At 70.9% G+C, this 108,932-nt stretch carries 95 protein-coding genes and 2 tRNA genes; 67 read left to right on the top strand and 30 right to left on the bottom strand.

The window, feature by feature from the left end; translation table 11 throughout:
- The 13 genes from AC5020_RS08525 to pyk form a co-directional block, all read left to right on the top strand.
- A partial coding sequence (locus AC5020_RS08525) for a methionine adenosyltransferase domain-containing protein (protein ID WP_464987953.1) occupies nt 1-573 on the top strand: 573 nt, incomplete at its 5' end.
- Nucleotides 570-965 carry a phosphoribosyl-AMP cyclohydrolase gene (gene hisI, locus AC5020_RS08520; RefSeq protein ID WP_464987952.1) on the top strand — a complete coding sequence of 132 codons (396 nt, stop codon included), beginning with the start codon at nt 570-572 and terminating at the stop codon, nt 963-965. The genes AC5020_RS08525 and hisI, both read left to right, overlap by 4 nt.
- Nucleotides 962-2,569, top strand: a complete 1,608-nt coding sequence (locus AC5020_RS08515; RefSeq protein WP_464987951.1) for an anthranilate synthase component I — start codon at nt 962-964, stop codon at nt 2,567-2,569. Before hisI ends, AC5020_RS08515 begins: the two co-directional genes overlap by 4 nt.
- A complete protein-coding gene (locus AC5020_RS08510) occupies nt 2,566-3,318 on the top strand; it encodes a Trp biosynthesis-associated membrane protein (protein ID WP_464987950.1) in 753 nt (250 codons plus the stop codon). Before AC5020_RS08515 ends, AC5020_RS08510 begins: the two co-directional genes overlap by 4 nt.
- Nucleotides 3,319-3,401: 83 nt before the next feature.
- A complete protein-coding gene (locus AC5020_RS08505) occupies nt 3,402-3,650 on the top strand; it encodes an HGxxPAAW family protein (RefSeq protein WP_377017232.1) in 249 nt (82 codons plus the stop codon).
- Nucleotides 3,647-4,114: a DUF2752 domain-containing protein gene (locus AC5020_RS08500; RefSeq protein WP_464987949.1), complete on the top strand. Its 468-nt coding sequence runs from the start codon at nt 3,647-3,649 to the stop codon at nt 4,112-4,114. The genes AC5020_RS08505 and AC5020_RS08500 overlap by 4 nt, the downstream gene beginning before the upstream one ends.
- Before the next feature lie 64 nt (nt 4,115-4,178).
- Nucleotides 4,179-5,012, top strand: a complete 834-nt coding sequence (trpC, locus tag AC5020_RS08495; protein ID WP_464987948.1) for an indole-3-glycerol phosphate synthase TrpC — start codon at nt 4,179-4,181, stop codon at nt 5,010-5,012.
- Nucleotides 5,013-5,062: 50 nt separating this feature from the next.
- Entirely contained in the window at nt 5,063-6,379 is a 1,317-nt protein-coding gene (trpB, locus tag AC5020_RS08490; RefSeq protein WP_494564412.1) for a tryptophan synthase subunit beta, read from the top strand.
- Nucleotides 6,376-7,209, top strand: a complete 834-nt coding sequence (gene trpA / locus AC5020_RS08485) for a tryptophan synthase subunit alpha (RefSeq protein WP_464987947.1) — start codon at nt 6,376-6,378, stop codon at nt 7,207-7,209. The genes trpB and trpA overlap by 4 nt, the downstream gene beginning before the upstream one ends.
- Nucleotides 7,210-7,381: 172 nt before the next feature.
- Nucleotides 7,382-8,353, top strand: a complete 972-nt coding sequence (gene lgt / locus AC5020_RS08480; protein WP_464987946.1) for a prolipoprotein diacylglyceryl transferase — start codon at nt 7,382-7,384, stop codon at nt 8,351-8,353.
- Nucleotides 8,354-8,426: 73 nt separating this feature from the next.
- Nucleotides 8,427-13,007, top strand: coding sequence for a glutamate synthase large subunit (gene gltB / locus AC5020_RS08475; protein ID WP_377017222.1), 4,581 nt, complete (start codon nt 8,427-8,429; stop codon nt 13,005-13,007).
- The gene (locus tag AC5020_RS08470; RefSeq protein WP_377017220.1) at nt 13,000-14,478 is read left to right on the top strand and encodes a glutamate synthase subunit beta; all 1,479 of its coding nucleotides are present in this window, start codon (nt 13,000-13,002) and stop codon (nt 14,476-14,478) included. Before gltB ends, AC5020_RS08470 begins: the two co-directional genes overlap by 8 nt.
- Nucleotides 14,479-14,576: 98 nt before the next feature.
- Nucleotides 14,577-16,046: a pyruvate kinase gene (gene pyk / locus AC5020_RS08465; RefSeq protein WP_464987945.1), complete on the top strand. Its 1,470-nt coding sequence runs from the start codon at nt 14,577-14,579 to the stop codon at nt 16,044-16,046.
- A 102-nt stretch (nt 16,047-16,148) separates the two neighbouring features.
- Here the strand turns inward: pyk and AC5020_RS08460 are convergent.
- Nucleotides 16,149-16,231, bottom strand: a tRNA-Leu gene (locus tag AC5020_RS08460).
- 107 nt (nt 16,232-16,338) lie between these two features.
- Between AC5020_RS08460 and AC5020_RS08455 the strand changes: the two genes are divergently transcribed.
- Both AC5020_RS08455 and AC5020_RS08450 read left to right on the top strand, forming a co-directional pair.
- Nucleotides 16,339-16,989, top strand: coding sequence for an ANTAR domain-containing response regulator (locus AC5020_RS08455; protein ID WP_377017216.1), 651 nt, complete (start codon nt 16,339-16,341; stop codon nt 16,987-16,989).
- A 49-nt stretch (nt 16,990-17,038) separates the two neighbouring features.
- The gene (locus AC5020_RS08450) at nt 17,039-18,406 is read left to right on the top strand and encodes an ABC transporter substrate-binding protein (RefSeq protein WP_464987944.1); all 1,368 of its coding nucleotides are present in this window, start codon (nt 17,039-17,041) and stop codon (nt 18,404-18,406) included.
- A gap of 28 nt (nt 18,407-18,434) precedes the next feature.
- Here the strand turns inward: AC5020_RS08450 and AC5020_RS08445 are convergent, their stop codons facing one another.
- Entirely contained in the window at nt 18,435-18,938 is a 504-nt protein-coding gene (locus tag AC5020_RS08445) for a PaaI family thioesterase (protein WP_377017212.1), read from the bottom strand.
- A 164-nt stretch (nt 18,939-19,102) separates the two neighbouring features.
- On the opposite strand from AC5020_RS08445, the gene polA reads away from it, so the two are divergent.
- The 7 genes from polA to aroD all read left to right on the top strand — a co-directional run bounded on the left by polA (nt 19,103) and on the right by aroD (nt 28,235).
- Nucleotides 19,103-21,739: a DNA polymerase I gene (gene polA / locus AC5020_RS08440; RefSeq protein ID WP_494564411.1), complete on the top strand. Its 2,637-nt coding sequence runs from the start codon at nt 19,103-19,105 to the stop codon at nt 21,737-21,739.
- A gap of 247 nt (nt 21,740-21,986) precedes the next feature.
- Nucleotides 21,987-23,480 (top strand): 30S ribosomal protein S1, encoded by a 1,494-nt coding sequence (gene rpsA, locus AC5020_RS08435; protein ID WP_377017208.1) that lies wholly within the window; start codon nt 21,987-21,989, stop codon nt 23,478-23,480.
- Nucleotides 23,481-23,613: 133 nt separating this feature from the next.
- Nucleotides 23,614-24,444: an HAD-IIA family hydrolase gene (locus AC5020_RS08430; RefSeq protein WP_377793886.1), complete on the top strand. Its 831-nt coding sequence runs from the start codon at nt 23,614-23,616 to the stop codon at nt 24,442-24,444.
- Between the two features lie 73 nt (nt 24,445-24,517).
- A complete protein-coding gene (gene aroC / locus AC5020_RS08425) occupies nt 24,518-25,771 on the top strand; it encodes a chorismate synthase (protein ID WP_464987942.1) in 1,254 nt (417 codons plus the stop codon).
- Nucleotides 25,768-26,310, top strand: a complete 543-nt coding sequence (locus tag AC5020_RS08420; protein ID WP_464987941.1) for a shikimate kinase — start codon at nt 25,768-25,770, stop codon at nt 26,308-26,310. The genes aroC and AC5020_RS08420 overlap by 4 nt, the downstream gene beginning before the upstream one ends.
- The gene (gene aroB / locus AC5020_RS08415) at nt 26,307-27,389 is read left to right on the top strand and encodes a 3-dehydroquinate synthase (protein ID WP_377017200.1); all 1,083 of its coding nucleotides are present in this window, start codon (nt 26,307-26,309) and stop codon (nt 27,387-27,389) included. Before AC5020_RS08420 ends, aroB begins: the two co-directional genes overlap by 4 nt.
- 9 nt (nt 27,390-27,398) lie before the next feature.
- The gene (aroD, locus tag AC5020_RS08410; protein ID WP_464987940.1) at nt 27,399-28,235 is read left to right on the top strand and encodes a type I 3-dehydroquinate dehydratase; all 837 of its coding nucleotides are present in this window, start codon (nt 27,399-27,401) and stop codon (nt 28,233-28,235) included.
- A 5-nt stretch (nt 28,236-28,240) separates the two neighbouring features.
- Here aroD and AC5020_RS08405 read toward each other — a convergent pair whose 3' ends face one another.
- Complete coding sequence (locus AC5020_RS08405) at nt 28,241-28,891, bottom strand: cyclase family protein (protein WP_464987939.1); 651 nt, start codon at nt 28,889-28,891, stop codon at nt 28,241-28,243.
- Nucleotides 28,873-29,811 (bottom strand): trimeric intracellular cation channel family protein, encoded by a 939-nt coding sequence (locus AC5020_RS08400; RefSeq protein ID WP_464987938.1) that lies wholly within the window; start codon nt 29,809-29,811, stop codon nt 28,873-28,875. The genes AC5020_RS08405 and AC5020_RS08400 overlap by 19 nt, the downstream gene beginning before the upstream one ends.
- 114 nt (nt 29,812-29,925) lie before the next feature.
- On the opposite strand from AC5020_RS08400, the gene coaE reads away from it, so the two are divergent.
- Nucleotides 29,926-30,570, top strand: a complete 645-nt coding sequence (coaE, locus tag AC5020_RS08395) for a dephospho-CoA kinase (RefSeq protein ID WP_464987937.1) — start codon at nt 29,926-29,928, stop codon at nt 30,568-30,570.
- A gap of 10 nt (nt 30,571-30,580) precedes the next feature.
- A complete protein-coding gene (gene uvrB / locus AC5020_RS08390; protein WP_464987936.1) occupies nt 30,581-32,686 on the top strand; it encodes an excinuclease ABC subunit UvrB in 2,106 nt (701 codons plus the stop codon).
- 44 nt (nt 32,687-32,730) lie between these two features.
- On the opposite strand, the gene AC5020_RS08385 is transcribed toward uvrB, so the two are convergent.
- The 3 genes from AC5020_RS08385 to AC5020_RS08375 all read right to left on the bottom strand — a co-directional run bounded on the left by AC5020_RS08385 (nt 32,731) and on the right by AC5020_RS08375 (nt 36,902).
- Complete coding sequence (locus AC5020_RS08385) at nt 32,731-34,284, bottom strand: HNH endonuclease signature motif containing protein (protein ID WP_464987935.1); 1,554 nt, start codon at nt 34,282-34,284, stop codon at nt 32,731-32,733.
- Nucleotides 34,285-34,461: 177 nt separating this feature from the next.
- A complete protein-coding gene (locus AC5020_RS08380; protein ID WP_464987934.1) occupies nt 34,462-36,207 on the bottom strand; it encodes a bifunctional 3'-5' exonuclease/DNA polymerase in 1,746 nt (581 codons plus the stop codon).
- A complete protein-coding gene (locus AC5020_RS08375) occupies nt 36,204-36,902 on the bottom strand; it encodes an MBL fold metallo-hydrolase (RefSeq protein ID WP_464987933.1) in 699 nt (232 codons plus the stop codon). Before AC5020_RS08375 ends, AC5020_RS08380 begins: the two co-directional genes overlap by 4 nt.
- 91 nt (nt 36,903-36,993) lie before the next feature.
- On the opposite strand from AC5020_RS08375, the gene uvrA reads away from it, so the two are divergent.
- The 9 genes from uvrA (at nt 36,994) to secG (ending at nt 48,438) form a co-directional block, all read left to right on the top strand.
- A complete protein-coding gene (gene uvrA, locus AC5020_RS08370; RefSeq protein WP_464987932.1) occupies nt 36,994-39,870 on the top strand; it encodes an excinuclease ABC subunit UvrA in 2,877 nt (958 codons plus the stop codon).
- Between the two features lie 6 nt (nt 39,871-39,876).
- The gene (gene uvrC, locus AC5020_RS08365; protein ID WP_377017180.1) at nt 39,877-41,838 is read left to right on the top strand and encodes an excinuclease ABC subunit UvrC; all 1,962 of its coding nucleotides are present in this window, start codon (nt 39,877-39,879) and stop codon (nt 41,836-41,838) included.
- 80 nt (nt 41,839-41,918) lie between these two features.
- A complete protein-coding gene (rapZ, locus tag AC5020_RS08360; protein ID WP_377017284.1) occupies nt 41,919-42,776 on the top strand; it encodes an RNase adapter RapZ in 858 nt (285 codons plus the stop codon).
- On the top strand, nt 42,773-43,885 hold the full coding sequence (locus AC5020_RS08355) for a gluconeogenesis factor YvcK family protein (RefSeq protein ID WP_377793888.1): 1,113 nt from the start codon (nt 42,773-42,775) through the stop codon (nt 43,883-43,885). Before rapZ ends, AC5020_RS08355 begins: the two co-directional genes overlap by 4 nt.
- Nucleotides 43,869-44,867, top strand: coding sequence for a DNA-binding protein WhiA (whiA, locus tag AC5020_RS08350; protein WP_377017176.1), 999 nt, complete (start codon nt 43,869-43,871; stop codon nt 44,865-44,867). Before AC5020_RS08355 ends, whiA begins: the two co-directional genes overlap by 17 nt.
- Before the next feature lie 105 nt (nt 44,868-44,972).
- A complete protein-coding gene (gene gap, locus AC5020_RS08345) occupies nt 44,973-45,977 on the top strand; it encodes a type I glyceraldehyde-3-phosphate dehydrogenase (protein ID WP_377017174.1) in 1,005 nt (334 codons plus the stop codon).
- A gap of 133 nt (nt 45,978-46,110) precedes the next feature.
- Nucleotides 46,111-47,313, top strand: a complete 1,203-nt coding sequence (locus AC5020_RS08340; RefSeq protein WP_494564409.1) for a phosphoglycerate kinase — start codon at nt 46,111-46,113, stop codon at nt 47,311-47,313.
- Nucleotides 47,310-48,089 (top strand): triose-phosphate isomerase, encoded by a 780-nt coding sequence (gene tpiA / locus AC5020_RS08335; RefSeq protein ID WP_377017170.1) that lies wholly within the window; start codon nt 47,310-47,312, stop codon nt 48,087-48,089. Before AC5020_RS08340 ends, tpiA begins: the two co-directional genes overlap by 4 nt.
- Nucleotides 48,090-48,195: 106 nt before the next feature.
- Nucleotides 48,196-48,438: a preprotein translocase subunit SecG gene (secG, locus tag AC5020_RS08330; protein WP_377017282.1), complete on the top strand. Its 243-nt coding sequence runs from the start codon at nt 48,196-48,198 to the stop codon at nt 48,436-48,438.
- Nucleotides 48,439-48,606: 168 nt separating this feature from the next.
- Here the strand turns inward: secG and pgl are convergent, their stop codons facing one another.
- The 4 genes from pgl to tkt form a co-directional block, all read right to left on the bottom strand.
- The gene (pgl, locus tag AC5020_RS08325) at nt 48,607-50,316 is read right to left on the bottom strand and encodes a 6-phosphogluconolactonase (RefSeq protein ID WP_464987929.1); all 1,710 of its coding nucleotides are present in this window, start codon (nt 50,314-50,316) and stop codon (nt 48,607-48,609) included.
- Nucleotides 50,313-51,875: a glucose-6-phosphate dehydrogenase gene (gene zwf / locus AC5020_RS08320; protein WP_377793890.1), complete on the bottom strand. Its 1,563-nt coding sequence runs from the start codon at nt 51,873-51,875 to the stop codon at nt 50,313-50,315. Before zwf ends, pgl begins: the two co-directional genes overlap by 4 nt.
- A 73-nt stretch (nt 51,876-51,948) precedes the next feature.
- Nucleotides 51,949-53,061, bottom strand: a complete 1,113-nt coding sequence (tal, locus tag AC5020_RS08315; protein WP_377017164.1) for a transaldolase — start codon at nt 53,059-53,061, stop codon at nt 51,949-51,951.
- A gap of 128 nt (nt 53,062-53,189) precedes the next feature.
- Nucleotides 53,190-55,289 carry a transketolase gene (gene tkt / locus AC5020_RS08310; protein ID WP_464987928.1) on the bottom strand — a complete coding sequence of 700 codons (2,100 nt, stop codon included), beginning with the start codon at nt 55,287-55,289 and terminating at the stop codon, nt 53,190-53,192.
- A 305-nt stretch (nt 55,290-55,594) separates the two neighbouring features.
- Here tkt and AC5020_RS08305 point away from each other — a divergent pair, with 305 nt between their 5' ends.
- The 13 genes from AC5020_RS08305 to AC5020_RS08245 all read left to right on the top strand — a co-directional run bounded on the left by AC5020_RS08305 (nt 55,595) and on the right by AC5020_RS08245 (nt 68,674).
- On the top strand, nt 55,595-56,548 hold the full coding sequence (locus AC5020_RS08305; RefSeq protein WP_464987927.1) for a heme o synthase: 954 nt from the start codon (nt 55,595-55,597) through the stop codon (nt 56,546-56,548).
- Entirely contained in the window at nt 56,545-57,543 is a 999-nt protein-coding gene (locus AC5020_RS08300) for a site-specific tyrosine recombinase XerD (RefSeq protein WP_377793892.1), read from the top strand. The genes AC5020_RS08305 and AC5020_RS08300 overlap by 4 nt, the downstream gene beginning before the upstream one ends.
- A gap of 170 nt (nt 57,544-57,713) precedes the next feature.
- Entirely contained in the window at nt 57,714-58,586 is an 873-nt protein-coding gene (locus AC5020_RS08295; protein ID WP_377017156.1) for a ParA family protein, read from the top strand.
- The gene (locus AC5020_RS08290; protein WP_377017154.1) at nt 58,586-59,461 is read left to right on the top strand and encodes a pseudouridine synthase; all 876 of its coding nucleotides are present in this window, start codon (nt 58,586-58,588) and stop codon (nt 59,459-59,461) included. Before AC5020_RS08295 ends, AC5020_RS08290 begins: the two co-directional genes overlap by 1 nt.
- Nucleotides 59,458-60,567, top strand: a complete 1,110-nt coding sequence (locus tag AC5020_RS08285; RefSeq protein WP_377793893.1) for a prephenate dehydrogenase — start codon at nt 59,458-59,460, stop codon at nt 60,565-60,567. The genes AC5020_RS08290 and AC5020_RS08285 overlap by 4 nt, the downstream gene beginning before the upstream one ends.
- Nucleotides 60,568-60,587: 20 nt before the next feature.
- Nucleotides 60,588-62,909, top strand: coding sequence for a bifunctional cytidylate kinase/GTPase Der (der, locus tag AC5020_RS08280; RefSeq protein WP_464987925.1), 2,322 nt, complete (start codon nt 60,588-60,590; stop codon nt 62,907-62,909).
- Between the two features lie 90 nt (nt 62,910-62,999).
- On the top strand, nt 63,000-63,725 hold the full coding sequence (locus AC5020_RS08275) for a TM2 domain-containing protein (RefSeq protein ID WP_464987924.1): 726 nt from the start codon (nt 63,000-63,002) through the stop codon (nt 63,723-63,725).
- Between the two features lie 57 nt (nt 63,726-63,782).
- Nucleotides 63,783-64,067 (top strand): hypothetical protein, encoded by a 285-nt coding sequence (locus AC5020_RS08270; RefSeq protein WP_464987923.1) that lies wholly within the window; start codon nt 63,783-63,785, stop codon nt 64,065-64,067.
- Between the two features lie 54 nt (nt 64,068-64,121).
- Nucleotides 64,122-64,595: an NUDIX hydrolase gene (locus AC5020_RS08265; protein WP_377017144.1), complete on the top strand. Its 474-nt coding sequence runs from the start codon at nt 64,122-64,124 to the stop codon at nt 64,593-64,595.
- Between the two features lie 19 nt (nt 64,596-64,614).
- The gene (locus AC5020_RS08260; RefSeq protein WP_464987922.1) at nt 64,615-65,262 is read left to right on the top strand and encodes a hypothetical protein; all 648 of its coding nucleotides are present in this window, start codon (nt 64,615-64,617) and stop codon (nt 65,260-65,262) included.
- 153 nt (nt 65,263-65,415) lie between these two features.
- Nucleotides 65,416-66,786: a substrate-binding domain-containing protein gene (locus AC5020_RS08255; protein WP_377794174.1), complete on the top strand. Its 1,371-nt coding sequence runs from the start codon at nt 65,416-65,418 to the stop codon at nt 66,784-66,786.
- Nucleotides 66,783-67,739 (top strand): carbohydrate ABC transporter permease, encoded by a 957-nt coding sequence (locus AC5020_RS08250; protein ID WP_377017140.1) that lies wholly within the window; start codon nt 66,783-66,785, stop codon nt 67,737-67,739. Before AC5020_RS08255 ends, AC5020_RS08250 begins: the two co-directional genes overlap by 4 nt.
- A gap of 131 nt (nt 67,740-67,870) precedes the next feature.
- Nucleotides 67,871-68,674 (top strand): carbohydrate ABC transporter permease, encoded by an 804-nt coding sequence (locus AC5020_RS08245; protein WP_377017278.1) that lies wholly within the window; start codon nt 67,871-67,873, stop codon nt 68,672-68,674.
- A 33-nt stretch (nt 68,675-68,707) separates the two neighbouring features.
- Here the strand turns inward: AC5020_RS08245 and AC5020_RS08240 are convergent, their stop codons facing one another.
- The gene (locus AC5020_RS08240) at nt 68,708-70,054 is read right to left on the bottom strand and encodes an acyltransferase family protein (RefSeq protein ID WP_464987919.1); all 1,347 of its coding nucleotides are present in this window, start codon (nt 70,052-70,054) and stop codon (nt 68,708-68,710) included.
- Between the two features lie 120 nt (nt 70,055-70,174).
- On the opposite strand from AC5020_RS08240, the gene AC5020_RS08235 reads away from it, so the two are divergent.
- The 3 genes from AC5020_RS08235 to AC5020_RS08225 all read left to right on the top strand — a co-directional run bounded on the left by AC5020_RS08235 (nt 70,175) and on the right by AC5020_RS08225 (nt 73,215).
- Nucleotides 70,175-71,545: a sensor histidine kinase gene (locus AC5020_RS08235; RefSeq protein WP_464987918.1), complete on the top strand. Its 1,371-nt coding sequence runs from the start codon at nt 70,175-70,177 to the stop codon at nt 71,543-71,545.
- Nucleotides 71,542-72,180 carry a response regulator gene (locus AC5020_RS08230; RefSeq protein ID WP_464987917.1) on the top strand — a complete coding sequence of 213 codons (639 nt, stop codon included), beginning with the start codon at nt 71,542-71,544 and terminating at the stop codon, nt 72,178-72,180. The genes AC5020_RS08235 and AC5020_RS08230 overlap by 4 nt, the downstream gene beginning before the upstream one ends.
- Nucleotides 72,181-72,264: 84 nt before the next feature.
- Complete coding sequence (locus AC5020_RS08225) at nt 72,265-73,215, top strand: SDR family oxidoreductase (RefSeq protein ID WP_464987916.1); 951 nt, start codon at nt 72,265-72,267, stop codon at nt 73,213-73,215.
- A gap of 52 nt (nt 73,216-73,267) precedes the next feature.
- Here the strand turns inward: AC5020_RS08225 and AC5020_RS08220 are convergent, their stop codons facing one another.
- Nucleotides 73,268-74,149: a formyltetrahydrofolate deformylase gene (locus AC5020_RS08220; protein WP_464987915.1), complete on the bottom strand. Its 882-nt coding sequence runs from the start codon at nt 74,147-74,149 to the stop codon at nt 73,268-73,270.
- Nucleotides 74,150-74,158: 9 nt separating this feature from the next.
- A complete protein-coding gene (locus AC5020_RS08215) occupies nt 74,159-76,405 on the bottom strand; it encodes an MMPL family transporter (RefSeq protein WP_464987914.1) in 2,247 nt (748 codons plus the stop codon).
- 128 nt (nt 76,406-76,533) lie between these two features.
- Here AC5020_RS08215 and AC5020_RS08210 point away from each other — a divergent pair, with 128 nt between their 5' ends.
- Nucleotides 76,534-77,151 carry a MarR family winged helix-turn-helix transcriptional regulator gene (locus AC5020_RS08210; protein WP_464987913.1) on the top strand — a complete coding sequence of 206 codons (618 nt, stop codon included), beginning with the start codon at nt 76,534-76,536 and terminating at the stop codon, nt 77,149-77,151.
- Between the two features lie 82 nt (nt 77,152-77,233).
- Here AC5020_RS08210 and AC5020_RS08205 read toward each other — a convergent pair whose 3' ends face one another.
- Nucleotides 77,234-78,313: an NADH:flavin oxidoreductase/NADH oxidase gene (locus AC5020_RS08205; RefSeq protein WP_464987912.1), complete on the bottom strand. Its 1,080-nt coding sequence runs from the start codon at nt 78,311-78,313 to the stop codon at nt 77,234-77,236.
- A gap of 168 nt (nt 78,314-78,481) precedes the next feature.
- Between AC5020_RS08205 and AC5020_RS08200 the strand changes: the two genes are divergently transcribed.
- From AC5020_RS08200 to AC5020_RS08185, 4 genes are all read left to right on the top strand, one after another.
- Nucleotides 78,482-79,489 carry a LysR family transcriptional regulator gene (locus AC5020_RS08200; RefSeq protein ID WP_464987911.1) on the top strand — a complete coding sequence of 336 codons (1,008 nt, stop codon included), beginning with the start codon at nt 78,482-78,484 and terminating at the stop codon, nt 79,487-79,489.
- 197 nt (nt 79,490-79,686) lie between these two features.
- Entirely contained in the window at nt 79,687-80,946 is a 1,260-nt protein-coding gene (locus AC5020_RS08195) for an aspartate aminotransferase family protein (RefSeq protein ID WP_464987910.1), read from the top strand.
- On the top strand, nt 80,946-82,151 hold the full coding sequence (gene doeA / locus AC5020_RS08190; RefSeq protein WP_464987909.1) for an ectoine hydrolase: 1,206 nt from the start codon (nt 80,946-80,948) through the stop codon (nt 82,149-82,151). The genes AC5020_RS08195 and doeA overlap by 1 nt, the downstream gene beginning before the upstream one ends.
- Nucleotides 82,152-82,181: 30 nt before the next feature.
- Nucleotides 82,182-83,558 (top strand): NAD-dependent succinate-semialdehyde dehydrogenase, encoded by a 1,377-nt coding sequence (locus AC5020_RS08185; protein WP_464987908.1) that lies wholly within the window; start codon nt 82,182-82,184, stop codon nt 83,556-83,558.
- A 139-nt stretch (nt 83,559-83,697) separates the two neighbouring features.
- Here the strand turns inward: AC5020_RS08185 and AC5020_RS08180 are convergent, their stop codons facing one another.
- From AC5020_RS08180 to AC5020_RS08170, 3 genes are all read right to left on the bottom strand, one after another.
- Entirely contained in the window at nt 83,698-84,621 is a 924-nt protein-coding gene (locus AC5020_RS08180; RefSeq protein WP_464987907.1) for an SDR family oxidoreductase, read from the bottom strand.
- 129 nt (nt 84,622-84,750) lie between these two features.
- Nucleotides 84,751-85,590, bottom strand: a complete 840-nt coding sequence (locus tag AC5020_RS08175; RefSeq protein ID WP_464987906.1) for a helix-turn-helix transcriptional regulator — start codon at nt 85,588-85,590, stop codon at nt 84,751-84,753.
- 278 nt (nt 85,591-85,868) lie between these two features.
- A tRNA-Pro gene (locus AC5020_RS08170) sits at nt 85,869-85,942 on the bottom strand.
- Nucleotides 85,943-86,253: 311 nt separating this feature from the next.
- Here AC5020_RS08170 and AC5020_RS08165 point away from each other — a divergent pair.
- The 7 genes from AC5020_RS08165 to AC5020_RS08135 all read left to right on the top strand — a co-directional run bounded on the left by AC5020_RS08165 (nt 86,254) and on the right by AC5020_RS08135 (nt 91,174).
- Nucleotides 86,254-87,081: a class I SAM-dependent methyltransferase gene (locus AC5020_RS08165; protein ID WP_464987905.1), complete on the top strand. Its 828-nt coding sequence runs from the start codon at nt 86,254-86,256 to the stop codon at nt 87,079-87,081.
- Between the two features lie 35 nt (nt 87,082-87,116).
- On the top strand, nt 87,117-88,103 hold the full coding sequence (locus tag AC5020_RS08160) for a DUF881 domain-containing protein (RefSeq protein WP_464987904.1): 987 nt from the start codon (nt 87,117-87,119) through the stop codon (nt 88,101-88,103).
- A complete protein-coding gene (locus AC5020_RS08155) occupies nt 88,100-88,432 on the top strand; it encodes a small basic family protein (protein ID WP_377017106.1) in 333 nt (110 codons plus the stop codon). The genes AC5020_RS08160 and AC5020_RS08155 overlap by 4 nt, the downstream gene beginning before the upstream one ends.
- On the top strand, nt 88,429-89,181 hold the full coding sequence (locus AC5020_RS08150) for a DUF881 domain-containing protein (protein WP_464987903.1): 753 nt from the start codon (nt 88,429-88,431) through the stop codon (nt 89,179-89,181). Before AC5020_RS08155 ends, AC5020_RS08150 begins: the two co-directional genes overlap by 4 nt.
- Before the next feature lie 126 nt (nt 89,182-89,307).
- Nucleotides 89,308-89,751: an FHA domain-containing protein gene (locus tag AC5020_RS08145; protein WP_377017102.1), complete on the top strand. Its 444-nt coding sequence runs from the start codon at nt 89,308-89,310 to the stop codon at nt 89,749-89,751.
- A 4-nt stretch (nt 89,752-89,755) separates the two neighbouring features.
- A complete protein-coding gene (gene ftsR / locus AC5020_RS08140) occupies nt 89,756-90,448 on the top strand; it encodes a transcriptional regulator FtsR (RefSeq protein WP_377793913.1) in 693 nt (230 codons plus the stop codon).
- Between the two features lie 141 nt (nt 90,449-90,589).
- Nucleotides 90,590-91,174 (top strand): MerR family transcriptional regulator, encoded by a 585-nt coding sequence (locus tag AC5020_RS08135; protein ID WP_377017098.1) that lies wholly within the window; start codon nt 90,590-90,592, stop codon nt 91,172-91,174.
- Between the two features lie 171 nt (nt 91,175-91,345).
- On the opposite strand, the gene AC5020_RS08130 is transcribed toward AC5020_RS08135, so the two are convergent.
- On the bottom strand, nt 91,346-92,137 hold the full coding sequence (locus AC5020_RS08130; protein WP_377017096.1) for a ParA family protein: 792 nt from the start codon (nt 92,135-92,137) through the stop codon (nt 91,346-91,348).
- 95 nt (nt 92,138-92,232) lie between these two features.
- Between AC5020_RS08130 and AC5020_RS08125 the strand changes: the two genes are divergently transcribed.
- Nucleotides 92,233-93,252 (top strand): methyltransferase, encoded by a 1,020-nt coding sequence (locus AC5020_RS08125; protein ID WP_464987902.1) that lies wholly within the window; start codon nt 92,233-92,235, stop codon nt 93,250-93,252.
- Nucleotides 93,253-93,314: 62 nt separating this feature from the next.
- On the opposite strand, the gene AC5020_RS08120 is transcribed toward AC5020_RS08125, so the two are convergent.
- The 5 genes from AC5020_RS08120 to AC5020_RS08100 all read right to left on the bottom strand — a co-directional run bounded on the left by AC5020_RS08120 (nt 93,315) and on the right by AC5020_RS08100 (nt 98,111).
- Nucleotides 93,315-93,944, bottom strand: a complete 630-nt coding sequence (locus AC5020_RS08120; protein ID WP_377017092.1) for a TIGR03085 family metal-binding protein — start codon at nt 93,942-93,944, stop codon at nt 93,315-93,317.
- A 9-nt stretch (nt 93,945-93,953) separates the two neighbouring features.
- On the bottom strand, nt 93,954-94,955 hold the full coding sequence (locus AC5020_RS08115; RefSeq protein ID WP_377017090.1) for a sugar phosphate isomerase/epimerase family protein: 1,002 nt from the start codon (nt 94,953-94,955) through the stop codon (nt 93,954-93,956).
- Nucleotides 94,956-95,035: 80 nt separating this feature from the next.
- Entirely contained in the window at nt 95,036-96,154 is a 1,119-nt protein-coding gene (locus AC5020_RS08110; protein ID WP_494564410.1) for a Gfo/Idh/MocA family protein, read from the bottom strand.
- A gap of 101 nt (nt 96,155-96,255) precedes the next feature.
- Entirely contained in the window at nt 96,256-97,365 is a 1,110-nt protein-coding gene (locus tag AC5020_RS08105) for a Gfo/Idh/MocA family protein (RefSeq protein ID WP_464987900.1), read from the bottom strand.
- Nucleotides 97,362-98,111, bottom strand: a complete 750-nt coding sequence (locus AC5020_RS08100) for a sugar phosphate isomerase/epimerase family protein (RefSeq protein ID WP_464987899.1) — start codon at nt 98,109-98,111, stop codon at nt 97,362-97,364. Before AC5020_RS08100 ends, AC5020_RS08105 begins: the two co-directional genes overlap by 4 nt.
- A 106-nt stretch (nt 98,112-98,217) precedes the next feature.
- Between AC5020_RS08100 and AC5020_RS08095 the strand changes: the two genes are divergently transcribed.
- Nucleotides 98,218-99,039, top strand: a complete 822-nt coding sequence (locus AC5020_RS08095) for a transglutaminase-like domain-containing protein (RefSeq protein ID WP_464987898.1) — start codon at nt 98,218-98,220, stop codon at nt 99,037-99,039.
- A gap of 24 nt (nt 99,040-99,063) precedes the next feature.
- Here AC5020_RS08095 and AC5020_RS08090 read toward each other — a convergent pair whose 3' ends face one another.
- Nucleotides 99,064-100,086: a PAC2 family protein gene (locus AC5020_RS08090; RefSeq protein ID WP_464987897.1), complete on the bottom strand. Its 1,023-nt coding sequence runs from the start codon at nt 100,084-100,086 to the stop codon at nt 99,064-99,066.
- A gap of 96 nt (nt 100,087-100,182) precedes the next feature.
- Nucleotides 100,183-100,986, bottom strand: coding sequence for a TSUP family transporter (locus AC5020_RS08085; RefSeq protein ID WP_464987896.1), 804 nt, complete (start codon nt 100,984-100,986; stop codon nt 100,183-100,185).
- Nucleotides 100,987-101,055: 69 nt separating this feature from the next.
- Between AC5020_RS08085 and AC5020_RS08080 the strand changes: the two genes are divergently transcribed.
- Complete coding sequence (locus AC5020_RS08080; RefSeq protein ID WP_464987895.1) at nt 101,056-101,679, top strand: HAD-IA family hydrolase; 624 nt, start codon at nt 101,056-101,058, stop codon at nt 101,677-101,679.
- Here AC5020_RS08080 and AC5020_RS08075 read toward each other — a convergent pair.
- Complete coding sequence (locus AC5020_RS08075) at nt 101,641-102,459, bottom strand: DUF8692 domain-containing protein (RefSeq protein WP_464987894.1); 819 nt, start codon at nt 102,457-102,459, stop codon at nt 101,641-101,643. The genes AC5020_RS08080 and AC5020_RS08075 overlap by 39 nt on opposite strands.
- 294 nt (nt 102,460-102,753) lie before the next feature.
- Between AC5020_RS08075 and AC5020_RS08070 the strand changes: the two genes are divergently transcribed.
- The 3 genes from AC5020_RS08070 to AC5020_RS08060 are packed head-to-tail and all read left to right on the top strand — an operon-like array spanning nt 102,754 to nt 106,416.
- Nucleotides 102,754-105,132 carry an ABC transporter permease gene (locus AC5020_RS08070; RefSeq protein WP_464987893.1) on the top strand — a complete coding sequence of 793 codons (2,379 nt, stop codon included), beginning with the start codon at nt 102,754-102,756 and terminating at the stop codon, nt 105,130-105,132.
- On the top strand, nt 105,129-105,806 hold the full coding sequence (locus tag AC5020_RS08065) for an ABC transporter ATP-binding protein (protein ID WP_464987892.1): 678 nt from the start codon (nt 105,129-105,131) through the stop codon (nt 105,804-105,806). The genes AC5020_RS08070 and AC5020_RS08065 overlap by 4 nt, the downstream gene beginning before the upstream one ends.
- Before the next feature lie 40 nt (nt 105,807-105,846).
- Nucleotides 105,847-106,416: a maltokinase N-terminal cap-like domain-containing protein gene (locus AC5020_RS08060; RefSeq protein ID WP_464987891.1), complete on the top strand. Its 570-nt coding sequence runs from the start codon at nt 105,847-105,849 to the stop codon at nt 106,414-106,416.
- 254 nt (nt 106,417-106,670) lie between these two features.
- Here the strand turns inward: AC5020_RS08060 and AC5020_RS08055 are convergent, their stop codons facing one another.
- From AC5020_RS08055 to AC5020_RS08045, 3 genes are all read right to left on the bottom strand, one after another.
- Nucleotides 106,671-107,078 carry a VOC family protein gene (locus AC5020_RS08055; RefSeq protein ID WP_464987890.1) on the bottom strand — a complete coding sequence of 136 codons (408 nt, stop codon included), beginning with the start codon at nt 107,076-107,078 and terminating at the stop codon, nt 106,671-106,673.
- Entirely contained in the window at nt 107,075-107,923 is an 849-nt protein-coding gene (locus tag AC5020_RS08050) for a CPBP family intramembrane glutamic endopeptidase (RefSeq protein ID WP_464987889.1), read from the bottom strand. Before AC5020_RS08050 ends, AC5020_RS08055 begins: the two co-directional genes overlap by 4 nt.
- A gap of 344 nt (nt 107,924-108,267) precedes the next feature.
- The coding region (locus tag AC5020_RS08045) for an MFS transporter (RefSeq protein ID WP_464987888.1) at nt 108,268-108,932 on the bottom strand (665 nt) is incomplete at its 5' end.

Raw genomic sequence — 108,932 nt, 5'->3', positions numbered from 1 at the left:
CAGCTGGCCCCGGCGATCTCGCGCGTGGTGATCGCGCCCGTGCTGGAGGATCTCGCGGGCCTGGGGCTGGACGTCTCCGACGTCGCCGTCCACATCAATCCCTCCGGGCGCTTCGTCCTGGGCGGGCCCAAGGGCGATGCCGGGCTGACCGGTCGCAAGATCATCGTGGACACCTACGGCGGCATGGCCCGCCACGGTGGTGGCGCCTTCTCCGGGAAGGACCCCTCGAAGGTGGACCGCTCCGGTGCCTACGCGATGCGCTGGGTGGCCAAGAACATCGTCGCCGCCGGGCTCGCCGATCGCTGCGAGGTCCAGGTGGCCTACGCCATCGGCGTCGCCGAACCCGTCGGCCTGTACGTCGAGACCTTCGGCACCGGCCACGCCCCTGCCCACCAGATCGCGGCGGCGGTCCGCAAGGTCTTCGACCTGCGGCCGGCCGCCCTCATCGACGCCCTCGACCTGCTGCGCCCGATCTACGCACTGACCTCGGTCCACGGCCATTTCGGCCGCGAGCTGCCCGAGTTCACCTGGGAACGCACCGATCGAGCCGAGGAGCTGGAGAACGCCCTGTGACCACGCCTGACCCGACCTCTCCCGCGGGCCTCGACCCGGAGCTCGCCGCCCGCCTCAAGCACGACGAGCGCGGACTGCTCACCGCCGTGGTCCAGGACGCCGCCGACCAGCGCGTGCTGATGGTCGGCTGGATGGACGACGAGGCCCTGCACCGCACCCTGACCAGCGGGCGGGCCACCTATTGGTCGCGCTCCCGCGGGGAGTACTGGCGCAAGGGTGACACCAGCGGGCACGTGCAATGGGTCCGCTCCGTGGCACTGGACTGCGACGGCGACACGCTGCTGGTCCAGGTCGACCAGGTCGGCGCGGCCTGCCACCGCGGCACCGAGACCTGCTTCGACGGCGGGGACCTGGGCGCCCTCTCCCTCTCGCCCGCGGAGCGGCACGCATGAACCCGGAGCACCCGACCGCGCCGGATGCCGCTGCCGCCGACCCCTCCGAGGCGTACCCGGAGCTGGTCGCGGGGCGCGAGGGCGACGCCCTCGGCGTGATCCACCCCGACCGCGAGACCTTCCGCGCCCTGGCCGCCCGCCAACGGGTGGTCCCGGTGAGCATGCGGCTGCTGGCCGACGAGGACACCCCGGTCTCGCTGTACCGCCGTCTGACGGCGGACGGCGACGGCCGCGGCACCTTCCTCCTGGAGTCCGCGGGGGAGGGCGAGGCCTCACGCTGGTCGATCATCGGCACCCGCGCCCGCGCCGTGCTGACCGAGCGCGAGGGCAGCGCCCACTGGATCGGCGACGTCCCGGCCGGCGTGCCCACCACCGGCAGCCCCGTGGAGGCGCTGCGCGCCGTCACCAGCGCCTTCCGCGCCGCCCGCCAGCCGCACCTGCCTCCCTTCTCCGGCGGCATGGTCGGCTATCTCGCCTACGACGCGGTGCGTCACTGGGAGAAGCTCGAGGTCTCTCCGCCCGACGAGGTGGGCCTGCCGGATCTCTCGATGCTCCTCGCCCAGGACGTGGTCGTCCACGACGACCACGACTCCACGGTGGTGCTGGTCGCCAACGCGCTGAACCTCGACGCCACGGCAGACGGGGTCGATGCCGCCTACGATGACGCGCTCGCGCGCCTGGAGGCGATGCGGGAGCGCCTGCGCACCCCGGTGAGAACCGGTGCGATGGTCTACGAGACCGTTCGCGACCTCGAGCCGAAGGCGCGCACCGCGCAGCTCGAGTACGAGCGGGCCGTGCAGGACGCCGTCCGCGACATCATCGACGGCGAGATCTTCCAGGTGGTGCCCTCGCAGCGCTTCTCCCTGCCGGTGGCGGCGGACCCGCTGGACGTATACCGGGTGCTGCGGCGGATGAACCCCAGCCCCTACATGTATCTCCTGCGCACCGTCGATGCGAGCGGGGAGCCCATCGACGTGGTGGGCGCGAGTCCCGAGTCGCTGGTCACCGTGCGCGGCAGGACCGCCACCACGCACCCCATCGCCGGCTCCCGCCCGCGCGGCGCGGGCCCGGAGGAGGACGAGCGCCTCGCCCAGGAGATGCTGGCCGATGCCAAGGAGCGCTCCGAGCACCTCATGCTCGTCGACCTCGCCCGCAACGATCTCCAGAAGTTCTGCGATCCAGGGACCGTGGTGGTGCGCGACTTCATGCACATCCAGCGCTTCTCCCACATCCAGCACATCGTCTCCACCGTCACCGGGCGCATCCGTGACGACGCCCTGGCCTACGACGCGCTGCGGGCCACGTTCCCGGCCGGGACCCTCTCCGGGGCCCCGAAGCCGGCGGCCATGCGGATCATCGACCGGCTCGAGCCGGTCCGGCGCGGCGTGTACGGCGGCACCGTCGGGTACATCGACTTCGCCGGGGACATGGACATGGCCATCGCCATCCGCACCGCCGTGCTCAAGGACGGCACCGCGCACGTCCAGGCCGGCGGGGGAGTGGTCGCCGACTCCGACCCCACCATGGAGCACCGCGAGACCCAGTCGAAGGCGGCCGCGGCCCTGCGCGCCGTCGCCTCGGCCGATACGCTGCGGTCCGCATGAGCACCTCCCGCCCCGAGGACCCTCCGGAAGAGCCGACGTCCGACCTGGCCCCGGCCGGGCCCGCGCGATCGCGGCGCACCCCGAGCCGGCGGATGACCGTGCTGGCCGGCCTGCTCGCCTCGGCCCTGCTGGCCGGTGCCACCCGGATGACCTGGGTGCAGGCCTCGGCGCCGGACCTCGCCGGCACCACGCAGGACGTGGCCGTCAAGGGCACCGACGCCGCTCCCGCGGTGCTCGCCGTGGCGATCGTCGCGGTCGCCGCGGCGCTGGCGACCACCCTGTCCTCGACCTGGGTGCGCTTCGTGACCGGCCCCGTGCTGCTCGCCGCGGGACTGGCCGGCGGATACTCGGCGGTCATGGTGAGCGCAGACCCGATCTCGGCCTCCGGCTCCGCGGTCGCCGGCGCCACCGGCGTCCTCGGCTCCCAGGTGCAGGCCCAGGCCACCGCCTGGCCCCTGCTCACGCTCCTGCCCGCCCTGGCCGTGGCCGCGACCGGTCTGATCGTCCTCGTGGCGGGCCGGACCTGGCCCGTCGGCACGCGGTACCGCAGCGCCGCCGTCACCGTCACGGCGGACCCGGCAGAGGACCCTGCCGCGGCCTGGGACGCCCTGACCCGGGGCGAGGATCCCAGTGCGGACGTCGACGCCCGTGCCGAGCCGGGCCCTGATCGCGAACCGGGCGACGGCGCGCAGCGCCGCGCCTCCGGGCAGCAGCTCGGTGACCGTGATCACCCGGCCTCCGACACCTGAGCGACAGCGCCGGACGCCGCCCCGTCCGTGGCGCCATGACGTGGCACAATAGCCTCGACAGGGCCCCCTACCGGAGAAGGACCATGACCAAGACCTACGCCGTGCCGCCGCACCCGCCCCACAACGAGGGCAAGACCGCGGCCGCCTGGACGCTGACCATGGGCGTGGTCTTCGGCTCGGCCATCGTGGCCGCGGGAATGATCCTGGCCATGATGCTTCTGGTGTGGATCGGCATCGGCGTGATGGCGCTCGCGATCATCGCGGGCATCGTCATGTCGCTCGCCGGTCTCGGCCAGCCCAAGCCGGAACTCGTCCAGAACGACTCGAGATGACCTCGGCGGCGCGGGACCAGCACGGCCACGCCGTGCCGGACGCCCCCGCCGGCGGACTCCGCAGGACCCTGCTGCCCCTGGGGATCGTGGCCGGCGGGCTCCTCGTCGCTCTCACGGTCCAGGCCACCTTCGACCCCTTCCGCACGAACGTGCCCCTGTGCATCGTCCACACCCTGACCGGGCTGGACTGCCCCGGGTGCGGGGCGATCCGTGCCGTCCACGCGCTGCTGGAGGGGAACCTGCTGCTCGCTCTGCGCAGCAATGCGCTGATCATCCTCGCCCTGCCGGCCGTGGCCGCGGGGATCGCCCTGTGGACCGTACGACGGGCACGGGGCAGGCCGATCGGCATGCTGCCCTCGAACCGCGTGATGATCCTGATGGGCGCCCTGGTGGCCCTGTTCACCGTGCTGCGGAACATCCCCGCCTTCTGGTTCCTCGCCCCGATCTCCTTCGTCGGCGCCTGAGCACCGACCCCCGTCCCGATCGCACCACCGGCGATCCCGCCCCAGACCGCTGCAGGAGGCACCCGTGACCCCCACCGGCACCGTGCTCGACGACATCATCGCCGGGGTGCGAGAGGACCTCGAGCCCCGACGCGCGGCGACGCCCGCCACCGAGCTCGAGCAGCTCGCCCGTGACGCCGCCCCGGCCCGCGACGCCCGCGCCGCCCTGCGCGGGGACGGCACCACCATGGGCCTCATCGCCGAGGTCAAGCGTGCCAGCCCCTCCAAGGGCGCACTCGCAGAGATCCCCGCTCCTGCCGACCTCGCGGCGATCTACGCCGACAGCGGTGCGAGCGCGATCAGCGTCCTGACCGAGCCCCGCCGCTTCCGCGGCTCCCTGGAGGACCTCGACGCCGTGCGTGCGCGCGTCGACGTTCCCGTGCTGCGCAAGGACTTCATCGTCGATCCGTACCAGGTGCTCGAAGCGCGCGCCCATGGCGCCGACCTGATCCTGCTGATCGTGGCGGCGCTGGAGGATTCACTGCTGCACGACCTCGCCGAGCTCACGGCCGAGCTGGGGATGCAGGCCCTGATCGAGGCCCACACCGCCGACGAGCTCGACCGTGCCCTCGCCCTGGATGCCGACCTCCTCGGCGTCAACGCCCGCGACCTCAAGACCCTCGACGTGCACCCCGACCGTGCCGGTGACCTGCTGCGCCGGATCCCGGCCGGACCGCTGGCCATCGGGGAATCGGCCGTGGCCTCCGTCCAGGACGTCGAGGCCTACGCCGCGGCCGGAGCAGACGCCGTGCTGGTCGGCGAGGCACTGGTCACCGCCGGTGATCCTGCCGCCGCCGTCACCGCGTTCCGCCAGGTCGCACGTCGCGGTCGCACCGCCCCGGAAGGAGCCCGCGCATGAGCGCCCCGCATCCCCAGCCCGTCCCGCCCGATGGCCAGGTCCGCACCGATATGCAGCGTCCCGCCGGGCAGCTGCGCTCCGAGTCCGGCCCCTACTTCGGGGACTTCGGCGGTCGATTCCTGCCCGAAGCCCTGGTCCCGGCCCTCGACGAGCTCACCGAGACCTACGAGAAGGCCGTCGTGGACCCGGAGTTCGCGGTCGAGCTGCAGCGCCTGGCAGCGGAGTACACCGGCCGGCCCTCGCTGCTGTCCGAGGTGCCGCGCTTCTCCCAGCTCGCCGGCGGCGCCCGGATCCTGCTCAAGCGCGAGGACCTCAACCACACCGGCAGCCACAAGATCAACAACGTCCTCGGCCAGGCACTGCTGACCAAGCGCATGGGCAAGTCCCGGGTCATCGCGGAGACCGGCGCCGGCCAGCACGGCGTCGCCACCGCCACCGCAGCGGCCCTGTTCGGCCTGGACTGCACGATCTACATGGGCGAGGAGGACACCGAGCGGCAGGCGCTGAACGTCGCCAGGATGCGCCTGCTCGGGGCCGACGTGGTCCCGGTCAGCCAAGGCTCCCGCACCCTCAAGGACGCCATCAACGAAGCGTTCCGCGACTGGGTCGCCAACGTCGAGAGCACCCACTACCTCCTGGGCACCGTCGCCGGACCGCACCCCTTCCCGGTGATGGTCCGCGACTTCCATCGCATCATCGGCGAGGAGGCGCGCTCCCAGACCCTCGAGCGGGTGGGCCGCCTGCCCGACGCGGTGGTCGCCTGCGTCGGCGGCGGCTCGAACGCGATGGGCATCTTCCACGCGTTCCTCGACGACGTGGACCCCGTCGTCCGGCTGATCGGCTGCGAGGCCGGAGGAGACGGCATCGACTCGGGTCGGCACTCCTCGACCATCTCCGGAGGGTCCGCCGGGGTGCTCCACGGGGCCCGCAGCTTCGTGATGCAGGACCAGGACGGCCAGACCATCCCCTCGCACTCGGTCTCCGCCGGGCTGGACTACCCCAGCGTGGGCCCCGAGCACGCCTGGCTCGCGGACATCGGCCGTGCCGAGTACCGGGCCATCGACGACGGCCCCGCCATGGACGCCTTCGCCCTGCTGTCCATGACCGAGGGCATCATGCCCGCGATCGAATCCGCCCACGCACTGGCCGGAGCCCTCGAACTGGGCCGGGAGCTGGGGGAGGAGGCCGTCATCCTGGTCAGCCTCTCCGGTCGGGGGGACAAGGACGTCGACACCGCCTCCCGCTGGTTCGGCCTGGTGGGCGAGGACCCCGCCCGCGCCGACCTCGAGAGCCTCCGCGCCCGCGCCCGCACCACCGCCGCAGGCCCCACCGGCCCTGCCGGTGCCGAGGGAGAGGTGTCCCGATGACCGCCCCCGAGACCGCCCGCGTGCGCGCGGCCGACGCCCTGGACAGCGCCCGCAGCGAGAACCGCTCCGCGCTTATCGGCTACCTGCCCGTCGGGTATCCCGACGTCGAGCAGTCCATCGACGCCGCCCGGGTGCTGATCGATCACGGGGCCGACATGATCGAACTGGGCCTTCCGTACTCGGACCCGGTCATGGACGGACCGGTGATCCAGCAGGCGGCCTCGGCCGCTCTGGCCGGTGGAGTGCGCACCCGTCACGTGCTCGAGGCCGTCGAGGCGCTCTCGGGCCGCGGAGCCGCCATCCTCGTCATGTCCTACTGGAACCCGGTCCTCGCCTACGGGCCTGCCGCCTTCGCGCGCGACCTCGCCGCGGCCGGCGGGGCCGGAGTCATCACCCCCGACCTGATCCCCGATGAGGGCGCCGACTGGATCGCCGCGAGCGAGGAGCACGGCGTGGACCGCGTGTTCCTGGTCGCACCCAGCTCGCCGCCGGACCGCCTCGCCCATGTGGTCTCCCACACAACGGGCTTCGTCTACGCGGCGAGCACCATGGGCGTCACCGGGACCCGCGCGAGCGTGTCGGCGGCCACCGAGGACCTGGTGGCGCGCACCCGCGCGGCCGGCGCCCGCAACGTCTGCGTCGGTCTCGGCGTCTCGAACGGTGAGCAGGCCGCGCAGGTCGGCGCGTACGCTGATGGAGTGATCGTCGGCTCCGCCTTCGTGCGCACGCTGCTGGACAACGCGGGCGACGCCCCTGCGACCCGCACCGCCCTCGCAGCCGTGGCCGACGATCTGCGCGCCGGAGTGGAGCGCGCTCGCACCGCCTCGTAGTACCGCCCCGAAGGACCCGCACGGCACCACCTCGTCGGCGCAGCATCCACAGGGGCCGCCCGGTCCGCTCTCGGGCCGGCCCCAGCGGGGCGGGCCCGTCGCCCGGCGAGTCCGCCGCCCCGTCGTCCCGCACCGCCCAGCCGTCCCGCACCACAGTGAGGAGAGCCCGGACATGATCCCCAGTTCGCCCATCTCCTCGCTCTCCCTCGGCCCGCTCACGGTGCACTTCTACGCGATCTGCATCCTGCTCGGGATGGGGGTGGCCCTGTGGTGGGCCACCAAGCGCTGGGTCGCGCGCGGCGGCGACGGCGACGACCTCTTCGACATCGTGTTCGTCGCAATCATCGCCGGGATCATCGGCGCCCGCATCTGGCACGTGCTGACCTCCCCGGCCCCGTTCTTCGGGGAGGGCGGGGACCCCATCGCCGTGCTCTACATCTGGCAGGGCGGCCTGGCGATCTACGGCGGCGTGGCCGGCGGCGCGATCGCGGCATACTTCATGGCCCGGATGAAGCAGGTCTCGTTCACCGCCCTGGCCGACACCATCGCCCCCACCCTGATGGTCGCGCAGGCCATCGGCCGGTTCGGCAACTGGTTCAACCAGGAGCTCTACGGCCCGCCCCTGGGCTCCTGGTGGGCGTGGGACGTCACCTGCGTCACCAACGGCACCACGATCCCCGGCTGTGAGCCCGGCACGTACCACCCGACCTTCCTGTACGAGCAGCTGTGGAACCTCGTCGGTGTCGTGGTGCTGCTGGCCCTGGCGCGCCGCTTCGAGCTGGGCGGCGGCCGCGTGTTCTGGGCCTACGCCGGGATCTACTCGACCGGCCGCGCCTGGATCGATGCCATCCGCAGCGAGCCCGTCCTGGTGATCGGGCCGCTGCGCATCCACACCCTGGTCGCTATCATCATGGTTCTGGTCGCCCTACTCGCCTTCGTGATCCTCACCGTGCGACAACGCCGGCGCGGCGGCGAGGTCGTCGCGGCCGACGGATCGTTCGTCGTACCCGCCCCCGCCGAGGACGAGGACCCCGACGATGAGGACGAGCCCGACAGATCCGGGACTCCTCCCGCCGCCGACGAAGAATCCTCCCCCCGGGACCCGGAGGGCCCCACGGACACCGGACGCCACAGGCGCGCCTGAGGACCGTGGCCCGGACCGGGCACCCGTCGACCACCGGCGAGCCGTCACCGGCCGCCCACCTGGAAGGGCTCGTATGCACCCCCTCGATACCCGCTTCTCCCGCTTCCCCGCCTCGCAGGGCCTCTACCGCCCCGAGAGCGAGGGCGACTCGTGCGGCGTGGCGATGATCGCCACCCTCCGGGGCCGCCCCGGCCACGACATCGTCGAGCACGCCCTGACCGCGCTGCGCAACCTCGAGCACCGCGGAGCCGTCGGTGCCGAGGAGGCCACCGGTGACGGCGCCGGGATCATGGTCCAGCTGCCGGATTCGTTCCTGCGCGAGGTCAGCGGCCTCGAGCTGCCGCCGTTGGGCTCCTACGCCGCCGGCATCGCCTTCGTCCCCCGCGACGAGGAGGGCCGCCGCGAGGCGTTCGAGGCCCTCGAGTCGATCTGCGCCGAGGAGGGCCTGCGAGTCCTCGGCCAGCGCGAGGTGCCCACCACCGACGGTCTCGTCGGCCCCTCCGCCGAGGCCGTCCGCCCCGACTTCGTGCAGGTCTTCGTCGCCGACGCGGCCGGTCAGCGCACCGGTATCGAGCTCGAGCGCGCCGCCTTCGCGGTGCGCCGCCGGGTCGAGCACACCACCCGCGCCTACTTCCCCTCGCTGTCCACGCGCGTGATGGTCTACAAGGGCATGCTCACCCCGGCCCAGCTCGAGCAGTTCTACCCGGACCTGCATGATCCGCGGTTCGAGGCCGAGCTGGCGATCGTCCACTCCCGGTTCTCGACCAACACGTTCCCGGCCTGGCCGCTGGCCCATCCCTTCCGAACCCTGGCCCACAACGGCGAGATCAACACGGTGATCGGCAACCGCAACCGGCTGCGCGCCGCCGAGGGCAGCATGCGCACCGACGTGTTCGGCGAGGACTTCGCGCGGCTGCTGCCGGTTAGCACGCCCGGGGCGTCGGACTCGGCGAGCCTGGACGAGACCCTCGAGCTGCTGAACCTCTCGGGCCGCTCGCTCCCGCACGCGCTGATGATGCTGATCCCCGAGCCGTGGGAGAACGACGACTCGATGGACCCGGACCTGCGGGCCTTCTACGAGTTCCACGCGGCCCTGCAGGAGCCGTGGGACGGCCCGGCCTCGGTCGTCTTCACCGATGGCACGCAGGTCGGTGCGCGCCTGGACCGCAACGGTCTGCGCCCCCTGCGGTACTGGGTCACCGACGACGACCTGGTGATCCTGGGCTCGGAGACCGGGCTGCTGGACGTCCCGCGCTCCTCCCTGGTGCGCACCGGGCGCGTCGCGCCGGGCGAGATCTTCCTGGTGGACGTCGCCGAGGGCGAGATCGTGCCCAGCCAGGAGCTCAAGCACCGCATCGCCACCGAGCACCCGTACGGGACCTGGGTGCGCGAGCAGAAGGTGAATCTGTCCGAGCTACCCTCCCGCGAGCACATCACCCACACCCGCTCCTCCGTGGTCCGGCGTCAGCAGACGTTCGGGTACACCGAGGAGGAGCTGAGGATCCTGCTCGCCCCGATGGCCGCCAAGGGCGCGGAGCCGCTCGGTGCGATGGGCACCGACACCCCGATCGCGGTGCTCTCGGATCGCCCGAGGCTGCTGTTCGACTACTTCACCCAGATGTTCGCCCAGGTCACCAACCCTCCGCTGGACTCCCTGCGCGAGGAGATCGTGACCTCGCTGGGCGTGGCCATCGGCCAGGCGCGGAACCTGCTCGACGCCACCCCGCAGCACGCTCGCCAGCTGGCGCTGGACTTCCCCATCATCGACAACGACGAGCTCGCCAAGATCGTGGCGGTCGACGCCAACCCGGCGACCGCGGACTTCCGCACCGTGCGCCTGCGCGGCCTGTACCCGGTCGCGGGCGGCACCGAGGCGCTCGAGAAGCGTCTGCAGGAGATCTGTGACGAAGCGGTCGCCGCGATCGACGACGGCGCCACCTTCCTGGTGCTCTCGGACCGTGATGCGAACCAGGTGCTCGCGCCGATCCCCTCGCTGCTGCTGACCAGCGCCGTCCAGCACCATCTGGTGCGCACGGGCCGCCGTACCGCCGCGGCCCTGCTGGTCGAGGCCGGCGACGTCCGCGAGGTCCACCACGCCGCCCTGCTGATCGGCTACGGCGCCAGCGCCATCAACCCCTACCTCGCGATGGAGAGCGTCGAGGAGCTCGTCGAGCGCGGCGTGGTCAGCGACGTCGCCCCCGAGCAGGCGGTGCGCAACCTCATCGTCGCCCTCGGCAAGGGCGTCCTGAAGATCATGTCGAAGATGGGCATCGCCACGGTGGCCTCGTACCGCGGCGCGCAGATCTTCGAGGCCGTCGGCCTCTCCCAGGACCTGGTGGACACCTACTTCCCGGGCACCATCTCCCGCATCGGCGGCATCGACCTCGACGTCATCGCCCAGGAGAACGCGGCCCGCCACGCCCTGGCCTACCCGGTCGACGGCGTCCACCAGGCTCACCGGAGCCTGCCCGTCGGCGGCGAGTACCAGTGGCGCCGCGAGGGCGAGCCGCACCTGTTCACGCCCGAGGCCGTCTTCCGCCTGCAGCACTCGGCGCGCACCCGTCAGTACGACGAGTTCCGTCGCTACACGGACGAGGTCGACGACCAGCACGAACGTCTGATGACCATCCGCGGGCTGCTGAAGCTGCGCACGGAGGATCAGTCGCCGGTGCCGATCGAGGAGGTCGAGCCGGTCGAGTCGATCACCCGCCGCTTCATGACCGGCGCGATGAGCTACGGGTCCATCTCGCAGGAGGCCCACGAGACGCTCGCCATCGCGATGAACCGTCTGGGCGGCATGTCCAACAGCGGTGAGGGCGGCGAGGACACGGAGCGTCTGCACGATCCTGAGCGGCGCAGCGCGATCAAGCAGATCGCCTCCGGCCGCTTCGGCGTGACCAGCCAGTACCTGACGTTCGCGCGGGACATCCAGATCAAGATCGCCCAGGGTGCGAAGCCCGGCGAGGGCGGCCAGCTGCCCCCGGAGAAGGTCTACCCGTGGATCGCACGGACCCGTCACTCCACCCCGGGCATCGGCCTGATCTCCCCGCCGCCGCACCACGACATCTACTCGATCGAGGATCTCGCCCAGCTGATCCACGACGCCAAGTCGGCGAACCCCGCCGCCCGCGTCCACGTCAAGCTGGTGTCCCGCTTCGGGGTCGGCACGGTCGCGACCGGCGTGTCCAAGGCGCACGCCGACGTGGTGCTGATCTCCGGCCACGACGGCGGCACGGGGGCCAGCCCGCTGAACTCGCTCAAGCACGCCGGCACCCCCTGGGAGCTGGGCCTGGCCGAGACGCAGCAGACTCTGCTGCTGAACGGCCTGCGCGACCGCATCACGGTGCAGGTCGACGGTCAGATGAAGACCGGGCGCGACGTGATCATCGCCGCCCTGCTGGGCGCCGAGGAGTACGGGTTCGCGTCCGCTCCGCTGGTCGTCTCCGGCTGCGTGATGATGCGCGTGTGCCACCTGGACACCTGCCCGGTGGGCGTGGCCACCCAGAACCCGGAGCTGCGTGCCCGTTACACCGGCCAGGCCGAGCACGTGGTGACGTTCTTCCAGTTCGTCGCCGAGCAGGTCCGCGAGCACCTCGCCGCACTGGGTCTGCGCTCTCTGGACGAGGCGATCGGTCGCACCGACCTGCTGGGTCTGCGCGACGACACGATGAGCCGCTCGGTGCTGGGTGCGGCCAAGCGCGAGGGTCTCGATCTCGAGGCGATCCTCGCCGCCCCCGTCATCCACGAGGGCGACTTCCCCCGGCGCCGGCGCGACCAGGACCACCAGCTGGAACGGGCGGCGGACCACCCCTGGATCGAACAGGCCGCCGAGGTCATCGAGGGACGGCTGGCCTCGGTGCACATCACCGACACCATCAGCAACGTCCAGCGCAGCACGGGCACGCTCCTGGGCCATGAAGTCACCCGGCGCACCGGGGGCGAGGGTCTGGCCGAGGACTCCGTCGTGCTCGATCTCGAGGGCACCGGCGGGCAGTCCTTCGGCGCCTTCCTCCCGGCCGGCATCTCCCTCCAGCTGCGGGGCGACGCCAACGACTACGTCGGCAAGGGGCTCTCCGGCGGTGTGATCGCCATCGGCCATGGCGCCGGCTCCGCCCCCTCGCTGACCTCCGCCCCGATCGCGGGCAACACCTGCGCCTACGGGGCCACCAGCGGCAGACTGCTGCTGGCCGGCTCCGCAGGGGAGCGGTTCGGCGTGCGCAACTCCGGGGCCACCCTGGTCGTCGAGGGCATCGGCGACCACGGCGCGGAGTACATGACCGGTGGCGCCGTGGTGATCCTGGGCCCGACGGGACGCAACCTGGGCGCCGGTATGAGCGGGGGCACGCTGTTCGTCCTCGATCTCGATACAGCCTCCCTGAACCCCAAGGACGCCGCCACCTTCGAGATCACGCCCGTGCGCGAGGAGCACCGGGCCTTCGTCCTGGAGGCGGTCTCCGAACACGCCCGGCGCACCGGCTCCGACCGTGCGGCCGCCCTGCTGGCCGACGAGGACGAGCTGATGAGCCGGCTCACCGAGGTCGCCCCCCGCGCCTTCCTGCGCATCACCTCGATCCGCGAGGACGCGCTGGCCCAAGGGGTCGACCCCGATTCGAACGACGTCTGGAACGAGATCATGGAGAGCACTCATGGCTGATCCCCGAGGATTCCTGCGGTATCGCGACCGCGAGCTGCCCGCCCCTCGGCCGGTCCCGGTGCGGCTCATGGACTGGCGCGAGGTGTACGAGGCCCGCGAGAAGGGCACGCTGAACGTCGTCTCCCGACAGGCCGGGCGCTGCATGAACTGCGGCATCCCCTTCTGCCACCAGGGCTGCCCGCTGGGCAACCTGATCCCGGAGTGGAACGACCTGGTCTACCGCGACGACTGGCACGAGGCGATCGAGCGCCTGCACGCGACCAATAACTTCCCGGAGTTCACCGGCCGCGCCTGCCCGGCGCCGTGCGAGTCCAGCTGTGTGCTGGGCATCAACCAGCCGCCGGTGACCATCAAGAACGTCGAGGTCTCGATCATCGACCGCGCCTTCGAGGAGGGCTGGGTCGAGCCCGTCGAGCCGTCCCGTCAGACCGGCCGCGCCGTGGCCGTCGTCGGATCCGGTCCGGCCGGGCTCGCCGCCGCGCAGCAGCTGACCCGTGCCGGCCACTCGGTGGTCGTCTTCGAGCGTGATGACCGCATCGGCGGCCTGCTGCGCTACGGCATCCCCGAGTTCAAGCTGGAGAAGCGCCACATCGACCGCCGGCTCGAGCAGATGCGCGCCGAGGGCACGCGGTTCCGCACCGGCGTCGACGTCGGCGGCGAGGGCCCCGGCGCCCTCTCCGTCGAGAAGCTGCGCTCCCGGTTCGACGCCGTGGTGCTGGCCACCGGTGCGAGCACGCCGCGGCAGCTGGACGTTCCCGGACGTGACGCCGCGGGCATCCATCCGGCCATGGAGTACCTGACCCAGGCCAACCGCCGGGTGGCCGGCGACGAGCTGGAGGGCCAGATCACCGCCGAGGGCAAGGACGTGGTGATCATCGGCGGCGGCGACACCGGCGCGGACTGCCTCGGCACCGCACTGCGCCAGGGCGCGAAGTCGGTGACCACCCTCGCCATCGGCACCCAGCCCCCCAGCGAGCGCGACGAGAACCAGCCCTGGCCGACGCACCCGGTGCTGTACGAGGTCTCCACCGCCCACGAGGAGGGCGGTGAGCGTTCGTACCTCGCCTCGACCACCGGCTTCGAGACCGACGAGAACGGGGCCGTCACCGGGCTCCGGGTGGCGCGCACCCAGTTCCGCGACGGGAAGCGTCTGCCCACCCCCGGGACCGAGACCGTGCTGCCCGCGACGCTGGTGCTGGTGGCCATGGGCTTCACCGGGCCGCGCACGGACGGGCTGCTGTCCTCGCTCGGGGTGGAGCTCACCTCGCGCGGCAACGTCGCGCACGACGGGCAGTGGGCGACGGACGTCCCCGGCGTGTTCACCGCCGGCGACTGCGCCCGCGGTCAGAGCCTCATCGTGTGGGCGATCGCGGAGGGGCGCTCCTGCGCCGCCGCCGTCGACAGCCACCTGATGGGGGACACCTCTCTCCATGCGCCCGTCGCGCCGGGAGAGAAGCCCGTCACAGTGTGAAAGACTGGGCCCACACGCGATGCTGCGGCCCCTTCGGCGAGCGTCCGTGACGTTCGCCGGCGGGCCGCGGCCCTTATCAGAACTACAGATGGGTTGACATGCGCAAAGCGAAGATCGTCTGCACACTCGGTCCGGCGACCAATACCTACGAGCAGATCCGGACCCTGATCGAGGCGGGGATGAACGTGGCGAGGATGAACCTCAGCCACGGCACCCACGAAGATCACGAGCAGGTCTACGCGAACATCCGCAAGGCGGCCGAGGATCTGGGCCGCAACGTCGCCATCCTGGTCGATCTGCAGGGCCCCAAGATCCGTCTCGGCAAGTTCGAGGACGGCCCGCACCAGCTCGAGGTCGGTGACGAGTTCGTCATCACCACCGAGGACATCGTGGGGACCAAGCAGCGGGTCTCGACCACCTTCAAGGGCCTGCCGGGCGACTGCCGCCCGGGGGATGTCCTCCTGATCGACGACGGCAAGGTCTCCGTCCGTGTCACCGACGTCTCCGAGACCGAGGTCAGCACGGTCGTCGAGGTCCCCGGCCCGGTCTCCGACAGCAAGGGCATCAACCTGCCCGGCGTGGCCGTCTCCGTCCCGGCGATGAGCGAGAAGGACGTCGCGGATCTGCGCTGGGGCCTGGCCCTGGGCGCCGACGTGATCGCCCTGTCCTTCGTGCGCGACGCGCACGACATGGATGAGGTGCTGCGGATCATGCAGGAAGAGGGTCGCCGCGTCCCCGTCGTCGCGAAGATCGAGAAGCCGCAGGCCGTGCGCGCGCTGCGCTCCATCGTCGGTGCCTTCGACGGCATCATGGTCGCCCGCGGCGATCTCGGCGTCGAGCTGCCGCTGGAGCAGGTCCCGCTGGTCCAGAAGCGCGCCATCGAGCTCGCCCGCCGCAACGCCAAGCCGGTGATCGTCGCCACCCAGGTGCTGGAGTCGATGATCACGAGCCCGCGCCCCACCCGCGCCGAGGCCTCCGACTGCGCCAACGCCATCCTCGACGGCGCGGACGCGGTGATGCTCTCGGGCGAGACCAGCGTCGGCGCCTATCCCTTCGAGGCGGTCCGCACGATGGCCCGCATCGTCACCAACACCGAGGAGAACGGCGCAGACCGCATCCTCCCGCTGGGCACCATCCCGCACACCCGCGGCGGAGCGATCACCCGCGCGGCCGCCGAGATCGGTGACCAGCTCTCGGCGCAGTACCTGGTGACCTTCACCGAGTCCGGCGACACCGCGCGGCGCCTGTCCCGCCTGCGTCCCACGATCCCTCTGCTGGCGATGACCCCGTACCCCGAGGTCGCCCGCCAGCTATCCCTGACCTGGGGCATCGAGGCGCACCTGGTGCCGATGCAGAAGGATTCCGACGTGATGGTCAGCGTCGTCGACGAGCTGCTGCGCGAGCACAAGGGCCTGCAGAAGAACGATCTGGTCATCATCGCGGCCGGGTCGCCTCCCGGGGTCCACGGCTCCACCAACACCCTCCGGGTCCACCGCATCGGCGACCTCGACGGCACCGAGTCCGCTCGTATCGAGGCCGACCGCATCGCCGCCGGGCCGCAGACCTGATCCGGACCCGCTCCGACGAGACGGCGCCCGCCGGCCTGCATGGCCGGCGGGCGCCGTCTCCCGGTGCGGCACGCACGTGAGATGTGCGACGCCGGTACTGCGTGCCGGGTGCGGGACTCGAACCCGCACGCCCTCGCGGACAGCGCATTTTGAGTGCGCCGCGTCTACCATTCCGCCAACCCGGCTCGCCCCCCGTGGAGTAGGGCTGGACTAGGATACCGCTGATGACCACCGGCCTTGGCCGCCCGGGTGCCGACACCCGCGGCCGGGCCCTCCCGACACATAGGGCGACATGAACGACGACACCGCTTCCCTTCCCGACGACACCCAGGACCTCCCCGAGCAGGAGGAGGGCCGCTCCCAGCGCACAGCCATCGTGGCCGAGGACGAGAGCCTCATCCGCATGGACATCGTCGAGACCCTCACCGAGGCCGGTTTCGAGGTGGTCGCTGCGGTCGGCGATGGCGAGAGCGCCGTGACCAAGGCTCGTGAGCTGCGGCCCGACGTCGTCATCATGGATGTGAAGATGCCGCAGACCGACGGCGTCAGCGCCGCCGAGCGCATCGGTGAGGACAACCTCGCTCCCGTCGTGATGCTCACGGCGTTCTCGCAGGCCGAGCTCGTCGAGCGCGCCCGCGATGCCGGCGCCATGGCCTACGTCGTCAAGCCCTTCACCCCGGCCGATCTGCTGCCGGCGATCGAGATCGCGATCTCCCGCTTCACCCAGATCACGCAGCTGGAGGCCGAGATCCAGGATCTCGGCGAACGGTTCGAGACGCGCAAGCGCGTGGACCGCGCCAAGGGCCTGCTGCAGACCAACATGGGTCTGTCGGAGCCGGAGGCCTTCCGCTGGATCCAGAAGACCTCGATGGACCGTCGCCTGACCATGCGCGAGGTCGCCGACGCCGTCATCGATCAGCTGGGCGGTCCCGGCAAGGAGTGACATCGATCCGGGGCCGTCGGGCCCGGAGCGGGAGGGGATGCACGGGGGCATGGTGATCTCACGACGCAGGCTGGTGCGAGGACTCGGGGCGGGAGTCCTCGGCACCGGCGCACTGGCAGCCTGCACCAACGGTCGCAGAGGCCGGGGCCGCGGCCGTGCCACCACCACCGCCCCCACCGGCGCCGCGCAGGAGGAGCCCGACGTTCCGCTGGTGCTGGGCTCGATCGGCGCCTCCTACGGGCGCGCCGGCGCCTTCGAGAAGACCATCGCGATCGCCGTCCACGAGGCCATGATCGACGTCAACGCGCGATGGAAGGGCCTGTTCGGCCATGAGGTCGAGATGACCGAGCGCCACGTGATGGAGGAGGCCGGTGAGGACCTCACCGACGTGATCACCTCGATGGCCGACTCCGGGGTGACCGCCGTGATCACCTCCCTCGACGAGGACGCACTGATCGCGGCGATCCCTGCCTTCGTGGAGGCCGGCATCGCGGTGATCGACGTCTTCACCTCGGGGATGAGCGTGCGCGCGGCCGAGGTGCAGAGCTCCGGCATGCTGGTGCGGCTGGCCCCCAACGACCGCGCGATCGCGGCTCTGTACGCGGAGGAAGCATGGGCGGGGTCCTCCGACAAGGGCGGGGAGCCGGGCACCGTCGCCTACGTCTCCGAGGACACCGCCCAGGGCCAGAGCCTGCTGCACGAGCTGGAGCAGGTCCTCAACCCCGAGGGCGGCAAGATCGTCTCGAAGCACTTCTACCCCTTCGGCAAGATCGGCAAGATCGGCAAGATCGGAAAGATCGTCGAGAAGGTGCTGGAGTCGCCGCCGGCGCTGCTGGTGGTCAACGGCGGACCGGAGGCGGGTCGCCTGCTCTCCGAGCTGTACAAGGCGACGCTGGACGAGGGGCAGCGCCCCACCGTCGAGTTCCCCACGCGACTGTCCCCGGCCGCGACGGTGGACTACGCCGACGAGCAGCTCGCCCCGGAATGCCTGACCAGGGCGACGGGTTTCGAACCCGGCGGCGAGCTCACCGTCGAGCACGTCAACATGATGCTCAACGTGGACCCTGGCCTCCTGGACACCGGGTACGCGTACTCACAGCAGGCCTACGACGCCGTGGTCCTCGCCGGACTCGCCGCGCAGAACGCCCTGTCCGTCCAGGGGACCGACATCGCCAGCTCGATCCCGCAGGTGCTCACCGGCACCGAGGAATGCACGGACTACGGCGACTGTCGCAGCACCCTTCGCGTCGCACTGGAGGCCGGGGACCGTGCCACGATCTCCTTCGTCGGCAGGATGGGGGCGCTGGAGCTGGGGGACGGTCCCGATCCGCGCACCGGCGACCTGCGGACCTACTCGTGGACCGAGGCGAACGAGATCGAGACCGGAGAAGCGACCAGCTTCGAGGTCGACGCCTGACCACGGACCGTCCCGCCCCGGCACCCGGTCAGCGTGACGGCAGCAGCATGGTGGAGACGGTGACGGTGCTCAGCAGTGTGCCGCGCTCGTCGTGCACGTCGACCAGGTAGCTCGCCACCTGCCGACCGGCGTGGCGGATCGTGCAGGTCGCCGTGACGATCCCCTCGCGCGCCGAGCGATGATGCAGCGCCGAGACGGAGGTGCCGACGGCCTGGGCACCGTCGCCGTGGACCTCGCGGGCACGGAGGATCCCTGCGAACGAGGCGACCGACTCCGCGAGGGCGATGGTGGCACCTCCGTGCAGCAGCCCTGCCGGCTGCGTGTTCCCGGCCACGGGCATGGTCATGGTTCCGCCGCGAGCATCGAGGCTGAGCAGCTCCATGCCGCAGCGTTCGATGAGCGTGCCGCGGATCATGGGCTCGACGATCCTGCGCAGGTCCTCGCCGGACAGCGGGGCGGAGACGCCGGCCCGGTCCTGACCGTCGGCCGGACCGTCGCAGCCGGCAGGGTGGTTCTCTGGCGTGTCGGTCATGGACCGAGCCTGCCACAGCGGGACCCGCGCGCGCGTCGGGCCGACGTGGGAGACTGCTCCCCATGAGTGCGAACGACCTCGAAGGCCAGCGTACGAGCGACCTGAGCGACCAGCGCCCGAGCGATCTGAGCGGTCAGCGGCTGCTGCTGATCGATGGACACGCCATGGCGTTCAGGGCGTTCTTCGCGCTGCCCGCCGACGGATTCACCGACGGCCGCGGGCAGGCGACCAACGCCGTGTACGGGTTCGCCCGCATGCTCATCAACGTCGTCGCCTCCGAGCGTCCCAGCCACGTGGTCGTCGCCTTCGACCTGCCCGGCGCGACGTTCCGCGATCGCATGTACGAGCAGTACAAGGCGGGCCGCGACGAGACCCCGCCCGACTTCGCCGGGCAGATCCCGCTGATCATGCAGCTCCTCGATGCCCTCGGGGTGCGCTGGCTGACGGTCGAGGACTACGAGGCCGACGACATCATCGCCACGCTCGCCACCCGCACCGCCGCCGAGGGCGGCGAGGCGCTGATCGTCTCCAGCGACCGTGACGCCCTGCAGCTGGTCGGGGAGAACGTGACCCTGCTGCAGCCGGTCAAGGGCGTCACGGAGCTGCGCCGGATGACGCCCGAGGCGGTCGAGGAGAAGTACGGGATCCCTCCGGCGCGGTACCCGGACCTCGCGGCGCTGGTGGGGGAGGTCGCCGACAATCTGCCGGGTGTGCCCGGCGTGGGCCCCAAGACGGCGGCGAAGTGGATCCTCCAGTACGGCGACCTGCCCGGCATCATCGCCCATGCCGACGAGATCAAGGGCAAGGCTGGGCAGGCGTTGCGCGACCACCTCGAGGACGTCGAGCGCAACCGGCTGATGAACGCCGCTGTCACCGACCTCGACGTGCCTGCGGATCCGGAGCACTACGGGCTCGGACGCGGTGACGCCACGGCGCTGAACGCCGTGTTCGACGAGCTCGCCTTCGGCCCGGGGATCCGCCGTGACGTCCCCGCCGACTTCCTGTCCTCGGCCGAGGAGGTCCCGCAGGAGCCCGAGCGCGAGCTGCCGGAGCTGCAGCGGCCGAGCTCGAGCGAACTGGTCTCCCTGCTGGACGGGGCCTTCGCGGATGCTGCGGCGATCGCGACCGACGGGAGCTGGGTGCTGGGCCAGGGTGAGGTGCGCCAGCTCGCCCTCGCCACCGCCGACACGCTGGCGGTCGTCGATCTCGCAGAGCTCGACGACACCGCCGAGGGGGCGCTCGGCCGGTGGCTGGCCGATCCTGCGGTCGCCAAGACCGCCCACGACACCAAGCTGGTCTCCCACCAGCTGCGCGGCCACGGCCTCGCCGTCGCCGGATGGCGCACGGATCTCGCGATCGCCGAGTTCCTCTGCCGGCCCGATCAGCGGCCGACCGATCTCGCGGGACTGACGATGCGGCACCTGCAGGAGGACCTGCAGGTCGAGTCCGCCGTCGCCCAGCAGGAGCTGGACCTGGGCGCCGAGGAGTCCGGCGGGGACCAGCTGGGGCGTGCGGCCGACGCCGTGCTGCGCCTGGAGCAGCTGCTGCGCGCCGAGCTCGACGAACGCGGAGCCGCCTCCCTGCACGATGACCTCGAGCTCCCGCTGGCCGGGGTCATCGGGGAGGTCGAGGCCACCGGCATCGCCGTCTCAGATGACGTCCTGGCAGGCCTCGACGAGGAGCATGAGGCCAAGCAGGTCGCCGTCGCCGAGTCGGCGTACTCGCACATCGGCGGCGACCACATCAACCTGGGTTCGCCCAAGCAGCTGCAGGAGGTCCTCTACGAGCGGCTCGGCCTGCCCAAGGGGCGGCGCACCAAGACCGGGTACAGCACCAACGCGGAGACGCTGCTGGAACTGTTCGAGAAGACCCAGCACCCCTTCCTCGCCGATCTGCTCGCGCATCGGGACGTGACCAAGATGCGCCAGATCATCGACACGCTGCGACGGTTCATCTCCCCGGCCGGGCGTATCCACACCACCTTCCACCAGAACATCGCCGCCACCGGCCGGCTCTCCTCGAACAACCCGAACCTGCAGAACATCCCCACCCGTACCGAGGAGGGCCGCCGGATCCGTTCCGCCTTCCGCGCCTCCGAGGGGTACGCCGCGCTGATGACCGCGGACTACTCGCAGATCGAGATGCGCATCATGGCCCACCTCTCCGAGGACGCCGGCCTGATCGAGGCCTTCCGCTCGGGCGAGGACCTGCACAGCTTCGTCGCCTCCCGTGTGTTCGACGTGGCTCCCGAGGACGTCGACCCGGCGATGCGCTCGAAGACCAAGGCGATCAGCTACGGCCTCGCCTACGGGCTCAGCGCTTTCGGGCTGGCCCGGCAGCTGCGCATCTCCCAGTCCGAGGCGACCGCGCTGCGCGACGGCTACTTCGAGCGGTTCGGCGGGGTCCGGGACTTCCTGCGCCAGAGCGTCGAGACGGCGCGCTCGACCGGGTACACCGAGACCATCCTGGGCCGGCGCCGGTACCTGCCGGACCTCACCTCCGACAACCGTCAGCGCCGCGAGAACGCCGAGCGGGTCGCGCTGAACTCGCCCATCCAGGGCAGCGCCGCGGACATCATCAAGCTCGCCATGCTCCGTGTGGACCGGCTGCTGCGCGAGCGGGAGCTGAGCTCGCGGGTCCTGCTCCAGGTGCACGACGAGCTGGTCCTGGACGTCGCCCACGGCGAGGAGGAGGCGCTGCGCGAGCTGGTCGCCGAGGGGATGGGCTCCGCCTTCGAGCTGTCCGTCCCGCTCGAGGTGGGCATCGGCGTCGGCGCGAACTGGCTCGAGGCCGCGCACTGACGCTCGGGACCGTCGCTCGGGACGCGGGACAACTCACACCGTCACCGGTGGCGGGGACGCTTCGCGCCCTCGCACAAGGGTGGCGCGGCTGGTAGCCTGGTGAGGGTCTGTGCGTGGACTGTGCCCTTCGAGGCAGGGTCCGTCGCCCTCGCGTGAGGGCGGTGCGCGCGCGGATGCGCCCCGATCGCAGGGGCGCGGCACGTCCATCATCCCTACTCATACCTGTTCCGACGGAGTTCCTACCTACATGACCGAAACCACGACCCCCCAGATCGCCATCAACGACATCGGCGGCGCCGACGATCTCATGGCTGCCATCGATGCCACCATCAAGTACTTCAACGATGGCGACATCGTCGAGGGCACCGTGGTGAAGGTCGATCACGACGAGGTCCTCCTGGACATCGGCTACAAGACCGAGGGCGTCATCCCCTCGCGCGAGCTGTCCATCAAGCACGACGTCGACCCCGGTGAGGTGGTCGAGGTCGGAGACGGCATCGAAGCCCTCGTCCTCCAGAAGGAGGACAAGGAAGGCCGTCTGATCCTGTCGAAGAAGCGCGCCCAGTACGAGCGCGCCTGGGGCACGATCGAACAGATCAAGGAAGACGAGGGCGTGGTCACCGGCCGCGTCATCGAGGTCGTCAAGGGCGGCCTCATCGTGGACATCGGCCTGCGCGGCTTCCTCCCCGCCTCTCTCGTGGAGATGCGCCGCGTGCGCGACCTGCAGCCCTACGTGGGCCAGGAGATCGAGGCGAAGATCATCGAGCTCGACAAGAACCGCAACAACGTGGTCCTCTCCCGTCGCGCCTACCTGGAGGAGACCCAGTCCGCGGTCCGCTCCGACTTCCTGCAGACCCTGGCCAAGGGCCAGGTCCGCGAGGGCGCTGTCTCCTCCATCGTCAACTTCGGCGCCTTCGTCGATCTCGGCGGTGTCGACGGCCTGGTGCACGTCTCCGAGCTGTCCTGGAAGCACATCGACCACCCGTCCGAGGTCGTCGAGGTCGGTCAGAAGGTCAGCGTCGAGGTTCTCGACGTGGACATGGACCGCGAGCGCGTCTCCCTGTCGCTGAAGGCGACCCAGGAGGACCCGTGGCAGCTGTTCGCCCGTACCCACGCCATCGGCGAGGTCGTCCCGGGCAAGGTCACCAAGCTGGTTCCCTTCGGTGCGTTCGTGCGCGTCGAGGACGGCATCGAGGGCCTGGTGCACATCTCCGAGCTGGCCCAGCGCCACGTGGATCTGCCCGAGCAGGTCGTCACCGTCGACCAGGACGTCTTCGTCAAGGTCATCGACATCGACCTGGAGCGCCGCCGCATCTCGCTGTCGCTGAAGCAGGCCAACGAGGGGGTCGACCCCGAGGGCGACGACACCACCTTCGACCCGGCTCTGTACGGCATGGCCGCGGAGTACGACGAGAACGGCGAGTACAAGTACCCCGAGGGCTTCGACCCGGAGACCAACGAGTGGCTCGAGGGCTACGAGGCACAGCGCGAGGAGTGGGAGGCCCAGTACGCGGCCGCCTACGAGCGCTGGACCGCTCACAAGGCACAGGTCGCCGAGGCGATCAAGGCCGACGAGGAGTCCGAGAATGCTCCCGCGGAGCAGGCCTCCACCTCCAGCCCGTCGCCGGCTCCGGCCGCTCAGCAGCAGCCGTCGTCCTACCAGTCGGCGACCACCGATGAGGGCACGCTCGCCTCGGACGAGGCGCTGGCCGCTCTGCGCGCCAAGCTGACCGGCGGCTGATCCTCCGGGAAGTCGTCACCGCGGCCCGGTCCCCGTCTCGGGGGCCGGGCCGCAGTGCGTCCGGCAGCATCGCCGGAATCAGCGCGCTCGAGCTGAGATGCAGATCCTCGCGCCGGGGTGGGAGACTGCGCTCATGAACACCGCGCTCGAAGATCACCCGATCCACTCCTGGCTGACCGACATGGACGGCGTCCTCGTCCATGAGCAGGCCGCCCTGCCCGGCGCCGCCGACTTCATCGCCGAACTGCAGCGGCTCGCCCGCCCGTTCCTGGTGCTCACGAACAACTCGATCTTCACGCCGCGCGACCTGCGCGCCCGCCTCTCGCGCAGCGGGATCGACATCCCGGAGGAATCGATCTGGACCAGCGCCCTGGCGACCGCGCGGTTCCTCGCCGAGCAGGCTCCCGGCTCCTCCGCCTACGTGATCGGTGAGGCCGGCCTGACCAGCGCGATGCACGAGGAGGGCTTCATCCTCGCCGACGCCGACGTGGAGTTCGTGGTGCTGGGGGAGACCCGGACCTACTCCTTCGAGTCGATCGCACGGGCGATCCGCCTGATCAAGCGCGGGGCGAAGTTCATCGCCACCAACCCGGACGTGACCGGGCCCAGTGCCGAGGGTCCGCTGCCGGCCACCGGCGCCGTCGCCGCGATGGTCACCGCCGCCACCGGCATCTCCCCGTACTACATCGGAAAGCCGAACCCGCTGATGATGCGGACGGCCCTGAACCGGCTCGGAGCCCACTCGGAGACCTCGGTGATGATCGGGGACCGGATGGACACCGACGTGAAGTCCGGTCTCGAGGCAGGGATGCGGTCCGTGCTGGTGCTGTCCGGGTCCACCCGCGAGGACGAGATCACGAAGTACCCGTTCCGGCCCACCAGCGTCCTCAGCGGCATCGCGGACGTCGTCCCGCTGGTCGAACGCCTCACGCCGCTGTCGTCCCAGGAGCTGGACGAGGACTGATCCTCGGCCGAGGTCCTGCGCACAGCGCGGACGACCGCTCGTACGCGCACGGCCACATGAGAGAATCGGGGCCATGTTGCGCTGGCTCACGGCCGGGGAATCCCACGGCCCGTCCCTCATCTCCCTGCTCGACGGCGTCCCTGCCGGCATCGAGCTGACCAGTGACGATCTGCAGGCCGCCCTGGCGCGCCGCCGTCTCGGCCACGGTCGCGGCAGCCGTCAGAAGTTCGAACAGGACGTGCTGACCATCCACGGCGGGCTCCGGCACGGCCGCACGCTCGGCTCTCCCGTGGCGATCGAGATCGCCAACTCCGAATGGCCGAAATGGGAGAAGGTCATGAGCGCCGACCCGGTCCCGCGCGAGGATCTCCTGGTCGACGCCGGCACCGGTGATGAGCGCGAGATCGCCCGGAACCGTCCGCTGAGCCGCCCCCGGCCCGGCCATGCCGACCTCTCCGGCATGCTCAAGTACGGCTTCGACGACGCCCGGCCGGTGCTCGAGCGCGCCAGCGCTCGCGAGACCGCTGCCCGCGTCGTCGCCGGCCGCGTGGCCGCGGCGCTGCTCGAGCAGGCCGCCGGCATCCGGCTGGTCTCCCACACCCTTGCGGTGGGCTCCGTGCGCGTTCCCGAGGACGCCCCGCTGCCGGGCCCGGACGACGCCGGCGCCCTGGACGGCGATCCGCTGCGCTGCTTCCACCCCGAGACCTCCGAGGCCATGGTCGCCGAGGTCGACGCCGCCAAGTCCGACGGTGACACCCTCGGCGGCGTCGTCGAGGTGCTCGCCTACGGTCTTCCCGTCGGCCTCGGCTCCCACACCCAATGGGACCGCAAGCTCGACGGCCGCCTCGCCCAGGCGGTCATGTCGATCCAGGCGATGAAGGGCGTGGAGATCGGGGACGGCTTCGCGACCGCCGCCCGCCGCGGCTCCGTCGCCCATGACGAGATCCTCGCCGACCCAGCCACAGCGGGGAACCCGTCGGCCGTCCCGCGCGCCAGCAACCGCGCCGGAGGGCTCGAGGGCGGCATGACCAACGGCCAGGTGCTGCGTGTGCGCGGCGGCCTGAAGCCCATCTCGACGGTGCCGCGCGCGCTGCGGACCATCGACGTCGCCACCGGTGAGCAGACCAGTGCGAATCATCAGCGCTCCGACGTGTGCGCGGTCGCTCCCGCCGCCGTCATCGCCGAGGCCGTCGTCGCCGTCACGCTTGCCGACGCGCTGCTGGAGAAGACCGGCGGCGACAGCGTCGAGGAGATCCGGGCGCACCTCGCCGGTACCGGGGACCTCCAGTCCCGCATTCTCGGCCACGGCCCGGAAACGGCCTCGTGAGCGGTCCCGCGGTCATCCTGCTGGGCCCCATGGGGGCCGGCAAGACCAGCGTGGGCCGGGAGCTCGCGGCCCGCCTCGACATGGAGTTCGCCGATCTGGACGCCCTGATCGTCGAGGAGGCCGGGCGCTCCATCCCGGAGATCTTCGCCGCCGACGGCGAGGCCGGTTTCCGCGAGCTCGAAGCCGGCGTCCTCGCCCGCGCTCTGGAGACCCACGGCGGAGTGCTGGCTCTGGGCGGCGGAGCGGTCATGACCCCCGCGTCCCGCGACCGTCTGCGCGGCGGCCCGGTGGTGCTGCTCGAGGTCGACGAGGAGACCGTCGCCCGACGCCTGGGCCGCGGGGCCGGCCGGCCCATGCTCACCGGGCAGGATCCGCTGCAGCGCTGGCGGGAGCTCTTGCTCGAGCGCGATCCGGTCTATCGCGAGCTCGCACGATGGAGGGTTGACGCCCGCCGGGGCAGTTCCGCGACCGTCGCGCGCACCATCACCGACATGCTGGGGGAGGACCTGCTGGCCCGCCCCGAGAAGGAGAGACCATGAGCACCACCGTGATCCCCGTGACCACGCCGAGCGGCGGGTACGACGTCCGCGTCGGCCGGGGCATCCTGCCCGAGATCCCCGCGATGATCCCGGACCGGGTGCGGCGCGTGGTCATCGTCCACCAGCCGAGCCTGCGCGAGGTCGCCGAGGAGATCCGGGCGTCGATCGCCGAGGCCGGACGCGACGCCTTCGCCGCCGAGGTCCCCGACGGGGAGGAGGCGAAGACCGCGCAGGTGGCCGGCTTTCTCTGGGGCGTGTGCGGGCAGGCGGAGATCGGCCGCGGCGACCTCGTGATCGGCCTGGGCGGGGGAGCGGCCACCGACCTGGCCGGCTTCGTCGCCGCCTCGTGGCTGCGCGGCGTCGACGTGCTGCAGGTCCCGACCACGGTCGCCGCCATGGTCGACGCCGCCGTGGGCGGGAAGACCGGTATCAACACCGCCGAGGGCAAGAACCTCGTCGGCGCCTTCCATCCCCCGATCGCCGTTCTCGCTGACCTCGATGTGCTCGCGGGGCTCGGCCATCACGACACCGCCGCCGGTCTCGCCGAGGTGGTCAAGGCCGGTTTCATCGAGGACGAGCGGATCCTGGAGCTCGTCGAGGAGGATCCCGAGGCCGTCCTGGACATCTCCTCGGCAGCGTTCCGCGAGGTCGTCGAGCGCGCCATCAGGGTCAAGGCCCGAGTGGTCTCCGCGGACCTCCGCGAGGCGGGCGAGCGCGAGATCCTCAACTACGGGCACACCCTCGGCCACGCCATCGAGCGCAACGAGCGGTACCAATGGCGTCACGGTGCCGCCGTCTCCGTCGGCATGATGTTCGCCGCCGAGCTGTCCCACCTCGCCGGCAAGCTCTCCGAGGCCGACGTCGATCGTCACCGCAGCGTCCTCACATCCCTCGGGCTGCCGGTCACCTACCGCGACCGGCAGTGGCCGAAGCTCGAGGACGCCATGAAGCGCGACAAGAAGACCCGGGCCGGTCTGCTGCGCTTCGTGGTGCTCGATCGGATCGGGCACGTCTCACGGCTCGAGGGACCCGACCCGGCCCTGCTGCTGTCCGCCTACGCGGCGATCACCGCGGACTGAGGCGATCCCGTGACACGTTCAGGCGACTCCGGCTCCCCGGCGGCCGACGGCCCCGCGGCCGGCGGTCCTGCCGCCGATGCCGGTGTCGTGAGGGTGCGCGGGATCGAGCTCGGCCGCGGGCGGCCGGAGATCATCGTCCCGGTCACGGGCGCGGACCAGGGTGCCGTCCTGGACCAGGCGCGCGCTGCCACCGACTCGCCCGGCCGGGTCCTCGAGTGGCGCCTGGACCGATTCCGCCCGGACCTGGATGTCGCCGCGCACCGGGACGCCGCCGTCGCGGCGCTCCCGGCCCTGCGCGAGCTACTGGGGCAGGATCGTGCCCTGCTGGTCACGCTGCGCACCTCTGCCGAGGGCGGGAGTCGGGAGATCTCCGACGACGAGCTCGCAGCAACTCTCGAGGCGGTGATGGCGGGCGGCTTCGCCGATCTCGTGGACGTGGAGACTTCCCGATCGCCCGAGACCGTGGCCTCGGTCATCGCCTCGGCGCACGCGCTGGGGCTCGCGGTGGTGGGATCGTTCCACGACTTCGAGCGCACCCCGCCGGAGGACGAGATGGCCGAGATCCTGCGTACCCAGCGCCGGCTCGGCGCCGACCTGCCGAAGATCGCCGTGACCCCGCGTGATGCCCGGGACGTGCTCTCCCTGCTCTCGGCAAGCGTCGAGGTCGCCGGCGACGGGTTCGGCCCGCACATCGCGATCAGCATGGGCTCGCTCGGCGCGGTCAGCCGGGTCGCTGCGGAGACGTTCGCCGGCGCCGCCACCTTCGCGGCCGTCGGTGAGGGGTCCGCGCCCGGCCAGCTCGAGGCCGGGGAGGTCGCGCGCATGCTCACGCTGCTGCGTCCCTGAGCGCCTCACCCCACACGGGCGTATGCGCGGACGGGGAAGGACGGGGCGCCGGACACAGGAAGCGGAACCGCGGAGAACAACGCTCCGTCACTGGGCAGCGCATTCAACCGCGTCAGGTTCTCGACGATGAGTACGCCGTGGCCGAGCAGTGTCGAGTGCACCGGGCGCTCGGCCCCCGTGGTGGCGTCGATATTGACCGAATCTATTCCCACGAGTACCGCGCCCGATCGCACCACCTGGTCGGCCGCGGCCGCGGTGAGGTGCGGATGCTCGCTGCGTCCATATTCCTCGGTGCCCCAGTGTCGATCCCAGTCGGTGCGGATCAGCACGGCGTGCCCCGGAGCGTGCTGGGGCAGGAGGTCGGCGCCGACTGCCGAGACACCGGTGGCGTCGACCACGACGGCCGGCACATCTGCCAGGCGATCGATGCCGAGATCTGCGACGTCCGTCCCGTTCGGGAACCGGTGCTGCGGAGCGTCGAGGTAGGTGCCCGTGCTGGTCGCCAGTTCGACGGACGCGATACGGAACTCGGTTCCCGGGGCGTAGTGCGACCGGGAGTCCTCGAAGGTGAGGACATCGTGGATCCGGGGCGCAGGAACGCCGGGGTGCATGGTCATACCGGGGGCTATCGGATGCGTCAGGTCGATGAGGGCCATGGAGGATCTCCCGGGTCGTCGGAACGGTCGGTGCGGAGCGTCATCGAGTCATCGTCCTCGCCGGCCTCAGGAGCCACGGCGTCGTCGAGCTCATCGGCCTCGTCGTCGAAGGCGCGCTCCGCGTACGACGAAGCGTCGGCGTCGTTCGACGTCACGTCCTCGGCGAGATCATCGACGGAGTCATCGACCACCGGGATCGTGCCGGTCTCCATCGCCACCCGGGTGCGTTCGCTGCGCCGGGTGCGTCGCACCAGGGCCTTCAGCTGCGAGGCGGACATGGTCACCTGCCATTCGCTGTGCGCGGGCAGCGTCCACTGCCGCCAGGCCGCGAGCCCGGCGAGCACAGCCCCGATGCCGACGGCACCGAGCACCCATGGGGCCGGCATGCCCAGCGCGAACACCACCCAGGTCAGCAGGGCCGTGAGGAACGCGCCGGTCGCGTACAGCGGGCCGCCGCCGAAGATCGCCGGGATCCGCCCCACCAGCACATCACGGATCACGCCCCCGCCGACCGCGCTGGCCACGCCCAGCAGGATCGCCGGCAGCACGTCGAGCCCGTACCCGAGCGATTTGGCCGTCCCGGTTGCCGCCCACAGTCCCATCGCCATGATGTCCAGCCCCGTGACCAGACGCCGCCACAGGGTCCCCTCGGCCGAGATCACGAAGGAGAACAGCGAGCCGCCGAGCGCGCAGGCCAGGTACCAGGGCCCGTCGAAGGCGGCCGGGGTGCCGTAATCCAGGATCAGGTCACGCACGATGCCGCCGCCCAGACCGGCGGCGATGCCGATGATCGCGAACCCCACCGCATCGAAGTTCAGCCGGGAGGCCAGCGCCCCGGCGGCCACGCCCATGACGAAGACCCCCAGCAGGTCCAGGACGCGCAGGAGGTCGTTGGTCACGAGCAGTTCGAGGGGATCCACCCTTGAACCGTAAACCGCGATCCGGCCTGCGGGAACGCTGCCGTGACGGCTCTGACTCCGGCAACTGACGGGCGCGCCGCAGGGCAGGCTCCGGGCACGCCGTAGGATCGGGCCATGTCCGCTGAGAGCCCGCTGCTGCGCATCGGCCTGACCGGCGGCATCGGCTCCGGGAAGTCGACCGTCGCGGCGATCTGGCGGAACGCCGGGCACCGAGTGCTTGATCTGGACGCCTATTCCAGGGCTGTGCTCGACGTTCCCGGACCGGGAGTCGAGGAAGCCGTCGCCCGCTTCGGCGAGGAGTACCGCAACGCGGCGGGGACCATGGACCGGGCCGCGCTCGCCAACCTGGTCTTCGCGGACTCCACAGCCCGGGCCGATCTCGAAGCGATCGTGCTCTCCCGCGTCGACGAGGAGGTCGCGCGGGAGGAGGCCGAGGCCGCCGCGGCGGGGGAGGCGCTCGTGATCCACGACAGCCCGCTGCTGCTGGAGAAGCACAGGGACGCTGAGTACGGAGGCGTCGTCGCGGTCCTCGCGCGTCGCGAGGACCGGATCGCCCGCGTGGTCCGCGACCGCGGGCGGGACCGCGCCTACGTCGAGTCGGTGATGGCGGCGCAGGTCACCGACCTCGAGAGGATCCGTCGGGCCGATCGCCTGGTGCTGAACACCGCCGGCCGTGAGGTCCTGGACCGCAGAGCCACGAGAGCACTCTCACGCATCCTCGACGAGCACGTCCCGTCGTCCGTCGGGCCCGCGTCGTAGGCTCGGAGACATGCGTCCTGTCACCGATCTGGTCCGCGCCGAGCATCCCTTCGAGGTCGTCTCCGAGTACAGCCCCTCGGGCGACCAGCCGACGGCGATCGCCGATCTCGCCCGCCGCATCAACGACGGCGAGCAGGATGTCGTGCTGCTGGGCGCGACCGGCACCGGCAAATCGGCCACCACGGCGTGGCTGATCGAGCAGGTCCAGCGACCCACACTGATCATGGCGCACAACAAGACCCTGGCCGCGCAGCTGGCCAGCGAGTTCCGCGAGCTGCTGCCGCACAACGCCGTGGAGTACTTCGTCTCGTACTACGACTACTACCAGCCCGAGGCGTACGTCCCGCAGTCCGACACCTACATCGAGAAGGACTCCTCGATCAACGCCGAGGTCGAGCGGCTGCGCCACAGCGCGACCAACTCCCTGCTGACCCGCCGCGACGTCGTGGTGGTCTCCTCGGTCTCCTGCATCTACGGCCTGGGCACCCCTCAGGAGTACGTCGATCGCATGGTTCAGCTGGCTCGCGGTGACCAGCTCGATCGCGATCAGCTGCTCCAGCGCTTCGTGGACATGCAGTACGACCGCAACGACGTCGCCTTCGAGCGGGGCACCTTCCGGGTGCGCGGTGACACCGTGGAGATCATCCCGATGTACGAGGAGCTCGCGATCCGCATCGAGTTCTTCGGCGACGAGATCGACGCCCTGTACACGCTGCACCCGATGACGGGTGAGGTCATCCGCGAGGAGGACCACATCCACATCTTCCCCGCCTCCCACTACGTCGCCGGCCCCGAGCGGCTCTCTCGCGCCATCGAGTCGATCGAGGTCGAGCTCGCCGAGCAGCTGGAGCACCTCGAGAGCCAGGACAAGCTGCTCGAGGCGCAGCGGCTGCGGATGCGCACCACCCACGATCTCGAGATGCTGCGCCAGATGGGATCGACCAACGGCGTGGAGAACTACTCCCGTCATCTGGATGGTCGCGCGCCGGGCACCGCGCCGAACACGCTGATGGACTACTTCCCCGAGGACTTCCTGCTGGTCATCGACGAGTCCCACGTGACCGTCCCGCAGATCGGGGCGATGTACGAGGGGGACCGCTCCCGCAAGCGCACCCTGGTCGACTTCGGCTTCCGCCTGCCCAGCGCGCTGGACAACCGGCCGCTGACGTTCTCCGAGTTCACCGAGCGCACCGGCCAGACGGTCTACCTCTCCGCGACGCCGGCGGACTACGAGCTCGGCAAGTCGCGCGGGGTGGTCGAGCAGATCATCCGCCCGACGGGTCTGATCGACCCCGAGGTCGTGGTCAAGCCCGTCAAGGGCCAGATCGACGATCTGCGCGAGGAGATCGAGAAGCGCGTCCAGCGTGACGAACGAGTGCTGGTGACCACGCTGACCAAGCGCATGGCCGAGGACCTCACGGACTTCCTGCTGGAGAACGGGGTGCGCGTGCAGTACCTCCACTCCGACGTCGACACCCTGCGCCGGGTCGAACTGCTGCGTTCGCTGCGCGCCGGGGAGTACGACGTGCTGGTCGGCATCAACCTGCTGCGTGAGGGCCTGGACTTGCCGGAGGTCTCCCTGGTCGCGATCCTGGACGCGGACAAGGAAGGCTTCCTGCGCTCCCAGACCTCGTTGATCCAGACCATCGGTCGCGCCGCCCGAAACGTCTACGGCCAGGTCCACATGTACGCCGATACGGTGACCGACTCGATGAAGGCGGCGATCGACGAGACCAACCGGCGCCGCGAGAAGCAGATCGCCTACAACACCGAGCACGGCATCGACCCGACCCCGCTGCGCAAGCGCATCGCCGATGTCACCGACATGCTGGCCCGCGAGGACATCGACACCGAGACCCTGATGGCCACCGACTATCGCTCGGGCAAGGAGCGGGTCCAGCGTGACAAGGCCCGTTCGAACGCGGTCGATGCCGTCAGCAACCGGACCGTCGACCTCGGGGACGATCCGGTCGGGTCGCTGACCGGCATGATCGACGAGATGACCGCGCAGATGCACCAGGCCGCGGAGAACCTCAACTTCGAGGTCGCCGCCCGACTGCGCGATGAGGTCCAGGAGCTCAAGAAGGAGCTGCGTCAGGTCCAGCGCTCGAGCTGAGCCACGCCGTCAGCGGGGTCTGGGCACGCTGCCGTGGCGGGCCATCACGCGGCCGGTTCCACCACGCTGTGGCAGAGGACCTCGACGCAGTCCGCGAGACTGAACCCGGCGCCCCCTGTGGTCGCAGCGATTCGATCCGGGTCTGCATCGTTCGCAGTGCTCGAGAGGGGGAGGGGCACCTCGCGCACGCTCATCCGATCATGCTGGGCGGGCCAGCGCGCCTGCACGGGGCGCCCGGTGTCGTCGAGCACCTGGAACCGCGGCTGAAGCGCAGTGGTCCGGGCAGGGTCGGGGGCGAGGTGCAGACCGCCTTCGTGGACCATCACGTGGTGGCGCCGGCACAGCAGCGCCAGGTCCTCGATGTCCGTGGCGCCGCCCCGCGACCAGGCAGTGGTGTGGTGGGCATCGAGATGTCGGCTCTGGTGGCAGCCGGGGAACGTGCAGACGGTGTCGCGCAGGCGGAGCGCGCGGCGCTGAGCACGGGAGGCGAGGCGCTGGGACCTGCCCAGATGGAGCACCTCGCCACCGGCGTCGGTGACCATCAGTGCGACCTTCCCGGTACAGGCCAGCCGCTCCGCGGTACGAGATTCCAGGGGACCCTGGCCCACCACAGCGCAGCGCTGGAACGTTCCCGCGGGAACGCCGGGAACGCCGGGAGCGGCGGGAGCGGCGGGCAGGGGTGCGGGCGCAGTGGCGGGCCGGGGCGCGGGCGCAGCGTCCCGCCCCGTGTCAACGGCACCGTGGTCGGCGGTCGGCGCGGACTCGCGAGAGGGCGTTCCCGCAGGAACGGATCCGGTCAGCGCCTCGGCGCTGACCTGGACGACTACCAGGTGACGGTCCTCCCCGGAACGGTCGCCGGGCACGGAGTCGAGAAAGCTCCGAGCCACGCTGTGCAGGGCGTCGGCCTTGCGCTGCTCCAGGGTCGGCGTGGTCGTGACCACTGCTATCGCGGCCTCGTCGCTCGGAGGTTCGTCCGATCCGGGATCGAGCGAGGAGGGATCGTGGCCGTCCCGGTCCAGGGCCAGATCCAGGGCGGTGACCACCTCGGCACCCGTCTCGGCGGGCAGCACCGCCCGGATCTCGACCATGCCGTCGTCCCGAGTCTGCCAGCGACCGTGGCGCACGGCATCCTGGCCGAGCCGGCTGCCGTCGACAGCGCGGAACGAGGAGATGGTCCGTGCCAGCTGGGAGGCGGTCATCGCCCGGGCCATGTCCACCAGCACGGCTTCGTCGACACGGTCGGTGACGCGGGTGATCTCGCGGACTTTGGAGAAGGACAGGCGGCCGGCGCGGAACTCCGCGACCGTCAGCGGCGCCTCCGGCAGAGCCCGTGCTACCCGGACGTGCTCGCGGGCGGTGCCCGGGGTCATGGAGCAGGCCCATGCCAGCCAGTGCGCCGTCGACTTCAGCCCCACGTACCAGCTCACCCCGTCCCGGGCATCGAAATCGGCCAGCGACAGCAACATGTCGCAGGTGGCCTCGGCGATGAACGCGGCCTGCTGCTGGATCTGCTCGCCCAGCGCCTCGGCTTCCTGCCGAGCGATGCGGGAGCGGCGCCGGTGCTCGGACGATCGCGACGGCAGCGGGGTGATGGTCATGGCGGTCTCCAACCGGCAGTTGATCTGGCTTCCGAGCCCAGTCCATCAGAGGGGTGTGACCGACGACGCAGCAGCCGACGCGGTGTGGACCGCGGAGCGCTGGGGAGGAAGGAGCAGGGGGCGGAGCCTGGAGCGGGGACGGCGGGGCGGGGACGCCGGACCTGGATCGACGTGACGTCACTTCGTCGGCGAGCGCTCCGTGATGGTCAGGTCCAGGGGGAAGTCGATGGGACTGCTGGGGAACAGCAACCGACCGGCGGCATCGGCGGCGCTGCGGATGGCGTCGGCGACCGCGTCGGCCTGGGCGGCCGGAGCGTGCACGATCACCTCGTCGTGGAGGAAGAAGGCCAGGTGCGCGCGCCGCGCGAACACGGGCCCCGACGGCGTCGCCGCGTCGGCCGCGGCCACCGGCTCGAACCGGGCCAGCGCCAGGCGCAGCGCAGCCATCCACGACAGTGCCCATTCGGCGGCGGTTCCCTGGACCACGAAGTTGCGGGTGAAGCGTCCCCGGTCGCGGGCGGAGCGGCGTGCTCTTTCCTGCTCGCCGGGTTCGGCGTCGGGCAGGTAGGCCTGGTTCTGCGCCTGGTTCCATGCGGGCTCGGGGGCGAGGGAGGAGCGACCGAGCCACGTGGAGACCGTGCCGCCGCGCTCGCCCACCTGCGCGGCACCATCCACGAGTGCCATGGCGCGGGGGAAGTTCTGCCGCAGCCGGGGCACCACCCGCCCGCTGTCACCGGTCGTGCCGCCGTACAGAGCGCCGAGCACACCGATCTTCGCCTCCTGGCGGCTGTCCACGATCCCCGCCTCGACGATCCCCGAGTAGAGGTCCTTGCCGGCGCCCGCCGCGACCATCGCCGGATCGGCGGACATCGCCGCGAGCACGCGCGGCTCCAGCTGTGAGACGTCGGCGCTGACCAGGCGCCAGCCGTCGTCGGCCCGCAGCGCCGGGCGCAGCTGCCGCGGGATCTGCAGAGCCCCGCCGCCGCTGGAGGCCCAGCGGCCGGTCACGACGCCCCCAGGAACGTAGACCGGCCGGTACCGGCCGTCGTGGACCCATTCCTCGAGCCAGGTCCAGCCGTTGGCGGTGAGCAGCCGCGACATCTTCTTGTAGCGCAGCAGCGGCTCGATCGCGGGGTGGTCGAAGCGGGTCAGCTCCCATTGCGAGGTCGATTCGACGTCGATCCCGGCGCGGTGCAGTGCGCGCAGCAGCCGGGGTGGCGAGTCGAGGCTCAGCTGCGGATCACCGAGGGCCGCGCGGACCTCCGCGGCGGCCCCCACCATCCCCGCCGGGCTCTGCCCTGCTGGGGGACGCGGCCCCATGGCATCGCGCAGGATCCGGTCGTGCTCGGCCGTGTCCCACGGGATCCCGGCGGCGTGCAGCTCGGCGGCGATCAGCGCGCCGGCCGATTCCGCGGCGACCAGCAGGCGCAGTCGCGCGGGGTCGATGGACCCGTCGACGGCGCGGCGCTGGCGAGCGAATTCGGCGAGCGCGGCCTCGATCTGGTGGGGAACGCCGTCGGTCCGGGCCGAGGAGTCCAGGTCGAACAGGGTCGCGCCGGCGCCTCTCTCCTCGCCGGCGCCGGGGTGCTGTTCGATCGGGACGTCCCAGGCTGTGGCCTCCCGGATCGCCTCCGGTTCCGCGACCAGCTGCGAATGGCGCAGGATCCGGTGGACCAGGCGCAGATCATGGCAGCGCTCGACGGTGACGCCCGCTGCGAGCGCGCGCGGGTACCAGGTCGCCGCGTCGCTCCACACCCAGCGGTGGCGTCGGTGCTCGCGGTGGGCGATGTGGGCGGGAAGCTCGTCGGCTCCCAGAGCGATGCGGTCGATCTCCTGCCCGTGCTCGTCGAGATCGACGATCACCACGTCACCGCCGCCGGCACGGCCGATGACGCACCAGGCGGGATCGGCCGTGCTGGTCACCAGCCCCTCTCGCGCCACTGCGGCAGCGAGGGCCGCTCGGCGCCGAGGGTGGTGTCGTCCCCGTGCCCGGGGTAGACCCAGGTCTCGTCCGGCAGCACATCGAAGATGCGCTCCTCGACGTCGTCGAGCAGCTGGAAGAAGCGCAGCGAGTCGTTCTCCGTGTTGCCCACGCCGCCGGGGAACAGGGAGTCGCCGGTGAACAGATGGTCGCCGGCCTCACCGCCGCGCCACAGCAGCGCGACGGACCCGGGGGTGTGGCCCCGCAGGGCGATCACCTCGAGGCGCTGCCGGCCGACCTCGAGCACCTCGCCGTGGGTCAGCTGCACATCCGTCGGCACGGCGATGGCAGGAGCGTCCTCCGCGCCGGCGGCCGTGCGGGCACCGGTCGCGGAGACCAGCTCCTCGAGAGCGCCGACGTGGTCGTGGTGACGATGCGTGGTGACGATCGTGTCGAGGCGACCGGCGGAGCCGGCACCGGTGCGGGAGCCTGAGCCCTCGGCCACCAGTGCCTGCAGACGGTCGGCGTCGGCGGCCGCGTCGATCAGCAGCTGCGCGCCGGTGTCGCGGCAGGTGAGCAGATAGGCGTTGTTGTCCATCGGCCCCACGGAGGCCTTGCGGATCTCGAGGGCGGCGAAGGACCGCACCGCGCTTGGGCCGTGGGGTTCGACATGTCCGGTGTACTCGTTCTCGACCATGGCCCCAGTATGTCGCGGGGATCGGCAGATGTCGCGAGGATCTCCGGCGAACAGCTGTTCGAACGTCGCAGCGCGCTCGTAGGATGGAGCGGTGACTGAATCCCTCGTCGTTCGTGGTGCGCGCGAGCACAACCTCAAGAACATCGACATCGACATCCCCCGGAACCGCCTGGTGGTCTTCTCCGGGCTGTCCGGGTCCGGCAAGAGCTCCCTGGCGTTCGACACGATCTTCGCCGAGGGCCAGCGCCGGTACGTGGAGTCGTTGTCGGCCTACGCCCGGCAGTTCCTCGGCCAGATGGACAAGCCCTCCGTCGATCTCATCGAAGGGCTCTCGCCCGCGGTCTCCATCGACCAGAAGTCGACCAACCGCAACCCGCGCTCGACCGTCGGCACCATCACGGAGATCTACGACTACCTCCGCCTGCTGTTCTCCCGCACCGGCGTCCAGCACTGCCCGATCTGCGGCGAGGAGGTCAGCTCCTCCTCGGCCGAGCAGATCGTCGACTCCCTGCTGGAGCAGCCTGAGGGGACCCGCTTCCAGCTGCTGGCCCCCGTGGTCCAGGGCCGCAAGGGGGAGCACGTCGACCTGATCAGCTCGCTGCGCTCCCAGGGTTATGCCCGCGCCCGGATCGACGGGAAGACGCGGCGCCTGGACGAGGAGATCACGCTCGACAAGAAGTTCAAGCACACCATCGACGTGGTCGTGGACCGCCTGGCCGCAAAGCCCGATTCACGGCGCCGCCTGACCGACTCCGTCGAGACCGCGCTGCGCCTGGCCGACGGGCTCGTGGTGGTCGACTTCGTCGACGTCGACGAGGACTCCGAGGAGCGCACCCGCCGCTTCTCCGAGAAGCGCGCCTGCCCCAACGACCACCCCCTGGCCATCGACGACATCGAGCCGCGCACCTTCTCGTTCAACGCCCCCTATGGCGCGTGCCCCGAATGCACGGGCCTGGGCATGCGCCTCGAGGTCGACCCCGAGCTGGTGATCCCCGACGAGGACCTCAGCCTCGCCCAGGGAGCCATCGCGCCGTGGACCATGGGCTCTGCCGACCACCATCAGGAGGTCATGGCCGGGCTCGCCGAGGAGCTCAGCTTCTCGATGGACACCCCGTGGCGGGCCCTGCCGCAGCGCGCCAAGGAGGCGCTGCTGCACGGCAACGACTTCCAGGTCCACGTGCGCTACCGCAACCGGTTCGGACGCGAGCGCACCTATTCCACCGGTTTCGAGGGGATCCTGCACTTCCTCCAGCGCCGCCACTCCGACACCGAATCGGACTGGGCCAAGGAGCGCTACGAGCAGTTCATGCGCGAGGTGCCCTGCCCCACGTGCCAGGGCGCCCGGCTGCGCCCCGAGGTGCTCGCCGTGACCGTCGGCGGCCGCTCCATCGCCGAGGTGTGCGAGATGTCGATCCGCGACGCCCTCGAGTTCCACGAGGGCCTCCGGCTCGGGGTGCGCGAGGCCGCGATCGCCGACGAGGTGCTGCGGGAGATCCGCGCCCGCCTCGGCTTCCTGCTCGACGTGGGCCTGGACTACCTCACCCTGGCCCGCGCGGCCGGGACGCTCTCCGGCGGTGAGGCACAGCGCATCCGCCTGGCCACCCAGATCGGCTCCGGCCTGGTCGGTGTGCTGTACGTGCTCGACGAGCCCTCGATCGGTCTCCACCAGCGCGACAACGAGCGTCTCATCAAGACCCTCACCCGGCTGCGGGATCTCGGCAACACCCTGATCGTCGTCGAGCACGACGAGGACACGCTGAACGCGGCGGACTGGGTGGTCGATTTCGGCCCGCTGGCCGGCGAGCACGGCGGCCAGGTCGTCCACTCCGGACCGGTCGAGGAGCTGCGGACGAACCCGCGCAGCCTGACCGGGCGCTACCTCTCCGGGGAGCTCGAGATCCCGCTGCCGCTGACCCGCCGCCCCGTGGACCGGCAGCGCATGATCAAGGTCGTCGCGCCCCGCGCCAACAACCTCACGGGCCAGGACGTCAGCTTCCCGCTCGGCGTGCTCACCGCCGTCACCGGCGTCTCCGGCTCCGGAAAGTCGTCCCTGGTCAACGACGTGCTGTACTCCGTGCTGGCCAAGGAGCTCAACCGCGCCCGGATCGTGCCGGGACGGCACAAGCGCGTCACCGGCCTCGAGCACCTCGACAAGGTCGTCCACGTCGACCAGTCGCCCATCGGCCGCACCCCGCGCTCGAACCCCGCCACCTACACCGGGGTATGGGACCGGGTGCGCACCCTGTTCGCCCAGACCAACGAGGCGAAGGTGCGCGGGTACACCGCCGGGCGCTTCTCCTTCAACGTCAAGGGCGGCCGCTGCGAGGCCTGCTCGGGCGACGGCACCTTGAAGATCGAGATGAACTTCCTGCCCGACGTGTACGTCCAGTGCGAGGTGTGCAAGGGCCAGCGCTACAACCGCGAGACCCTCGAGGTGAAGTTCAAGGACAAGAACGTCGCCGAGGTGCTCGCGATGTCCATCGCCGAGGCGCTCGAGTTCTTCGACGCCGTCCCCGCGATCCGCCGCCAGATGCAGACACTGGTGGACGTGGGCCTGGGCTACGTGAAGCTCGGCCAGTCCGCGACCACCCTCTCCGGCGGGGAGGCGCAGCGCGTCAAGCTCTCCGCCGAGCTGCACAAGCGCTCCAACGGGCGCACCATCTACGTGCTCGACGAGCCGACCACCGGCCTGCACTTCGAGGACGTGCGCAAGCTGCTCGAGGTGCTCGGCGGTCTCGTCGACAAGGGCAACACCGTGATCGTCATCGAGCACAATCTCGATGTCATCAAGACCGCCGACCACGTCATCGATCTGGGCCCCGACGGCGGCGCGGGCGGCGGCCGTATCGTCGCCACCGGCACCCCCGAACAGGTCGCCGCGGTCGAGGGCTCGTACACCGGCAACTTCCTCGCGCCCTTGCTGGCCTCCGGCCGCTCGAACCGGGTCGGCGTGCCGGCCGGGGCCTGATCCGCCATGGCCGACCCCGCCACCTACCGTCCCGCGACCGGGACCATCCCCACCCGGCCGGGGGTCTACCGGTTCCGCGACGAGCACGGCCGCGTGATCTACGTCGGCAAGGCGAAGAACCTCCGCCAGCGGCTGTCGAACTACTTCCAGGACCTCGCGGCCCTGCACGAGCGCACCCGGCGCATGGTCACCACCGCCGCCGGCGTGGAGTGGACAGTGGTCGGCACCGAGGTGGAGGCCCTCACCCTCGAGTACACGTGGATCAAGGAGTTCGACCCGCGGTTCAACGTCAAGTTCCGTGACGACAAGTCCTACCCGTATCTCGTGCTGACCATGGGGGAGAAGGTGCCGCGGGTGCACATCACCCGTCGTCCCCGCGCCAAGGGCGACCGCACCTTCGGTCCCTACCCCCAGGTCGGCGCGATCCGCGAGACCCTCGACCTGATGCTCCGGGTCTTCCCCGTCCGCTCCTGCACGCCCGGCGTGTACCGACGGGCCGAGCGCTCCGGGCGGCCCTGCCTGCTCGGCTTCATCGGCAAGTGCTCCGCGCCCTGCGTCGGGGACATCTCCCAGGACGAGCATCGCAAGCTCGCCGAGCAGTTCGCGGACTTCATGGCCGGCAACACCGCGACCTACACCCGCCGCATCGAGAAGCAGATGCGCGAGGCCGCCGCGGCCATGGACTACGAGACCGCCGCCGGGCTGCGCGATGACCTCGAAGCGCTGAACAAGGTGATGGAGAAGAACTCGGTCGTCCTCTCCGACGCCACCGACGCCGATCTGATCGGCCTCGCGCAGGACGAGCTCGAGGCGTCCGTCCAGGTCTTCCACGTCCGCGGCGGCCGGATCCGCGGCCAGCGCGGCTGGACCGCGGAGATCCTCGACGCCTCCACCGCCGGCGACCTGATCGAGCGGGCCGTGACCACCCTGTACACCGAGGGCGCTGCGCCCAAGGAGGTGCTGGTCCCGGTCCAGCCCACGAACCGTGACCAGGTGCTCGAACTGATCGGCAAGCAGGTGGATCTGCGGATCCCCCAGCGGGGTGAGAAGAAGAACCTGCTGTCGACCGTCACCGAGAACGCGCAGGAGGCGCTGCGGCTGCATCGGCTCAAGCGCTCCGGCGACCTCACCGCCCGCACCAAGGCCCTCGAGGACCTCGGCGAAGCCCTCGACCTGGCCGAGCCGCCGCTGCGCATCGAATGCTTCGACATCTCCCATTCCCACGGCACCAACGTCGTCGGCTCCCAGGTCGTGTTCGAGGACGGGCTGCCCAAGAAGAGCGAGTACCGCCGCTATTCCGTCACCGGTGACGCGGCGCGGGATGACACCGCCTCGATGTACGACGTCATCTCCCGCCGCCTGAAGCACCACCTGGATCCGCCCGAGCAGACGGAGGAGGAGGCCCGCCGCTTCGCCTACCCGCCCTCGTTGATCCTCGTCGACGGCGGCCCGCCCCAGGTCGCTGCGGCCCAGCGCGCCTTCGACGACCTCGGCATCACCGACATCGCCCTGGCCGGCATCGCCAAGCGGCTGGAGGAGATCTGGCTGCCGGGCGACGACTATCCCGTGATCCTGCCGCGCACCAGCGAGGCCCTGTTCCTGGTCCAGCGCCTGCGTGACGAGGCCCACCGCTTCGCCATCACCTACCACCGCTCCAAGCGCGGGCGCGCCATGCAGGCCAGCGCCCTGGACGGCATTGCGGGGCTGGGCCCTGCCCGGCGCCGTGCTCTGCTCGACCGCTTCGTGACCGTCTCGGCGATCCGTCAGGCGTCCGAGGACGACCTCCAGCAGGTCGAGGGGATCGGTCCCGCGTTGGCCGCGCAGATCCTGGCCGCGCTACGATCCGACGAAGCGACGTCCACCGGAGCCGAGACCGGGAGCGCTTCCGCCGGTGACGCGGAGGCCGGGGAGGATGGCACGATCGACGTCGCGGTGGACATGGCGACCGGCGAGATCCTGGAGCGCTGATCCCCTCCGTCCCCAGCCCACGACCCCGGAAGGAATGCCTGGTGCACGACGAACCCCCGCTGGCCCCCCGCTCCGACACGATGGGCGACGTCGTCATCATCACCGGCCTGGCAGGTGCCGGCCGTGAGACCGCCGCCCACGCGCTCGAGGACATGGGCTGGTACGTCGTCTACAACATCGCGCCGCAGCTGATCAGCACGCTGTACGAGCTGCGCGCCTCCGCCGTGGGCCGCGAGAACCGTTTCGCCGTCGTCGTCGACCCCCGCTCCGGTCCGTTCTTCAACGAGCTCTCCGACGTGGTCGCCCAGCTGCGACGGGCCGATCTCCGCCTGCGCCTGCTGTTCCTGACCGCCGACGAGTCCACCCTCGTGCGCCGCTTCGACTCGGTGCGCCGCCCCCACCCGCTGCAGGGCGAGGAGGGCGTGCTGGAGGGGATACGCCGCGAACGGGAGATGCTCGCCCCGTACCGCCGGATGGCGGACCTGGTCATCGACACGTCTCCGCTGAACGTCCACGAGCTGACGATGAAGATGCGCAGCGTCTTCGGCACCAGTGACGAGCAGCGGCTGACCGTGACCATGCTGTCCTTCGGCTTCAAGTACGGCATCCCGCTGGAGGCGGACCACGTCAGCGACGTCCGCTTCATCCCCAACCCGTACTGGGTGCCCGAGCTGAAACCTCTGCGCGGGACCGACCAGGAGGTCGCGGACTTCGTCCTGGGCGATGCCAACGCCGCCGAGTTCGTCGACAGGTACCTCGAGATGATCATTCCCGTGCTGCGCGGCTACAGCGTCGAGAACAAGCACTTCACCACCTTGGCCATCGGGTGCACCGGCGGCAAGCATCGCTCGGTCGCCATCGCCGACCGGATCGGCGACTCGCTGCGCGGAGCCGGCCACGCCGTGCGCATCCGCCACCGCGATCTGGGGCGGGAATGAGCATCGCCGCCCGCTCCGGGCGCCGCCATCTGCGCGGCGCCGACCGTTCCGGCAGAGCCCGGCGCGGACGCATCGGAGACCCCCAGCGGCCTCTGCGCGTCGTCGCCCTCGGCGGCGGGCACGGCCTGGCCGCGAACCTGCGGGCGCTGCGCCTGCTGACCGACGACATCACGGCCGTGGTCACCGTCGCCGACAACGGCGGCTCCTCCGGCCGGATCCGCACCGAGATGCCCGTGCTTCCTCCGGGCGACCTGCGGATGGCGCTGGCCGCCCTGTGCGAGGACTCCGACTGGGGTTCGATCTGGGGTGACGTCATCCAGCACCGGTTCGCCACCGACGGCGAGCTCGACGGCCACTCGCTGGGCAACCTGCTGATCGTGGCGCTGTGGCAGATCCTCGACGACCCGGTCGAAGGGCTCGACCAGATGGCCGAGCTGCTCGGCGCGCGGGGGCGCGTCCTGCCGATGGCGCTGGAGCCCCTGGACATCGAGGCCGACGTGCGGTCCGCGGACGGCCAGCTGCGCACCGTCGCCGGCCAGTGGCAGGTCGCGACCGCCGACGGACGGGTCGAGGGCCTGCGGCTGACGCCGCCGCGGCCGCAGGTGGCGGAGGACGTGATCGAGGCGCTGGGCCGGGCCGACTGGATCATCGTCGGCCCGGGATCCTGGTACACCTCGGTGCTGCCGCACCTGATGATCCCGGAGATCGCCGAGGCCATCCGCAGCAGCCCGGCGCGACGGTGCATCACCACGAACCTGTCGGTGGGCGCACAGGAGGCCGAGGGCATGACGAGCCTGGACCTGCTGGACGTGCTGCTCGAGCACGCCGACGGGACCCGGTTCGACGCCCTGGTCGCCGACCCCACCGCCCTCGGGGACGCGCTCGCGCTGGCCCAGTCCGCCGAGTCGCGTGGGATCCGCGCGCTGCTGCGCCAGGTCAGCGTCGGCGACGGCCTCCCGCATCACGACCCGGTGCGCCTGGCCGCGGCCTACCGCGATCTGTTCGACGACGCCTACGGTGACGTCGAGCCGGCCCGGTCCGAGAACCACGGCGCGGCCGGAGCCGACGCCGAATCCAGCGAGGAGGACCTGCATGGCACTGACCGGTGATGCCAAGGAGGAGCTGAGCCGCCTCGAGGTGACCCGCCCCTCGGCACGGAAGGCCGAGGCGGCCGCGATGCTGCGCTTCGCCGGCGGACTGCACATGGTCGCCGGGCGCGTCGTGGTCGAGGCGGAGCTGGACTCCGCCTCGGTCGCGCGGCGGCTGCACGCCATCATCTCCGACATGTACGGCCACCGCGCCGAGCTCGCGGTGCTCGCCCCGTCGGGGATCCGCCGCACCAGCCGCTACGTGGTGCGGGTCGACCGCGAAGGCGGCATGCTCGCCCGGCAGGCGGGTCTGCTCGACGGCCGCGGCCGTCCCGTGCGCGGGATGCCGCCGTTCGTAGTCGGCGGCGCCACCGTCGACGCCGAGGCCGCGTGGCGCGGCGCGTTCCTGGCGCGCGGCACCCTGACCGAACCGGGCCGCTCCGCCGCCCTCGAGCTCTCCTGCCCGGGCCCGGAGGTGGCGCTGGCGATGGTCGGTGCGGCCCGTCGCCTCGGCGTGGCCTCGAAGGCCCGCGAAGCCCGTGGCGCGGATCGCGTCGTCCTGCGCGACGGCGAGGCCATCTCGGCGCTGCTGAGCCACATGGGTGCCCGCCAGACCGTGCTGAGCTGGGAGGACCGCCGGACCACCCGCGAGGTCAAGGCGACCGCGCATCGGCTGGCCAACTTCGATGACGCCAATCTGCGGCGCTCGGCGCGGGCCGCCGTGGCCGCCGGTCAGCGCGTCCAGCGCGCGCTGGAGATCCTGGGGGACGAGGTGCCGGAGCACCTGCAGGCCGCCGGGCGCCTGCGCCTGGAGAACCGGCAGGCGAGTCTCGAGGAGCTCGGTCGCCTGGCCGATCCGCCGCTCACGAAGGACGCCGTGGCCGGTCGGATCCGGCGTCTGCTGGCGATGGCGGACAAGCGCGCCGAGGAGCTGGGACTGCCCGGGACGGAGGACGGAGTGGACGAGGAGCGGTTGCCCCCGTCGCCCGACCCGGGGCATTGATACGATCATCCCGGTCGTCGGTCACAGCCGGCGCCGTCCGAGCGTACGAGGGCGTGCGCGCCACTGTCCATATTTCGCAGATCCCCTGTGAATCTAGGAGGAACCGTGACCATTAAGGTCGGAATCAACGGGTTCGGTCGTATCGGGCGCAATTACCTGCGCGCCGCGCTCGAGCAGAAGGCAGACATCCAGATCGTCGGCGTCAACGACCTGACGGACAACGCCACGCTCGCCAACCTCATCAAGTACGACTCGATCGGTGGCGTCCTGCCCTACGAGGTCTCCCACGACGAGAACTCCATCACCGTCGGCGAGAACACCTTCCGCGCCTTCGCCGAGCGCGATCCCAAGAACATCCCGTGGGGAGAGATCGGCGCCGACGTCGTCATCGAATCCACGGGCATCTTCACCGACGCCGAAAAGGCCAAGGCCCACATCGAGGCCGGCGCCAAGAAGGTCATCATCTCCGCTCCGGCGAAGAACGAGGACGCGACCTTCGTCATCGGTGTGAACGAGGGTGACTACGACCCCGAGACCCAGCACATCGTCTCCAACGCGTCCTGCACCACCAACAGCCTCGCTCCCGTGGCCAAGGTGCTGAACGACGAGTTCGGGATCGTCAAGGGCCTGATGACCACGATCCACGCCTACACCTCCGACCAGGTGCTGCAGGACGGCCCCCACAAGGATCCGCGCCGTGCGCGGGCCGCCGCCCTGAACATCGTCCCGACCACCACCGGTGCGGCCAAGGCCGTGGCGCTGGTGCTCCCGGAGCTCAAGGGCAAGCTCGACGGCTACTCGCTGCGTGTGCCGGTCCCCACCGGCTCGATCACGGACCTCACCTTCGAGGCGTCCCGCGAGATCACCGCCGAGGAGGTCAACGCCGCGGTGAAGAAGGCTGCCGAGGGTCCCCTCAAGGGCGTCCTGCGCTACACCGAGGACCCGATCGTCTCCAAGGACATCGAGGGTGACCCGCACTCCTCGATCTTCGACGCGCAGCTGACCAAGGTCATCGGCAACCAGGTGAAGGTCTTCACCTGGTACGACAACGAGTGGGGCTTCTCGAACCGCCTCGTCGAGCTCTCGCAGCTCGTGGGCAAGTCCCTCTGATCCACCCGTCGTCCCCGGACGACCAAGGACCCGCCCCGGAGCCCGCCGGTCACCACCCCGAGGGGTCGGTGTCCGGCGGGCTCCGCTCGTCCCGCTCGCGCCGCCACGGCCACGAACAGAAGGAACCACCACAGTGCTGAAGACCATCGACTCGCTCGGAGAGCTGCGCGGCAAGCGCGTGCTCGTGCGAGCAGACCTCAACGTCCCGCTGGACGGCACCACCATCACCGACGACGGCCGCATCCGCGCCGCGCTGCCCACCCTGGCCCGGCTCAGCGAGGCCGGCGCGCGCGTCGTGGTCATCTCCCACCTCGGCCGCCCCAAGGGCGAGCCGGAGGACAAGTACTCCCTGAAGCCCGTCGTCGGCCGCCTCGGCGAGCTGATCGGCCAGGACGTCGCCTTCGCCACCGACACCATCGGCGATTCCGCACGTGAGGTCGTCGGCGGCCTGCAGGACGGCCAGGTCGCCGTGCTGGAGAACCTGCGCTTCAACCCGGGCGAGACCGCGAAGGCCGATGGCGAGCGCCACGTCTTCGCGCAGGCCCTGGCCTCTCTCGGCGACGCGTTCGTCTCCGACGGGTTCGGCGTCGTCCACCGCAAGCAGGCCTCCGTCTACGAGCTGGCGACCCTGCTGCCCTCGGCCGCGGGCCAGCTCGTTCTCGGGGAGGTCGAATCCCTGCGCAAGGTGACCGACGACCCCGAGCGCCCCTTCGTCGTCGTGCTCGGCGGGGCGAAGGTCGCCGACAAGCTCGGTGTCATCGACACCCTGCTCGGCAAGGCCGACCGCATCCTGATCGGCGGCGGCATGGCCTACACCTTCCAGAAGGCCAAGGGTCTCGAGGTGGGCCAGTCGCTGCTGGACGAGAGCAAGCTCGACGTGGTGCGCGAGTACATGCGGCGCGCCGAGGACCAGGGCGTGGAGCTCGTCCTGCCCGTCGACACGGTGGTGGCCCCCGAGTTCTCGGCCGATGCCCCCGCGACCGTGGTGCCGGTCGACCAGATCCCCTCGGACCAGGAGGGCATGGACATCGGCCCGGAGACGGCGAAGCTGTTCGGACAGAAGATCTCCGACGCGGCGACCGTGTTCTGGAACGGCCCCATGGGTGTGTTCGAGTTCGAGGCGTTCGCGGCCGGTACCAAGGCCGTCGCCGAGCATCTCGCGACCGCCGAGGGATACACCGTGGTCGGTGGGGGAGACTCCGCCTCCGCGGTCCGCAATCTCGGATTCGACGAATCCCGTTTCTCGCACATCTCCACCGGCGGCGGCGCGAGCCTCGAACTCATCGAGGGCCAGGAACTGCCGGGAATCTCGATCCTCGAGGAGGGCACCAAGTGAGCACCCGTACCCCGCTGATGGCGGGCAACTGGAAGATGAACCTGGACTGGAAGCAGGCGCTGGCCCTGGTCGAGGACCTCGGTGATCAGCTCAAGGGCATCGACACCGACGCGGTCGAGACCGTCGTGCTGCCGCCCTTCGTCGACATCCGCACCGTCCAGACCGCGGTCGACGCCGGGAAGCTCCCCCTCGCCTACGGCGCACAGGACCTCTCCGAGCACGAGTCCGGTGCCTACACCGGCGAGGTCTCCGGGCCCATGCTGAAGGCACTGGGCTGCAGCTACGTGGCCGTCGGCCACTCCGAGCGCCGCCAGCACCACGGTGAGGACGAGAAGGTCACCAATGCCAAGGTGAAGGCCGCCTTCGCCGCCGGACTGACCCCGATCCTGTGCGTCGGCGAGCCGCTCGAGGAGCGCCAGGCCGGCAAGCACGTCGAGTACACCCTCGCCCAGGTCGAGGGCGGCATCGACGGCCTGACCGCCGACCAGGCCCGGCAGATCGTCATCGCCTACGAGCCCGTGTGGGCCATCGGCACCGGCGAGGTCGCCACCCCGGACGACGCGCAGGAGGTGTGCGCCGCGATCCGCGAGGCGCTGCGCCGCCTGCAGGGCGACGAGGTCGCCGAGGCCGTCCGCGTGCTGTACGGCGGCAGCGTCAAGTCCTCCAACGTCGTCGAGCTGATGGGCAAGGAGGACGTCGACGGCGCTCTCGTCGGCGGCGCCTCGCTCAAGGCCGAGGAGTTCGCCAAGATCGCCGGCTACAACGCCGGAGTCTGAGCGAGCGAGACTGGCACCACGCGGGCCGGGCCTTCGAGAGGCCCGGCCCGTGCCGTATGCTGGATCGGTCCTCCTGTCTCCGTGGAAGGTATCGCCCCTCGTGGATCTGCCCCTGCTGAAGCTCATCCTTCAGATCCTGCTGGCCGTCACCAGTCTGCTGGCCATCATGCTCGTCCTCCTGCACAAGGGGCGCGGCGGCGGCCTCTCCGACATGTTCGGCGGCGGTGTGTCGTCCTCGGCCAGCGCCTCCGGTGTCGCCGAGCGCAACCTGAACCGGCTCACCGTCACCGTCGCGGTGGTGTGGGGCCTGTGCTGCGTCGCCCTCGGCATCCTGGAACGCATGCTCTGAACGTGCTGCGCGCACATTCCTGAACTCTCCGAGAGGGCCGGTCACCGCTACGGTGACCGGCCCTCTTGCTCGTCGCGTGCGTCCGGCCTCGTGGAGGGGCCGTGGGTCCGAGATTGCAGAGAGGGCCGGTCACCATGGTGGTGACCGGCCCTCCGGGAGCAGGGGGGCTCAGAGCTTCTCGGCGGCGGCGCTGTCCAGGAACCAGGTGGTGGACTCGAGGCCCCGCACCGCAGAGGCCGGGACGGGCCACGGATCGATCTCGCCGTGGGCCCTCGCGACCGCCTCGGCCTTGTCCCCGCCGGCGACCAGGAAGGCCACGTGACGCGAGGAGTTCAGCACGGGCCAGGGCAGGGAGATCCGCTCCGATGGCGGCTTGGGCGAGTTCGTCACCGCGACCGCGCTGGCCCCTGCCTGCCGCTGGTCAGGGTGCTCGGGGAACAGCGAGGCGACGTGACCGTCGGGCCCGACGCCCAGGAGCAGCACGTCGAAGAACGCGCGGCCTCGGGTGCGGAACGGCTCGTCGCCACCGGCCTGGTCGAGCTGCTGCCCGTACCACGCGGCGGCCTCGTCCAGCGACATCCCGTCGGCGGGGGAGGGCATGACGTGGATGTTGCGTGCCGGCAGCCCGGCCTCCTGGAGAGGCTCCAGGAACGAGGAGCGCACGGCGACCTCGTTGCGGTCGCTCGAGTCGGTGTCCACGAAGCGCTCGTCGCCCCACCAGATATGCAGGCGGGAGACGTCCGCCCCGGCCGAGGACAGCGCCCCCGGCAGGGCCGCGGCGGTCTTCGTGCCGACCGAACCGCCGGTGACCACCAGATGCGCCGCCTGGCGCTGGGCGAGGGCGTCCGCGAGCTGTGAGGCGACGGCTTCCGCGGCCGCGGTCGCAACCGTGGAGGCGTCCTCGAGGACCCGGTCGGTGGCCTCCGGCTTTCCCCGCGCGTAGGTGCCGAAATCGTCGATCCCGCTGAAGGCGCTGGCGAGGACCTCGCCGTAGACCTCGTCGGGATTCAGCCGGCGCAGCTCCTCGGACAGCAGCTCGCTGAGCGTGCGGCGGGGCATCGTCACATGCTGGCCGCTCTGATCGCCCGGGAGGTTCATGACGATCGAGTCGTCGCTGGTGCGGACGAGCTCGATCGTGCCGTCCTCGCGGTGCAGACGCACGCCCCGCACGGAGGGGCCCTCCGAGACCTCACCGGCCGGCTCGACCGTGCGGACATCGACGCCGAGGGTGTGCTCGAGCCAGGCGGCCATCAGCACCACCGAGGGGTCCTCGGCGCTGCCGGAGACCTCCACCAGCTTCGGGGTCGAGATCGGGGGCACCTCGTAGGCGCTGGCGACGAGCCCGCGCCACCGGGTCAGCCTCGACCAGGAGAGGTCGGAGTCCCCGCTGGCGTAGCCACGGCGCAGACGCTTGAGGGTGGCCAGCGGGCTGGAGCAGGCCGCGGCGTCGGTGATCCGGCGCTGCGACATGGAGCCCAGCACGTCGTGGACGGGGGAGGACGGGGCGCTCTCCGGCCACCAGGTGACGATCGGGGCGTCCGGCAGCAGCAGCGCCATCACCAGCGTGTCCAGCGAGTACATGATGTCCCCGCGGGCGCGGAGGATCACGATCTCGCCGGCGCCGGCGTCACGGCCCACGCGGATCTCCGCGTCCAGTCCCGAGGCCTCGGCCTCCGGGTCGACGTCGAGAACGAGGACCCGGGCGGGGTGCTCGTGACTGGCGCGCACGGCCGCCTCGAGAGGATCCTCGACATCTCCGGTGGAGATGATGATCAGCGTGAGCACCCGGCCGATGGTGTTCGCGCCGAAGGTCTCCCGCATCTCGATCATCTTCTTGTCGATGGCCGAGGCGGTGGTGTCTGTCAGGGTGGTGATCACGGTCGCCTCCAGGTACGTCCGTCACGGGCGAGCATCTCGTGGGCGGTGTCGGGCCCCCAGGTGCCGGGGCGGTAGGGCGCCGGCTCGAGGTTCTCCGACCAGAACTCGGTGATGGGGTCGAGGATCCGCCAGGAGAGCTCGACCTCCTTCTGCCGGGGGAACAGCGGCGGATCGCCCAGCAGGAGATCCAGGATCAGCCGCTCGTAGGCCTCCGGGGACTCCTCCGTGAAGTTCATGCCGTAGGCGAAGTCCATCGTCACGTCCCGCACCTCCATCTGGGTGCCGGGGACCTTGGAGCCGAAGCGCATGGTCACGCCCTCGTCCGGCTGGACGCGGATGACGATCGCATTCTGGCCGAGGTTCGCGGTATCGGTGGAGCGGAACGGGAGGAACGGGGCGCGCTTGAACACGACCGCGATCTCCGTGACCCGCCGGCCCAGCCGCTTGCCGGCGCGCAGGTAGAACGGCACGCCCGCCCAGCGCCGCGTGGCGATGTCGAGCCTCATCGCGGCGAAGGTCTCCGTGGTCGAATCCGCGGGGATGCCCTCCTCCTCGCGGTAGGGGCGCACCTCCTCGCCGCCCTGCCAACCGCCCACGTACTGCCCGCGGGCGGTGTGCGCGGCGAGATCCTCGGGCAGCTCGATCGCGGCGAGCACCTTCTCCTTCTCCGCCCGCAGGTCGGAGGCACGGAAGGAGACCGGCTCCTCCATCGCCGTCAGCGCGAGCAGCTGCAGCAGGTGATTCTGGATGACGTCCCGCGCGGTGCCGATGCCGTCGTAGTACCCGGCCCGGGACCCGATGCCGATGTCCTCGGCCATCGTGATCTGGACGTGGTCGACATAGCTCGCGTTCCACACCGGCTCATAGAGCTGGTTGGCGAAGCGCAGCGCCATGATGTTCTGGACGGTCTCCTTGCCCAGGTAATGGTCGATGCGGAAGACGTCCTCCGGGCGGAACACCTTCTCGACCACGTCGTTGAGCTCGCGCGCGGAGGCGAGGTCGTGCCCGAAGGGCTTCTCGATGATCACGCGGCGCCAGGAGCCGTCCCGCGGGGTGTTCAGTCCCGAATCGGCGAGCTGACCGCAGACCTTCGGGAAGGCGTCCGGCGGGATCGAGAGGTAGAAGGCGTGGTTGCCGCCGGTCCCGCGGGTGCGGTCCAGCTCGCCGACGACCTCGGTGAGGCGCTCGAACGCCGCGGAGTCGTCGAACGTGCCGGTCACGAAGCGCAGCCCGCCGCGGAGCTGCTCGAAGACGCTCTCCGAGAAGCCGGTGCGGGAGTGCTCGGAGACGCTCTTGCGCACGTACTCGGCGAAGTCCTCGTCGGACCATTCGCGGCGCCCGAACCCGACCAGGCCGAAGCTGGCCGGCAGCAGTCCGCGGTGGGTGAGGTCATAGATGGCGGGCAGGAGCTTCTTGCGGGCGAGGTCGCCGGTGACGCCGAACATCACCATGGAGCTCGGCCCGGCGATGAGCGGCAGCCGGCGGTCGCGGGGGTCACGCAGGGGGTTGGCGATCTCCGGTGTCTCGGCCCCTGCCGGAGGAGTGCTGGTATCGGTCACGATCGTCCTTTCTCGGACACGGACGGCGAGAGCACGGCCTGCCCCAGCGGGCGCGGCCGTGCTCTCGGAGAACTCAGGCTCGGGTGTCGTCGATGGTCGCCGACACGGTGTCGATGAGCTCCTGCCAGGACTTCTCGAACTTCTCGACGCCCTCGCGCTCGAGCAGCGCGAACACGTCGGCCAGGTCGACCCCGGCCTCCTCGACGCGCTCCAGGACGCTCTCACCCGTCTTGGCGGTCTCGGCGTTCAGCGCGGCCTTGGGCTCGGAGTGCTCGGCGACGGCCTCCAGCGTCTTCTCCGGCATGGTGTTCACGCACGGATCGGCGACGAGGTTGTCGACGTAGAGCGTGTCGGGGTAGTCGGGGTTCTTGACCCCTGTCGAGGCCCAGAGCGGGCGCTGCACGTTCGCGCCCTTGTCCTTGAGAGCCGCGAAGCGCTCCTGCCCGAAGGCGGTGAGGTACTCGCCGAAGGCGGCCTGGGCGTTGGCGACGCCCGCGGAGCCGCGCAGCGTCTCGGCCTCGCCCCCGAGCGCCTCGAGGCGCTTGTCGATCTCGGCATCGACGCGGGAGACGAAGAACGAGGCGACGGAGTAGATCTTCGAGAGGTCCTTGCCCGCCTCGGCGGCCTGCTCCAGGCCGGCGAGGTAGGCCTCCATGACCTCCTGGTAGCGGGCCACGGAGAAGATCAGGGTGACGTTGACGCTGATGCCCTCGGCGATGGTGGCGGTGATCGCCGGCAGGCCCGCCTCGGTCGCGGGGATCTTGACGAACAGGTTCTCCCGGTCGACCAGGTCGCGCAGCCGCTTGGCCTGCTCGATGGTCTTGTCGGTGTCGTGGGCCAGCCGCGGGTCGACCTCGATGCTGACGCGCCCGTCCACGCCGCCGGTGGCCTCGTGCACGCCCTGGAAGAGGTCGCAGGCGCTGCGCACGTCGTCGGTGGTGACGACCTCGAGGACGCCGTCGACGTCCTTGCCCTCACCGGCCAGGCGAGCGATGTCGTCGTCGTACTCGGAGCGGCCGGAGATCGCGGCCTGGAAGATCGAGGGGTTCGTGGTGACGCCCACCACGTTGCGGGTATCGATCAGTTCCTGCAGGTTGCCGGAGGTCATCCGCTGGCGGGAGAGGTCGTCGAGCCAGATGGAGACGCCGGCGTCGGACAGGGCCTGGGTGCGGGGATTCTGAGTCATGTGCATATCCTTCCGGACGCTGCGCGCCCTGTGTCGAACTGCTGTCGTCGTCTAACGCTGGTCGGGCCGGATTTCTTCCAGCCAGGGGCGGGTGCGGGGCAGGACCCGTGGGCCCCGCCCCGCACCGGTCAGGCGCCGGCGGCCGCGAGGGACTCCTTGGCGGCGGCGATGACCGCCTCCGGCGTGAAGCCGTACTCGCGGAACAGCGTCTTGGCGTCGGCCGAGGCACCGTAGTGCTCGAGCGAGACGGCCCGGCCGTGGGCGCCGAGGAAGCGGTACCAGGGCATCGCGATCCCGGCCTCGACGCTGACGCGGGCGGTGACCGCCGAGGGCAGGACGGACTCCTTGTACTCCTCGTCCTGTTCGTCGAACCACTCCACGGACGGCATCGAGACCAGCCGGGTGGCGATCCCCTCGGCCTCGAGCTGCTTCTGGGCCTCGGCGGCGTACTGCACCTCGGAGCCGGTGCCGATCAGGATCACCTGAGGAGCGCCGGAGGAGGCCTCCTTCATCACGTAGGCGCCCTTGGCCAGCCCGTCGGCGCCCGCGTACTCCGAGCGGTCGAAGGTCGGCATGGCCTGACGGCTGAGGATCAGCCCGACGGGCCCGCTGTCCCGCTCGAGCAGAGCCTTCCAGGCCTGCGCGGTCTCATTGGCATCCGCCGGACGCACGATCGAGAGGTTCGGGATCGCCCGGTAGGCGGCCAGGTGCTCGACAGGCTGGTGCGTGGGGCCGTCCTCGCCCAGACCGATCGAGTCGTGGGTCCACACGTAGGTGGCGGGGACCTTCATCAGCGAGGCGAGGCGCACGGCGCCGCGCATGTAGTCGGCGAACTGGAAGAAGGTGCCGCCGTAGGGACGCGTGAGGCCGTGCAGCGAGATCCCCGAGAGGATCGCGCCCATCCCGTGCTCGCGGATGCCGAAGTGCAGCGTACGGCCGTACTCGTCACCGGCGAACTGCTCCGAGCTGTACTCCTCGGGCAGGAACGACGGCTCGCCCTTCATGGTGGTGTTGTTCGAGCCTGCGAGGTCGGCGCTGCCACCCCACAGCTCGGGCATGACCGGGGCCAGCTCGGCGAGGATCTTGCCGGAGGCGGCGCGGGTGGCGATGCCCTTCTCGTCGGCCTCGAAGGCCGGGAACGCCTCGGCGAAGCCCTCGGGCAGCTCACGCGCGACCAGGCGGTCCAGCAGCGTCGCCCGCTCGGGGTTCGCGGAGCGCCAGGCCTGGTAGCCCTCGTTCCACTCGGACTTGGCCGTCGCGGCGCGCTCGGCGAGCGAGCGGGTGCGGGCGAGCACGTCCTCGTCCACCTGGAACGACTTCTCGGGGTCGAAGCCGATGGCTTCCTTCAGCCCGGCGACGGCGTCGGGGCCGAGCTTGGCCCCGTGGACGCTGTGGCTGCCGGCGAGCTCCGGGATCGGCCAGCCGATGACGGTGCGCAGCCGGATGAAGGTCGGCTTGTCGGTGACCTTCTGGGCCTCGAGGATCTCGGCCTTGAGCGCGGCCACGTCCTCGAGGTAGCTCTCGCCGCCCTGGGTCCAGTCCACGGTGCGCACGTCCCAGCCGTAGGCCTCATAGCGAGCGGTGGTGTCCTCGGTGAAGGCGATCGAGGTGTCGCCCTCGATGGAGATCTCGTTGTCGTCCCACAGGACGATGAGGTTGCCCAGCTTCTGGGTGCCGGCCAGCGAGCTGGCCTCGCTGCTGACGCCCTCCTGGAGATCGCCGTCGGAGGCGATCACATAGGTGAAGTGGTCGAACGGGCTGGTGCCCGGCGCGGCCTCGGGGTCCAGCAGGCCGCGCTCGCGACGCTGGGCCATGGCCATGCCGACGGCGGAGGAGATGCCCTGGCCGAGCGGGCCGGTGGTGATCTCCACGCCCTTGGTGTGGAAGTTCTCCGGGTGGCCGGGGGTCTTGGAGCCCCAGGTGCGCAGCCCCTCGATGTCCTCCAGCTCGAGCCCGAAGCCGCCGAGGTAGAGCTGGATGTACTGGGTCAGGCTGGAGTGGCCGGCCGAGAGCACGAAGCGATCGCGACCGAGCCAGTCCGGGTCGGTCGGATCGTGCCGCATGACGTCCTGGTAGAGCAGGTATGCGGCGGGGGCCAGGCTGATGGCCGTGCCGGGGTGCCCGTTGCCGACCTTCTCCACCGCATCGGCGGCGAGGACGCGCACGGTGTCCACCGCGCGCTTGTCCAGGTCGGTCCAACCCTCCGGGGCCTTGAACGTATCGGTCACGTCGATTGCTTCCTTTCGCCGGGTAGCGGCCGCAGCGGCCGCGCGGATCGATGGCTCCGGCAGGCATCCCCGACAAGCATCCTTCGACGTGGTCAGTTCCTGCCCGAAGCGACGCGTCCCACCTTAGTGCTGGTCGAGACCGATGATGGACCTCGTCCAGCCGGTTGCCGCGAAGATCCCTCGCAGCGGCGGCCGACGGTGCCCTGCCTCACCCCGCCGGTGACTGCGACAGCGGCGGGCGAGCACATAGACTGGCCGGGTTCATGCGACGGTCCCGTCGCGCTCAGGAGGAAGGACGGTGGGCGGTGACCGCCACCCAGGGAGCTTCGACCCGGGACGCCGGCACGGGGGGTGACCCCGCTGCGCAGCGCACGGCAGGTTCCGTGATCCGGGCCTACGTGGCGCTGACCAAGCCCCGCATCATCGAGCTGCTGCTGATCACCACCATCCCCACGATGTTCCTGGCCGCGGGCGGGTTCCCCTCGGCGTGGCTGATCCTGACGACCATGATCGGCGGCTACCTGGCCGCCGGCGGCGCGAACGCGCTGAACATGTACCTCGACCGCGACATCGACGCGCGCATGAAGCGAACCCGGAACCGGCCGCTGGTGACCGGTGAGATCAGCCCGCGCGCCGGCCTGATCTTCGGCATCGCCCTGTCGCTGCTGTCCGGGGTATGGCTGGGCCTGCTGGTGAACTGGGCCTCCGCCGGCCTCGCCCTCGTCGCGATCGTGCTCTACGTGGTCTTCTACACGATGATCCTCAAGCGCCGCACGAGCCAGAACATCGTCTGGGGCGGCGTGGCCGGGTGCATGCCGGTGCTGATCGGCTGGTCGGCGGTGACCGGCACGGTGTCCTGGACGGCGGTGCTGCTGTTCCTGGTGATCTTCTTCTGGACCCCGCCGCACTACTGGCCGCTGGCCGAGAAGTTCAGCCAGGACTACGCCGATGCGGGCGTGCCGATGCTGCCGGTGGTGGCCTCCCGCGCGAGCGTCGCCCGCCAGATGATCATGCACACCCTGCTGATGATCGCCGCGAGCCTGGCGATCATCCCGCTGGGCCATACCGGATGGGTCTACGGCGTCAGCGCCGTCGCCGCCGGAGCCTGGTTCGCGTTCCTCGTGATCCGCTACGCCGTCCGGGTCCACCGTGGCCTGACCGGCAGGAAGCTCGGCCCGATGGTCGTCTTCCACGGCTCGATCACCTACCTGACCCTGCTCTTCGTCGCCCTGGCGATCGATCCCTTCGTCCGGCTGTGACCGAGCGCGGCGGCCGCCGACCCACCGGGGAGCCGACGCTGCGCCCCGGCGACCGCCGGATCCTCGAGCAGTACCTGAGCCATCTGCGGATCGAGCGGGGACTGTCCGCGAACACCCTCGCCGCCTACCGGCGCGACCTGGAACGCTACCTCCGCGATCTCGCGCAGGACGACATCGATCCCGCCGCCGTGGAGCCCGGGCGGCTCGCCGGATGGCTCCAGACCCTGCGGACCGGGGCCGACGGCGGCACCGCTCTGTCACCGTCCTCCGCAGCCCGCTCCCTCGCCGCCGTGCGCGGACTGCATGCCTTCCTCGACGCCGAGCGCGTCTCGAACACCGGGGACCCGTCCCGCCTGGTCCCCACCCCCTCCCTGCCCGGACGGCTCCCTCACCCCTTGACCATCGAGCAGGTCGAGGCGCTGCTGGAGGCGGCCGGACGCCCCGGGACCGGACGTGACGCCACCGAACGGGCCCTGCGCGACCGGGCACTGCTCGAGGTCCTCTACGGCACCGGCGCGCGCATCTCCGAGGCCACGGGCCTCGACCTCGACGACATCGATCGCGAGCAGCGGGCGGCGATCCTGCGCGGCAAGGGCGACAAGCAGCGCGTGGTGCCCGTCGGCCGGTACGCCCTGGACGCGCTGGATGCCTACCTCACCCGCGGCCGCCCGGTCCTCGCCGGCCGGGGGACGGGCACCCCGGCCGTCTTCCTCGGCTCGCGGGGGACCCGGCTGACCCGACAGGCCGCCTGGCAGGTGATCCAGCGCGTGGCCGGCGATGCGGATCTCGGCGAGCTGACCGAGCCCATCAGTCCCCACACGCTGCGCCACTCCTATGCGACCCACCTCCTGCACGGGGGAGCGGACGTGCGCAGCGTGCAGGAGCTGCTGGGTCATGCCTCGGTCACCACGACGCAGCTGTACACGCAGGTCACAGTGGATTCGCTGCGAGAGACACACGCCGGTGCCCACCCCCGGGCGCGACGGGGGGCTTAGACTTGTCCGGCACGAGGACCCCGCACGAGAACGACGACCGTCCCGCCCCGCGCACCAGCGCTCGGGGCCGGCACCCACAGCCGGCTCTGCCCGGGCCATGGCCGGTCGCGAGCCGGTCCCTCGGCGGGCCGCCCCGCACCAGAGAACGACGCCGACGACAGGACAACGACGTGAGCTCGACTTCCGACCAGCAGCTGGACATCGATCTCGGTCCCACCGGCCGCCCGATGCCGGAGCTGCCGGAGCCAGCCCCGCTCGACGGTCACGGACCGGCCCGGGTCATCTCGATGGTGAACCAGAAGGGCGGGGTGGGGAAGACCACCAGCGTCATCAACCTCGGCGCGGCCCTCGCGGAGCTCGGCCGCAAGGTCCTGCTGGTCGACCTCGATCCGCAGGGCGCCCTCAGCGCCGGCACCGGGGTCAACCCGTACGAGCTCGACGTGACCGTCTACAACCTGCTGATGGAGCGCGGTCACGACGTCCATGACGTCATCCAGTCCACCGGCACCGAGGACCTCGACGTGCTGCCGGCGAACATCGACCTCTCGGCCGCCGAGGTCACCCTGGTCAACGAGGTGGCGCGCGAGATGGCCCTGGCCCGCGTGCTGCGCCCCGTCGCGGACGAGTACGACGTGATCATCATCGACTGCCAGCCCTCCCTGGGGCTGCTGACAGTCAACGCCCTGGCGGCCAGCCATGGCGTGATCATCCCGCTCGAGGCCGAGTACTTCGCGCTGCGCGGCGTGGCGCTGCTGGTGGAGACCATCGAGAAGGTGCAGGACCGCATCAACCCCAAGCTCGAGATGGACGGCATCCTCATCACGATGTTCGACCCGCGCACGCTCCACGCCCGCGAGGTGTGCCAGCGCGTGGTCGAGGCCTTCCCCGACAAGGTCCTCCACACCACGATCAATCGCACCGTGAAGTTCCCCGACGCGTCCGTGGCCGCCGAACCGATCATCTCCTTCGCCTCCTCGACGAAGGGCGCGGACGCGTACCGCCAGCTGGCCCGCGAGCTGATCTCCCGCGGCGCGGCGGCCTGATGGCCGGCGCCGCCTCCCCAGGGCGCCGTCAGCGCCGCCGCAGCGCCTTCACCCCGCCGAAGAAGGTGCGCCTGCGCGACGGCGAGGGCACCCCGCGTCCGCCGGCCCCGCGCGCGGACGACGAGAGTCCCGACGTGCATCGCGAGGACGGCGAGCGGCTGCAGAAGGTCCTGGCCCACGCCGGATTCGGGTCCCGCCGTGCCTGCGAGACGCTGATCTCCACGGGCCGCGTCATGGTCGACGGCCTGGTGGTCCGCGAGCAGGGCGTGCGCATCGACCCGGCCACCCAGGTGGTCCACGTCGACGGCCGCCGCCTCCAGCTGGACACGGCGAAGGTGACCGTGGCGCTGCACAAGCCGCGCCGGGTCGTCTCGGCCATGAGCGATCCCGAAGGGCGCCGCGACCTCACCGAGTTCGTCGCGGGCTACCCCCAGCGGCTCTACCACGTGGGCCGGCTCGACTACGAGACCGAGGGCCTGCTGCTGCTGACCAACGACGGCGAGCTCGCCCATCGCCTCACCCATCCCCGCTTCGAGGTCTCCAAGACCTACGTGTGCCGCTTCGAGGCACCCGGCGGGCCGCCTCGCGGACTGGTCAAGGCGCTGCGCGAGGGCATCGAGCTCGAGGACGGCCCGGCCCGCGCCGACAGCGCGCGCGTGCTCGCCCAGAACGGCCGGGAGGCCGTCGTCGAGGTGACGCTGCACGAGGGGCGCAACCGGATCGTGCGCCGGATGTTCGCCTCCCAGGGCTTCGAGCTGACCGCGCTGGTGCGCACCCGCATCGGCCCCGTGCTGCTCGGTGACCTCGGCCCGGGGGCGACCCGCGAGCTCACCGGGCGCGAGCTCGGCACGCTGATGGCGGAGGTCGGCCTGTGAGCCCCTTGGTGGCCTCACCCGTGCGGATCATCGGCACCGGCCTCATCGGCGGCTCCCTCGGGCTGGCGCTGCGCCGCGCCGGAGCCACGGTCCAGGTGGAGGACATCTCCCCGGGTACCACTGCTCTCGCCGTCGAGCTCGGCGTCGGCTCGCTTCCCGCGGCCGGGGACGAGGACCCGGCGCTGGTCGTCGTCGCCGCTCCGCCCGACGTCGCCGCACAGGTCATCGCGGACTCGCTGCGTCGCTGGCCCTCGGCCCTGGTCACGGACGTCGCCAGCGTCAAGGCCACGGTGCTGGAGGGTGTGCGCGCCCAGGCCGATCCCGGCGATCTGCCGCGCTACATCGGTGCGCACCCCATGGCGGGACGCGAGGTCTCGGGCGTCATCTCCGCGCGCAGCGACCTGTTCCACGGCCGCCCCTTCGTCGTCGTCCCCCATGCCCAGACGCGCGCCGGGGCGGTCTCCGTCCTCAAGGGCCTGGCCACCGAGATCGGCGCAGTGCCCGTGGTGATGGACCCCCGCGCCCACGACATCGCGGTCGCCCACGTCTCCCACGTGCCGCAGGTGCTCGCGAGCCTGCTGGCCTCGACGCTGCTGGAGCCCACCGAGGAAGCGCTGGGCCTGGCCGGGCAGGGACTGCGCGACACCACCCGCATCGCCGATTCGGATCCGCGGCTGTGGGTCGAGATCCTGGGCGCCAACGCCGAGGCCGTCGGCACCGTCCTGCGCTCGGTGAGGGACCGGGCTGACGACGTGCTGGAGGCTCTCGACTCACTCGCCGGCACCCCGGATCCCGCGGTGGGGTCGCGCCGCGCCCTCGCCGATCTGGTGGCCGACGGCAACCGCGGCGTGCGGCGTATCCCGGGCAAGCACGGCGGGGCGACCGACGCCTTCGCGACCGTCGTGGTGCTGGTGCCCGACAGCCCGGGCGAGCTGGGACGCCTGCTGACCGAGATGGGCGAGATCGGTGTGAACCTCGAGGATCTGCGCCTCGAGCACACGATCGGCCAGCCGGTCGGTCTCGCGCACATCGCCGTGGACGCCTCGCGTGAGGACCTGCTCACCAGATCGCTCGCCGAACGCGGCTGGACCGTCGCCGACGCCTGAGCGCCCCGTATCCTTGCAGGATGCACACCAGCGCGCCGCACGATCCCTCTGCCCTCGCGACCCCGGGACCGCAGATCGGCGTGACCATCGCGATCGACGGCCCGGCCGGCTCCGGCAAGTCCACCGTCTCCCGCCTCGTCGCCGAGGCCCTGGATGGCGGCATCGTCGACACCGGAGCCATGTACCGCGCCGTGACCTGGTCCTGCCTCGACCGCGGCGTCGATCTCGGCGACCGTGACGCGGTGGCGCAGGTCGCCCAGGACCTCGAGCTGGACCTCGGCACCGATCCGGGCGGGGCCAGCGTGGTCGTCGGCGGACAGGACATCACCGGCGAGATCCGCACCGAGCGCATCTCCCAGCACGTCAGCGCCGTGGCCACCAACACGCTCGTGCGCGCCGTCCTTCAGCGCCGCCAGCGCGAGCTGCTGTTCGCCACGGCCGCCGACCGCGGATTCTGCGTCGCCGAGGGCCGCGACATCACCACGGTCGTCGCCCCCGACGCCCACGTGCGGGTCCTGCTGACCGCGAGCGACGAGGAGCGGATGCGCCGACGCGCCGCCGAGCTCGACCTGGAGGACACCGAGAGCACCCGCCAGCGGATGGCCGACCAGGTCCTGCGGCGCGACCGCGACGATTCCACGGTCTCGGAGTTCCTCAGCGCGGCCGACGGGGTCGACACGGTCGATACCACCGGGCTCGAGGTCGAGGACGTCGTCGAGCAGGTGCTGATGCTGGTCGCCCAGGCGGAATCCGAGCTGGAGTCCGCCCTGGAGGACGAGGCCGACGGCCGCACCGGTTCCCCGGGCGAGGCGCAGGCGACGGATGCGCCGGATCCGAGCGGATCGGGGGCCGACGGCAGCGTCGACCCTGTCGGCCCCGGCCAGGCGGACGAGGATCCCGCCGGCGGACCCTCCGACGAGGAGATCGAGTCCGCCCTGCGCGCCGGACTCACCGACTACGAGCTCGACGACGAGGACCTCGCTCTCCTCGGTGACGAGGACGGCGAGTACGCGCGCCCGACCGTGCAGCGCAACCTGCCGGTGGTCGCCGTCGTCGGCCGCCCCAACGTCGGCAAATCCACCCTGGTCAACCGCATCCTGGGCCGCCGGGAGGCCGTCGTGGAGGATGTCCCGGGTGTGACCCGTGACCGCGTGTTCTACGAGGCCGAGTGGGCAGGCAAGGACTTCTGGCTGGTGGACACGGGCGGCTGGGAGGACCGCCTGCAGGGAATGGCGCACCGCGTCGCCGAGCAGGCGGAGGTCGCCATCTCCCTGGCCGATGTCGTGATGTTCATCGTGGACGCGAACGTCGGCATCACCGCCACCGATGAACAGCTGCTGAAGGTGCTGCGCAAGGCCGAGCACCCGGTGGTGCTGGTGGCCAACAAGGTCGATGATCAGCGCGGGGAGCTCGAAGCCGCCGCGCTGTGGAATCTGGGCCTGGGCGAGCCGCATCCCGTCTCCGCGCTCCACGGACGCGGCTCCGGCGACCTGCTGGACGCCGTGCTCGCCGTGATGCCCGAGGAGGGCCGCGGTGCCGCGGTCGATCACGGTCCGCGCCGCATCGCCCTGGTGGGGCGCCCCAACGTCGGCAAGTCCTCGCTGCTGAACCGGCTGGCGGGGGAGCAGCGGGTGGTCGTGGACGAGAGCGCGGGCACCACACGCGATCCGGTCGACGAGAAGATCGTCCTGGGCGGCAAGGACTGGACCTTCGTCGACACCGCCGGCATCCGCCGCCGGGTGCTGCAGTCCCAGGGCGCGGACTACTACGCCTCCCTGCGCACGCGTGCGGCCCTGGACCGGGCGGAGGTCGCCATCGTGCTGCTGGAGGCCTCCGAGCCGATCTCCACGCAGGACCTCAAGATCATCGACATGGTGCTCGAGTCCGGCCGGGCCCTGGTGCTGGCCTTCAACAAGTGGGACCTGCTGGACGAGGAGCGCCACAAGCTGCTCGAGCGCGAGATCGAGCGGGACCTGGCGCACGTCGCCTGGGCGCCCCGGGTGAACATCTCGGCCCAGACCGGCCGGCACGCAGAACGCCTGGTGCCGGCGATCGAGAAGTCCTTGGAATCCTGGGACCGGCGCATTCCGACCGGGCGCCTGAACGCCTTCCTGGGCACCCTGGTCGCCGCACATCCTCACCCGCTGCGCGGCGGCAAGCAGTCGCGCATCCTGTTCGCCACGCAGGCCCGGACCCGACCGCCGCGCTTCGTGATCTTCGCCAGCGGATTCCTCGAGCACGGCTACCGCCGCTTCATCGAGCGCCGGCTGCGCGAGGAGTTCGAGTTCACCGGCTCACCGATCGTCATCGGGGTGCGGATCCGGGAGAAGCGGCGGCGCTGAGCCCGGCCGCGACCGCACCGCAGCCGCGGCGCGCCCGTCCACGGCCGGGGCGAGTGCGGTCCCGCCCAGCGAGCACGTATTGTGGGCGGCATGAGCAACTCCGGTGACAACGGCTCCTGGACGCCCCAGGACGACCAGTTCGACGGCCAGCAGCCCGCCCACGGCCCCAGCGGTGAACAGGCCGCCGGCCAGGATCCCTGGGCCCAGCCGCAGTCCCAGGATCCCTGGGCCCAGCCGCCGTCGCAGGATCCCTACGGTCAGGCGTCGGCCCAGCCCGCGCCTCAGGATCCGTACGGGCAGTCCTCGGGTCCGTCGGCGTCCGATCCCTATGGTCCCTCGTCCGGCCAGTCCGCGCCGGATCCGTACGGCCAGGGCCAGCAGTCCTGGGCCCCGGCCGCCGGGTCCGCCCCGTCGGCCTCGGACCCCTACGGTGAGCCGGCCGGGGGAGCGCAGCCGGCCGGCACGCCCTATGGCCAGCCGGTGCCCGGCCAGCCGGGATACGGACAGCCGGAGTATGGCCAGCAGGGATATGGCCAGCAGGGCGCTCCGCAGGGAGGCCAGCCGGGTGCGCCCGGCGGTGAAGCGCAGAGTCGGCTCCTGGTCGGCCTGCTCGGCATCTTCCTCGGAGCCTTCGGGGTGCACCGCTTCCTGATGGGATACACCACCATCGGGGTCATCCAGGTCTGCATCACGGTCCTCAGCTGCGGCATGCTCAGCTTCGTCAGCGGTATCTGGGGTCTTGTCGAGGGCATCATGGTCCTGGCGAAGTCCCCGCAGTTCGAGCGCGACGCCCATGGTCGCCCTCTGACCGATTGATCCTCTCAGCGACGAACGGCGAGGACCGCGATGAGCTATCCGCCCCCTGGACCTCCCGTGCCCGGCTACAGCGCGCCGGTTCCCGACCAGGAATCCATCCGCACCAGCGCCATCGTGCTGATCGTCGTCGGATTCCTGTGCGGAGGAATGCTCCCCTCGATCTTCGGGATCATCGCCCTGGTGCAGGCGGATACGGATCCGTACTCCGCGCGCACGATGAACAAGGTCGGCTGGATCATCACCTGGGTGCTGCTGGGTATCACGGTGCTCGCGCTGCTGGCGAGTCTCGCGTGGGCGGGGTTCGTGGTGCTGTTGATCGGGTCCGTGGCCACCGCGACGTGAGCGCCCGTCCCGCCTCGCCCAACCCGCTGCCGGCGTCGAGAGCGAAGAGATCCCATGGCCACGCCTGAGTTCGTCCTCGCCCTGCGCGAGCGCATCGGTCACGACCTGCTGTGGATGCCCGGGGTCACGGCGATCGTCCTGGATCAGCAGTCCTCGCGCATGCTCGCGGTCCGCCGCGCCGACAGCGGCGCCTGGACTCCCGTGACCGGGATCATCGACCCGGGCGAGGAGCCCGCGACCGCCGCGGTCCGCGAGGTCGGCGAGGAGGCGGGGGTCGACTGCCTGCCGATACGGCTGGTCGACGTGCGCACGCATCCGCCGATCCAGTACGCCAACGGTGATCACGCCCAGTACCTCGATCTGTGCTTCCTGTGCCATTACGTCGGCGGCGACCCGTACCCGGCCGACGGCGAGAACACCGAGGCCCGCTGGTTCCCCCTCGATCAGCCTCCGCCGATGAGCGCGCGGTTCCTCGAACAGCTCGAGCTCGCGCTCTCCGACGAGCCCCAGGCGCGCTTCCGCACATGAGCCGGCCGGCCTCCCACCGATGACGTCACCACGACCTTCCCCGCTCCACGGCGGAGCGCACCACCCGCTGCCCGGCACCCGCGTGTCCATCCGGCTCACCGACCGCGTCGACGACGTCGCCGTCGTCCGCGTGATCGCGGCGCCCAGGCGCGACATGGTCCATGCCGGTCGCCTCAGCGTGCCTCTGCACCCGTTCGCCGACGCGCTGCTGGTCGACGTCGCGGTCGACGGGCGGGTCGTCCTGCCCGGGGCCTGGGTCCAGCGCGAGGTGATCGACCGCGGAACGCCGATCGCGCCGGCCCGAGTCACCGCGGCGGACCTGCGCCCGCCGGCCGTGATCGTCGGCACCCCCGATCAGGCCAAGCTGCACTGGGGTGAGACCGTCTGGCCCCTGGCGCTGGGCGGGGCGATCGCGATCCCCGATGCGAGCCGCGCCGACCCCCACCCACTGTCGCGGCTGCGGCGGCTGACGCTGGTCGCCGCCGGCCGGCGCGCCGAGATCGCCCTGACCCTGTGGCAGGGCCAGGACGTCGAGATCCCCTGGCACGACGTCCGGCTGCTGCCGCGAGCCGGGCGCTGGTTCGAACTCGCCCAGGTTCCCCCGGGCATGCGGTACGCCGATGCGGAGCGCGCCCAGGGAACCGGCAGAGCCCGCCCACGCCCCTGAACCGGCCCGCCCCGGCGCCCGCCGCCGTACCGGATGGTCCGGGCCGCGGCGCGCCGGTGGCGATGTGGTGTGACGCGCGAGACACAGGCTATGGTTCGGTGCGTGAACGACGACGACGAGGAGGTCATCGTGCCCCCCACCCCGCTCCATCGGATGCCGGCCGACCGCCGCAGCTTCCTGCGGTTCACCGCCGGAGCTGCGGCCGTGCTGCCGTTGACGGCCCTGGCCGGCTGCTCAAGTGCCAACCGCGACCCCAACCTGATCCGGATCGCGTTCCAGCAGTTCGGCTCGGGGACGATCAAGGAGGAATGGATCACCACGGCCGCCCAGGAGTTCTCGGAGGAGCACCCCGAGCTGAGCGTCGAGCTGGTCCCGATCGTCGCCTCCGAGAACGACTACTTCACCAAGAACGAACTGCTGATGAGCTCGCCGCGCACCAGCCCCGACCTGGTCTACGAGGACTCGTTCATCCTGCTCTCCGACGTCGGCGCCGGATACCTCCAGCCGATCACCGACCTGGTCGAGGGTTTCGAGCACTGGGACGACATCGCCGATGCCTCGAAGGAAGCGGTCACCGGCGAGGACGGGGAGGTCTACGGCATTCCCATCACCACCGATACCCGTGCCCTGTGGTTCCACAAGGACGTCTTCGCCGAAGCGGGGCTGCCGGAGGACTGGCAGCCCGGCAGCTGGGAGGAGATCCTCGAGGCGGCCCGCACGATCCGCGACTCCGACAGCGAGGCGACCCCGCTGTTCATCTTCGCCGGCACCCCGCAGGGGGAGAAGGCCTCCATGCAGGGCTTCGAGATGCTCCTGTACGGCACCGGGGACGGGACCGGGCTCTACGACCGCGACGCCGAGAAGTGGATCCTGGGCAGCCAGGGCTTCATCGACTCCCTGACCTTCCTGCGCACGATGTTCGACGAGGAGCTGACGCTGTCCCTGGGCCAGCACCTGGATCCCAACATCTCCGAGACGATCTACACCTCGCTGCTGCCCGAGGGGAAGCTCGGGATCCTCGTGGACGGCTCCTGGATCTCCCAGAACTGGACGGAGTCGGCGCCCGCCCCGTGGCCGGAATGGCCGGATGTGCTGGGCCTGGCGGACATGCCCACCCAGGACGGCGGCGGCACCGGCACAGTCACCCTCGCCGGCGGCTGGGGCCTGTCGATCCCGCACGGGGTCACGGACCGCGAGGTCGCCTTCCAGTTCCTCGAGAAGCTGGTCTCCACCGAGACCCTCGTGAACTACGCGATCTCCGACAACCACATCACCGTGCGCGAGGACGTCGCCCAGGACGAGCGCTACCTGAGCTACTCCCCGGCGGTCGAGTACTTCACCGACCTGCTGGAGACCGCGTACTACCGGCCGGCGCTGCCCTCGTACCCGGAGGTGTCCTCCGCGATCCAGGAGGCCATGGAGGCCGTGATGACCGGCACCGAGCCGGAGGCCGCGGCCGCCGAGTACGACGCCACCGTCACGGACATCGTCGGTCCGGAGAACGTGCAGGAGGCCACCTCATGACCACCAGTGCACCCGCAGCCCCGGAGCAGGATGCCGCAGCGCAGGACGCCCCGGCGCAGCCGCGTCGGCGCACCCGCCTCGGCGACCGCCTCACCGCAGCTCGCGCCGTCCCGATGCTTCCGGCCGGGCTGCTGCTGGTCGGTTTCATGCTCGGGCCGATCCTGTATTCGCTGTACCTGGCCTTCACCGACAGTGCGATCCGCGGCAAGGGCGCGGAGGAGACCAGCTTCGTCGGCTTCGAGAACTTCACCGATGCGTTCACCGACGGTGACTTCTGGAACTCGGTGGCCCTGACCCTGGTGTTCACCGTGATCTCCGCCGTGATCGGCCAGAACATCATGGGGATGGTGCTGGCGCTGCTCATGGAGCGCGCCAACCGTGTCATCACCTTCGCGGTCACCTCGATCGTGATCGCGGCCTGGATCCTCCCGGAGGTGGTGGCCGGGTACCTGCTGTACACGTTCTTCGCTCCGGAGGGCAGCCTGAACACGATCATCACCGCGATCGGGCTGCCTGAGCAGGATCTGCTGTTCAGCGCACCGATCATCGCGGTCGCCTTCGCCAACATCTGGCGGGGCACGGCCTTCTCGATGCTGGTCTACTCCGCAGCGCTGAGCTCCGTGCCGGCCGACGTGTACGAATCGGCCTCGCTGGACGGCGCCGGTCCGGTGCGCCGGTTCTGGTCCGTGACCGTGCCGCTGCTGCGGCCGGCGATCGCGACCAACCTGATGCTGATCACCCTGCAGACCCTCTCGGTGTTCGGCCTGATCTTCATCATGACCGGCGGCGGGCCGGCCAGGCAGAGCCAGACCCTGCCGCTGTACATGTACGAGCAGGCGTTCTCCTACGGCCAGCTCGGCTACGGCACCGCCGTCGCCCTGCTGCTGCTGATGATCGGGGCTGTCGCCTCGCTGGTGTACCTGCGTCTGCTGCCGGAGGAGGAGAAGCGATGAGCGCGACCCCAGAGACCACGACCGGGACCACCCCCGGCACCCCCGGCGCGGCGGATCCCGCCGGAGACGGCTCCGGAGGCCGCCGGAGCATCACCCCGAGGGCGTCGGAGGGACCGCGTGCGCGAGCCACCATGGCCGCCAGCAGCGTGGTGATGCTCGTGATCGGTCTGATTTTCCTGATCCCCCTGCTGTGGGTGGTCCTGGCCTCGTTCGACGTCGAGGCGTCGCTGTCGGTGGCCTGGCCGGAGAGCTGGAGCCTGGGCAACTTCGGCGCTATCTGGAACATGGAGACCACGTTCCGGCCGTTGGCGAACTCGCTGATCCTGTGCGGCGGCGCCACCGTGGTGACGATGACCGCGGCCGTCCTGTGCGCCTACCCGATGTCGCGGTTCCGGTTCCGCGCGAAGCGGCCGCTGCTGCTGACGATCATCTTCTCCACGGGTCTGCCGATCACCGCGATCATGATCCCGGTGTACTCGCTGTTCGTGCAGGTGAACCTGATCGACTCGATGTTCGGCGCGATCCTGTTCCTCGGTGCCAGCTCGCTCCCGTACGCCATCTTCCTGACCAAGGGCTTTATGGACGGCGTCCCGGTGGAGATCGAGGAGTCGGCATGGACCGAGGGCGCCGGTGTCTACCGGGCGCTGTGGTCCGTGGTGCTGCCGCTGATGCGTTCGGGCCTCTCGGTCGCCACGATCTTCACCTTCGTGATGATGTGGGGCAACTTCTTCGTCCCGTTCATGCTGCTGCTGAGCCCGGAGAACCTCCCGGCCGCGGTCACGCTGTACACGTTCTCCTCGCAGTACGGGCAGGTCGCCTACGGCCAGCTCGCGGCCTTCTCGATCTTCTATTCCCTGCCGGTCGTGGTGCTGTACCTGTTCCTGGGCCGCAGCCTGGGCACGGGCTTCGCCGCCGCAGGCGGGGTCAAAGGCTGATCGACGTACTGCGAGCTTGCGAGCGGTAGGAGGTCAGCGGGGCTGATGGAGGCTGATCGACGTACTGCGAGCTTGCGAGCGGGCGAACAATGCTCGCGGCCGCCGTCGCCCGTTCAGCCACGCCCCCAGCCACGTGGACCGCACGAACAGGTCGTAGCTGACCAGGAGCACGCCCACCACGACCACGAGGGCGATGGTCAGCTTCACGATGACCGGTAGGGCGAGGTCGGCCAGCGGCACCTCGACCAGCAGCAGCAGCGGCAGGTGCATGAGATAGGTCCAGTACGAGGCATCGGCGAGGTACCGGACCGCCGGGATCTCGCGGTCCAGCACCCGCCCGGTCAGCCCGAGCAGGGCGTACACCCAGGTCCACGCCGCCACGGCCGTCACGATCGCGGCCACGGGGAGCGGGACCAGGTGCTGACCGAGGAATCCGAGGATGCTCAGCAGCACCGCACAGGTGAGGTGCGCTGGCCACTGACGCTGCAGTCGCCGGAGTGCCTCCGGGCGGGCGTGGAGGGCCCAGCCGATGAGGAACGCGCCGGTGTAGGCGATGCTGGCGCCTGCCACGGGCATGAGGGTGCGGGGCTCGACGATCCCGCCCGCCATGGTCCCTTGCGCCATCAGACCCAGCGCGTACGGCACCGCAGCGATCAGCACCCCGGCAGGTGAGGAGAGCAGTCCTCCGGCGCGGGAGATGAGCTTCTCGGCGCGGTGAGCACCGATGATCCGCACCAGGATGGCGCGAGCGGCGACGGTCACGAGCACGATCTCGAGCAGGAGCAGCAGGAACCACAGGTGGAAGGTGGGTAGAGCGAGGATGCCCGCCTCCGCGTTGCCACCGCTGCCCTCGGGGGCCGGCGGCTGGGTGAGGGGGCCCGCGCCGCGCAGCAGCTGATTCGTGACCAGGGCGAGCACTGTCAGTCCCGCCACGATCGGCCAGAAGCCCACCAGAGGGAGGCCGATCCTGGTCGCTCGGTCGCGGAGGTAGGCCCCGGTGCCTCGCCGGTTCAGCACCATGCGACCGAAATAGCCCGCGAGGAGCATGAACAGCACCATGCGGAAGAGATGGAGCACGTAGACCACCACGAGCGCGGCGTCCGAGCTGCGCGAATCGGTGACGAGCCAGGGAACGCCGGGGAGGAACGGCATCACGGCATGGAGCAGGACGCCCAGCAGCAGCGCACCACCGCGCAGGGCGTCGAGGGAGGGGATGCGCATCGGCGGGGGAGCGGGCCGCGACTGAGGTCCGGCCCCGAAGCTGGAGCCGGACGGCGAGCCGGGTACCCGTGCGGGCTCCGCCGCGGTGCCGGGGCCGGAGGCCGGCCCGGAGAGGGGAGCGGCAGGGGAGGCGGGGGCAGGATCGCGATGTTCGGGCATGTCCACAACCTAGGAACGGCGGGCGCTGAGCGCCTCACCCGAACGGGCCGGGTGCGCTCCACCGATCGGTGGAGGTGGCGGGCCTGGTGCTGGCGGGCCCGGCACGGGAGACTGACAGCTATGGCGAGGACAGCGACCGGATCCGGGGTCACGGAGGAGGACCAGGCCGGTTCCATGCTGTCCGGATCCATCCGGCGCGGGCCGTCGGCATCTACAGTCCCTGCAGCGGAGAGCGCCCCGCTGTCCGCCGGTAGGCCTCCGCTCGACGGCGAGCGCACGCCCGCCATCGCCGCCTCGCCCGCGGTGGCGACCGGAGCGGACGCCGGCCGGATCGGGACCATGGTGCTCGTGTGGCTGCCTCCCGTGCTGCTGGTCCTGGCGTGGGCCATCGGCCGGGCCGTCGCCGGGCGTGGGCCCGAGCCCCTCTCGGTGAACGGATCACTGGTGCCCGCGGCTGCCCTGCTGGCTCTGCGCCCGGTGCTGGAGCTCCGTCTCCGTCGCACCCGCCCCGGGGACCACGGACTCACCGCCCTCTACGCGCTGCATCTGCTCCTGGTCGCGGCGGCGGTGATCCTGAACCCGCTGATGTGCATCTATGCCTTCGTCGGCTACCTCGACAGCGGGCGTTTCCTCACTGGCCGTGCCGTGCTCTTCGTGCTCGCCGCCACCGCGCTGGTGTCGGCCCTCGGTCAGGTCGGAGGGGCCGAGGTGGCATTCGCCCATCCCGCGTTCTACGCCCTGCTGGCGCTGGTCAACCTCGGCCTCGCGGGAGCGATGACCTTCCTCAGCGGTGAACGGGAGCGGATGATCGATCAGCGAGAGGCAGCGGTCCGGGAACGGGACCGGGTCACTCGCGAGAACGCGGCGCTGCACGAGCAGCTGATGGCCCGGGCCCGTGAATCCGGCGTCGCCGAGGAGCGGGCGCGGCTCTCGCGCGAGATCCATGACACCGTCGCCCAGGGTCTGGTGGGCGTCATCCGTCAGCTCGAAGCCGTCGGCGACCACATCGATCCAGCAACCCGCTATCGCCTAGCCGCCGCGGAGGACGCCGCGCGGGACAGCCTGCTGGAGGCTCGCCGGGCGGTCGAGGCGCTCGGGCCTCACCAGCTCCAGCACGGCGATGTGATCGAGGCGCTCGGGGACCTCGTGGCCCGATGGGCGCGCGCCCACCACGTGGTCGCCACCTTCGATGCCGACGACGCCCCGCGCACCGGTGAGCACAGTGCCGTGCTGGTGCGGATCGTGCAGGAGGCCCTCGCCAACGTCGCGCGTCACGCCGAGGCCGGCACCGTCACCATCACCCTCGTCGGCGACGAGCACGAGCACGTGCTGCGGATCGCCGACGACGGCGAGGGCTTCGACCCCGACAGCGTCCCGCGCGGCCACGGACTGGCGAACATGAGCGATCGGCTGCGCGCCGTCGGGGGCAGCCTCACCGTCCTCGCCGAGCCGGGACGGGGATGCACCGTCACCGCCCGGGTGCCCCGATGAGCGCCGTGCCGTCCGGGGCCCCGGTGCGGGTGATCGTCGCCGACGACCATCCGGTGGTGCGCGACGGCCTGGCGGCCATGCTCGGTGCGGACGAGCGCATCGAGGTGGTCGCCACCGCCTCCGACGGCGGGGAGGCGCTGCGGGAGATCGCCGCGAGCGGCACGGACGTGGTGCTCATGGACCTGCGGATGCCTGGCATGCCCGGCGCGGAGGCGATCCGAGCATTGCGCGAGTGTGAAGGCCCCCAGCCCAGGGTGCTCGTGCTGACCACCTACGACACCGATCGTGACATCCGCAGCGCGCTCGAGGCCGGCGCCGACGGATATCTGCTCAAGGACGCCCACCGCGAGGAGGTGATCCGTGCCGTCCATGACCTCGCCGAGGGCCGTCCCGTGCTGGCCCCGGCGGCGCTCGCCGCCCTGACCGGAGCGCGCAGCCAGCAGATCAGTCTCAGCGCCCGCGAGGCCGAGGTGCTGAGACTGGTGGCCGACGGCTGCACCAACCGGGCCGTCGCCTCCCGCCTCGGCATCGGCGAAGCGACCGTGAAGACCCACCTCATGCACGTGTACGAGAAGCTCGGCGTGGGTGACCGGGCCTCCGCGGTGCGCACCGCATGGGAGCACGGACTGGTCTGACGCTCGACCACTCGTTCCGCGCCGTGACCTGCACAGGCGGCAGCGCTACGGTACATGGACCGCACCATGGAAGAAGGAGACGGCATGTCCCAGTCCTCGTCCGAGCAGTCCGCGCACACTCAGCCGCTGGTGCCGGAGGTCGCCCGGCGCGCCCACGACCTCTCCACCCGCGGTGGCGAGCCGTCGTTCCCCGCACAGGACCAGCAGCCCCCGGGGCTGACCTCCCCGATGCAGCCCGTCCCGGACCACGGCGAGAGCACCTACGTCGGCCACGGCCGCCTGCAGGGGATGTCGGCCCTCATCACCGGCGGCGACTCCGGCATCGGCCGCGCCGTGGCGATCGCCTACGCCCGGGAGGGCGCGGACGTGGCGATCAACTACCTGCCCGAGGAGCAGGAGGACGCCGAGGAGACCCGGCGCTGGATCGAGGAGGCCGGCCGGCGAGCCCTGCTGCTGCCCGGGGACATCCGGGACGAGCAGACCGCCAGGTCCCTGGTCACGAGCACCGTCGAGGAGTTCGGGCATCTGGACGTGCTCGTGAACAATGCCGCCTTCCAGTGGGGCAGGGCCGAGCCCAAGGGTCTCGCCGGGATCGACTCCGAGCGGCTGCATCGCACGCTGACCACCAACCTCGAGGCGCTGTTCTGGATCACCCAGGAGGCCGCCCAGCATCTGCAGCCGGGCTCGAGCGTGATCAACTGCTCCTCGATCCAGTCCTACGATCCCTCGGTGCCGCTGATGGACTATGCGGCCACGAAGTCCGCGATCAACAACCTCACGGTCAACCTCGCCTCCGACCTGGGCTCGAAGGGGATCCGGGTCAACGCGGTCGCGCCGGGGCCGATCTGGACGCCGCTGAACGTTGCCACCCGCGTCCCGGACGACTACGTCGCCTTCGGCGGCAACACCCCGCTGGGCCGCGCCGGGCAGCCCGCCGAGTGCGCCGGCGCGTTCGTGTTCCTGGCGAGCCCGGCCGACGCGAGCTACGTCTCGGGCACCGTGATCGGGGTGACCGGCGGCAGACCGGTCTTCTGAGCGGTGCGGGGCAAGGGCCCCGATCCCGACGCCGCGGCCCGCCTGGAGGCGGTCAGCGGAAGATGACGGTCCGGTTCCCGTCCAGCAGCACCCGTGACTGGGCGAACCAGGTGACGGCCTGGCGCAGGGTGCGCACCTCGGCGTCCTGCCCGATCGCCATCAGCTCCTGCGGGGAACGGGTGTGATCGACCCGGATCACGTCCTGCTCGATGATGGGGCCCTCATCGAGGTCGCTGGTGACGAAGTGCGCGGTCGCCCCGATCTGCTTCACCCCGCGCGCGTACGCCTGGCGGTACGGATTGGCGCCCTTGAAACCGGGCAGGAACGAGTGGTGGATGTTGATGCAGCGCCCGGAGAGCTCGGCGCACAGCTCGGGGGAGAGGATCTGCATGTAGCGGGCCAGGACCACCAGTTCGATGTCGTGCTCGGCGACGACCTCGCGCACGCGATCCTCGAACGCCGTCTTCTCCGCGGCGTCCTTGGTGGGCAGATGCTCGAACGGGACCTCGTAGAACTGCGAGAGCGGTTCGAGCGTGGCGTGGTTGGCCAGCACCAGCTTCGGCTCGATCGGGAGGTGCCCGGCATCGATCTGGAACAGCAGGTCGTTCAGGCAGTGCTTGGCCGTGGATCCGAGGATCAGGGTGCGCACGGGCCGTCCCACCGAGTCGATGCTGTACTCGATGCCGAAGCGGTCCGCCACCGGCGCCATGGCGGCCCGGATCTCGTCGGCCGAGGCGTTGGTGGCGATCTGGAGGCGCATGTAGAAGCGCCGGGTGGCACCGCTCTCGAACTGGCGGCTCTCGGTGATGTTCCCGCGGACCTCGACGATCGCTCCGGTGACGGCGTGCACGATGCCAGGGCGGTCCTCGCACACGAAGGTCAGGACGTACTCGCGCGTGGGGACGGTGTGGTGGGCGGGGATCGGACTGCTCATGGGACGAGTCTAGGAGAGGCGAGCGGGCCACCATATGGTCCGGCCGATGTCGAGTGCGAGGGCGGGCACCAGGAGGCTGCGCACGACGAAGGTGTCCAGCAGCACGCCGAGCGCCACGATGATGGCGATCTGGGCGAGGAAGAGGATGGGGATCACGCCGAGCGCGGCGAAGGTCGCGGCCAGCACGAGTCCCGCCGAGGTGATGACACCGCCGGTCACAGCCAGGCCTCGCACCACCCCGCGCGCTGTGCCGTGCCGGAGTGTCTCCTCGCGGACCCGGGTCATGAGGAAGATGTTGTAGTCGATGCCGAGCGCGACCAGGAACACGAACCCGAACAGCGGCACCGCCGGGTCCGCCCCCGGGAACTCGAGGACATGGGTGAACACCAGTGCGGAGACCCCCAGGGCGGTGCCGAAGGAGAGCACGGTCGTGGCCACCAGCAGCACGGGCGCGAGCACGGAGCGCAGCAGGAGCATCAGGATCGCGAGGATCACGACCAGCACCACCGGGATGATGAGCGCCCGGTCGCGCGCCGAGGCGTCGTCGGTATCGATCGCCGTCGCGGTGACGCCACCGGTCACGGCGTCCACGCCCGCCTCGGCGAAGCTCTCCCGCACCTCGCGGACCGTGCGCTCGGCCGCCGCCGAATCGGGGGCGTCGTTGAGAGTGGCCTGCAGCAGCACCCGGGAGTCGACCACGGTCGGCTCGGGCGCCGATCCGTCCGCGGCACCCTGGCCCCGAACGCCGTCGGCGGTGACGGGAGCACTCCCGCTCGGAACACCGTCGGCGGTCACCGTCACGCTGTCGATCCCGGCGGTTCCCAGCAGCACGTCGGCGGCGTCCTGCAGCTGGTCCTCCTCGGCGAGCACCTGGACGGGGCTGCCCTGGCCGGCCGGGAAGTGCTCCGCGAGCTCCTCCTGCCCGTCCCGCGCGGGTGAGGGTCCGAGGATGAGGTCGGACTGGGGGACGCCGTCGGCCTCCAGCTGGAGCGCCCCGGCGCAGCCGGCCACGAGGACCAGGGTGGTGAGGATCCAGATCGGGCGGGGCCGACGGGCCACGGCTCGGGCGAGGCGGCCCCAGGCGCCGCTGTCGGTGGCGAGGTGTTCGGCATCGGCATCGGCGTCGGCACCGGCATCGGCCTGGGCCTCGGGGGCGTAGCGGGGGCGTCGAGGCCAGAACGCGACCCGCCCGGTGAGGGAGAGCACGGCCGGCAGGAACGTCAGGGCGGCGAGCATCGCGAAGGCGATGCCGATTGCTGCTACGGGCCCCAGCGCGCTGTTGGACTTCAGGTCCGACAGCAGCAGGCACAACAGGCCGGCGATCACGGTGCCCCCGGAGGCGAGGATCGGTTCGAGGGTTCCGCGCAGCGCGGCGGCGGTGGCAGGCCCGGCGCGGCGCCGGCGGCGCAACTCATCACGGAAGCGGGCGACGTAGAGCAGCGAGTAGTCGGTGGCCGCGCCGATCACCAGGATGAACAGGATGCCCTGGGTCTGGCCGCTCAGCAGCAGCAGCCCCGCCTTGGCCAGCCACCACACCGTCAGCAGCGCGCTGCACAGCGCGAACATGCTCGTGGCCAGGACGATCACCGGAAGCAGCAGGGAGCGGTAGACCACCACCAGGATGACCAGGACGGCCAGCAGTGCGACCCCGAGCAGGAGTCCGTCGATTCCGGCGAAGGCTCCGGAGAGGTCGGCGGAGAACCCGGCCGGCCCGGTCACGTGGGAGGTGACGCCCGGGGGGAGGTCTTCCGCGAGCCGGCCGTCCAGGCGCTGGACCACGGACGCGAGATCGGCCTCCGCGTCGATCGGGACGAAGATCTGCACGGCCAGACCGTCCTCGGACGGGATCGGTGGTGAGATGTCCCCGCGCACGCCGTCGACATCGGCGAGAGACGATGTGGCCGTCCTGATCGTCTCGAGCTGCCCGGGGGTGAGCTCGGCAGGGGAGGTGATGACGATCAGGGCGGGGATCGCATCGGTGCCGGTGAAGTCGCCGGAGAGCTGCTGGACGCGGGTGGCCTCGGCGGACTCCGGGAGGTACGCGGTGCGGTCGTTGGAGGAGACCTCGTCGACGCGACCGAAGTAGGGGCCACCGATCCCGGCTGCGATCAGCCAGAGGAGGATCAGGACCGATGGCAGCAGCAGTCGCAGCAGATACCCCGTGCGTGACTGCGCCCGACGGTGGGTGTGACGCGTGTCCGCCGGCGAGGGGCTCGGATCCTCCGGAGAGGAGCGATCTGTCCCTTGGGTCATCATCGCAGCTCACGTCCCTTCCGCTCGGGGCGCGGCCGGTGCGCCACGGCTAGTATCGCACGAGTAGCTAGCCTAGCTAGCTAGTCGTGCGCCGGGGGGCAGGGGTGAGGCGGCACGAGTAGCATGCCTGCATGGCGAGCCCGGGGGAGAGCATCGAGGGCGGGTATCCGTCGGCGGCCGACGTGTACAGCCTCTCCGGGAGCGATCCCGATCAGGATCTGGTTGACCGCACGGGGATGAGCGAGCAGGACATCGAGCAGATCGATGCCCTGATGTCCGCGCTCGGGCGCCTGCGAGCGGCGGAGAAGGAGCTGTCCGAGGCCTCCCGGCGGTACATGAACCTCAACGAGACCGACATGCGGGCGCTGCACTTCCTCATCGTCTGCGAGAACCGTGGTGTCCCCGCCACCCCGGGTGCCATCGCGGAGTCGCTGGGGATCTCCACCGCCTCGACGACCAAGCTGCTCGATCGCCTCCAGCGCGGCGGGCACGTGCGTCGTCAGCGGCATCCAGCGGATCGTCGGGCGCTGGTGATCCGGCTCGAAGCAGCCACGCGGGCCGCGGCCATCCGGACTGTGGGAGCGCAGCAGGCACGCCGAGTCCACGCCGCGCGTCGCCTGACGCCCGCTCAGCGCGCGGTGGTCACGGCGTTCCTCGCGGACATGACTGCCGAGATCTCCCTCGACGGTGCGCACTGGGACGAGGGTGCACAGCCCTCACCACGAGAGCCGGCAGGGGGATCGACATGACGAGCGGGGCAGCATCCGGACGGATCATCCGGTGCTGCCCCGCTGCCGGGGACATGCGTCCGCGCTCGGCCTCGGCGGGCCCTCAGCGGTGGGCGCGGCCGTACTGCGGCGGGATGTAGGCACCCTCGTGGCGCAGGGCCCGTGCCGCTCGCAGCGCGAAGTTCTGGTCGCGCAGCATCTCCCGGCCCAGCAGCACGACGTCCGCGAGGTCGGTGGCGACGATCTGCTCGGCCTGGAACGGCTCGTCGATCATGCCGACGGCCGCCGTGGGCAGGCCGCTGGCGGCGCGCACGGCGGTGGCCAGCGGCACCTGGTAGCCGGGGCCGACGGGAATCTGGACGGGGACGTAGTTGCCGCCGCTGGAGATGTCGAGCATGTCCGCGCCGTGCTGCTTCAGCCAGGCGCCGACCTGGCCGACCTCGTCGGCGGTGAGGCCGCCCTCGACCCAATCGGTCGCCGAGAGCCGCACCAGCATCGGCATCTGCTCGCCGATCTCCTCGCGCACCGCGTCGACCACGCGCAGCAGCAGGCGGGCCCGGTTCTCGAGCGACCCGCCGTACTCGTCGGTGCGCAGGTTGCTCAGCGGCGAGAGGAACTCGTGCAGCAGGTACCCGTGGGCGCCGTGGAGCTCGACCAGGTCGAAGCCCGCCTGGACGGCACGGCGGGAGGAGGCGACGAAGGCCTCGACGGTCTCGTCGATCCCGGCGGCGTCGAGGGCCCGCGGAGCCTTCAGGCCCGGGAACGGCTCGGCGGAGGGGCCGACGGTCTCCCAGCCGCCCTCGTCCTCGGTGAGGCTCCCGGAGCCGTCGGTGCCCCACTCGGGGTGGGTGGAGGCCTTCCGGCCCGCGTGGGCGAGCTGGATGCCGATCGCCGCACCTTGGTCGTGGACCAGATCGACGATGCGGGCGAGCGCGTCGCGCTGCTCGTCGTTCCACAGGCCCAGGTCCTGCGGGGCGATGCGCCCCTCGGGAACCACGCCGGTGGCCTCGACGATGATCGCGCCGACTCCGCCGCGCGCGAACGACCCGTAGTGCATGAGATGCCAGTCGGTCGCCTTCCCGTCCTGCTCATGGACGGAGTACTGGCACATCGGGGGGACCCAGATGCGGTTGCGGACCTCGAGGGAGCGCAGAGTGATCGGGTCGAACAGAGCGTGGGTCATGGTGGAGAACTCCTCATCTGAGACGAACGGTGTTGACCGGACGAGTCGCAGGGGACCGCCGTGTCAGCACCGATGCCACGAATGTACGACCGCAGCGATCGATGCTCCAATCGTGAACCCTATGACTGGTATAGGGATCACTATGGGATGCGTGCCTAGGATCGGGGGATGACGGATACACGGCATCCCACACCGGCACCTCGGACCGCCGAGTCGCCGGCGGCTCCTCACCCGCACCGCCCCGGAGCGGGCACCGCGGATCTCAATCTCCTGCGCACCTTCCTCGCCGTCTTCCGGGCCGGGACGTTCACCGCCGCCGCCCCGGCGCTCGGACTCTCGCAGCCCACGGTGACCACCCAGATCCGCGCCCTGGAGAAGCACACCGGTCGCCGGCTGTTCGAGCGCCGGCCCCGCGGCGTCGAGCCGACCGCCTATGCGCGAGGACTCGCCGCCCGCATCAGCGAGCCGTTGGACTCCCTGGCCGGCGTGGACGACGGGGCCTGCGCCGCGGGGCGCCCGGCCCCGGTGCACCTCGCGGGGCCCTCCGAGCTCGTGTGCACCCGGTTGGTCCCGGCGATCGCCCCGCTGGTGGCCGACGGGGTCCACGTGCGTCTGAGCCAGGGCGTGAGCGACACCCTGCTCGAGGAGCTGCGAGAGGGGCAGCACGACCTCATCGTCACCACCCGGCGACCGCGCGGCCGGGCTCTGGAATCATTCCCGCTGGCCGACGAGGAGTACGTGCTGGTGGCTTCACCGTCCTGGGCGCAGCACGTCGGTGCCGGGCAGTCCGGGCAGGTGCTGTGCCACGCGCTGCGGGAGGTCCCGCTGATCAGCTACGCCGACGACATGCCGATCGTGCGCCGCTATTGGCGCACGGTGTTCGGGACCCAGCATCCCCCGATCGGTCCCGCGCTGACGGTGCCCAACCTCCACGACGTCGTGGCCGCCGTCGCACGCGGGGCCGGGTACAGCGTGGTGCCCCGGTCGCTGGCCGCCGAGCACCTCGCTGCGGGCCGGCTGATCCAGCTCGACGACCCGTGCGACGGCCCGCTGAACACCCTGTTCCTGGTGCAGCGGCCCGGGGCGGATTCCAATCCGCACGCGGTGCGGCTGCGGGACGCCCTGCGAGCGGACGCGGTGTGCTGGAATGCGCCGCTGACCACGCGGGAAGACTGACCCGCCGATTCCGCGCGGGCTCGCGACCTGGGACGGAAGATCTCGAGAAGAACTCGTGGGCGTGGGGTACTTGACGGGGGGTTCCTCGGGGAGTGAGGGTCATCACACCGGACCGCACCTGCCACAAGGGGCGATCTTCGCTGCCGGGGTCCGGTACGGAGATCGGGATCGCCTCGCACCACGATGAGAGGTCTCCCATGGACACCAGCATCTTCGAACAGCATGAGTCCACGATTCGCGGCTACAGCCGCAATTACCCCACGGTGTTCAGCTCGGCCTCCAATGCCCGTCAGGTCGACGAGCAGGGGAAGTCCTACATCGACTTCTTCGCCGGGGCGGGGGTTCTGAACTTCGGGCACAACAACCCGAGGATGAAGGACGCGATGATCGCTTTCCTCCAGGCCGACGGCGTCAGCCACAGCCTGGACACCTACACCACCACCAAGCGCGATTTCGTCTCCCGGTTCCACGACGTGGTCCTGGCCCCCCGGGGCATGAACCACCGGATGCAGTTCATGGGCCCCACCGGCTCCAACGCGGTCGAAGCCGCTCTGAAGCTCGCGCGACTGGCCACCGGACGCCGCGAGGTCGTCGCCTTCAGCCACGGCTTCCACGGCATGACGCTGGGCTCACTCGCCGCGACCGCGAACGACGCCTTCCGCAAGTGGGCCGGCGTGCCGCTGGAGAACATCGTGCGACTGCCCTTCGAGACCGCCCCGGGTGGCACCACGGCGGTCGCCGAGTACGCCGAGGCGGTGGCCGACCCCTCCAGCGGGCTGACCCCGCCGGCGGCGTTCCTGGTCGAGGCCGTCCAGGCCGAGGGCGGCGTCAATGTGGCCACCGCCGAGTGGCTCCGCCAGATCCAGGACGTCGCCCACGAGATGGGTGCGCTGTTCATCATCGACGACATCCAGGCCGGCATCGGGCGCACCGGGAGCTACTTCTCCTTCGATGGGATGGGCCTGGACCCGGACATCATCACCCTGGCCAAGGGACTCGGCGGCTTCGGCACCCCGATCGCCATGAACCTCAACAAGCCCGAGATCGACGACAAGTGGTCCCCCGGTGCCCACACCGGCACGTTCCGCGGGCAGGGACTGTCCTTCGTCGCCGGCACCGTCGCCCTGGACTACTTCACCGATGACACCTTCCTCGCCGAGGTCCGGGACAAGGGCGAGGTCATGCGTGAACGCCTCCAGCGGATCGCCGAGGCCCACGCCGGGCAGAGCTGGGAGGTGCGCGGGCGCGGCATGATGCAGGCCCTGGACACCGGCGACGGCGCCTTCGCCAAGCTCGTCCAGCAGGAGGCCTTCGAGGCCGGACTGCTGATCGGGCCCTGCGGCAGCGGCGGCCGCGTCATCAAGCTGATCCCGCCGCTGACGATCCCCGAGGACGACCTCACCGCCGGTCTGGACCGGCTCGAGCAGGCCATCGAGACCGCCCTGGAGGTGAAGTGATGCGCCGCCGCGAGGACATGACCTTCCCGCCCGAGGAGTACGAGCGTCGCGTGCGGGAGCTGCGCGAACGCATGGTCGAGCGCCGGCTGGATGCCGTGGTGATCTCGGATCCCGAGAACCTCATGTACCTCACCGACTACCAGACCACCGGCTACTCGTTCTTCCAGGCCCTGGTCGTGCCCCTGCACGACGAGCCGGTGATGATCACCCGCGCCATGGAGGAGTCCAACGTCATCCACCGCACCTGGGTGGAGCGCACCAACCCCTATCCGGACACCGGCGACGCCATCCGCACCCTGGTCCAGGTCCTCGAGGACCGGGGGCTGGGGGAGGCCCGGCTGGGCTTCGAGCGCAACAGCTACTACTTCCCCGCCTACCAGCAGGACCGTCTCCACGACGCCTACGGTGAGGGGCTGGTCGACTGCTTCGGGATCGTCGAGGAGGGGAGGCTGCGCAAGTCCGACGTCGAGATCGAGGTGATGCGCCGGGCCGCCCGCGCCGGTGAGGCCGGTATGGCCGCCGGGATCGAGGCCGCCGTGCCCGGGGCCACGGAGAACGACGTCGCCGCCGCCATCTCGGCGGCGATGTTCCGGGCCGGTGGGGAGTTCCCCGCCGTCATGCCCTACGTCGCCTCGGGTCCGCGCTCGATGATCGGCCACTCCACCTGGGAGGGGCGGACGATCCAGCCGGGCGAGCACGTGTTCCTCGAGGTCGGCGGCTGCTTCCGTCGCTACCACGCGGCGCTGATGCGTACCGTCGTCACCGGTGGACTGACCCCGTCGATGCGGCACGCCCAGGAGACGATGAAGCTGGCGCTGGCCGAGCTGCGCAGCCGTATGCGGCCGGGCATGACCGTCTCGGAGACCGACCACATCGTGCGCAGCATCATCGAGGCCAACGAGGTCGGCGCCCGTCTGGTCACCCGCGCCGGGTACTCCATCGGTATCGCGTTCCCGCCGAGCTGGGACGAGGGCTACATCCTCTCGCTGATGGCCGGGGACGACACCCTGCTGGAGCCGGGGATGACCTTCCACGTGATCCCCTGGATGTGGGGAGTGGACGGTGACAAGACCGTCGGCATCTCCGACACCCTCCATGTCACCGAGGACGGCTGCGAGTCGCTGTTCACCCTGCCGGAGGACTTCGCCGTCCCCGGCGAGGAGCTGCCGGCCCCGGTGCCCGACCTGAACGCCCGTGCGAGCTGAACCCCGGTGACGGGAGAAGGGAGCAGCGCCATGACCGTGCTGACAGTCGTCGACCCGACCACAGAGAAGGTGGTCCGCGAGGTACCCGCTGCGAGCCCCGAGGAGCTCACCGCCGCGATCGAACGGTCCCAGACCGCCTTCGAGCTGTGGCGCTCGACGAGCTTCGCCCGCCGTGCCGAGGTGCTCACGGCGGTCGCCACGTATCTGCGGGAGAACACCGAACAACTCGCTCCGCTGATGACCGAGGAGATGGGCAAGCCCATCACGGAGGCGCGCGGCGAGGTGGCCAAGGCCGCCTGGGCCGCGGAGCACTACGCCGCCCACGCCGAGTCGTATCTCGCCACGGAGCACATCGCCTCGGATGCGACCTCGTCATACGTGCAGTATCTGCCGCTCGGGCCGGTGCTCGGGGTGCTGCCGTGGAATGCGCCGTTCTGGCTCGCGTTCCGCTTCTGCTCCCCGGCGCTGATGGCGGGCAACACGGCCGTGATGAAGCATGACCCCCACGTGCCGGGATGCGCAGCGGCGATCGAGGAGGCGTTCCGGGCGGCGGGTGCGCCGGAGGGCGTCTTCCAGGCGGTCCAGGCGGCCACCCCGGATGTGGAGGCGATGATCCGCGATCCCCGGATCCGGGCGGTCTCCTTCACCGGATCCGACCGGGCGGGCTCGGCCGTGGCGGCGACGGCCGCCTCGGAGATCAAGCCCGCCGTGCTCGAGCTGGGAGGATCGGATCCCTTCATCGTCCTGGCTGACGCGGACCTGGAGAAGGCGGCCGATGTCGCCGCTCTCTCGCGGATCATCAACGCCGGCCAGTCCTGCATCGCCGCCAAGCGCGTGATCGTCGAGCGGTCCGTGCACGATGAGTTCGTGGAGCTGCTGACCGAGCGGCTGCGCAACCTGGTGGTGGGCGATCCGCGCGAGGAGACGACACAGGTCGGTCCGATCGCGCGGGGCGACCTGCGCGAGAACCTCCACCGCCAGGTCACCTCCACGGTCACGGCGGGGGCCACGTGCGTCCTGGGCGGGCACATGCCGGAGGGGGAGGGGTTCTTCTACCCCGTCACCCTCATGACCGGCGTCGAGCCGGGCATGGCCGCCTGCGCCGAGGAGACCTTCGGGCCTGTCGCCGCGGTGATCGCCGCCGACGACGCCGAGCACGCCCTGGCGCTGGCCAACGACACGGCCTACGGGCTGGGTGCGAGCGTGTGGACCACGAGCGAGCGGGGCGAGGAGATGGCGCGGCGGATCGAGGCCGGCCAGGTCTCCGTCAACGGCATCGTCAAGACCGACCCGCGCCTGCCCTCCGGCGGGATCAAGCGCTCCGGGTACGGCCGCGAACTGGGCCCGCACGGGATCCGGGAGTTCGTCAACGCCCAGCAGGTGTGGGTGGGGCCGGTCGCGTCCTGAAGGCCGGCCGCCGAGCGGACGGTGACGCGCACGGCGTGCGGTGGCACCGACGGTCGCCGATGAGCGTTCGCGCTGGTCGGCGGCCTCTGCTCGCGTGCCGTGCGCGGGCGGTCGCGCGGGATCGGGCCGGGATGCGGGATCAGGCGGAGAACCGCGGACCGACGAGCTGCTCGGAGACCTCCCAGAGTCGCGCGGCAGATTCCATGCTGGCGAAGGGCTTCCAGAACGGCACCCGGGCAGGGGCGCCGGCGATGGTGCGTCTCGGCCCGTAGAACTCGTCGCCCTTCGACGAGGCACCGGCCGCGGCGAGCAGTGCGGGAAGCGCCGCGGACTGGGGCGTCCCGGCGATGCCGAGGTGCGAGAGCACGTGGATCACGCGACGGCTGCCCGTGGCGCGCTCGCGGCCCAGCCCGGGCTGGGCGCCCAGCAGATTCGTCGGCGAGACCCCGGGATGGGAGAGGTTGCTGCTCAGTCCCCAGTTCTCCTGACGGCTGCGCGCATCGAGCTGACGGGCGAACAGCGCCACCGCGATCTTGGAGGAGGTGTACGCCGTCATCGGGTCGTAGCCCCGCTCGGAATTCAGGTCGTCCCAGAGGATCTCGCCGCTGCGCGCTGCGATGCTGGTCTGGTGCGTGACGCGTGCGCGGCCCTCCTTCAGCAACGGCAGCAACCCCAGGGTGAGGGCGAAGTGACCGAGGTGGTTCGTGCCCAGCTGCAGTTCGAAACCATCCTGGGTGACCTGCCGGGTCGGCGGGGTCATGACGCCGGCGTTGTTGACGAGGATCGCGATCGGGCGCCCCTCGCCGGTCAGCTGCTGTGCCAGAGCGGCGATGGAGTCCAGGGAGGAGAGGTCCAGCGGGCGGGTGGTGACGTTCTCGGCGCCCGTGTCCCGGCGGATGCGATCGGCGGCCGCGTCACCTTTAGCAGGGGTGCGCACCGGCATCACCACGTCGGCGCCGGCCGCGGCCAGGCGGGAAGCGAGGTGGAGACCGATGCCGTCGCTGGCGCCGGTGACGACCGCGAGCTTCCCGCGTACGTCGTGGAGGTCGGGGGTGTTTGCCATGGAGATCCTTCGTCCGGTGACTCTCGTCCGCCGCTGGTCGGGCGTGACTCCATGTTTCACCTCGGGCGCGAGCGGATCCAGGACTCGGTGATCCACTGATACCGGGTCAGTGGGACGCACCGGGACGCGCTACGCCATCTCTCGCGCGCTGATCATCGAGAGGAGCTCGAGCTTCTCGTGGCTGTCCGTGCCGGGCACTGCGGTGTACACGAGCAGGCGGTGCGATTGCTCGGGGTCCAAGAGGGTCTGGCAGTGCAGCTCGAGCGCGCCCACTGCCGGATGCTGGAAGCGTTTGACCTCCGGCGGACGGATACCGATCTCGCGCTGGTCCCACAGTGCCCGGAACTCGTCGTTGCGCGCGTACAGGAGGGTCGAGAGCTGCGCGGCCTTCGAGTCGGGCCCGCGCAGCGTGACGAGCTCGCGCAGGCCTGAGGCGTACAGCCGGGACAGATGATCCTGTTCGTCGATGGGGTAGCACTCCCGCGCCGCAGTGTCGGTGAACCAGCGGTAGCCGAGGCTTCGCTCCGGCCCCGTGAAGCGACCGGCATCGCCCAGGAGCGCGCGCCCCATGGGAGTCTGCCGGAGGGTCTCGCCGAGCTCGGTGACGATCTCGGCGGGCGTGTCCTGCAGCCGGTCGAGGATACGCAGGAGGCCGGGACCGATATGTTCGCTCGCCGGTCCCCGGGCCGGCGGCATGCGCCCCGCCAGTCGGAAGATGTGATCGCGCTCGTCCAGGGAGAGATGAAGCCCCTGCGCGACCGAGGCGATCATCTGCTCCGAGGGCTGGGGCCCTGTGCCGCGCTCGAGACGGGCGTAGTAGTCGGTCGATATGTGGCAGAGCGTCGCCACCTCCTCGCGACGAAGGCCCTGCGTGCGCCGCCGCTGTCCCCGAGTGAGTCCGACGTCTTCGGGCTGCAGGGCTTCGCGCCGCCGCCGAAGAAAGATCGCCAGCTCCTTGCGATCGATCATTGTGGGGCCTCTCTCCGTCGCCTGCGTTCGTTCTACGCCCGTCCCAGCTCTGTGTGACCCCATCATCCCCAGATCCTCGACGTGCTGGACCATCGTGAGCGTGGCCGTCACTGTATGGGCCGTGGACCGCAGGTGAGACCGTGGCGGCCATGGAGCTCCGTGCCGGCGGCGCGGAGTGTCGCCGGTGAACATCTCGCCGTGGGCGGGCCCGTAGCCCGTGAAGAGCAACAGGCACCCTCCATGATCTGGAAGGTGCCTGTGGCCTGCGCGAATCTCGGTCGGGCTGACAGGATTTGAACCTGCGACCCCATCACCCCCAGTGATGTGCGCTACCAAACTGCGCCACAGCCCGAGACCCTCCGTTGCCGGAGGACCGACGACGATAGTACCCCCGAACCGGACCCCAGAGCGAATCGAGAGCGGCGTGACCTGCGGCACCTCGCCGGCGCGGTGTCCGCCGTGCCCGTGGGGACCTGCAGGTGCGGGGTGCGGCGCCCGTCGGGCCTCCTCCGGTGCGAACCGGCGGCGCGGCGGGCCGGCCGACCGGGTCCGAGGTCGGCGACCGACCAGATGGGCGGGGCGACAACGGCTCCCGGAGCGGTCTTCGTCGCTTTGCGTGCGACAGTGGGGCAAGAGGTCTCCGCACACGGAAGGACGTGCCCGATGGTGGACACAGCCGAGACTCAACGCTGGCACGATGCTCTGCGCGAGCAGCCCGCCGGATGGGACGTCACCACCTTGCCCGGGTTCCGCGAGCAGACGCCGCCGTGGCGATGGCGGAAACTGGTCGCCAACCTCGCCTGCATGTCCGACGCAGTGCTGGACCTCGGCACGGGCAACGGGGAAGTGCTGGCCGCACTGGCCGACGTCCTGCCGGAGAACACGGTCGCCACCGAGGGCAGGCCGTCCAGCCTTCCCGTCGCGCGCGCCCGGCTGGACCCTCTGGGCATCGACGTCCTCGAGCATGACGCCGGCAGCCCAGGGTCGCGCCTTCCCGCCGAGGACGACAGTGTCGGCCTCGTCCTGAGCCGCCACCAAGCGTTCGACCCGGTGGACGTCGCGAGGGTCCTCGCCCCGGACGGAGTCCTGCTCACCGAGCAGGTCGGCGGAGACGATCTCCGCGAGGTCCTCGAGGTCCTCGGCATCGATCCGCCGCTGCCCGACATCACCCTCGCGACCATGGAGCATGCTCTCTGCCGCGCCGGCCTCACGATCGAGCGCGCCGACTCGTTCCACGGCACGTACGAGTTCGACGACATGGCGAGCTTGCTGGGCTGCCTCCGCCGCCTGCCATGGCACGAACCGGGGGATCTCGACGTCGACCGTCACCGCGTGGAGCTCGAGGAGCTGCACGCGCGAATGCAGGATGGGCCTCTCCCCGCGACCTCCAGCCGGTTCCTCGTCCTCGCCCGCGCACCGGGCAGACCCGATCCCGGCCGCACCGACTTCGCAGACCTCCCCGCGGATGATCTCGAGGTCCCGCGGGTCTGAGCTCCCGGCCCCGTCAGCACCAGTAGTCTGCTGATATGCGTGCCCCGAAGCGGTCGACTCCGGGGTCGACCCCACGGTCGACCCCTCACGGCGAGACGCCGTACTCGCCGGCGTCGCTGCTGCGCGCCCTGACCGCGAACCCCTATGACGTCGACGAGCTGCGGATCCACGGCGGGACGCACACGGAGGATGCCCCGCCGGACAACCGGGCCACCCGCACCATCACCCTGCTGCTGGCCCTCCTGCTCGGCTTCGCCGTCGCTGTCGCGGTCACCGACCTGCGCCGGGACGCAGCAGCCGATGACAGCCCCCGCACCCTGCTCGAGGCGGAGGTGCGCGAGACCCGCACCGAGGCCGACGAGCTCGAGGCCCGCCAGGAGACGCTGGAGAGCGACGTGGCCGCCGCGCAGGGGGAGGTCCTGGACAGCGCCGATTCAGGCGCCTCGCAGCGACTGGCCTCCTACGAGATCGCCAGCGCCGGGGTGGCCATGGCGGGCCCCGGGGTGACGCTGACTCTCGAGGACTCGGCCCCGCTGCCGGCCAGTCCCGGGGTCGAGAGCGGCACCGTCAACCGGGTCACGGACGGGGATCTGCAGATCGCGGTCAACGGACTGTGGGCGGCGGGCGCCGAAGCGGTAGCCATCAACGGGCACCGGCTCAGCACCACCAGCGCGATCCGCACGGCCGGATCCGCCGTGCTCGTCGACTTCCGTCCCTTGTCGCCGCCCTACGTCATCACCGCTCTCGGGGACCCCGAGGCGCTGCGATCCGGGGTCGAGGACGGTGAGACGGGGGAGTACCTCACCGAGGTCTCCACTCGCTTCGGCGTGCGTTACTCCTGGGAGAGCAGCGACGAGCTCACCGTGCCCGCTCGCTCCGTGGGCTCGCTGCGGGAAGCCGACGTGATCGAGTCCGAGCGCGACGGGCCCGACGGCGGCGCTGCGTCGGACTCTGCCGATTCATCTGCCGATACCGCCCCCGACCCCGCTGACGACAGCGGGTCCCGGAAGGACTCCGAATGATCGCCATCATCGGCCTCGCCCTGGGCATCGTGCTGGGCGTCGTCGTCCAGCCCGACGTGCCCGCCGCCCTCCAGGCTTACCTGCCGATCGCGGTGGTGGCCGCGCTCGACACCCTCGCGGGCGGGCTGCGCGCCAGCCTCGACGGGCTCTTCGACGCCCACGTCTTCATCACCTCGTTCCTGTTCAACGTGCTGATCGCGGCCTTCCTCGTGTTCCTCGGGGACCAGCTGGGCGTGGGCGCTCAGCTGTCGACGGCGGTGATCGTGGTGCTCGGCATCCGCATCTTCTCCAACGCCGCGGCGATCAGGCGCCTGCTCTTCCGCTCATGAGCGACGGCACGCGCATCCCCGAGAGCCCGGAGCAGCAGAAGCTGATCTGGCGGCGGCTCCGCGGCAAGCTGCGTCCCCGCGCCACCTGGTCACAAGGGATCGTCGGGCTGCTCTGCGTGCTGCTGGGCCTGTCCATCGCCGCCCAGGTGCGCCAGAGCGACGATTCCCTGGAGGGCGCCTCCCAGCAGGAGCTGGTGCGGCTGCTGGATGAATCCGGGCGACACGTCGCCGGGCTCGAGGCGGAGAACGCCGAGCTCGAGAGCACGCTGGAGACCCTGCGCTCGGGACAGGACGACGACGCGGCCGCGCAGGAGGCCGCCGAGGATCGACTGGACGATCTCGAGATCCTCGCCGGCACCGCTCCCGCCCACGGCCGCGGGATCGTCGTCTCCATCGCGGATCCCGACGGCGGCGTGCGGTCCTCGACCCTGCTCGGTGTGATCCAGGAGCTGCGCAACGCCGGCGCCGAGGTGATCCAGGTGGGCGAGGTCCGCGTGGTCGCCTCCACCGCGGTCACCACCGACGCCGACGGTGCTCTGGTCGTCGACGGCACCGTCGTGCCCGCCCCGTACACGATCCGTGCCATCGGCGACCCCGCCGTGATGGAGCCGGCGCTGCAGATCCCCGGCGGCGCGGCCGACTCGGTGGCCGGCGACGGCGGAACGCTCGCCGTGGCGACCGAGGATGACGTCCGGATCGAGGCGACCGTCGAGCTCAGCGAGCCGGAACACTCACGAGTGGTCAAGTGATCGTCAAATTCTGACCCTGTCCCAGCAGGAACGGCGCTGGTGACCGATCCGGCGTGCGAAGATGGGCGGGCCGTATCCTGTTCGCTCACGGAACAGGGTCCGCTGCAGGCCAGGAAGGGGTGCGGGGTGTCCGGGAACACCGACTGGAACGACGAGAATCTCGACCACACGTCGAAGCTGAGCGCGATATCGCCCAGCGACGCGGTCGACGACGCCGAGCCCGGACTCTCAGCCCAGGATCGCCGCGCGATCGAGAACCTGCCCCCGCACAGCGCTCTGCTGATCGTGCGCAAGGGCCCCAACCTCGGCGCGCGCTTCTTGCTCGACTCGGAGACCACGATCGCCGGTCGCCACCCCAACTGCGAGATCTTCCTCGACGATGTCACCGTCTCGCGCAAGCACGCCGCCTTCGTGCGCGACGGGGAAGGGTTCCTGGTCCGCGATCTGGGATCGCTCAACGGCACGTACGTGGGCAAGGACCGCGTCGACGAGGTGCGTCTTCAGCCCGGCCAGGACGTCCAGATCGGCAAGTACCGCCTGACGTACCACCCCTTCCTCGGGAAGGACTGAGTCGATGCCGGCCTCCGCATCGCGCAGGCCGAGCTCGTCCGGGGCTGCACGGCTGAGCATCGGTCAGGTGCTCGAGATCCTCCGCGACGAGTTCCCGGACCTGTCCCACTCCAAGCTCCACTACCTGGAGTCCGAGGGGTTGATCGCCCCCGAACGCACCTCCGCGGGTTACCGCAAGTACACCCGCGAGGACGTCGACCGGCTCCTGTTCGTCCTGCGTGCCCAGCGCGACCGGTTCTGGCCGCTGAAGGTCATCAAGGAGCATCTGCTCGAGCACGGGGTCGACTCCGAGGTCACCTCCATCGCCTCCCGTCCCGGACCCAGCTCCACCATCCAGGCCGTGCGTCTGGACCGGCGCGGGCTGATCCGTCAGGCCGCGATCGACGAAGAGTTCCTGGCCGAGCTCGAGCAGTACGGCCTGCTGGCCGAGGGCGCCATGTTCTACGGTGCGGCCGAGCTCGAGATCGTCACCGCCGCCCGCGACCTCGCCGACGAGGGCCTGCACCCGCGCCACCTGGTCATGCTGCGCACCTCGGCCGAGCGCGAGGCCCACATGATCCGGTCCGTCGCCAGGCCGCGGTCGCGCTCCGGGGATGCCGCAGCCCGCGGAGGTGCCGAAGATTTCGCCCGTGACCTGGGAGAATCGATGATCTCCCTGCACAGCGCGGTGCTGCGCACGAAGCTGCGGGACACCTGAGGGCCGCCCGGAAGAGTGCTGAGAGTCGTCACCAGTCCGTGATCTTCGACCGGCGAGTTGCTGTTCGCCGACGGGCAGTACGCGCTACTGTTGTCGCGTGCTCTCGTCTTCCCCTCGGAGAGCCGGATACCGGAGGTAGCTGTGAACGCCACTCGCGGCGAGGATCGCACTGAGCAATCCACCGTGCCCGCCGAGCCCGCGCAGGGCGTCCTGTTCGACGATGTCGTGGACACGCCAGGCGAACTCGGCTATCGCGGTCCGGCTGCCTGCAAGGCAGCCGGCATCACCTACCGTCAGCTCGACTACTGGGCGCGCACCGGCCTGGTCAAGCCGGGCGTGCGGGCGGCGTCCGGTTCCGGCAGCCAGCGTCTGTACGGATTCCGCGACATCCTCGTGCTCAAGGTCGTCAAGCGCCTCCTGGACACCGGGGTCTCGCTCCAGCAGATCCGCATCGCCGTGACCGCACTGCGCGAGCGCGGCATCGACGACCTCGCCCAGATCACCCTGATGAGCGATGGCGCCTCCGTCTACGAATGCACCTCGGCGGAGGACGTCTTCGATCTTGTCCAGGGTGGTCAGGGAGTCTTCGGCATCGCCGTCGGCCGCGTCTGGCGCGAGGTCGAGAACGACCTGGCCGTGCTGCCCGGTGTGGACCCCGCCGACGACGCCGCCCTCGCCCTCCAGGACGAGCTGGCCGCGCGTCGCCGATCCCGCCAGGCCGGCTGACCAACGCAGTTTCCGACAGAGCGGCGAGCCCCCGGGAAGGGGCTCGCCGCTTCTGCATGCCGGGACAGGACGTACGGACCCTGTTCGAGTGGTCGCGCGCTCGCATGCGGTCGCACCCGGATCCGGCCATCACGCCGGATCGGGCGGGCGGGATCAATCGGGCGGGCCGGATCAGGAGTGCTGGCGAGAATCCAGCACGGTCTTCAACAGGGCGTCGAAGTCCTCGGTGAGTCGCCTGCCCGAGGCACCCTCGTAGCGGTGCAGCGGCACGGCGCCGCCCTGTGCCTGCTGGAGCCCCACCCGTTCCTCGATGACCGGCTCGAGCACGGCGTCGCCGAAGAGGTCCCGCAGTTCGGCCAGGCGGTACTGGTGCTCGACCGACCGCGGACGGTAGCGGTTGACCACGAGTCCCAGCGGCAGCAGCCGCGGCGCGATCCCGTCCTCACGCATCTCCGCGGCGAGCTTGAGCGCACGATCGGCGGCGGTGACGGCGAAGAACCCGGGCTCGGCGACCACCAGGGCGCGATCCGAGGCGGCCAGGGCCATCTGCGTCAGGCCGTTCAGCGAGGGCGGGCAGTCGATCAGCACGATGTCGTACTGGTGGGTGCGCTTGTCCAGCGCGTCCCGCAGGCGCCGCACATCCTTGGGATGCGGAGTGGGGGAATCCATCACGGAGGACCGGCTGGAGCCCGGGATGATGTCCAGGTGCGAGCCCGCATCGGTCGCCCACGGCGTGGAGATGATCGAACGGTCGATCGTCTCCGTGCGCGGCGAGGAGACCACCTCGGCGATGTCGACCGTGGAGGACGGTTCACCCAGCAGACCCAGCGTGGTGTCGCCCTGGGGGTCGAGATCGATGACGAGGGCGTTCACCCCCTGGTGCAGGGCCGCGGAAGCCAGGCCCAGGGTCACGGACGTCTTGCCGACGCCGCCCTTCAGGGAACACACACTCACGATGAACACGGAGGGAGTCTACCGACCCGACCCTGATCACCGCGGACGCGACAGGCGGTAACCTGCGTGAATCGTGCCTGGAGCACAGTGAGGAGGGCCCGACGATGTCGCATGTCACCCATGAACTCGTGCTCGAGGTGCTCGAGGGGTGCGCGCACAGCGCGCTCGAGGAGGCCCAGCGCCTCGGACCGGCCCGTGCGGCCGGCCCCACGGAACTCGCGCTCACGACGGAGGACCTCGACGCGGTGCGGGGCCTGCGCCGCGTGGTGGCCGCCTCGACGAGCGTGACCGTTCCCGCGCGCCGGCCTCGTGAGCTGCTCGACACCTCCGTCCAGCAGCGGATCGGGGACCTGCTGGCGGACATCGGCCGCCAGCGGCCCCGACAGCGCTTCACCGGGCTGCGCCTGGAGGCCGCGGGCTCGCACACCCCGGACATGCGGCGCCTGGCCGACGCCTTCGCCGAGCACGCGGGAGTCGAGGTCGATGAGGACGGCGACCTGGTGGTGAGGGTGCGCCGCGGTGCAGGGCCCGGTACGTGGCAGGTGCTGCTGCGCACCACCCCGCGCCCGCTGTCCACCAGGGCCTGGCGGACGGTCGATTATCCCGGCGCGGTGAACGCGACCATCGCCGCGACGGTGCTCGACCTCCTGGAGGTGGGTGCTGAGGACCACCTGCTCGACATGACCTGCGGGTCAGGGACGTTCCTGATCGAACAGCTCGCCGTGGCCGCTCCCGCCCGGACGATAGGGGTGGACCTGAACCCGGCGGCGATCGACGCCGCCCAGCAGCACCAACGGGCCGCACGCCGCCGGGGCCGGATCGACTGGATCACCGGGGACGTGCTCACAACGGACCTCGACCCCGGCTTCACCAGGCTCCTGACCAACCCGCCCTGGGGAACCCTGCACGGGGAGCACGAGAGCAACGAGCGACTCCTGGCCGACCTGCTGGATCGCGGCGCCGAACTGGCCGCACCGGAGGCGAGGATGGGCGTGCTGACGCATGAGATCACGCGGATGCACCGCGTGCTCGAGCGGCCGGGCCTGCCCTGGCGTCCCGTGGGGGAGCACCGCTTCTTCCAGAAGGGGCACCATCCGCGGCTGTTCCTGCTCGAGCGCGGCTGAGCTGCCGGGCACGGCGACGGCGGGGCCGACGGGTCGCACCGTCGGCCCCGCCATCACCGCGGTCACAGACCGCGTCGGCCCTCCTCGAGCGCCTGCACGCCGCCGTCGTCGCCGTCGATCCGGACCTGTGCGACCTCGTCGCGGCCCGAGACCCACAGCAGCAGTTCGAGCGGATCGCCGTGCACGCGCACGCTGCCGGCCGGCCGGCGGGAGCGCAGCCGTCTCCCGCCGTGCGGGGCGACCAGCGTGACGTCGGCCGGAACCCGTACGGCCACCGGGGCCAGCAGCGAGAGAGCGCGCCACGCCTTCGCCTGCGTCGCCTCTGGCAGCGCTCGCGGCTCCCATCCCGGCTGTGCCCGGCGCAGGTCCTCGTGATGGATCAGCAGCTCGCCCTCCCCGCTGAGGGAGTCGACCGTGCCCGCGAAGGACAGCGGTCCCGGGCCCGCGCGGAACAGGTCCACGAGATCGCCCCAGGTCCGGGCGCGGAGCTGCTGCCGGGCCTGCTGGGCGCGACGGCCCAGCTCTCCCGGCAGTCTCGGCCCCACCATCAGGTGCGGGTAGCGCTCCCGGAGCAGCAGGTGCTCGAGCAGCTCGGGAGCGCCCCAGCCCGGCAGGATCGTCGGCGCCTCGGGACCGAGGTCGGCGAAGGTCGCCGCGAAGGCCCTGCGCTCGTCACTCGCGGGCGTCGCCATCGTCGCTCATCAGCCCTGGTTGCTGAACGCGGCGTCGAAGGAGACCTCGGAGACCGGGTAGTCCAGGCTCTCGAGCACCTCGATCGCCTCCTTGGCCCCGTGCAGACGATCCATGCCCGCGTCCTCCCACTCGATGGAGATCGGACCCTCGTAGCCGATCGAACGCAGCGCGCGGAAGGCCGCATCCCACGGCACGTCGCCGCGGCCGAAGGAGACGAAGTCCCAGCCACGGCGAGGATCGCCCCAGGCCAGGTGGGAACCCAGGCGGGTGTTGCGACCGGTGACCCGCACCCGGATGTCCTTGCAGTCGACGTGGTAGATGCGGTCGGCGAAATCGGTGATGAAGGAGACCGGATCGATCTCCTGCCACATGAAGTGGGAGGGGTCCCAGTTCAGGCCGAAGGCCTCGCGGTGACCGATCGCCTCGAGCGTGCGCTGGGTGGTCCAGAAGTCGTAGGCGATCTCGGAGGGGTGGACCTCGTGGGCGAAACGCACCCCGCACTCGTCGAAGACGTCGAGGATCGGGTTCCAGCGGTCGGCGAAGTCCTGGTAGCCGTCGTCGATGACGTCCTGGCCCACCGGCGGGAACATCGCCACGTACTTCCAGATCTTCGAGCCGGTGAAGCCGACGACGGTCTTCACGCCCATCTTCTGCGCCAGGCGGGCGGTGTTCTTCATGTCCTCGGCCGCGCGCTGGCGGACGCCCTCGGGATCACCGTCGCCCCACACCTCGGAGCCGACGATCGCCTGGTGGCGGAAATCGATCGGATCGTCGCAGATCGCCTGGCCCTTGAGGTGATTGGAGATGGTCCAGCACTTCAGCCCGTGCTTGTCGAGGATGCCCAGGCGGTCGGCGACGTAGTCGTCGTCATCCCAGCGGGAGGCGTCGAGGTGCTCGCCGGAGACGGCGATCTCGAGGCCGTCGTAGCCCCAGCCGGCGGCGAGCTCGGCCACCTCGTCGAGGGTGAGATCGGCCCATTGGCCGGTGAACAGGGTGTGCGGATGAGCCATGGTGGTGATGCTCCTTCTGCGGTGAGCGATATCGAGTGCGTTCGGCGTGGAGGGGGCCGGCCGCGTTTCGGCGGCCGGGGTCAGAGGGTGATGGTGGCGCCGTCGGCGGCATCGGAGGAGATGACGGCGTCGAGCACGCGCTGTAGCGCCAGCCCGTCGGCGAAATCGGGGGAGTAGCCGGTGGCGTCCTCGCCTCCGCGGTCGCGGATGGCCACCAGCAGGTCGCGCGCCTGGTTGGAGAACGCGTTCTCCCAGCCCAGCACGTGCCCCTGCGGCCACCAGGCCTCGAGGTAGGGGTGCTCGGGCTCGGTCACCAGCACGCGCGCGAACCCCTGCTCGGCGATCGGCCGGGTCGCGTCGAGGAACCACAGCTCGTTGGGGTTCTCCAGGCTGAACTTCAGGGCGCCCTTGCTGCCGTAGAGCTCGACGGTCAGCTGGTTCTTGGCGCCGTTGGCCATGCGCGAGACCTCCACGGAGGCGACCGCGCCGCCATCGAGCTCGAGGGTGGCCCACGCGGCGTCGTCGACGGTGACGTCCTCGGGGCCGTCCGGCCCGGGACGCTGGGGGACCACGGTGGCCAGTCGTCCGCGCACCGCGGTGACCTTCTGTCCGGTCAGGTGCTGGACCTGATCGATGGCGTGGGATCCGATGTCGCCGAGCGCACCGGAGCCCGCGGTCTCCTTCCGCAGCCGCCAGTTCATGGGGGCGGTCTCGTCGACCAGCCAGTCCTGGAGGTAGGCGGCCTTGGCCTGGCGGATCTGTCCGAGCTTGCCGTCCTGGACGAACTGCTTGGCCAGCGCCAGTGCCGGGACGCGACGGTAGGTGAAGCCGAGCGCCGCGATCTGGCCGCGCGCAGTGGCGGCCTCGGCCGCCTCGACCATCGCCTCGGCCTCGGCGGTGTCGTTGGCCAGGGGCTTCTCGCACAGCACGTGCTTTCCGGCCTCGAGGGCGGCGATGGCGATCTCCGCGTGGAGGAAGCCGGGGGTGCAGATGTCGACGATGTCGATGTCGTCACGGGCGATGACCTCGCGCCAGTCGGTGGCGTGCTCCTCCCACCCCAGGCGGCGTGCCGACTCCGCCACCGCCTCCTCGTCACGGCCGACGATGACGCGCCGGGCGACGTCGGGAACCTCGAAGGCGGCGCCGACGGTGCGCCAGGCCTGGGAGTGGGCGCGGCCCATGAAGGCGTAGCCGATCATGGCGACGCCGAGAGGCCGGCCGGAGGGGAGGTTGGGGGTGTCGGACACAGGGGTCTCCTTCGAGAAGTGCGTGCTCGGTCGGTTGCGGGCGAGGTCAGCGGTCACAGAGTCGAGAGGTGGGGGTCGAAGTCCGCGTCGAGCAGGTCGGGTGCGGTCACCGTGGAGGACACGGTCACCGCACCGTCCACGGTGGTGGCCTCCTCGAGACTGATCATGACGTCCAGGACGTGGGCGGCCAGCTCCCCGGTGAGGCGGTGCGGCCGGCCGGCGCGCAGGGCCCGCGCCATCTCCAGCGTTCCCAGGCCGCGCCCGCCGACGGCGCCGACGGGCTCGCGCTCGGTCCAGTCGTCCTCCCCGCGCATCGCGATGCCGGAGACGCCGGAGAACTGGTTGGGATCGGGCAGGGCGATGGTGCCTGCGGACCCGGCCAGCTCCAGCACGTGCGGACGGTCCAGCGCATCGTCGAAGGAGAACTCGACCGCGGCGGAGGCGCCGCCGGCGAAGCGCAGCAGCCCCTGGACGCGGGTGGGGACCTCCACGGCGAACGACTCACCGGCACGCGGGCCCGACCCGATCGTGCGGGTGTCCCGGGACCGCGATCCCACCGCGGAGACGGAGACCACGGGCCCGTAGGCCAGCACCAGGGTGGTCAGGTAGTAGGGGCCCATGTCGTACAGCGGCCCGGCGCCGGCCTGGAACAGGAAGTCCGGGTTGGGGTGCCAGGACTCGGGACCGGGGGAGCGGAACTGAGCGAGCGCGGAGCGCGGCTCGCCGATCTCCCCGGCCCGCACGGCACGCAGCGCCGATTGGACGCCCGCGCCCAGGACCGTGTCAGGTGCGCCGCCGATGCGGAGGCCCTGACGACGGGCGTGCTCCAGCAGGTCGGCCGCGTCCTCGCGGGTCGTCGTCAGCGGCTTCTCGCTCCACACGTGCTTGCCGGCGGAGAGGATGTCGCGGGAGACGGCGTGGTGGGCTGCGGGGATCGTCAGGTTCACGACGATCTCGATCTCAGGATCATCGAGCACGGCCTCGACCGGGCCGTGCCCGGCGATGCCGTACTCCTCGGCGCGCGCGGCGGCGGCCTCGGGCCGCAGGTCACCGAGGGCGCGGACGTCGATGTCCGGGTAGGTGGTCAGCTGGCCGAGGTACTGGGCGGCGATGACGCCGGCTCCGATGATGCCGACGCCGACGGGTCCGGTGGTCCCGCTCATGCCTGGGTGCCCTGCAGGTGGGAGGCCAGCTGCGCGAAGGAGCGGCTGACGGCCTCGAAGATGTCCCCGGAGTGGTCGTCGAACTCGATCACGCCGGTCTCGAGCCAGGGGGCGGCGGCGAGGATCGCGGGAACGTCCATCTCGCCCTCGCCGAGTGGAAGCTGATCCTTGACGTCACCCTGCAGGTGGCCGTCCTTGAGATGTGCCAGCTGCACGCGCTGGCCGAGACGTCCCAGCAGTTCCGCCGGATCGGTGCGGCCGACGGCCGCCCAGAACGTGTCCAGCTCCAGGACGACGCGGGGGTCGAGGTGATCGGCGAGCACCTCCAGACCGCAGCGGCCCTCGAAGACCGGCCGGGCCTCGTGGTCATGGTTGTGGTAGCCCACGCGCACACCGTTCTCGGCGGCCACCGGGGCGAGGGCGTTCAGACGCTCGGCGGTCGCCTTGATGTCGTCCTCGCGGGTCCAGTGCTCCCGGCCCCAGTGCGGGTCGATCACCGTGCGGACCCCGAGGCCGGCCGCGGTCGCGAGCACCCGGGCCGGGTCCTCGGCACCCAGGAGCGAGACGTGGGCCGAGGGGGCGTCGAGGCCGTGCTCGGCCAGCAGCGGCCCCAGCGTCTCGGCGTGCTCCATCAGCCCGAAAGGCTCCACATGGGTGAATCCGATGCCGGAGAGCCGCTGCAGGGTGGCGGCCGGGTCGGCCGCGAAGGCTTCTCGCACGCTGTAGAGCTGGACGGAGATCTGCACTGACTGCTCCTCAGGTTCGACTGTGACCCGATCCGATACCGGGATGACCACACTATGTCGGTGATCACGTCCGGGCAAAGACGGTCCGTTCCGCAGCGAGCCTGCGATGGGAGAGACTGAGAGCGTGGAGAGACATGTGCGCGCGTGGATGACAGCGGAGGTCGCGGCAGGGACGGACATCGCCCTGCTGGTGGCCGTCTCTCGGGCACCGGTGGCGCAGGAGTCGCTGACGGTGCTGGCGGGGTCCCGGCCGCATCCGGTCACCGAGACCCGGGACCGCTTCGGCAGCAGACTCCACACCGTTACCGGGCTGCCGGCCGGGCAGGTGGAGATCGTCTACGCCGCCCGCGGCATCATCCCCGCCCCGGTCCCGCACCCCGTTGACGTGGACGCCGAGACGGCCGAGCACCTGCGCCCCTCGCGGTACTGCGAGGTCGACGAGTTCACCGGGATCGCCCGCGAGATCGTCGGCGGGCGCACCGGGATCGAGGCCGCCGACGCCGTCGTCGACTGGGTCGGCGATCAGCTCGACTACGTCCCCGGCTCCAGCACCGTCACCGATTCCGCGCGCACCACCTACGACTCCCGACAGGGGGTGTGCCGCGACTACGCGCACCTGACCGTGGCGCTGCTGCGTGCCAGCGGCATCCCGGCGCGGTGCGCCTCGGCGTACGCCCCAGGGCTCAGTCCGATGGACTTCCATCTCGTGGTCGAGGCCCTGGTCGAGGGGACCTGGCTCGTGCTCGACTCGACCCGTCTGGCGCCGCGTGCCTCGATGGTGCGCATCGCGACCGGGCAGGATGCGGCGGACACCGCCTTCATGACCACGCTGGCCGGCAACGTGACGCTGACGGGGATCCAGGTCACCGCCGTCGCGGACCCGGAGCTGCCCCGCGAGGATCCGCGGGAACGGCTGTCGCTGCGCTGAGCAGCCGCTCCCGCAGCGCGACCCTCAGAGACCGGAGCCGGACGAGTCCTGATCCGAGGAGGAGTCATCCTCGTCCAGCTGCGGATCCTCTGCGACCGGGGAACCGTCGGCGTCGGGCCGCCCATCGTCCGGGGCCGGCGCGTCGCCGTCTGTCCCGTCGTCCCCGTGGTCCTCGGCGATCCCGGCCAGGTAGTTCTCCACCTCGGCGGCGATGTCATCGGCCGTGGGGACCTCGGCTCCGGCGCCGGAGGTGATCATCCGGTCGAAGCGCTGCTCGAGCCCCTCGACCATCTCCTGCAGCTGCGGCGCCTGCTCGACCTGAGCGGCGACGGCCTCGCGCACCGGCCCGGCCTGGGCCTCGAGCGCGTCGACCGGCACGTGCGGGCCCTTCTCCTGACCGATCGCCGTCAGCAGCGCGATCGCCGCGTCGGGGTAGGACATCTCGTGGAGGTACTGCGGCACGTGCACCACCAGACCGACCACCTCGTGACCGGCGTCGGCCAGACGCATCGTCAGCAGCGCGGTGAACGGCGCGCGCAGACGGAAGGTGCCGGGCATGGTGCGGCGCACGGCGATGGACTGCGGGTTGCCCGCGAAGCGCGTCACCGGCAGCTCACGCGTGTGGGGGACAGGTGCCGGGAAGCCCTGCACCAGCAGGGTGCGCTCGATGCCGAGCTGATCGACGACGATGCGCAGCGCATTGGCCACACGCTCCCACTGGAAGGACGGCTCCGGGCCGGTGAGCAGGAAGAACGGCTCACCGTCGGGGTCGGTGACCTCGTGCAGCAGGATCTCGGGCTTCTCGTAGTCCGAGAAATGGTCCAGCTCCAGGGTGACCTCGGGGCGGCGACCGGCGTAGTCGTAGACCTGGTCCATGTCCAGACGGCCGACGACGCGGCTGGGCAGGGTGTTGAGCAGGTGATCGTCGACCAGGTCCTGGGCGTTACCGGCATCGCTGAACGCGCCGAGGGTGACCAGGAGCGTGCGGGCGCGCAAGGAGCGCGAGTCGACGTGACGCTCATAGCTGAACAGTGTCGTCGGATCCATCGTGACCTCCAGGCAACGGGCCGCCGGCTGGGCGGCAGGTGGTGACTGAAAGGACAACGACACGAGGCAGGGGAGTATTCCCCCCGAAGCCTCATCTCAGGTGATGAGCGCCACTGTGTCCACGGCCAGTCGCAGCGCGAGGGCCCCGGTGACGATCAGGAACACGATCCGCACGAAACCGGAGCCGAACCTGATCGCGAGACGCGCACCGAGATAGCCGCCGAGCACGTTGGCGATGGCCATGACGGCGCCCAGTAGCCACCACACCTCGCCCTGGATCCCGAACACCAGCAGGGCGCCGATGTTGGTGGTGAGGTTGGCGAGCTTGGCGTGCACGCTGGCCTCGAGGAAGCCGTACCCGAGGACGGCGACCATCAGGATGATGAAGAAGCTGCCGGTGCCGGGCCCGAGGATGCCGTCGTAGAGGCCGACGACGGCGCCGATGCCTCCGGATCGCAGGATGTGGGCGCGGCCGGTGTGCCGCGGATCGTGGACCAGGCCCATCGCCGGTCGCAGCAGTGTGTACAGGCCGACGGCGATCAGGGCCACCAGGACGATGGGGGAGAGCCACGGTCGGGGGATGAAGGTGGCCAGCCCGGCACCGCCGGCACTGCCCAGCAGGGCGCACAGCACCAGCGGTATCGCGGTCACCGCGATCGGCGTGATACGACGCACATAGGTCCACGAGGACACCGCGGTCCCGGCGGCGGAGGCGACCTTGTTGGTCCCCAGCACCGTCGCGGTCGAGGTGTCGGCCGGCAGCGCCGTCAGCAGCGCCGGCAGCTGGATCAGACCGCCCCCGCCGACCACGGCGTCCACCCAGCCCGCGAGGAAGGCGGCTCCGATCAGCAGCACCAGGGTCAGCGCGGAGAGCTGGAGCAGCTGATCGAGGAGAGGCACGGCGCAAGTCAACACCGCGGTGGCCGGGACGACCAATCGGGACGTCGCGCAGGCTGTCACACTGCCGGTATGCGAGCAGTGATCTGGGACCTCGGCGGGACGCTGGCTGATACCTATCCGGATGTGGACCGAGCCCTGGCCTCCGCCATCCACCGCGATGTCGACGATGACGCCCTGCACGAGGTCGCACAGCTGACCCGCGTCTCCAGCTCCCATGCGATCAGGACTCTCGCCGAGCGTCACGGAGTCTCGGAGCGGCGGCTGCGCGTGGCGTACCAGGCGACGAAAGAGCACTGGCAGGTGCATCCACCGCCGGCGATGGACGGTGCCCACGAGGTGACCGGCACGGTCCGCAAGAGCGGCGGGTTGAATCTCGTGGCCACGCACCGCGACCGGGAGAGCGCGCGCCTGCTGCTCGAGGCCCTCGATCTCCCGATCGATGACATGGTCTGCGCACCGGAGGGTTTCGCCCGCAAGCCGGACCCGGAGATGGTCGAGGCTCTGCTCGAACGGCACGGCCTGGCGGCGGGGGAGTGCCGTGCCGTGGGCGACCGCCCCGGTGACGTGGAGGCCGCGGCGTCCGCCGGAATCCCGGCGTTCTTACTGGTCACGCCCGGTGTCGAACTCACTGCCGCCAGCGGACGCCGGATCACGTCACTTCGTGAGCTGCTGCCGGAGATCTCCGGGTTCTGAGGCCGTCGAGCGGTCGGGGCCCGGCAGCGGCGATGCAGGACGCTGCCGCACGTCAGGATCCAGGCGCAGGGTGCCGTGGGCGGCGTCGCGCTGGATCAGGCTCAGCACCGAAGCCAGAGCCACGGCGATCCCGGACATCTCGAACAGCTCCTCGATCATCGTGCCGTAGATATAGGCGTTATCGACCACGTGGTCATTGCGCGCGAGGATCATCCCGTTGACGGTCTCCACGCCGAGGGCGCCGGTGAGGAACAGTGCGCCGGCCACGATGATGCCGATGCGGGCTCGACGAGGGAGCGAGAACACCAGTCGCATCAGGACAAGAGCGATCATGAGACCGATGGGTGCGCCGAGCAGGACCCAGGTGAATCCCAGGTCGAACGGCAGTCTGGCGGCGAGCCAATCACCGGGGACGTCGAGTCGCTCGTGCAACTCGAGATACTCGTCGATCGACGCGAGCAGGCCGACCGCCGCGAACACCCACCAGGATCTGCGGAACACCGGGCGCGTCGCGGCGATCGCGGAGGCGAGAGCGCCCAGCAGCATCCACATGCCCGAGGCATACCACGTGGCCATGTTGTATTCGCGTCCCACGTCGAAGTACCAGAAGACGACATGAAGATTCCGTGAGATCAGCCCGGTGGAATTCTGATGGCCCAGGAGCGAGACCAGAGCGATCACGATGATCCCCACGGCAACGATGATCAGCCACAGCGCCACACGACGAAGGGGGAGCGGCCGGAAGGAGGCGTTGCCGGGCGGGGCGGTCGGTGGCGTCATCGGGTCAGAATATGAACAAAGAGTGTTCTCGCGGTGAACGCGCGCCGTCCGGATCTCCACGTCCTGGCCGGGTGCAGCGGGGAGACGGCGACAACCGTGAAGGCTCGAGCCCCCAGCCGCTCCCGGACGCGCTCTCGGCCGGCCGTCGTGCGGGGTATCCCCCGAGCGGTGCGGGGGATCACCGGATTTCTCGGCTGACCTGGCCACGAGCCATTCCCCTGCGGCGAGGCCGGGCCTAGATTGACGGCATCCGCCGCGCCTCCGGCCGGGAGTATCCACCGGAAGGACCAGCCCATGCCCGGCCTCGCCACCCTCCGCCGCCTTCGTCGCGACATCGCCGTCGCCGCGACGCTCACCGTGCTGCTCGCCGTGGCCGTGGTGTGCGCTGTCGCCGCGGCCGGTCTGATGGCCCGCCTGGCCGGCGCGTCGACCGCTCTGCTCGACCAGGCCGACGCCCCGCACCTGGCGCAGATGCACGCCGGGGAGCTCGACGCCGGTGCGGTGGACGCTTTCGCGGCCGAGCGCCCGGAGGTCACGGCTCACCGGACGCAACTGCTGCTGGGTCTGGACGGCTCCCAGCTCAGCTTCGACGGCGTCGGCCAGGACAGCAGCATCCAGCAGAACTCCCTCACGGTCCCGTCCGCCGAGAGCGACCTCATGCTCGATCTGGACGGGCAGGCCGTGACCGAGGTGCGACCGGGGACGATCTGGTTGCCGGTGATGTACCGGATCGAGGACGGCCTGCGAACCGGTTCCGAGGTGACCATCACAGGGCCGGACGGCTTCGCCCGCGACCTCGAGGTCGCCGGCTTCTTCCGCGACTCCCTCATGAACACGCCTCTGGCGAGCTCCAAGCGGTTGCTGGTCAGCGAGCAGGATCTAGCCGAGATCGCCGACCGCACCGGCAGCACCGAGTACCTGATCAGCTTCTGGCTCCAGGATCCGCAGACGCAGGTCTCCGCCGTGCGCACCGCCTACCAGGTGGCGGATCTGCCGGAGGACGGGCCGATGGTGGACCGCCAGGCGTTCATGCTGTTCGCCGTGCTCGGAGACGGCCTGGTGGCCGCCGCCGTGCTGGGCGCGGCCCTCGTGGTGCTGGCGATCGCGCTGATCTGTGTACGGCTGGCGCTGGCGACCGCGCTGGCGCGGGAGCGTCGCGAGATCGGGGTCCTGCGTGCCCTCGGGATCCGCCGCGCTGACCTGCGCCGCGCCTATCTGCTGCGCTACGGAACGATCGCCCTGGCCGCGACGATCATCGGGCTGCTCGGAGGTATCCCGCTCGGTTCCGCGCTCGCCGCGGATCTCACGGCGTACTCGGGCCCCACCGGCGGGGCAGCGGTCCTGCTGGCACCCGTGGTCGCAGCGCTCGCGGTGCTGATCGTGGCACTCGCCGGTGTCTCCCTGATGCTGAGGCGCATCCGTCGGATCGACCCCGTCGAGGTGCTGCGCGGAGCGGCGAGCGGCGCGGCAGGCTGGAGCGGGCCGAGGCGGGCACACGGTCTGTTCGGGCTGTTGAGCCTGCACAGTTCGCCCCTGCCCGTCCCGCTGCTGCTGGGACTGCGCACGCTCGTGCGGCGCGCCGGCTCGTCGTTCATGCTGCTGACGGTCTTCACGCTGTGCACCGTGCTGGCGGCGGCCCCGACCGGGGTGGCATCGACCCTCACGTCACCGGGGATCGTCACAGCGATGGGTATCGGTCGGTTCGACGTCCGGATCGACGTTCCGCTCGCCGGGGAGGTCGACTCCTCGGTGCACGAGCGTGCCCTCGCCGCCGTCGCCTCGGATCCCCGCATCGAGGAGTACGCGGCCAGAGTGAGCACCCGCCACCTGGTCGAGGTCGAGGACGGCCCTCCGCTCAATCTCCCCATCGAGTCCGGTGACCACACGGTCCTGCCCGTCCAGTATGCCGAAGGCCGCGCGCCGACGGCCGACGAGGAGATCGCCCTCAGCCTGGTCGCGCTGGCCGAGACCGGCGCGAGCCTGGGCGACACGCTGACCGTGCGGACAGCGGCCGGGGCCCGGCCGCTGCGGGTCGTCGGCGCCTACCAGGACGTCACCCAGGGCGGGCTGACCGCCAAGGCTCAGCTGCCCACCGCGCAGGAGGAGGTGCAGTGGTCCGTGATCGCCACGCGCCTGGCACCCGGTGCGGACCAGGAGGCGCTGATCGCCGACCTCGCCGCCGCCCTGCCGGAGGCCACGGTGGGGGATGTGAGCATGTATCACCAGCAGCTGCTGGGCGAGATGGCTGGGGGCATGACGCGAGCGGCGACGGCCGCGGCCGCGGTCGCGGCGGCGCTCGCGGGACTGATCGCCGCGCTGGTCACGCGCATGGTGCTGGCCGAGGACGCGCGCCAGCTCGACACCCAGCGTGCCCTCGGCATCCCGCGCGACGTGCGCCGCAGCCCGTACCTCGTGCGCATGCTGGCCGCACTGCTGCTGGCCCTGCCGCTGGGACTGCTGCTCAGCCAACTCATCGCACAGGGCGGACTGAACGTGATGATCGAGGCCATGACCGGGGGACTGGCCACGCTCGGTCAGGGCACCAGCCGCATCACCCTGCACCGTGCGCCCGTGATCGTCCTGGTCGCCATACCCCTGGTGCTTGCCGTTGCCGTCACCGTCGCGACCCGACTGGCCACCATCGAACGCACCACGAGGAGAGGACCATCATGAGTGAAGACGCGCTGCGCGCCCGAGGGGTGAGCCACCACGTCGGAACCACACAGCTGCTGCACGAGATCGATCTCGAGGTCGGTGCGGGGGAGTTCGTGGCCGTCTCCGGCCCCTCCGGCAGTGGCAAATCCACGCTGCTGCAGACCCTCAGCGGCATGTCCCGGCCCAGCACCGGCAGCATCGAGCTCGGGGGAGAGGAACTGACAGCGCTGGGGGACGAGCAGCTCGCCGCGCGCCGGCTGCACCGGATCGGTGTGGTCTTCCAGCAACCGGAACTGCTGCGCGACCTCACGATGCTGGAGAACGTGGTGCTGCCCGGCCGCGCGGCCCGTCGGGCATCCCGGGCCCAGGTCACGGCGCGGGCTCGTGAGCTCCTGGAACGGATGGGGGTCGCGGACCTGGAGAGCCGCTTCGCGGACGAGGTCTCCGGAGGTCAGGCGCAACGCGTGGGCATCTGCCGAGCTCTGATCAATGAACCGGAGATCGTGTTCGCCGACGAACCCACCGGCGCTCTGGACTCGCGCGCCGCAGGGGAGGTGCTGGTCCTGCTGCAGGCCATCGCGGCCGACGGCACCGCGGTGGTCATGGTGACCCACGACCCGCGGATGGCTGACGGCGCGGATCGGGTGATCGAGCTGCTGGACGGGAGGATCGTACCGCCCGTCGCGGCGTAGGCACCGCGGTGCGAAGTCCGCGCCGCGATAGGTTGGCACCATGGCGACGATCCACCAGGCCGAGCTGACCCCGAGCAAGTCCGACATGCTGCGCACGTTTCTGGAGTCCCGGTCGTGGGGCGAGGCGGGGGAGCTCGAGGTGCTGGGTGCCTACCGCTTCGATGACCCCGAGGGCGAGGTCGGCATAGAGTGCCATGTGGCACGCGTGGGGGAGACGATCTTCCACCTGCCGCTGGCGTACCGCGGCGCGCCCGTCGCCGACGCGGAGGAGCACCTGATCGGTCTCATGGAGCACTCGGTGCTCGGGCAGCGCTACGTCTACGACGGGCTGCAGGACGAGGTCGTCCTGGATTGTTTCCGGCGGGCGCTGTGCGGTCAGCAGCAGCAGGCCGAGCTGGAGATCGTCGACGCGGAGGGAAAGCCGGCAGGCAGTCGTGCCCATTCCGTCACGCTGAGTCTCGAGGTCGATGAGGGTGAAGAGCTGCCGAGCGCCGAGACGCTGCTGGACGGTGCGCCGTTCACCGTCGTGCGGACCGTCGGCGAGCTGGATGGCACCGTGCGTCTCGTGGCGGCCTGGTCTGACGGCAGCGGCGTCGTCGCGGCGTACTGAGACTGCGCTCCGGAGTGGGACTGCGTACCGGAACTCGTTGCTGTCACTGGGGAGTTGCGTCCGATGAGCGTGGTCCTGGGCTGGAGGGGAGCGCCGGTCGGGAAGCTCGAGAGGGCCTATGGTCGGCTGCTTCCACTCCACTTTACATAACGTACATTATCGGCGGTTCATTGGGAGGGGCGGAGCGGTCGATCTCGTGCAGCTCGCTCTGCGCACTCTCGATGAGCAGAGCGCCACATGCAGGCACACGCCTCTCAGCGCGTCTGGACGAACTTCAGCTGGTGCCCCTCGGGATCGCGCACCCAGGCGAACCGAAGCCTGCCATCCGGCGAGCGCGTCGGGTCGACCAGACTGCGTGCACCGACGGAGACCGCGCGCTCATGGGCCGCGTCCACGTCCTCGCACCACAGTGCGATCTCCGCGGACGGCGTACCCGGTGTCGTCACGCCCAGCCTCACGAGCTCGTTCGCTGTCGCCGCCGACGTCAGCGCGATCCGCGTGCCCGCGGCGTCGATCTCCACATGGGTCGGCGGACCGTCCTGCGGCGTGCGAAACGCTTCAGCGAAGCCGAACGCCGTGTAGAACGCGAGGCACTGCTCGACGTCCTCGCAGAAGAGGTTCACCTGGATCCGACTGACCTGGACCTGTGTGACCGGGTTCATGATTCGAGCGTACGACGCTCGTGGCGGGCCCGACGCTCCATGAGCCACACGATGACGACGGCGAGCACGTCGACCGCGATGAAGAACAGCATGAACGGCCCACCCATGCCCACCGAACGATCGATGGTGAAGCCGCCGCCGTCGGCGAACAGGGCCGCCAGCAGCATCATCACCACGTTGTTCGCGACGTGGAAGGCGATCGGAGCCTCGAGCCCCCTGCTGATCACGGCCATGGCGGCCATGCTGGCGCCGAACAAGGTGTAGTAGGCGAACAGCCACGGATCGGCGGACAGATGCACGGTGCCGAACACGAGGCTGGAGCCGGCCAGCCCGACGACGACGGCCGCGCGGGCCGGCCGGATCCACGAAGCCACGGCCGGCATGATGGCCCCGCGGAACGTGATCTCCTCGGCGGCGGCCTGCAGCGGCGTCGTCAGCACGACGGCCGCGATCAGGGCGATCGTCGTGCCCGAGACGGCGAAGCCGCCGAGGCCTGCCGTCGACGGGTCGACTAGCGACATCACGGCAGTGGCCACGAGGACCAGGGCGCCGAAGACCAGCAGGTACAGCCCGCCACGACCGAACCGGACGCGCCCGTCCGCCTGGAGCAGGCGGCGCCATGGGGTGCGGCTCAGCCAGGCGGTCAGGATCAGGGTGGGCACCGCCATGATGACGAGGCTGGCGTTCGTCGCCAGCAGCATCAGCGGCGTCATCTGCAGGTTCTCCGGATCACGGTCGAACAGCAGCACCTCGGCGATCATCGCGGCGATGCCGAGCACGAAGCTCGTCCCGACCATGAGGACCACCGCGGCGACGACGATCACCAGAGGCTTCCACCAGCTCATCCGGACATGCGCACCGAACGGCCGGTTCGGGGCGGGATGGGATGGGTGTGCGGAGCCGGTCGGCAGACCGGGAGCCGCGGGGGCTGCGCCGTCCGGGGCGACGGCGGGTGCGGTTCCGACGGGCTGCCGCGGCATCGATGCGTCCGGGCCGGGGGTCTGATCCGGGCCGGGGCTCGGATGGGGACGAGCTGAGGAGGAGGATGCGATGTTCATGCTCCCAGGCTGGCGCCTCTCCCCTGGCTCTGCCATGGCGTTTCGGCGGCTCAGCGCTCCGTCCCGTGGCCGGTGTTCGACGCCGCCGCCTACGACCTTCGTCGTCCCCGCCCGTCGGACGGGGTGATGAGTCAGCCGCGCACGGCGGTCGCGCCGCTCCCCCGGCCCGCGGCGATGAACCAGCACACCGAGATCGTGCAGCCGATCACCATCGTCACCGCCATCGGCAGCGAGGAATGCGTGCCCGCGATGCCCACCAGGGGTGCCGCGATGGAGGCGGAGAAGGAGAAGCCCAGGCCCAGCATCGCCGAACCGGTCCCGGCGAACTCCCGCGCCTGATCGGCGGCCAGAGCGCCGCCGTTGCCGAAGATCAGCCCCTGCGGGGCCACGGTGAAGAAGAACGCCGGCAGCACGATCCAGGCGGGCGTATCCAGGAACAGGCTGCCGATCAGCAGGGAGAAGCTCGCCGAGGACACCAGGATCAGGCCCACCCGGATCAGGCGGCGCGGATGGATCGTATGCGTCAGGCGCGCCGAGAGCAGGGACAGCGCCATCATTCCGCAGGAGTTGATCGCGAAGCTCACCGAGTACTCGGTGGAGGTGAACCCGAGCATCTCCTGGACCACGAACGACGAGGCGGAGACGTAGGCCATCAGCGCGAACGCGGAGAAGGCGTTGACCAGCATGTAGGCGACGAAGATCCGTCGGCCCAGCAGCGTGCGGCAGTTTCGCAGGAACGTATGGAATCCCCCGGAATGGCGGCGCGAGACCGGCAGCGATTCGGGAATCCGCACCA

This window comes from Brachybacterium sp. SYSU DS0246 (assembly GCF_059391765.1).
This window is presented reverse-complemented; position numbering and strand designations above follow the sequence as displayed.

What these genes read in the sequence shown, in the direction of transcription:
- AC5020_RS08515 (WP_464987951.1), top strand. Translation starts at nt 962, where the DNA reads ATGAACCCGGAGCACCCGACCGCGCCGGATGCCGCTGCCGCCGACCCC.
- AC5020_RS08510 (WP_464987950.1), top strand. Translation starts at nt 2,566, where the DNA reads ATGAGCACCTCCCGCCCCGAGGACCCTCCGGAAGAGCCGACGTCCGAC.
- AC5020_RS08505 (WP_377017232.1), top strand. Translation starts at nt 3,402, where the DNA reads ATGACCAAGACCTACGCCGTGCCGCCGCACCCGCCCCACAACGAGGGC.
- AC5020_RS08500 (WP_464987949.1), top strand. Translation starts at nt 3,647, where the DNA reads ATGACCTCGGCGGCGCGGGACCAGCACGGCCACGCCGTGCCGGACGCC.
- trpB (WP_494564412.1), top strand. Translation starts at nt 5,063, where the DNA reads ATGCAGCGTCCCGCCGGGCAGCTGCGCTCCGAGTCCGGCCCCTACTTC.
- trpA (WP_464987947.1), top strand. Translation starts at nt 6,376, where the DNA reads ATGACCGCCCCCGAGACCGCCCGCGTGCGCGCGGCCGACGCCCTGGAC.
- lgt (WP_464987946.1), top strand. Translation starts at nt 7,382, where the DNA reads ATGATCCCCAGTTCGCCCATCTCCTCGCTCTCCCTCGGCCCGCTCACG.
- gltB (WP_377017222.1), top strand. Translation starts at nt 8,427, where the DNA reads ATGCACCCCCTCGATACCCGCTTCTCCCGCTTCCCCGCCTCGCAGGGC.
- AC5020_RS08470 (WP_377017220.1), top strand. Translation starts at nt 13,000, where the DNA reads ATGGCTGATCCCCGAGGATTCCTGCGGTATCGCGACCGCGAGCTGCCC.
- pyk (WP_464987945.1), top strand. Translation starts at nt 14,577, where the DNA reads ATGCGCAAAGCGAAGATCGTCTGCACACTCGGTCCGGCGACCAATACC.
- AC5020_RS08455 (WP_377017216.1), top strand. Translation starts at nt 16,339, where the DNA reads ATGAACGACGACACCGCTTCCCTTCCCGACGACACCCAGGACCTCCCC.
- AC5020_RS08450 (WP_464987944.1), top strand. Translation starts at nt 17,039, where the DNA reads ATGGTGATCTCACGACGCAGGCTGGTGCGAGGACTCGGGGCGGGAGTC.
- AC5020_RS08445 (WP_377017212.1), bottom strand. Translation starts at nt 18,938, where the DNA reads ATGACCGACACGCCAGAGAACCACCCTGCCGGCTGCGACGGTCCGGCC.
- polA (WP_494564411.1), top strand. Translation starts at nt 19,103, where the DNA reads ATGGCGTTCAGGGCGTTCTTCGCGCTGCCCGCCGACGGATTCACCGAC.
- rpsA (WP_377017208.1), top strand. Translation starts at nt 21,987, where the DNA reads ATGACCGAAACCACGACCCCCCAGATCGCCATCAACGACATCGGCGGC.
- AC5020_RS08430 (WP_377793886.1), top strand. Translation starts at nt 23,614, where the DNA reads ATGAACACCGCGCTCGAAGATCACCCGATCCACTCCTGGCTGACCGAC.
- aroC (WP_464987942.1), top strand. Translation starts at nt 24,518, where the DNA reads ATGTTGCGCTGGCTCACGGCCGGGGAATCCCACGGCCCGTCCCTCATC.
- aroB (WP_377017200.1), top strand. Translation starts at nt 26,307, where the DNA reads ATGAGCACCACCGTGATCCCCGTGACCACGCCGAGCGGCGGGTACGAC.
- AC5020_RS08405 (WP_464987939.1), bottom strand. Translation starts at nt 28,891, where the DNA reads ATGGCCCTCATCGACCTGACGCATCCGATAGCCCCCGGTATGACCATG.
- coaE (WP_464987937.1), top strand. Translation starts at nt 29,926, where the DNA reads ATGTCCGCTGAGAGCCCGCTGCTGCGCATCGGCCTGACCGGCGGCATC.
- uvrB (WP_464987936.1), top strand. Translation starts at nt 30,581, where the DNA reads ATGCGTCCTGTCACCGATCTGGTCCGCGCCGAGCATCCCTTCGAGGTC.
- AC5020_RS08385 (WP_464987935.1), bottom strand. Translation starts at nt 34,284, where the DNA reads ATGACCATCACCCCGCTGCCGTCGCGATCGTCCGAGCACCGGCGCCGC.
- AC5020_RS08375 (WP_464987933.1), bottom strand. Translation starts at nt 36,902, where the DNA reads ATGGTCGAGAACGAGTACACCGGACATGTCGAACCCCACGGCCCAAGC.
- uvrC (WP_377017180.1), top strand. Translation starts at nt 39,877, where the DNA reads ATGGCCGACCCCGCCACCTACCGTCCCGCGACCGGGACCATCCCCACC.
- rapZ (WP_377017284.1), top strand. Translation starts at nt 41,919, where the DNA reads ATGGGCGACGTCGTCATCATCACCGGCCTGGCAGGTGCCGGCCGTGAG.
- AC5020_RS08355 (WP_377793888.1), top strand. Translation starts at nt 42,773, where the DNA reads ATGAGCATCGCCGCCCGCTCCGGGCGCCGCCATCTGCGCGGCGCCGAC.
- whiA (WP_377017176.1), top strand. Translation starts at nt 43,869, where the DNA reads ATGGCACTGACCGGTGATGCCAAGGAGGAGCTGAGCCGCCTCGAGGTG.
- tal (WP_377017164.1), bottom strand. Translation starts at nt 53,061, where the DNA reads ATGACTCAGAATCCCCGCACCCAGGCCCTGTCCGACGCCGGCGTCTCC.
- AC5020_RS08290 (WP_377017154.1), top strand. Translation starts at nt 58,586, where the DNA reads ATGGCCGGCGCCGCCTCCCCAGGGCGCCGTCAGCGCCGCCGCAGCGCC.
- der (WP_464987925.1), top strand. Translation starts at nt 60,588, where the DNA reads ATGCACACCAGCGCGCCGCACGATCCCTCTGCCCTCGCGACCCCGGGA.
- AC5020_RS08275 (WP_464987924.1), top strand. Translation starts at nt 63,000, where the DNA reads ATGAGCAACTCCGGTGACAACGGCTCCTGGACGCCCCAGGACGACCAG.
- AC5020_RS08265 (WP_377017144.1), top strand. Translation starts at nt 64,122, where the DNA reads ATGGCCACGCCTGAGTTCGTCCTCGCCCTGCGCGAGCGCATCGGTCAC.
- AC5020_RS08260 (WP_464987922.1), top strand. Translation starts at nt 64,615, where the DNA reads ATGACGTCACCACGACCTTCCCCGCTCCACGGCGGAGCGCACCACCCG.
- AC5020_RS08255 (WP_377794174.1), top strand. Translation starts at nt 65,416, where the DNA reads ATGCCGGCCGACCGCCGCAGCTTCCTGCGGTTCACCGCCGGAGCTGCG.
- AC5020_RS08250 (WP_377017140.1), top strand. Translation starts at nt 66,783, where the DNA reads ATGACCACCAGTGCACCCGCAGCCCCGGAGCAGGATGCCGCAGCGCAG.
- AC5020_RS08245 (WP_377017278.1), top strand. Translation starts at nt 67,871, where the DNA reads ATGGCCGCCAGCAGCGTGGTGATGCTCGTGATCGGTCTGATTTTCCTG.
- AC5020_RS08240 (WP_464987919.1), bottom strand. Translation starts at nt 70,054, where the DNA reads ATGCCCGAACATCGCGATCCTGCCCCCGCCTCCCCTGCCGCTCCCCTC.
- AC5020_RS08235 (WP_464987918.1), top strand. Translation starts at nt 70,175, where the DNA reads ATGGCGAGGACAGCGACCGGATCCGGGGTCACGGAGGAGGACCAGGCC.
- AC5020_RS08230 (WP_464987917.1), top strand. Translation starts at nt 71,542, where the DNA reads ATGAGCGCCGTGCCGTCCGGGGCCCCGGTGCGGGTGATCGTCGCCGAC.
- AC5020_RS08225 (WP_464987916.1), top strand. Translation starts at nt 72,265, where the DNA reads ATGTCCCAGTCCTCGTCCGAGCAGTCCGCGCACACTCAGCCGCTGGTG.
- AC5020_RS08220 (WP_464987915.1), bottom strand. Translation starts at nt 74,149, where the DNA reads ATGAGCAGTCCGATCCCCGCCCACCACACCGTCCCCACGCGCGAGTAC.
- AC5020_RS08215 (WP_464987914.1), bottom strand. Translation starts at nt 76,405, where the DNA reads ATGATGACCCAAGGGACAGATCGCTCCTCTCCGGAGGATCCGAGCCCC.
- AC5020_RS08210 (WP_464987913.1), top strand. Translation starts at nt 76,534, where the DNA reads ATGGCGAGCCCGGGGGAGAGCATCGAGGGCGGGTATCCGTCGGCGGCC.
- AC5020_RS08205 (WP_464987912.1), bottom strand. Translation starts at nt 78,313, where the DNA reads ATGACCCACGCTCTGTTCGACCCGATCACTCTGCGCTCCCTCGAGGTC.
- AC5020_RS08200 (WP_464987911.1), top strand. Translation starts at nt 78,482, where the DNA reads ATGACGGATACACGGCATCCCACACCGGCACCTCGGACCGCCGAGTCG.
- AC5020_RS08195 (WP_464987910.1), top strand. Translation starts at nt 79,687, where the DNA reads ATGGACACCAGCATCTTCGAACAGCATGAGTCCACGATTCGCGGCTAC.
- doeA (WP_464987909.1), top strand. Translation starts at nt 80,946, where the DNA reads ATGCGCCGCCGCGAGGACATGACCTTCCCGCCCGAGGAGTACGAGCGT.
- AC5020_RS08185 (WP_464987908.1), top strand. Translation starts at nt 82,182, where the DNA reads ATGACCGTGCTGACAGTCGTCGACCCGACCACAGAGAAGGTGGTCCGC.
- AC5020_RS08180 (WP_464987907.1), bottom strand. Translation starts at nt 84,621, where the DNA reads ATGGCAAACACCCCCGACCTCCACGACGTACGCGGGAAGCTCGCGGTC.
- AC5020_RS08175 (WP_464987906.1), bottom strand. Translation starts at nt 85,590, where the DNA reads ATGATCGATCGCAAGGAGCTGGCGATCTTTCTTCGGCGGCGGCGCGAA.
- AC5020_RS08165 (WP_464987905.1), top strand. Translation starts at nt 86,254, where the DNA reads ATGGTGGACACAGCCGAGACTCAACGCTGGCACGATGCTCTGCGCGAG.
- AC5020_RS08160 (WP_464987904.1), top strand. Translation starts at nt 87,117, where the DNA reads ATGCGTGCCCCGAAGCGGTCGACTCCGGGGTCGACCCCACGGTCGACC.
- AC5020_RS08155 (WP_377017106.1), top strand. Translation starts at nt 88,100, where the DNA reads ATGATCGCCATCATCGGCCTCGCCCTGGGCATCGTGCTGGGCGTCGTC.
- AC5020_RS08150 (WP_464987903.1), top strand. Translation starts at nt 88,429, where the DNA reads ATGAGCGACGGCACGCGCATCCCCGAGAGCCCGGAGCAGCAGAAGCTG.
- ftsR (WP_377793913.1), top strand. Translation starts at nt 89,756, where the DNA reads ATGCCGGCCTCCGCATCGCGCAGGCCGAGCTCGTCCGGGGCTGCACGG.
- AC5020_RS08125 (WP_464987902.1), top strand. Translation starts at nt 92,233, where the DNA reads ATGTCGCATGTCACCCATGAACTCGTGCTCGAGGTGCTCGAGGGGTGC.
- AC5020_RS08120 (WP_377017092.1), bottom strand. Translation starts at nt 93,944, where the DNA reads ATGGCGACGCCCGCGAGTGACGAGCGCAGGGCCTTCGCGGCGACCTTC.
- AC5020_RS08115 (WP_377017090.1), bottom strand. Translation starts at nt 94,955, where the DNA reads ATGGCTCATCCGCACACCCTGTTCACCGGCCAATGGGCCGATCTCACC.
- AC5020_RS08110 (WP_494564410.1), bottom strand. Translation starts at nt 96,154, where the DNA reads ATGATCGGCTACGCCTTCATGGGCCGCGCCCACTCCCAGGCCTGGCGC.
- AC5020_RS08105 (WP_464987900.1), bottom strand. Translation starts at nt 97,365, where the DNA reads ATGAGCGGGACCACCGGACCCGTCGGCGTCGGCATCATCGGAGCCGGC.
- AC5020_RS08095 (WP_464987898.1), top strand. Translation starts at nt 98,218, where the DNA reads ATGGGAGAGACTGAGAGCGTGGAGAGACATGTGCGCGCGTGGATGACA.
- AC5020_RS08090 (WP_464987897.1), bottom strand. Translation starts at nt 100,086, where the DNA reads ATGGATCCGACGACACTGTTCAGCTATGAGCGTCACGTCGACTCGCGC.
- AC5020_RS08080 (WP_464987895.1), top strand. Translation starts at nt 101,056, where the DNA reads ATGCGAGCAGTGATCTGGGACCTCGGCGGGACGCTGGCTGATACCTAT.
- AC5020_RS08075 (WP_464987894.1), bottom strand. Translation starts at nt 102,459, where the DNA reads ATGACGCCACCGACCGCCCCGCCCGGCAACGCCTCCTTCCGGCCGCTC.
- AC5020_RS08070 (WP_464987893.1), top strand. Translation starts at nt 102,754, where the DNA reads ATGCCCGGCCTCGCCACCCTCCGCCGCCTTCGTCGCGACATCGCCGTC.
- AC5020_RS08065 (WP_464987892.1), top strand. Translation starts at nt 105,129, where the DNA reads ATGAGTGAAGACGCGCTGCGCGCCCGAGGGGTGAGCCACCACGTCGGA.
- AC5020_RS08060 (WP_464987891.1), top strand. Translation starts at nt 105,847, where the DNA reads ATGGCGACGATCCACCAGGCCGAGCTGACCCCGAGCAAGTCCGACATG.
- AC5020_RS08055 (WP_464987890.1), bottom strand. Translation starts at nt 107,078, where the DNA reads ATGAACCCGGTCACACAGGTCCAGGTCAGTCGGATCCAGGTGAACCTC.
- AC5020_RS08050 (WP_464987889.1), bottom strand. Translation starts at nt 107,923, where the DNA reads ATGAGCTGGTGGAAGCCTCTGGTGATCGTCGTCGCCGCGGTGGTCCTC.